The organism is Fictibacillus aquaticus, assembly GCF_002245695.1.
GTDB classification, from domain to species: domain Bacteria; phylum Bacillota; class Bacilli; order Bacillales; family Fictibacillaceae; genus Fictibacillus; species Fictibacillus aquaticus.
In genome coordinates this window covers 1,372,851-1,488,193 of record NZ_NOII01000001.1, presented here as the reverse complement: position 1 = coordinate 1,488,193, position 115,343 = coordinate 1,372,851, and the positions used below count along the sequence as shown (strand labels likewise).

Sequence of the window (115,343 nt, the reverse complement as noted above, 5' to 3'; positions counted from 1 at the left end):
GGATTTAAAGAGTGTTTTTAAACGGACGGAAGAAGCTGCACAAAATGGTTACAATGACTGGCTGGCTGGTATGGCCCGATTATCTCAACAGGGTGACGAACTGATGAGAATTGAGAATGGTGGCAATCCTCTTGCTTTTCAGGTTGCTGAAAACAGTGCCAGCCCACAGTACGATTTTAATATTGGCTTTATTCCTTCTCACTTTAGTGTCAAAATTAATTATCAACCTTCTATTCTACAAATCAATTGGAAGACAAACTTACCTGAAATAAATATTACTGCCAACGAACCGGAGCATACATATACACCAGGTTCAGTATCTGTAAGTATGAAACAATGGCCATCTTTAACAATTGAAGTCTTAGGACTTGAAATCGATGAAAAAAAATAAAGGGAGAATAACATGCTAATTGAAACAAAGTATGATCAACAAGTTGAAGTAAAGAAAGAGGATATAATCCAATTCGATAACGGTATACCAGGATTTGAAGATGAAACGGAATTTGTACTTGTGCCGTTTGAGGAAACCGTATTTTCACTCTTACAATCAGTTCACACGAAAAATCTGGCATTCATGACTGCCGAACCATTTTACTTTTTTCCCGATTACCATTTTGACTTGCCTGACTCTGCAATAAAGCAACTGGACATCACGATCCCTGAAGATGTGAATGTTCTAGTAATCATTACTGCGACTGATCCTTTTGTTAAATCGACAGTTAATCTACAGGGACCGATTATTATCAACACAAAGAACAACCGGGCAAAACAAGTAGTCCTAAACGACAGCTCCTACACAACACGACATCCTTTAATAGGCAAGGAGAGATAATATGCTCGTACTCACACGGAAACTTCAGGAAGCAATAAAAATAGGAGATGATATTGAGGTTACTGTCCTTGCTGTGGAAGGGGAGCAGGTTAAACTTGGCATAAGCGCTCCAAAATATGTAGAGATACACCGTAAAGAAATCTATGTATCCATACAGGAAGAAAACAGTAAAGCGGCCAGCCCTTTGATTTCCTTAGATCAAATAAAAAATTTCAAAAAAAGCAATTAACCTGCTAAAGATAATAGAGCAAGAGACGATATATGTATTGTAAGGACAAGCGTTACTTTTAGCGGCCGGTAAAAGTACGCTCGTTCAAAAAACAAACCAACCACAAGGATGTGGGCGGAACCATTTCAAGGAGGAAATTATTATGAGAATCAATCACAATATCGCTGCTCTTAACACGCACCGTCAATTGAACAGTGCTGCTAACGCACAATCAAAATCAATGGAAAAATTATCTTCAGGTCTTCGCATCAACCGTGCTGGTGATGATGCAGCTGGACTTGCTATTTCAGAAAAAATGCGCGGACAAATTCGTGGTTTAGATCAAGCATCCCGCAATGCTCAAGATGGTATCTCTCTTATTCAAACAGCTGAAGGCGGACTTAACGAAATTCATTCAATCTTACAGCGTCAACGTGAGCTTGCTGTTCAATCAGCGAACGACACTAACGTAGGTGCGGACCGTAACGCTCTAAAGGCTGAATTCGATCAGCTTTCTTCTGAAATTGAGAGAATTAAAGACAACACTACTTTCAATACAAAGCAACTTCTTGACGGTTCTGATGCCAATGGATTAATTCACGTTGGTGCTGATGCTGGTCAAACAATTACTATCGATTTCACTACTGCAGGTGTTGATGTTACAGCTGCTCATACTGCAGTTGCTGCACTTAATATCTCTACTCAAGCAGGAGCTGATGGGGCTGTTACGGCAGTACAGACTCAAATTGAATCTATTTCTTCAGGACGCTCTTACCTTGGTGCTCTTCAAAACCGTTTAGAGCACACAATCAACAACCTTAACAATGCTTCTGAAAACCTAACTGCAGCTGAGTCTCGTGTTCGTGACGTAGACATGGCTAAAGAAATGATGGAGCAGACGAAAAACTCTATCCTTTCACAAGCTGCTCAAGCTATGCTTGCACAAGCTAACCAACAGCCACAAGGTGTATTACAGCTTCTTCGTTAATCTAACAATATAGCCTTTATAAAGGTGAGCGGGCTCTGGGGAATCCTAGAGCCCATTTTTTTAGATAGAAACTAGTTCTAATGAACCATTACAATACAGCTAGTATGGGAGGGTTATACATGAGTAAAAAGCTGCTGAGGAAATTATTGAGTTTAGGAATCATATCTTTACTGCTCTTTCCGCAATGGATTGCATATGCCACAGATGTCATTATTGATGATCCGACTCCTGATCTAAAGGCACCACTATTAAATAATATAAATGTATCAAGCAATGAACTAAGTCCAACTAATTCTATAAAGGTAATAGCAGAAATATCTGATATACTATCTGGATTTAACTCAGGATACATAATTTACAAAAAGCCAAATAACCAAACAGTTGAAAAAGAATTTGTTTACAACTCGACAACTAATAAATATGAAGCGACACTGACAGCTGATCAAACAGATATTGCTGGTGAGTGGAGAGCAACAACCATTTATTTAAAAGATAAAAAAGACAATGATGTAACTTTGCATGACCAAACAATACAGCATAACGGTGAAAAAGTAGACTTTTCAAATATTCACCTAAATGTAAGCGGAGTTACACCTCCTCCAGAACCTACAGATAAAGAAGCTCCTCTATTACATGATATATTCGTAACTTCCCAACAAGTAAATGTAAATGAAAACATTGAAATAAAAGCCGATATTACAGATAACGAAACAGGTGTTTCTTATATTTATGCTGTTTATAAAAAGCCAAGTGGTAGTCATGAGTATATCTATCTTAATCAAAACAGCGAAGGTCAGTTTACAGGCACTCATACCATTGGGAAATATGAAGAAAGCGGTGACTGGTTATTAACCTCTCTTTATGTAAGTGATCGTGCAGGCAATTCCCAAACATACACTAGTTATTTAGACAATGAAGATAACCAAAAGAATTTTGAGCATTGCAAAGTAAATGTAAGCGGTACAATTGTGGATAATGAAGCACCGAAATTAGTATCCATATCTGTTGAATCTCAGCAAGTACAGGCTAATGAACAGATTAAAATTTCAGCTCAGGCAACAGATAACGAATCTGGTGCAGCATCAATACGTGCTGAATATGAAAAGCCTGACGGTTCTACACAATACGCATATCTATATAAAAATTCAGATGGTGTTTTTTCAGGAACAATTAGTATTGGTCAGTATGAAGAAAGAGGAAATTGGATTCTTAAAAGAGTTTATCTGGCAGATGCCGTAGGAAATAATCAAAGCATTACAAGTTATGAAGATAGCAGCGGCATTTTAAAGGACTTTACAAATTGTACAGTTGAAATTACCGGGACAACACCTGATAAGGAAGGGCCTGAGATTGTTCACCGTGAAATTAGTGTAGAGCAAATTTCATCTACCCAAGCTGCAGTCAAACTTGCAGTTGAAGTCAAGGATGATATTTCTGGGATCACTTACAGTTCCTTATCTGGAACATACAGCAAGCCAAGTGGAAGAACCTTGAATGTGAATTTCAAAAAAAACAACAGTCTCTATACGGCAACAATACTAATAGATAAGTTTGATGAAACAGGAACTTGGACGTTTCAAACCATGTCCATAAGAGATTGGTTAGGAAATGAAAATTCTCCTTCAACTAGAGCGCAGAATATTGCTTATTTTTCAGAACTTGATTTTAATGTAATGGGGAAAATCACAGTAACACCGGGGAGTCCGGAAAGCATTGATTTAGATGTACCTACTGAAATGAACAGCGGACAAACATTGCAGTTAAAGCCAATGTTAAAATATAGCAACCCTGCTGTAGCAGCTAAAGACATTACAAATGATAATAATACAAAATATTCTTCAACAAAAACTAATTTGCTTGCAATCACTTCTTCAGGATTAATGTCAGTGCCAAGCGAAGCAGATTCTGGAAATGTATTTGTAGAAGTTTCTTATGGGGAAATCAAAAAACAATTTGAAGTGAAAATCAATGGCGGCAGTATTGAATCTGTTCTGCAAGTTACACCCTTATCAACCATTTTACATGCCGGTAAGACCGAACAAATGAAAGTAGTTGAGGTCTACGACGGTGCCAGAAAAGATGTTACTAATTCTTCTACCGGGATAACTTATACTAGCAGTAATCCATCTCTAGTTACAATTAGTAAAGATGGCCTTATTCAAGCAGTTTCAGGTGATGTTCAAGGATCTGCAATCATTCAAGTAAAATATAACAACATGGTAAGTCAAACAAACGTAAAGGTAACAAAACCTGTTGCAACTTCCCTTGCTATTTCGCCAGCTGAAGAAGATTTATCTCTTACAAACAATAAATTACAATTTGTTGTGAAAGCTATTATGTCTGATGGCACTACAAGAGATGTAACAAAGGCTGACGCAGGAACAACATATACATCTTCAAATAAAGCTATTGCGCAAGTAAGCCCAGATGGATATGTATCAATTCCTGCCGATGCCAAAAGCGGAACTGTCACTATCACAGTAAACAGTAACAACTTACTAATAAAATCAGTATTGCACGTAACTGGCAATCCTGACTTGGTCAACGTTAACCTAGATTCTATTCCGTCAGAAATTAACATAGGAGAACAAGTTCAGCTTTCCTTCCAGTCAGAATGGTCTGATGGAACGGTAAAAGAAATCAATTTAGCTGATGTTACTTTTAATAGTTCAAGAAGCGATCGTGTGACTATTTCAGCCGAAGGTTTATTTGAATCATTTAGTGCAGGTACTTCAGAAATAGTTATAACATATGAAGGAAAAACGTTCTCAAAAACAACAAGGGTTCTGCCGCCAGCTTCTGTAACGAGCATTTACTTAGAAAATCCTCTTGTTGCTCAAATGAAAATCGGGGACAAAAGCAACATTAGCGGTGTCAAAGCAGTTTGGTCAAACGGGATTGTTACAGATTTAGCAATCCATGATTTAAAGTTTAGTAGTTCACGTCCGGATCGTGTATCAGTAAATACGGAGGGACTGTTAACTGCCATCTCAAGCGGAAGCAGTAATATCACAATAGAATATAACGGTCTAATCATCACTGCATCAGTTAAGGTTGAAGCTGCGGCAACCATTCTAAGTATTGAACTTGAAACACCGATACCTGCTGAAATGAAAATAGGACAAGAACATGTAATCGGCAAGGTAAGAGCAAAATGGACCAACGGTGATGTTACTGAAATTAACAGTGCCGAACTATTATACTTAAGCACACGCTCTGATCGCCTTTCTGTCAATGCGGATGGCAAGCTTAATGCTATATCTAGCGGCAGCAGTTACGTTGATGTAATTTATAAGGATAAGACAATTCGTACTGCAGTTAAGGTGACAGCAGGACCTACTTTAGTAGGTATTACATTAGGTACACCACTCCCTGTATCTATGAAAGTAGGAGAAGAATATACCATCAGCAATGTAAAAGCGAAATGGTCGAATGGAGAAGAAACAATATTAAGTAATTCTGCGCTCACGTTTACGAGCAGCCGATCAGATAGAATTTCAATAACAGCAGATGGAAAGCTTAAAGCAATTTCCGTGGGGACAAGTAATATTTCTATCTATTATTCTGGCTATCTGATTCAAACTAGTATTAAAGCAGTATCTTATTAATTCTGAATATGAAAAATAAATCAATTTTAGAAAAAAAAACTATTTAAGTAGGAATAAGGTAATGTTAATATTTACTTATTAAATAAATTTCAGTGAAAAAGGCAAATCACAGGAAACTGTGAGACGCAAAGCCATGGGCCTGTACCGACTATTCGGATGGCAGCCGGTTGCCACAAGGTATAGGGGAAAAGTCCTGACTATCTTGTCAGGGCTTTTTTGTGCGCTTTTTCCTGTGGAAAAGGAGGATATTAAAATGAAGAAGAATTTGTCCTTGTTTCTTTGTTTCGTGATGCTATTAAACTTTGCTCTTCCACTTTACAAAGCAGCTTCAGCTAGTGAACTATTAGCACCTATTAATGTGAAGGCTACCGAGTACTCTCCAACAAATATTAAGCTGACGTGGGATGCAGTGTCAGGTGCAGGAAGTTATAAAATTTATCAGTTAAATGGGTCAGAAAAAACATTTCTAAGTGAGAGTTCAAGCAATGCAGGTTATGTTAATACTTTAAATGAAGGAAATTACGAATTTGCTGTTTCGGCAATTTCAGGACCAACTGAGTCTATACTTTCAGTGCCTGTGTCTGTTAATATCATTTATCCTGTTATGGAAACACCAAAAAATTTAACACATACTATAAAAAACGGGAATGAAGTACAGTTGAGGTGGGAGCCTTCTCCTAATGTGGCTGGATATAAAATCTTTCAAACTTTTAACGGTGAAAGAAAGCTCCTTACGAAAACAACTTCATTAACTTACTATGCTAGAAGTTTAGTTGAAGGGAAGTACACCTTTGAAGTCTTAGCTTATCACGATCGTTTTGGAGAATCTTTGGCTGCTAAAGCAGAAACGGAAATCATTAATCCTGTTATGCAGCCGCCTGCTGATTTGACGTTAAGTCTCCGTAATGGCAATGATGTAGTTTTAAAGTGGACTGCATCAGAGTTTGCAGATAACTATAACATTTATAGAATTACTGAAAATGAAAGAGTAAAAGTTGCATCTATAGACAGTACTTATACATCTAAAACTTTTTATAAGCAGCCTGAAGGATATTACAAATATGAAGTAACTGCTTCAAGTGACCGTTTTGGAGAATCAATCAATGCTAGTATGGTAGAACATAATTTAGTTTATTCAGAAATGCAACCTCCAGAAATTTTGACGGCAGCTATAAAAAATGGCAATGATCTATACTTAAAATGGAATGAATCTCAATACGCATCATCTTATAACATATATAAACTAGTAAACAACGAAAGAATTTTTTTGAAAAACAGTAAAAATACAAATGTTACTCTTTTTAACATGCCAGAAGAGTATTATGAAATTGAAATAACAGCAGTAAGTGATCGTTTTGGAGAATCGGCTTCTGCTAGTTACACAGAATTAAATCTTATCCATCCTGATATGACTGCACCAGCAAATGTTAAGCTGGATGTCAGAATGGGGAATGATATTGCATTAACTTGGGACGAATCAGCATTTGCAGATAGTTATAATGTATATCAAATCCAAGATGGTAAACGAACACTAATAAAAAACATAATCGGCCTATCTTATACTCATAGAAATCTGCCAGAAGGAAACTATTCATTTGAGATTACGTCTTTTAGTTCTCGATTCGGCGAGTCATCAGGCACTTCCGTAGAGTATGACCTTGTTCATCCAATTATGCAGCCACCCACAGAAGCTACATATAAAATTTTAAATGGAAACGATATAATACTTTCCTGGACTGAAGCCTCTTATGTAAGCAAATATAATATTTATCAACTTGAAAATGGTGAAAGAAAACTAATAGGCTCAACTTCAAATAATAATACAACAAAATATACACTGCCAAATTTGCCAGAAGGAAAATTATCTTTTGAAGTCACTTCTTTTAGTGACAGATTCGGTGAGTCCAAACAGGCGATGCCGTTTGAATATAATATGGTCCATCCAGAAATGAAAGCTCCTACAAATTTGAAAGCAAGTATTATTAACGGTAATGAAATAGCTTTATACTGGGATACGGCGGAATTTGCAAATAGTTACAGCATCTATCAAACGGTTAATGGCGAAAGAAAGCATGTAGCAACAACCGTTAATCCCTCTTATCGTTTGAAAAATCAGCCAGAAGGAACTCATGGATTCGAAGTATTTGCTCATAGCGACAGATTCGGACCTTCAGAAACAGCAGGGCAGACTCAAATAAAGTTGAAATATCCAATTATGCAGCCTCCTGTTCTTAAGTTAGCACCATTAAACACAGATTCTATAAGCCTTACGTGGAAATCTGTTCAATTTGCCTCAACGTATAATATTTACAAAGTGGAAAATGGTAAAAATGTTTTCGTGAAAAATACAAATTTATTCACTGAAACCATTAATAAACTGCCTAATGGTTCCCATGAATACGTAGTTACAGCTATTAGTCCTTTATTTGGAGAGTCAGAAATCTCAAATAAAGTAACATTTGAAGTTGAACTTGGGGCACCAAATGTTATTGCTGAAGTTAAGGAATTGCAAGTAACGCTGAACTGGTCCGAAGTTACAGGGGCTGCGTCTTATAATGTTTATGTGATGAAAGATGGTTCAGAAAAATACTTGGGAACGGTTGAGACCGGGACATCCTACATCATGGAAGATGTTGAACCTGGAGTCTACGAATACCATTTATATGCCGTTTCAGGTATTGGAACAAAATCAAAAGTTTATGGCAAAGCAGAAGCAGAGGTCATTGAACCGGATCAAACAGCCCCAATAACAAGATCGAATTTAGATGAGGGTTGGTATAGATATGATATCTATGGCAAACTCACCGCATCCGACGATCGGTCAGGTGTAGACAAAACCTTTTACTCAATCAATAGCGGTGAGATGGCAGAAGGAAGAGCATTCACAATTACAGAAGAAGGCAGCCATACCGTTTCATTCTACAGTATTGATAAAAAAGGCAATGTGGAAGAAGTTAAAACCGAGACAGTGAAGCTTGATAAGAAAGCTCCTGTATCTGAAATTAATACAAATCTTGCACTACCAGAAATCACAGCAACAGATGAATTAAGCGGTTTAGCTAAGACTTACTTCTCCATCAACGGAGGTGAGTTAACAGAAGGAAATATTTTACCCGCTCTATCAGAAGGAAGCTATGAAATTGAATACTTTAGCACAGATAAAGCTGGAAATGTAGAAGCAACCAAAACGCTCACTTTTATTGTGGATCAACAAGCTCCAGAAACGTTAAGTAACATAACAGAAAAATGGAGCAAGAAAGATTTTAAAGTGCAGCTAACAGCAACAGACGACCTAAGCGGAGTAGCTTCAACCTTCTACTCAATAAACGGATCTGAATTCACTGAAGGCACAAGCTTCTCTGTTGAAGAAGAAGGCGTTCACGAAGTATCCTTCTACAGCGTAGATAAAGCAGGAAATGTAGAAGAAGTAAAAACAGCCACAGTAAAGCTGGACATAACAGCTCCAGTTTCTGAAATTAACACAGATCTAGCGCAGCCAGAGATCACAGCAATAGACGAACTAAGCGGTCTTGATAAAACATACTTCTCTATCAACGGAGGAGACCTTACAGAAGGAAATATCCTTCCTGCCCTTCCAGAAGGAAGCTATGAAATCTCTTATTACAGCATCGATAAAGCAGGCAACCAAGAAGAAGCGAAAACCATTTCATACATGGTTGACGAAACTGCTCCTGTTACAACAAGCAACTTAACAGAAGATTGGAACACAGCAAGCTTCGGCGTTCAGCTAACAGCGACTGACGACCTAAGCGGAGTAGCTTCAACTTTCTACTCTCTGAACGGATCAGAGTTTGCTGAAGGGACAAGCTTTACCGTTGAAGAAGAAGGCATACACGAAGTTGCCTACTATAGCGTAGATAAAGCAGGAAACAAGGAAGAATTAAAAACAGAAAAGCTATTTATCGATTTTACAGCTCCTGTAACGACTGCCATCACGCCAGAAGGCTGGACAAACAGCGAGTACACGATGGAGCTTTATCCAACAGACAACCTGAGCGGAGTGGACAAGACATATTATTCCATTAACGACAGTGAGTTTGTTGAAGGGACTAGCATTGAGTTCATAGAAGAAGGAGTATTTAAGGTCTCTTTCTACAGCGTTGATAAAGCAGGAAACGTGGAAGATATTCAAACTATCGAGCTCAACTATGACAAAACAGCTCCTGTGACCGTATCTGATGCACCGTCAGAATGGAAAAATTCAGACGTTCAGGTCAATTTGACTGCTACAGACAACCTAAGCGGAGTCGCAGCAACCTATTATTCTCTTAAAGACGGAGATTTTGCTGAAGGCCAAACGATTGATCTAACGGAAGAAGGCATCCATACACTGTCGTTTTACAGCACAGATAAAGCTGGCAATGTGGAAGAAGCCAAGACATCTGAAGTGAAGATCGACCGTACAGCACCTGTTACTGAAGCAATCGTTCCAGAAGAGTGGACAAACGCTGATGTTGCAGTAGAGCTGAAGACAACTGACAACCTGAGCGGAGTTGCGAAAACGTATTATGCTGTGAACGGATCAGAATTCGCAGAAGGAACATCACTTCAGCTATCAGAAGAAGGCGTGCATGAGATTTCTTTCTACAGCGTTGATAACGCAGGTAACGTGGAGCAGGTAAAAACGGTAGCCGTCAACCTTGATAAGACAGCGCCAGTAACAACTTCAAACATTCCAAATGAGTGGGTAACCGAAGACTTTGCACTTAAACTCACTGCAACAGACAACCTGAGCGGCGTGGATAAAACATTCTACTCTTTGAACGGGTCTGAGTTTGCTGAAGGAAATGAAAAGCTTGTCACAGAGGAAGGCGTTCACCAAGTCAGCTTCTACAGCACAGACAAAGCCGGAAACATTGAAGAAGCGAAAAAGTCTGAGCTGAAAATTGATAAAACATTGCCGGAAATTACGGCAGATTTTAAGGATCTTTACGCAGTAGGAGAGGTGTTTAAGCTTAATTACGAAGCTACTGATAAAGTATCCGGTCTTGCCTACGAATCTATCAAAGTAAATGGCAAGGAATATAAAAAAGGCCAATGCTTTATGTTCCTTTTCCCTGGTAACTACACGATTGAGATTACTGCTACGGACAATGCTGGATTAACACAAACGTATACAAAGAAAATCACCGTATACATTCCAGCATGTATGGAAGTGACACCTAAGGTAATCAACTCCAATAAAGGTACATTCACTGTCAGAGTTCCGCTGCTTGCTAAGTTTGATTATGATGAAAGCACTGTAACAATGAATGGTGTTGCACCAGTCCTTGATAGTAAAGGAAAACATAAGCAATCAGAAAAGGGGCAGTTCAAGTTCAACCGAGAAGATTTTGTCTGGGATGAGGCGACTGAGCAGCTTGTTCTTAAGGCATATGTCGGAGAATACTTGGTCATTGCTAAGACAGATGTATCAGTAAGAATTAAATAACCCATAATAGCCGGGAGAGCAAATGCTTCCGGCTATTTTACTGCCACTTTTGTTCTTTATAAAATACATGTATACTTATATAAAGAACGAAAACGAAGGGCGGAAACATGAATGGAATTAAAAGCTGTATCCAGCCGGCACTTATGGATATGCATTTTTCTTGCGTTTTTTAATGTTGCAGACGCCTTATTTACGCACTATTTCCTGCAAAACGGTGGAGTTGAGCTGAACCCTCTAATGAGAACGATTTACGAAATGCACCCGCTGCTGTTCATCACCATAAAATTTCTGTTCTCTCTGCTGGTCCTTGCTATCGGACTCATACCATTGAGAAGGAAAATCCAGCGTCTTATCGCATTCGCCTTTTCCGTATACTTTGTCATCATCTCCTGGCAGCTGTTCCTGCTTATCACACATGTAAAAACGGGCTGACCTTGTTAAAGGTGCAGCCCGTTCTTTGCTGTTTTCTATTGTAGTTTTCTTTCTATAACATCGATATTTAAATCTCTTACCTTTGGAAGACCTTCTGGCGGGTTTTCGATCAGTTCAGAGTTATATTGAACCTGCAATCTCGATTTTGAAGGGGAAAGGAAGGTCTGATAAGCTTCGTAATAATTCCCCCACCAATAATTCTTAGATATACCTTTCAGTGCGTTCAGGACTACCTTCCTGCCGAAAATACCGCCCTCAATTTTTATATTTGATCCCACACCGAACATTTCGAGAACATCTTCTGTGTAGAAAAATCCGCGGACAAGGTTCGGAGTATCTTCATACAGATTAATGTTAGCGATACTAATGGTTTTTTTGCCAAATAAAACAAGCGTGCTTAAAGAGTTTCCTTGCTGGATGCCCGAAATTTTTGCATAGCGGATTGTTGTTTTGCCAGTAACATACACGGTTGAATTGAACTTTACGTCGGATCCCCAAATCGTCAAGTCTCCGTCCACAAATATCGGTCCGTCAATTTCAAATTTCTCAAATTGGGAAGCATCGTATGAAAATCTTGGATCTCGGCCGATGTGTAGGTTTCCGTTGATATATGCCCCTTCTTTAAACGATATTTTGCTCGTGCCATTAGAACTGTTAAATGTGCTCAGCTCGCTGCTGGTGTACTTCCGCGTGCTCAGTCTGTTAAATGCATGACTGCCATCGATGTGAAGAGGCATGTTTGCAGCCACATAAATGTTCTTGTTCTGGTTTATTATACGAGTATGTTCTTGGTGTGATTTATTATTAAAGTTCGGATCGGACGGAGATGAGACCGTGAACTTGTTCCATGGGTCGGTAAAGTAATATCGTGTTCTCTGTGCTTCAATGTCAATCGGCAGGAAGTTTGGAGTACGGGTGTCTACAATAGGAACGTATTGTTTGTTCGGTTCAGTAAACTGTGTAAACAGGGAAGACACGTTGTTTTTGTTATACTTTTCATATCCGCTTTGGGCTGGGAATGTCTTTTCAGCGATATGTGTGTAATAAGATGGATTGTTATTCATCTTATACATTTCTTTGCCCAGGATTAAGTGTGCTTTATTGCCGCTTTCCCCTTCCACACTCGGAAGGTCAGAATCAATCCAATTTGACTGGCTGCCGCTAAGGGCAACGCCTTTATTTTTAGTGATCAGGTTGCCTTCAACATATAAATCGCCTTTGATGGCTACGCCTCCATGAAGAAACACGTTCCCATCGTCATCTTGCGTCTCACAATTGTCTTTGCCTTTGCACGGATTGTAAGCCCCCAGTGCGTATTTCAGCGCATCAGGAACCGCCTTAGCACCAAGGTGTATGGTTGAGGTGATTCTCTTCGTTTCACCGTTTACTGTCGCCTCGCTATGCAGAGTGAGGACCTTTGATATGATTTCCTCATTTATAGGGCCAGGCAAATCAGGGTAATACACTTTTACTTTTAAACTGCCTTTTTCAGCAGGGAGTTCTGAAGTGCTTAAAAACGCAGAATCTGCTTTGGGAACGAGGTAATTCTTTAAAATATCGTTCAAACCAATATTAAAGTCGTTCACCGGCAAGCCAGAATAGGCAGGTGTTTTTGTTTGAATGAGTGTTGTGAGGTAATCGATCCCTTTTTCAGCGAGCTCGGTCGACTGAATATCAGCTTCACGGACGTCTGTTTTTTTCATTCCGCTTAGCGTAGTGCCGAGCAGTGACAAGCCTATCGTTGTAAAAATGACGACCATCAACAGGATGATTAGCAGCGTATTTCCTTTTTCATTACTCAGGAACTTCATTTAACTCCCTCCACTAATCCAAACTGGCTTTCAAGAACGAGAGGACTGGCATTTTCGTTCTTATTGCTCGCTACGCTAAGCGTGATGAGAATGCTGTTTTTTTCAATCGCAATGCTAGATCCATGAAAATTAAAATCGCTTGTCGTGATAGGTGTGTTATTGATATAAGCTGAATTGTTTTTGAAGCCAAAGGTTTTGACTTCTGTTCCTTTTTTATATTGCAGCACACTGCTGTCTCCAGTCGAGATGTCCTCTATTTTTGCTGCTTCTAGTGCATAAATTTCGTTGACGAGACGCGACATGACGATATCTGCTTCATCCCTGATCAGTGTCTCAGTTCTAAGTTTATTTTCCGTGTTAACTCCGTTGAAAAGAACAAAATAAACGGCTGTACCGATGATAGAGAACAGTACGACGCCAACGAGCACTTCAATCATCGTCAGGCCCTTATCGTTTTGCAGTTTAGTTAACATGCTTGATATACCCCTCTACGTCTGTGCTTGACGTTCTGTTTTTCTGCATGTAAGTGACGGTGATCGTGGCAGGTGTCAGCTTTAAATCTTTGTCCTCTTTATCGGATTTCGGCTTTACTTTGACTTCGATGCTGTATGTATTGCCGTTAATAAGAGCTTGATACAGCTGATTACATTGGCTAGCAGGAATGCCATTGCCAGGACAGCTCGCTTTATTCAGCTTTTTCTCATTCGTTACAGGCAGTGTCAGCCCGTAGGATTTATAGTTTTGCTGAACGCGGTCGAGTGTCATTCGTGCAAGGTTCGTGGCGACGAGCTTATTGTTGTTGCTGTGTGACACGTCGTTTGCTTGCTGAAAAAAACTCGACACAGCCAGTACCGAGATGGAAAGAATGGTCAGTGAAATAAGTACTTCGATTAACGAAAATCCTTTTTCAGAGAGCATGGAAACACGTCCTTTTGCCCGTTTTTGTGATTTGTAATCATTATACAATATTCAACATAAAATTTTGGATATTTTGGATATTATTGAAGAGATTTGTAGTATTATAGTAACAAAGACATTGAGATGTCAGAATTTCGACTATTTTGGAGGGATATTGTGATAGAAATGATAATGGTTATTGCTGCAGGCGTGCTGCTTTTGCCGGTCTTATTTTTTCTACCGACCGCCATGTCTATAAAAAACAAGATGATTCTGCTTGCTGTTTCTCTTATTCTAGCAAGTGCCGGTCTTTTCGCAGCCGACCTTCTATCATACTGGACTGCTGCATTAGCCATTGTCGGGCTTGCTTTTATCGCTGCTTACTTAGCAGAAAAAAGGATGCCGGCTTCGGCTGAAGCATTGAGCGCTAGCAAAGAGAGCGCTGTGAGTGAGTGGGATGACAGCTTGTATGATTTCAGAGACAATACATCTACAGATAGGTCTTTGGAACTAAGTGAAGAAGAGCCGGTCGCAGAAGATATCCTTGAGGCAGAAGAGGTCATAGCTGCTGAGTTAATAGCTGAGCCAAAACAAGTTGAAGAAGAAATAGAAGTTATCACTGAAGAGATCGCTGACAATGCTGAGCAGATTGAAGAAGCACCAGTTGATTTAGAAATGGAAAATCTTCTGATTGCTGAGGAAACTCTTCTTGCACAAACGGAAGAGCCAGCTTCTCCAGATCTATTAGAAGATGACCTCGAGTTTTTGCTTGAGAATCGAGAGCAGCTTGATGCTGAGGAAGAAACTATTCAGCATGAAACGTCAGAACTAGCTGAAAACCGTGATTGGCTTGAGGAGATAGAAGATTTAAATCAGCCAGTTCATTTAGAACAGCAGATGGAAGTTAATGAGCCCGGAACTTTACAGGCTGAGGAAATGCAGGAGCTAGAAGAAATCGCAGAACTTGAAGTCATTCAAGAAATGGAAGAACTTGAAGAGAATCTAGAGCCTTTAGAAAAGCTGCCTGCTGCTTCAGTCGAAGGGAATACAGCGGAAGAGCAAGTGGAAGCTGAAAAGGTTTCAGAGAGTATTCAGACTGAAGAAGTGATAGAACTTGCTCCTGTTGAGTGGATTTCTGAGGATATCGAACTTGAAGAAATTACAGAACAGCCGGCTGCAGAAGAGAGTATTACAGAAGGAACAGAAGAACCTATGAAAGAAGAGCTTGAGGAATTGACATCTGAATTAACAGAAGAAGAGCTTCCAGCTGTTGAGCCAATGATGGAAGATGAACCAAGCTTGATAGATTCAGAGGAACACTCGCAGCCTGACATGGACACATCTGTGAGGGAGATGCTGCTTGAAACGTTAGAACATTATCAGAAGCAAGGTGACGAAGCATCGAGGCACGAGATGCTCAGCTCGATTCTTGCACAGCCGCTGTCAGATATGGATTACTACATTTTCTCCCGCCAGCTTGTTGAAAGCGGTTTGGTTCGCGAAGATTACCGCGGAACAGAGACGGTTTTGGAGAGCATGCGTACGAGACTCGCGGACTATATCATCATTCAAGAAGAAATAAATGACTACTTTTCTATCTTGCATACTGAAAAAAGTATAGTACAATAATTTGGTAAAAAGGTAATATACAAACTAATTTACATAGAATTGGGTGGATGGAATGAAAAAAAGCAATCAGTTTATCGGTTTGCCGATCATCAGCATCATGGATGGGACAGAGGTAGGCAACGTTAAATCATTGGTCGTTAACTCAGCGCAAGGAACAGTAGACTTTCTGACAGTAGAACACGAAGACTGGCAGATCAGCGTACGTGCGGTACCTTTCAAAAAGATCGTCGGTGTCGGTGAGTTTGCGGTAACAATTGAGGACCGTACATCAATCTTTGACCTGACTGAAATTCCGATCGCTAATGAGCTTGTGCAGAAGAAAATCAGCATCGCTGGCGCTAAGATGATTGACCGTAAAGGGCAGTTTATCGGGGAAGCAACAGAATTCTTTATCGATGAAGAAAATGGATCAATTCTTGGCGTAGCTATCACAACGCAAAATAAAGAGGTAGTTCTCGCATCAGAACAAGTCATCACGTACGGACGCGACCTTTTAGTCGTAAAAGAGCAGGCAGAGCTTAAATATTTGGCAAAAGCAGAAGATCTTCTGAAGAAAGATGCAGAGGAAGAAGCATCAGAGCCGGAAACTGGATTCAACGCGGTAAAGGAAATGCAGTTCCAGCGTCTTGCAGGCAGAACGGTAACGAAAGACATTTACACAAAATCAGGATCACTTCTTTTCGCGAACGGTACGCTTTTAAAGAAAGAAGATATTCAAGCCGCACAGGAAGAAGGACCTTCAGTTTTAGCAGAGCTTTCAATGAACGTAGCGGGTTAATGAGAGGGGAAGAAAATGGCGCAGACAGAGTTCAATAACAAGCGATTTTTAAAGCTTTTTGGGACGATCAGCCTGTCTTCCCTTTTTATTTTCTCAACAAGCATTTTTGCTGCGGATTTATACTCTAAAAAATTCGATGATCCAACTCTCGGTAAGGGGGCACAAATCGCTTCTTTATCTGTGGAAACATACACCAAGAATGAGGCAGCCGCTGCAGTAACAAAAGCTATTGAAGATTGGCGCAAAGGGACTGTCATCAGTCTTGTATACAACGGAGAAAAAATCACTGTGCCGAGTGAAGCTTTCATGTTTGATGTAGACAGCAGCATCGAGCAGGCGAATGGAGGAAACTCGGCGTCTCTTGCAGTTCAGGTCAACGAAGAAGCTGTGCGTGAGGCTGTAAAAGGTTTTAAAGAAGAAGCAATTTCTGATGTGCTGGATGAAGCGAGGCTGTTTCATCACGTTAAGCAGATCGGTGCAACACTTGATACAAAAGCCGTCGAGGTTCAGCTTTCAGAGTTTATGACTGCACCTGGTCAGCCGGAGGAAGAAGTTAGCAGGGTAGAAGTGCAGTTAAAGGGCCAGTTTCAGCTAATTGAAGCTTGGTCAGAAAAGCTGAACGGTACGGAGATAAAGCCGGAAGTTCCTTTTTCTCTGATACAAACGATGACAGAAAGAGGGGCTACTCCTCAAGACTCCCCAGAACTAAACATACTTGCGAGTGTCATATATGAGGCGACGCTGAAAACGAACTTTACTTATCTGGAGCGCCATACAACAAGGGAATTGCCTGATTTCACGTCACTCGGTCATGAATCGGCAGTAGATACAGAATCGAAGGATCTTGTGCTGCAAAATCCGAATGCAACTTCTTATAAGCTGAACCTTACATTTGACGACAATAAGCTGAGAGCAGCTATTGTCGGCGTGCCGTTTCCGTTCACGTATGACATCACGATTGAAAAGAAAACGTTTGAACCGAAAACGATCATTCAATTTAGTAAAACATTGCCGTATTTTTCTTCCATCAATGTTTTAAGGCAGGGGAAAGAAGGTTTCCTAGGCACGGTCTATCGCATAGCGTATGGCAAAAGCGGTGAGCAGGCAGAGAAAGTGAAGCTGTTTGAAGATTTTTATCCGCCTGTCCACGAAATAGAACAGCGAGGATTCCCTCTTCCGCCAACAAACGAATCAGAGAATCCAGTTGTACCGCCGCCGGGCAGCGAAGAAAACCCTCTACCATATCCGTGGTATCCGTATCCGATTCCTGGCCTTCCGGGAACTCCTGATGTGCCTGAGACTCCGGAACAGCCTGATACACCCGTTGAGGATCCTGAAAACCCGGACGATGCTCAGCCTGATGAAGACGGCAAGACACGATATAAGAATTCAAACAGCGGGGGCGAGGCAGGATGATCATTCAGCGCAAGCGGTTAGGCGATTTGCTTGTTGAAACAGGATTTATTACAGAAGACATCCTGCAGCAAACCTTAAAAGAAAAGCGTCCGAAGCAGAAGCTTGGCGATGCGTTGATTGAAAGAGGATATTTGACCGAACAGCAGCTGATTGAGGTGCTCGAGTTCCAGCTTGGCATACCGCACATCAGTCTGTTCCGCTATCCGATCGATGAGCAGGCGGTTTCAATCGTTCCGCGTGAATTCGCGCGCCGCCACTTTCTCATACCGATAAAAAAAGACGGAGACAAGCTGTTTGTTGCGATGGCTGATCCGATGGACTTTACGGTCGTCGATGATCTGCGCCTGTCGACTGGCTTCCAGATCGAGAGAGCGATCGCGGCAAAAGATGATATCATCCGGGCGCACAGCAAGTTTTATGATATGGATGACTCGATGAGCGAGTTGATGGATCTGCTGCCGCAGGGTACAGACATTACCGACGAAACACGCATGACAGAGGAGAATTCTCCTATCGTCAAGCTCGTCAACCAGCTCATTCAGCAGGCGATCCAGCAAAAAGCGAGTGATATTCACTTTGACCCGCATGAGACGAAGCTCGTCATCCGTTACCGTATCGACGGTATCCTGAAGACTGAACGAAGCCTGCCAAAGCATATGCAGAACATGCTGACGGCAAGGATTAAGATTATGGCCAATTTGAATATCACGGAAAACCGTCTGCCTCAGGATGGACGCATCAAGGCGAACATCGATATGCATCCGGTTGACCTGCGTGTTTCAACACTGCCTGCCATCTACGGAGAGAAGATTGTTCTGCGTATTTTGGATCTTGGAAGTTCATTGAACAATCTTGATAATCTCGGCTTTAACCGTATTAACTATGAACGCTTCACATCGCTGATCAAGCAGCCGAACGGCATTATCCTGATCACAGGTCCGACCGGCTCGGGTAAATCGTCTACGCTGTACGCGGCACTTAACAAGCTGAACAGCGAGGAAGTGAACATCGTAACGGTTGAGGATCCGGTCGAGTATCAGCTTGAAGGCATCAATCAGATTCAAGTTAACTCAAACGTTGGACTCACGTTTGCAAGCGGTCTGCGCTCAATCCTCCGTCAGGATCCTGATGTGGTCATGGTCGGGGAGATTCGTGATACGGAGACTGCTGAGATTGCAGTCCGAGCGTCACTTACAGGTCACTTGGTTTTAAGCACGATCCATACGAATGACTCGATCGGGACAATTGCGCGTCTGACAGATATGGGCGTGGAACCGTTCCTTGTTGCAGCGTCCCTTTCTGGTGTCGTAGCACAGCGTCTCGTGCGTAAAGTTTGCCGTGACTGCATCCAGCAGCATCGTGCGACAGAGCGTGAAAAAGAGATTTTTGCAAAACGCGGCATGAAAATTGATATTGTTTCAAGAGGAAAAGGCTGCGGAACATGCAACATGACAGGCTATAAGGGCCGTGTGGCCATACATGAAATCCTGGTGATAGACGAGCATATAAGGCAGCTGATTATGAACAACCGTACAGTTATGGAGATCCGTGACTATGCGATGAAAGCAGGAACCATTTTCCTTATTGACGACGGACTTTTAAAAGTAAAAAAAGGGCTCACGACGACAGAAGAAGTGCTTCGTGTCGCCATCAACGAGTAGGTGGCCAGCATGAAAGAAAAATTAGAGCAGTGGCTCCGCGCCGCTTTTCAGCTGAAAGCATCTGATGTTCATCTGTCTGTCGGCATGCCGCCCGTGTTTCGTATCAACGGCGGGTTAAAGCGATATGGCAGCGAATCGCTAATGCCCGAAGACACACTGGAAATTTCACGTATCGTCATATCCGAAAAGTATTATCCGGAATTTGATGAAAAAGGCGAAATCGACATTTCGTATGGAATTCAAGGACTCTCAAGGTTCCGGGTGAACGCGTATAAGCAGAGGTCATGCGTTTCCATCGCATTTCGTATTATCCCGACATCCATACCTAGTCTTGAAGAGCTTTCACTGCCTGAAACAGTAAGGAAAATGACGCTCAAGCCACAGGGACTAGTACTTGTGACTGGCCCGACCGGAAGCGGAAAGTCAACGACACTTGCTTCGATGATCGATTTTATGAACCGGACGATGAGCAAGCATATTATTACGCTCGAAGATCCGATCGAATATTTGCATCGTCATAAGACGTGTGTCATCGATCAGCGAGAGATCGGCTATGACACAAACAACTTTGCCAATGGACTGCGTGCCTCGCTCCGTCAGGATCCAGACGTTATTCTTGTCGGCGAGCTGCGTGATCTGGAAACGATAAGTACCGCGATTACAGCAGCTGAAACCGGACACCTTGTGCTCGGAACGCTGCATACGACAAGTGCTCCTTCCACAATCGACCGGATCATCGACGTGTTTCCGCCGGAACAGCAGGGACAGATCCGTATTCAGCTCGCTTCTGCGCTTGTTGGAGTCGTCAGTCAGCGGCTCTTTCCGACAACAGATAAAAAGGGGCGAAAAGCGGCGACTGAAATTCTCGTGAACACACCAGCTGTTGCCAACCTCATTCGCAATGAGAAGATTCACCAGATTCATAGTGTGATGCAGACAAGCAAAGCAGCTGGCATGCATACGTTTGAGATGTCGATCAAGGAACTGCTTGACCGAAAGGAAATATCAAAAGATACGGTCGAGCCGTACTTGCAGGAAGCGGGGGTGTAGCGCATGGCGCAGTTCAGTTATGTCGGCCGGGATAAAAGCGGTAAGAAAAGGACAGGCTCAATTCTTGGACTGTCCAAGCGTGAAGCCGTCCTGAAGCTGAAAGAAAAAGGCATCGCAGTCAGTGAAGTTAAGGAAGTCCAGACATCTCTTTTAAACAAAGAGATCTCTATTGGCAACCGTGTAAAATCACAGCAGTTTGTTATCTTTCTGCGCCAGTTTGCTACTCTTCTGCGAGCAGGTGTTTCAGTTGTTGACTCGACCCATATACTTTCCGGACAGACCGAAAGCAAGGCGCTTCGGAACGTTTTGGGTGATGTAGAAGAAGAATTGAGGCAGGGTAACCCGCTTTCACAGGCGTTCGCAAAGCATCGCTCGATCTTTCCTCCGATCGTCGTAAACATGACAGCGGCAGGGGAGATGAGCGGGGGATTGGACGACACACTTGACCAGCTTGCGACATTTTTTGAAAAACAGCATTACACAAAACAAAAAATTGTATCCGCGATGATGTATCCGACTATAGTCGGATTCGTAGCGATCTTTGTTGTAATTTTCTTGCTAGCAAAAGTTGTGCCTTCGTTTGCCGGCATGCTGGAGGATGCAGGAGGCGAATTGCCACCTATCACGCAGTTTGTGCTTGGTGCGAGTGATTTCGTGCAAGGGTATTGGTGGATATTCTTACTTGGAAGCTTTCTCTTTTATGCTGGAATTCTAGTAATGAAGAAAAATCCTTCTAGTAAATATTATCTAGATTATGCTATATTGAAATTGCCCATATTCGGTAAAATATTACAAAAATCGGCAATCGCTCGAATGACGAGAACGCTTAGTTCTCTGTTCTCCAGCTCGGTTCCGATACTTCAAGCACTATCGATTGTGGAGAAAATAGTAGAAAACGAGGTGGTTGCAAAAGTACTGAGACAATCCAAGGATGCTCTTGAGACCGGTCAGCGTCTAACAGAGCCTATGAAAGCGCACTGGATCTTTCCGCCGCTCGTTACTCAGATGATTGCCATCGGGGAAGAAACGGGGTCACTCGACGAAATGCTGTCGAAGGTTGCGGAGTTTTATGAAAAGGAAGTAGAAAGCGCCACAGACCGGCTGAAATCTATGATTGAGCCGCTCATGATCGTCTTTCTCGCATCGATTGTCGGTACTATTGTTATTGCCATCATCGTGCCGATGTTCAAAATCTATGACACAGTAGGACAATAGACTTATAAAAAGGGGAGAACGGAATTGTTGAATCTATTAAAGAAACAATTAAAGAATGAAAAGGGATTAACCCTTATCGAATTGCTAGTTGTAGTAGTAATTCTTGGTATTATCGCAGCGATCGCTGTAGTGAGTGTTGGCGGAATTTTGGATAACTCTAAAAAAGACGCTCATGTTGCAAACGCACAACAGATGGTAAATGTTGCTAAGATGTATGCTTCTTCAACAGCCTTAAAAGATGGAGACACTGATTTGAAACTTACCGAAATGTATTCAAAAGATCTTCTAGATACAATGATTGACCCGGATACAAAAGCAAAATACACAGCTGAAGATACTAGCCTAGTAAAAATTACAAAAGCAGGTTCTAAATATACTTATACAGTTACTCTGATTGGGCGTGACAAAAAAATTACTGCGATAGCTCCAGAAGAACTAGATCGCGATGATGTATCAGAAGTAGAATAATTAATCTATAAATCCTCCCGTACCCCGTACGGGAGGGTTTATCAAATAAAGGTTGTGCGATAAATGATGAATTACCTTTTACACACCTACATCTTCATAGCAGGCCTCATCTTCGGCTCCTTCTACAACGTAGTCGGACTCCGCATACCAAAAAAGGAATCTATCATTCACCCAGGCTCTCATTGCGTCACATGTGACCGTTCTTTGCACTGGTCTGAGCTTGTGCCTGTTTTGTCATGGGTGTTTCAAGGCGGAAAATGCCGAGGCTGCAAAACTAGCATTTCATTTATTTATCCGCTTATTGAACTCTCAACTGCTATTCTTTTTACGATTTCACCGCTTGTGGTGGGATGGTCAAAGGAATTGCCTGTCGCGCTGGCGCTTGTTTCGCTGCTCGTGATCGTGCTTGTTTCGGATATCAAATACATGATCATTCCGGACAAGGTGCTGCTCTTCTTTTTGCCGGTCTTTATCGTGCTTCGTATCATCTCGCCGCTTAATCCTTGGTGGGACATGCTGGCGGGTGCTGTACTCGGTTTTTGTCTTTTGCTTCTTATCGCCGTCATCTCGAAAGGCGGCATGGGCGGAGGGGACATTAAGCTGATGGGCGTGCTAGGGATAGTGCTCGGCTGGAAGGCTGTGCTCATGACCTTCTTTCTAGCCTCTTTTTCAGGAGCTGTAATCGGCATATCGCTTATGGCGACCGGCAAAGTGAAGCGCCGTGAGCCGATACCGTTCGGCCCGTTCCTGGTGCTTGGCGCATTGTGCTCATATTTTTTATACGATGAACTGATATCGCTTTATCTTTACATATTACGGTAGTGCATTCACAGACAGAGGTGAAAAGACGTGAAATTCGGTATGGGGCTTTTTCAAAAAAAGAGAATAAACGTAATCATCCAGGATCATGTGATTCGCTTTCTGGATCTTAAGCAGCCGGAACTGCTAGAGGTCAGGAATTCTGGGGAACGTTTTCTGCCGGCAGGACTGATTCAGGATGGCAGGATCATAGACCGCGAAACACTGCTTATAATCTTAGAGGAGTGTGTCGCTGAATGGGGGATTAAAGGGAGAGAGGTACAGTTTCTTATTCCTGACGGCAAGCTTGTTTTGCGAAAGCTGCGCATCCCTGCTGACATGTCACCAGAGGATATTAAGGGATACCTATACATGGAGCTGGGCAGTTCGATACATCTTCCGTTTGAGGATCCGGTCTTTGATTACGTTCTGCTTGAAGACGAAGGTGAAGGCAACGAGATTCTCCTGTTTGCCGCATCCGAAAATATTATTCAGGACTACTCATCTCTATTAGAGGACGCAAAGCTTAAGCCTGTCGTTGCGGACACTTCATTTCTAGCACTCTATCGTTTAATCTTTTTGCAGAACCTTGCCTCTGAAGATGACCATATGCTGTGCATGGAATTCGATATTTCATCTGTCCAGCTTAGTGTTTTCCATAAACATAAGCCGCGTTTTTATAATCATTTGAAGATGGAAACGGATATGAAGTCATGGAATTTTAAGTATCATACAACGGACATTGCGGAAATTGAATGGCAGGGTGACAATGAGTTTATGTTCGGCATGATCGAGGACATGATGCTCGAGATCGACCGCATCATCGATTTTTACCAATTTTCTCTTTACGAAGGAGAACAGCGAATCAGCAAGATCGTTCTGACGGGCGAGCATCCTGAGCTAAGATTTGTGATGGACAGGCTGAAGTCGAGGGTGAATGTACCCGTCGTCCGTCTGCAGCATCAGAACGATTCATTCCCATCGCGATTTGACCTGGTATTTGGTCTTGGACTTAAAGAGGTGGCGCTATGTTAGTCGATATTAACCTGCTGCCGCAAAAAGAGGTTCAGGGGTTTAAAAGTACGCTGATCATAATTGCTGCAGCAGCTCTGCTTTTGTCAGCCGCAACATGGCTCGGTGTGGACTATATGATCAGTACTGAAAAGCTTAAGGAAAAAGAAAACCAGCTGCAGCAGGAAACGAAGCTTGTTGAAATGCAGCAGCAAAAAACACAAACGGCAAGCCAAGCAGTAACAACTGCACCGCTGCAGGAGAAAGTGGATTATATCCGATCTAAAGACATAGCAGCCGCAGGATTTCTACAGCACCTTGTAGCACTGCTTCCTGAACGCGGATATTTTATGAAATATGAATATACTGACGGAAACACAGTCGTGATTAATGCTCGATTTGACACACTTGCCGAATCTGCGCAGTATATGCACGAGCTGGAAAACTCGCCATACATCAAGAGTGCAGCCGCTGAAAAGATGGAAACATCAAACTTTGAAGAAATTGAAGCCGGAGAAGATATGTCGGCATTTGAAGAATTCCTCCCGCGTTATCAAATGCTATATAAAATTGAATTTGACAGGGAAACTATTAAAGAGCTGATGGGTGAAGAGTGATGCAGGGAACTACATCGAAAATAAAAACGTATATCCTTGCTGCAGTGTTTGTTGTGTTATTAATGGCGGGCTTGTTTTTTTACTTTAATAATCTAGCTCCTATAAAGAACCAGATTACTGCTGTTGATGGACAGATCAAACAGCAAGGAAAATTGCTTGATACGATTACTGCGCAGCCAGCGGGAACAGCAGCACCTCTTGACGAGAACACGTTTCTGCTGCAGCAGGAAGTTCCCGTCAAGCCTCTAATGGATCAGCTTCTTTTGCAGTTTGAAAAAGCAGAAGTACTGTCAGACAGTTTGATCCTGACGATGGAGTTCACAGACGGCGAGATAGAAGCAGAAGAAAGTGATGAGGAAGAAGTTGCTGCCATCGATCCGACTCCTGCTCCGGAGGGAGAAGCTGCTGCGCCTGCTGAGGAAAACAGTAGTGAAGCAGAAGCAGCTGAACCTGCAATTGCTCCGGAACTTCTGCCTGAAGGTGTGAAGAAAATAACTGCAGAGCTGACGGTTCAATCTAAGGACTACGACAGCCTGATGGTTTTCTTAAAAGAAGTTGAAAAGCTGAAGCGAGTTATGGTCATTGAAGGCATTGATTTTACCGGACCGCAAGAGCTTGAGGTGGCAGCAGGTGAAGACAGCGAGGAACCTGCTGAAGAGGTTTCTGATCAGCTTATTTATGAGCTCACTGTATCGGCGTACTATCTGCCTGAACTTGTTGAATATTTAAAAGACTTGCCAAGAGTCGATTTTCCGGCGCCGAACGGCAAAGACACGCCGTTTATTAAGGAAGACGATGAAAACGAAGAAGATTAATGAAACTGCTCATTTGGGCAGTTTTTTTATTTTGTATACATTTAAAAAACGCAGTGTAAGAAAAGAAAATCTTATCTCTCTAAATCTTTTAAAATGGTTGCCGATATTAAAACAGATGTGATTGGTCAGGAGGGTGAAGGATGGAACTATCAGCATTAAGTTCTTCCCAAGTACAATCTGCAGGCAAACTGCCGGCAAAGCCAAGACAGCCAGAGAAAGCAGCCGAAGAGACAGGCGGTACAGAAGGAAAAAAACTATCTAAAGAAGAGCTTCAGCAAACACTTGAAACCGTTAATGAATACTTGAAGACATCGCAAACATCAACAAAGTTTGTGCTTCATGAAAAAACGAATGACTATTATATTCAGATCGTGGATGACTTAACAGACGAGGTCATGAAGGAGATTCCTTCAAAAAAGTTCCTCGACATGTATGCGGCTATGATTGAGTTAGCAGGAATTTTTGTAGATAAAAAAGTGTAAGGAGTGATTACATGGCAGGCATGAGAGTAGGCGGACTCGCCAGCGGCATGGACATAGACTCCATCGTAAAGGATTTAATGAAGGCAGAGCGCATCCCGCTTGATAAGCTTTCTCAGAAAAAACAGATTCTCCAATGGCAGCGTGATGATTACCGTTCCATGAACAAGCTGCTTGATGAGATGGACCGTTTTATCTTTGACGGCATCGGTCGTCAGGGAACTTTTTCAAAGAAAACAGTCACGAGCACCGATCCAAACGCTGTTACTGCAACAGCGACCGGCAGCTCGGCAAATATGACATCATCGATAAAGGTGACTCAGCTGGCGACAGCGAGGAATTGGGTATCCGATGGTACGGGTCCTGCATCAGGAAAGACGCTGCTGAAGGATCTTGATCCGTCGATCGGCGATGTTGTGCTCCGTGTTCAAAAACCGGGAAGTGCTGCGTTTGAGACAAACACTGTAACGATAAAGCTGGATCCAGCTGTTGATACGGTCGAGAGCTTTGCGAAAAAGCTGTCTGAAGCAGGAGCTGGACTGAGTGCATTTTTTGATGACTCGACTGGTAAGTTTGTATTGTCCAACAATGTAACGGGTGCGGGATCTAACGTATCGCTTGAAAATGACAGTGCAGCTGTTCTTTTTCAAAAGCTAGGATTCAGCTCTGTGACAGGAACACCGCCGACGGGGCCACAAGTGCTTGGAGGCACAGATAACGGACAAAACGCTAAGTTTGACCTGAATGGCTTGACCAATATGGAGCGTACGACAAACACGTTCACTATTTCGGGCGTGACATACACACTGAAGGCACCAACCATAAGCACAGTATCGATCAGCTCTGCCACAGACACGAACGGCATTTTTGATTCGATTAAAGGATTCGTTGATAAATATAACGATGTCATTGATAAGATCAACAAAAAAACGTCTGAATCACGATACCGCGATTATCAGCCGCTGACGACAGAACAGCGAAAAGATCTTTCTGAGAAAGAAGCAGAGATGTGGGAGGAAAAGTCTAAGAGCGGGATGCTGCGCGGAGACCAGATCTTAAACGCAGGTCTGCTATCGTTGCGCCAGGAGTTTTCGGCAAAGGTGAATACCGGCTATCCTGAGTACGACCAGATGTCAAAGATCGGTATCACGACAACAGCTAACTATCTCGATAAAGGTAAGCTGCAAATCGATGAGACGAAGCTGAAAAAGGCGATCGAGGAAAACCCGGATGCGGTAATGAAGCTATTCGCTCAGACAGGGACGGATCCTGCGGATAAGGGTGCAGCATCAAGGCTCCGTGATTCGATTGGTAAAATTGTAGACAAGATTGAATTGAAGGCAGGAAACGCACTGCGTACGAATGCACAGTTCACGATTGGCAAAGAGCTGATGGATGTTGATAAAAAAATCAGCTCATTTGAAGACCGTCTCGTCAAAGTAGAAGACCGCTATTGGCGCCAGTTTTCAGCGATGGAAACTGCGATACAGCGGGCTAATTCGCAAAGCGCCTATTTGATGCAGCAGTTCAGCGGGCAATAAATAAAGGAGTGAACGACTTATGTCATTAGCCAATCCATATCAGGCTTATCAAAACAACTCAGTACAGACAGCACCTCCAGGGGAACTAACGCTCATGCTTTATAACGGTTGCCTTAAATTTATTGCGGCTGGTAAAAAGGCAATAGCTGAAGGAAATGCCGAAGCGAAGAACACAAATCTCTTAAAAGCGCAGCGTATTATTCAGGAGTTCATGGTCACCCTTGACAGAAACGTGGCTGTTTCTGAAAATCTGATGACGATGTATGACTATATGAACCGCAGGCTTATCGAAGCGAACATCAAGTCTTCGGAGGAGATCTTATCTGAAGTAGAAGGCTTGGTATCAGAGCTAAGAGATACGTGGAAAGAGGTCATCCGCATTAACCGCCAGATGCAGCACGGCGCAGGTGCAGGCGGTAAGGTTTAAGATGGCGGCGGTAAAGATTTTGCTGGAAATCACGAAAAACCTTCACGATCATGTGATGGGCGGTTTGCCTGCTGAAGAACGCGAGCTTTACATTGAGCAGCTGGATGAGCTTCTGCAGCAGCGGCAGTCTCTGATCTCTGAACTGCCAGACGTTTACAGTGAAGACGAGTTGAAGATGGGGCACCATATTTTGCAGCTGAATGAAACGATTGATCCTCTTTTATCAGCTCAGCTTAATGAAATCAAGCAAAGCATTGCACTGCTGAAAAAGAAAAAACAAAAATCCGCCCAATACGCCAACCCATACCAGGCCGTGTCGGGGGATGGAATGTTTTTTGATAAAAAGAATTAAACATTGTTTACTTTTTTATCCCATATACGATCAGTGCAATTCCGGCCATGATCCAGAAAAGGTTAGAGGCATTCATTTTGGTTGAAATGCCGTAAAGGCCGAGTGTCATGGTAGAGAAAAAGATAATCGGTCCGACCATAGAGAGCAGGGAATTGACGAGGAGCGCACGTTCAACGGAGTTGTAATGCAGCATAACGAGGGCGGCCGTGATTTCAAACATTCCTGAGAATATGCGGATGGCAGCCATTCCGAGTACGATTTTTTCAATGGTTTGCAGCATACAGTTCCACTCCTGTCCTAAGCTGATAGTACAAGTATATGAACAATGCACTTGTTTAGAAGTGGAATACAGATAACGGACAATATGGCGTTTTTTCGACAAAACTAGTTGATTTTCGCTAATCTTATGTCTTTGACAACATTTTCTAGCCTATGTCATACTATACATGTATAGGGCGTAGGCTTCTATACAGATTGTTAAGACGAAGGGATAGTGAATTGCATGCAAGGTAAAGTGAAATGGTTTAACGCAGAAAAAGGATTTGGGTTTATCGAGCGCGAAGACGGAGACGATGTGTTTGTACACTTTTCCGCAATCAATTCTGACGGTTACAAGTCGCTTGACGAAGGCCAAGAAGTAGAATTTGATATTGTCGATGGAGCTCGTGGGCCACAAGCGTCTAACGTAACAAAGCTTTAATCCAACGACTAATAACCTTTACCCGTCTGGTGTGCCAGACGGGTTTTTATATGCTGATTGAGTTGCGATAGGCGGCGAATTTCTTCGTTGGCTTCGTTAGCATCGTTGCGTCCCGCAGTGGGGTCCGGTACCGATAACGGTTTCCATTATACCGAAGGTCATAATCTCGGTACCGGACCCCAGGTAGACATCGGAGAATTTAATTTGCCAAAACAAAAACCATGTCCAAGAATTAACCTTCATCCCCGACATGAAAGGACAGAAAAGACATGAAAATCACATTCCCGATAAAGTTTTTTGCTGCGATGATGTTAATCAGCACTTTAATTGTCTTCAATGATTATTTCATACCCAATCCGTTCCCATCATGGGAAAAGATAGAAGGTTTTGCAGCGGCCTTGTTTATTTACTTAATTTTAAAATTACTAAACCGGAAAGGGTATCTCGACCGCTCATTTCCTGATGCATTGAATGTGTTTTTTATTGTTGCCGGTGTGGCTTTTCCAGTGATAATCCTAGTTTCCTATGCTTTTTGAGTAAGCCGTTTTGACCACTTCCCAATCAAGCGGACGTTCCATCCTGTTCTCTGGCTGCTGAATGTGTTCGAAGCCAAACTGTGCATATAGTCCGTGGGCGTCATTTGTTGCCAGGCCGAACCGCGTGCCTTTAAGATGAGGATTTTCCAGCATGCAAGACAGGAGCCACTTGCTTAAACCTTTACCTCTATGAGCGGGGAGGATAAACACATCAGCAAGCCAGGCGAATTTTACATAATCCGTGACGACACGTGCAAACCCAACCTGATTTCTCACTGTTACGCTATCTGTTTTATGTTCAGTGTAAACACCGTAGCAAAGCTGCGAATTGGCGATCGACGCCTCCACAAGATCATAATCCATTCCCTTCGACCAATAAGAATCCTCACTTAAAAAGCGGTGAATGACATCCACATCCAGCATTTCCTTCTTTGTGGAAATGATATATCCATCATCCCTTTTCCACATAGCAGCTCCCCCTCGTGATATGTATTATATTTATTATATTTTTTTATGGGGTACGGTACCACATCCCGTTTCGTCATTATGTCAAAAGGGAATGGTACCGACATGCCCTTACCCTGCAAGCGCTGTCCATCTGAAAAAGACAAAAACGCCCTTTTGTCTTTTTCGAGTACCGTACCCCAAAAACTAAAAGGCTGTTTTTAAAAGATTTTTGCTTTGGAAGGTTTGTTTTCAACAATTCAGCGGAGTTTTCTCTTAGGTGTAAGGTTAGCTTCAACGCCTATACATAATGAATGTTCCTGTTTTTCGTTCAATTGATTATTTATTCAATTAGCATCCTGAATCCATCATTGATTAAGTTGATCGGAGTGTAAGGCGCCGACTCCAGCGGGATGAGTGAGGCAGGTGAGACCTTTTAAAGGCGCGTAGCGACAAAAGGGCTCACCGCTCACCCCGCGGAAAGCGTGCGCCTGAAGCGGAGATCAACTGCTCCTCTGAATTCTTTAAAGCAACAAAGTATGCGAAAACAGCCAACTTCAAAATGACTCTTTATAAACTTTGTCGAAAGTTGTAAAGAAATTTTAAAGGTTTGGGAGGAATTACAGCAGGGGATAACGAAATATATTAACATCACCGAAAGGAGGAGTTTAAGTTATGAACTTTAACATTCGCGGAGAAAACATCGAGGTAACTGAAGCTCTAAGAAATTATGTTGAGAAGAAGGTATTGAAACTCACTAAATATTTTAATGAGACTCCGAACTCCGACGTTCACGTTAACCTGAAAGTTAATAATAGTGAACAGTCCATTGAGGTGACAATTCCAATGAAGGGGCTTTTGCTCCGTGCTGAGGAAAGGCATCTTGATTTATATGCTGCGATCGATTTGGTTGTAGAAAAGCTTGAGCGCCAGATCCGCAAACATAAAACAAAGGTGAACCGCAAATTCCGTGCGGCTGACAATGCCAAACACATGTTTACAAATGGAACCGAAGGCATCTCGACACAGGTGCTTGAGGAAGAAGATGAAGAACTCGAAATCGTGCGCGAAAAGCGCTTTGATCTTAAGCCGATGGACGCTGAAGAAGCGATCATGCAGATGGACCTGCTCGGCCATAGCTTTTTCGTTTTCAGCAATGCTGAAACGAGCAAAACGAATGTTGTGTACCGCCGTAAAGACGGCAAATACGGCTTGATCGTTCCTGAAGAAGTTTAATAGCTTTGATGATAACAGCCGCAGCGAGCATTTGCTTGCTGCGGCTGTTTTTGTGTTTGTTCAAAAAAATCAACAAAAAACTCCAAAATATGTAGAGTGGTATAAAGACAAATGATAAAATTAAATTATTAAAAATTTTTGGAAATTGTTTGAAACATCATAAAAGCTTTAATTAAAGCAGTGATTGCTGTGATTAAAGTTTAAGTATAAGTGCAACTAGACTGACTTAAGAATATGGAGTCAGTCAAGTTTTCTTTAGCAAACCAGCTTTATTAAATGCTAATTGCTGAGCAAATTGTTTTTACAGTTAAATTTATACACAGTACAAGACGCACCCGAAATTTAGTGGGAAAACAAAGAATACTTAACAGCAGGTGATTAGATGAAACCATATAAGATATTGATCGCAGATGATGACAGACCATCACGAGAAGTTTTAAAGCAATTTATAAAACCGCTTCCACAGTTCGATGTGTGCGGTGAAGCCTCTAACGGAGACGAATTAATTAATCAGTCTGCTGTCCACCAGCCTGATCTTATACTCATGGATATTTGCATGCCTTTAATTAATGGAATCAATGCTATTAAAGAAATCATTAAATTTTCTCCCCACGTAAAATTTATCATTATTACGGGACACGAAAAATTTGCCGTAGAAGCTTTTAATTTGTCCGCTCTTGATTATATTGTTAAGCCTGTAGAACGAGCCAGGCTGTTTACGGCTCTTCAGAAAGCCGCTGCACAGTTTGACTATATGAATCGGGAAAAAGAGCGTGTTTCAGCTAAAAAGCTGCTGATGAAAAATAAAGGATCTGTAAGCTTTATCGCTTATGATGATATTGTTTTTGTTGAAAAGTCCGAACGTAAGGCTCATATTCATACTTTAAGCCAAGTATATGAGACGACGGACACTCTCGATACGCTCGCACGCAAGCTAGATGAGCGTTTCTTATCTGCCCATCGTTCTTTTATTATTAACATTGACTGGATTGAAAATATTACCCCTGTTGATGAAACGTTTAAAGTGAGCTTCCGCAACTACAGCGAAACCGCTCATATTTCGAAGCATAAGATCAGCAGCATTCAGAAAGCGATACAAAGCTACTCCCGTTAATTTTTTGGGGGGTTGTGCAGTTAATGGGGCATTTCAGAATGTCTTGAGGCATAACAGATGGCTGAACGGGATTATTTATGTACCGTTTGGGAAATTGCCAGTTAGACAGTTTCGTATATCAATTAGTAAAATATTTTATATATTTAAAAATTGAATACAGAAGGTGTCTCCATGCTGACCTATGATTTAAGAGTGGAACAAGAAACCATTTCAATTGACCTTAAGGGAAACATTGACATGAGAGCAGCAGAATTGTTTGAGAATGGTCTGTTTGTGATAGCAGACCACGAAAACCGCACTTTTTTTCTGCATTTTGAAAATGTAGAGAATGTTGACTCGAAAGGCTTGGACTGCATTATTAAGATGATGCGCAAGGTAAGAGCAAGAGGAAACGAGATTTACATAGCCAACATGGCTGCAGACACACGCCTTCTTTTACTGGAACAATGGATTCAAGAAATGCCTGAAGCAGCAGTATTATCATTTTAAGATAAAGAGCACCGAAGCGTCCGCATCCTCACCAGGCGGGACGCTTTTTATTTTGCAATTTTTCGGCCTATGCCTCCCTAAGCTTGTCAGTACTTTTTGCCTATATATTTCTACAAAGTTCGACAAAAACGGTCATTCAGTCTCTAAATAGATAGGTGCGAATCATTGTATGATTATGGGAGAATATCATTTTATGGGGTAATTTTATGCACTTAACACATATTAACGTTTATCTCGTTATGCTCTCATTATGCATATCTGTTTTAACGTCCTACTTAGCGCTGTTCTTTGTAGGAAAAAGCACCGAAAGTAAAACACAAAAGGTATCCAAAATCTGCATCGGCGGTATAGGTTTTGGTTTGGGAATCTGGGCGATGCATTTTATCGCGATGACTGCTATGCATGTTTCGTTTCAATATGACTGGTTTATGACGCTGCTGTCATTACTGATCGCGATCTTAGCTTCCTCGCTTTCTTTCTATAAGCTTTTCAACACTCCTAATAAAATGCCGGCTATTCTGCTGTCTTGCAGCCTTTTAAGTGCCGGGATCATATCTATGCACTACTTAGGCATTTATGCGATCAAGTTTAAAGGCATTATGATTTTTAATTGGTTTTATGTAGTGCTTTCAATTGTAATCGCTTTTATTATTTGTTTTGCCGCGCTGAACATCTTTTATTTATTTAAAAAAGGATCCTCTATTTTATTGATCAATAAATGGACAAGTGCTGTTTTAATGGGATTAAGCATTGCATCCATGCATTTCATCTCTATGATGGGAATTGCCTTTCATCCTGACCCATCGGCTGCATATGAAATCAATCCGGTAGAACACTCATTGTTCCTCCTTATTGTCGTACTCGTAACTTCTTTCATTATTATCTCCAGCCTGCTTCTTGCAGGCTATGAAAATAAAGTGATGAGAGAAGCAGCCAAGTGGGGAGAAGAGCGTTATCAGTCACTTTTTCTTCATAATCCTGATGCTATCTTTACTTTTGACCTTGAAGGAAGATTCATGACCATTAATCCTGCAGGCGAAGCTCTTACTGGCTATAAAGCGGAGGAAATCATCGGCCAGTCATTTGCTCCTCTAATTGCGGAAGAGGATCTGGAAAAAACGTACAGCCATTTTCAAAAGTGCCTGTCTGGAGAATCTCAGGAATATAAAGTATGGGCGATCAGCAAAGACAACAGAAGGGTTTATGTAAATGTTAAGAACACGCCTATCATAATGGGAGATCAGATTATCGGTGCCTACAGCATTTGTTCGGATATTACAGAGCTTTATACAACACAGCAGGCTCTAAAAGAAAAGCAGTCCTTATATCAATCTATTTTAACTACAATGTCAGATGGCCTTGTTGTAATAGATACAGAGGGGAAAATGCTTTTGGCGAATGAGAAAGCAGCGGCAATGGTCAACTATGATTACGAGGACTTTCAAAAAACAACTCCGCTTAGTCCTTCATGGCAATTAATAAGGGAAGACGGCTCCTGCTATCTTCCGGAAGAAAAGCCAATCTATCAGACATTGAAAACAGGTAAAGCTTTTTACCGTCAAAACATCGGTGTAAAGCTATCTGACGAGAATGGCAGTGAAAATATCTTATGGATTTCGGCTAACACTGCTCCATTAGTGATGGATGGGGTGCTAAAAGGTGTTGTTGTCACATATCGGGATATTTCAAAAGAAAAGAAACAGGAAGACACATTAAAAGTTTCCAATGAAATCATGAGTACTTTAATAGAAAACCTCCAGTTTGGTGTGCTGGAAGAAGATGAAAACCGGAACATTCTTCTGGCTAATGAAGAATGTTTTAAGATATTTGGATCGTCTGCCAGCCCAAAAGATTTTTATGGCATGAACATTAAAGACCTGTCCGGCCACATCATGCGTTTTTTTCCAGAAAAAATTAATGTTAAAAAACAGACAGAAACGATTATTCACAATAAAAAAATGGTGACAGACGAAATTTTACTTAACAATAGCCGTCTTATCCGAAGAACGTATATCCCCATTTTTTCGAATGAATTGTACAAGGGCCATTTTTGGAAAATCGAAGACATTACAGAAGAAAGAAAATTAGAAGAATCTTTATATATCGCAAAAGAAGAAGCAGAGAAAGCGAATCGGGCAAAATCGGAATTTTTGTCAAAGATGAGTCACGAGCTTCGGACGCCGCTTAATGCGATATTAGGATTCGCACAAATTTTAGAATATGATTCAGAAGAACCGCTAACGTTTCAGCAAAATCAAAAAGTGCAGGAAATTCTTCAGGGTGGCAGGCACTTGCTTCACCTCATCAACGAAGTGCTCGACTTATCAAGCATTGAATCAGGGCACACCGCTTTTCAGTTTGAGCACGCTGTGTTTGAGGAGTTGCTCGAGCAGTCATTAGCGCTTGTGCAAAAACAGGCGGATGAGATGAATGTAACATTGGAAATTATTGAACTGCCAGAAATACCGATAATCTTAAATGTTGATACTACAAGGTTTCAGCAAATACTTATTAATCTTTTGACGAACGCGATTAAATATAACCGAAAAAATGGGAACGTATCACTTGCAGCATGTAAAAAAGATCAATACGTTACGCTTGCAGTGAAGGATACTGGACAAGGTATACCCGCGCATGATCTGCCTCATATATTTGAACCTTTTTATCGGGGAAGCGATGTAAAAGGCAGAATAGAAGGAACCGGGGTAGGCTTGTCAATCGCAAAAATGATGACAGAAAAAATGGGCGGAGAGATGTCTGTAGCAAGTGAGGCGGGTAGAGGCAGCACTTTTACTATTACGTTTCCGTTTACAGAAGACTTTGTCTTCCCAAGAACGAAAGAAATGAAAAAGGGAACATACCGCTTTTCTTCAAGAAAAGTGCTTTATATTGAAGACAGTGCATCCAACACAGCGCTCATGTACCAGGTTTTAAAAAACATTCCAGGCATTGAGCTTTTCACTTCGAAAACGGCAGGTGAAGGCATCCTTCTTGCCAAATCCCTTTTGCCTGATATCATCATGCTGGACCTTCATATGCCAGACATGAACGGCTTAGAAGTCTTTCGCATCTTGAAAAAGACAGGCTCTACCCGCTTCATACCAGTGATTGCCGTAAGTGCAGCTGCGATGGAGTCTGATGTTGAGCAAGCATTGTCATCCGGCTTTGCTGACTATGTGACCAAACCAATCGATATCAATCAGGTTATGGAAGTTTTATATAAACATCTTGAAGCATCTTTTGTGAGCCAATGATGAAGGATTAAAAGAGCGGAGCAGTTGGTTACAAGCAGCCGCCTGTTCCGCTAATTCTGAGGAACATCACAAACTAACGTCTACTTTTAAAAAAAGCATCAAAAAAAGATAATCGTGACGATAAATTAATGGACAGCCTAGAATATCTAAAGGATTTTCAGAAAAGCATTTTAATTACAGCTTTTTCATATCAGGGGTGTTTGAAATGGCCAACAGCATTATTTCAAAAGGAAGTACGGTGGATGAGGCCGTTACAAACGGGCTTCAGCTGTTAAATACGAATGTGGAAGAAGTTAGTATTGAAATATTAGAAGCTGGGAAAAAAGGTATTCTCGGACTGCGCATGAGGCCGGTTATCGTGAAATTAACTTTTATCGAGGAAAAGACGACAAGCAGCCAAAGTGACTCACTTATGCAAGAAGCTGAAAAGGATGCTTCTCTAGTGGACTATAAATCTTGTGCCTGGGTTAGTGATGGAAAGGTTAATGTAAAAGAACGTGCGGTTGTTGTTCCATGCGAAGGTATTGAGTTTTATGTGAACGATGTGATAACAAATAAGCAAGCAGAAGTGAATGATACGGATGCTATTTCAGTGATTATCAGCCCAGTCATCCAGCATGCTTCATGTTCGGTTTCCATTGATCGTACAGGGATGAGTGCATACTTAAACATTCAGCCTGGGTATACGGGCTATTTCCAGCTTGAAGATGCTGCACCCGCAGCTTATCTGCAGTTAAAAACCGTAGAAGCTAAAAGAGATTATCAATTTGTCAGTATACAAGAGATCGTGAAGCGTATGGAAGCAGCAGGCATCACATATGGCATCCATTACGATGTAGTTCGAGAAGCGGTACAATCAACAGATGGCGGAACATTTGTCATTGCCGAGGGTGTACCGTCAGTGCCTGGGAAAAATGGCGAGTTCCATTATCACATAAATATGAAGGGCAGGACCCTTTCACCAGCAGAGAGAAAAGACGGATCTGTCGATTTCCGTGAGAGCTTTTATGTTCCTTCTGTAAGTCCAGGACAGGTGGTCGCAGATTATATACCTGCTGTATCAGGCAAGAACGGGAAGAACGTGTACGGAGAAGACCTGCCGGCACCGCCAGTATATGAGCTGGAAATCAGCTGCGATCATGGGATGATGCTGGCCGAGCCGCAAAAATCATTGATTGCTACAGAACACGGGAGACCTTTACTCAAACAAAAAGGAAAGAAAGTTACAGCATCGATCGTGAAAAAACTCAAGATTAAAGACGATGTCGATCTTGCACAAGGCAACATCCGTTTTATTGGCGATGTAGAATTGATGAAGAACGTTAAAGAACACATGGTCGTGCATGCTGAGGGTGATGTGGTGCTTCACGGCAATGCTGATCATGCTGAAATCATAGCGGGTCAAACCGTATATTTACATAAAAGTTCAATTAACAGTAAAATAACCGCTGGAAAAGGCAGTGATCTTTCGTCTGAGCTTAATCTTTTATTAGATGAAATATGCGCTATTTTAAACGCTGTGTATTCTGCGATTAAACAAATTCATGGCGCCGCTGCAACCAAAACCTCTTCTGAGTTTGCGAACGTTAGCATAGGGAGATTAATTGACCGGGTAATTGAACAAAAGTACAAAGATTTAATTCCTTTGATGCGTACATTTACTGATAAGATACAGAATCAACAAAATGCCCTGCAAGAAGGATGGTTTGAACTGGCGGTACAGTTTCAAATAAGATTTCTCATATTACAAAAAGAGGAGTTTTCCAGCCTGGAAAATTTTTCTCAACTGTTACAAAAAGCTGAAGATACTCGGCAGAACCGCCAAGATGTTATAGATCCAAACGTTTGTATTCATGCTGCTTATGCCGTTAATAGTGAGCTGTATAGCAGCGGGGACATAACGATACATGAAAAAGGCATTTATAACTGCAAAGTGCACGCATATGGAAAAGCTGAAATTAACGGCTATATGCGAGGCGGAGAACTGTACGCTGCGGGTGGTGCGGTTATTAAAGAAACAGGGTCAGCGGGAGGCGTGAAAACGTTCGTGCATGTCCCAGCAGAGGCATCGATACGTATCGAAAAAGTGATGGAAGGCACAGTGATTAAAGTAGGCTGCATCATTCATCGTTTTAATGATGAAACGGCTCAAATCTATGCCCGCCTGGATGAAAATTCTCAGCTTGTATTATATTGAAGTAATTTTATACAACAGAAGAAGCAAAAGTTGAAAGTGCGGTGTTTAATGCCGCATTTTTTTTGTATGCGCAGGCAAAAAGGAATTCCCGCACGTTAATAGAACTAATTAAACATGACGAATTGAGGAGGGATTATCATTGTACCAGGACATCCTGCTAAAGCAGCTGGCTGCATTCCGGCATAATACACTGTCGGTTGTGGAAGGTGTGACAGAGGAGATGGCAGATATCGTACCGGAGGGCTTCAATAACAATATTCGCTGGCAGCTTGGCCACATTTATCTCGACCAGTACGATTGGCTGTACCACAAGATCAATGAAGATTCGCCGGTTCCAAAGCATTACCGCGAATTGTTCGGCTATGGCACACGTCCTTCTGACTGGAAGCTGTCACCGCCTACACTGGATGAGCTGAAGAACCGGCTCGCAGACCAAGTCGATCATATTAAAGAACACTTTGGCCGCAGGCTTGATGAAGAGCTTGAATCCCCCGCTGAGCTCGGCATGAACACTTTTGCTGAAATCCTGCCGCGCACTTTTTATCATGAAGGCATGCATACCGGACATATTATCGCCCTTAAAAAAGCGATGAATGCCGAGCAGCATGCCAGCTTGTAAGCAATCATCTGACAATCTATGTTTCACTTCATAACTGTATCTTTTAAAAAATACTGTATTGGAGGAATGAACGTATGTATGTGACGATTGGACAGCTATTTGAACAGACAGTAAGGAAGTTTCCAAGAAAGGAAGCGCTTGTGGATATGGCAAGCGGCAGGCGCTGGACGTTCGAGGAGTATGATGAAGACGTGAACCGGCTCGCAAACGCACTCCGTGAGTCAGGCGTGCATAAAGGCGACGTCGTATCTACGTTTCTTTTTAACTCGAGTGAGCTCGCCATCATTTATTTTGCGTGCGCCAAAATCGGCGCCGTCCTCAACCCGATTAATTTCCGCCTGAAATCACAGGAAGTTTCTTTTATTCTGCAAGATTGCCACCCCCGGCTGTTTATCTATGAAGCTATGACCGAACCCCACGTGAACGCACTGAAACAAGAGTTCCCTAATATTTCATACTGGTCCATCTCTCCATCACAAGAATCTGACACCATTTCTTTCCACGATAAAATGAAATCCTCATCAAGCGAACCACCAGAAATCAGCGTTAAAGAAGACGATCTGTATGCCATCATGTATACGAGCGGTACGACAGGAAGGCCTAAAGGGGTACTCCATCGTCACCGCGAAATGATCGATATGAGCTTGATCGGCATGAACGCCATCCATCTGCGTCCGGACGATGTCGGGCTTGTCGCTGCGCCAATGTTCCACTGCGCTGAGCTTCACTGTGCGTTTTTACCGCGCGTGCATGCAGGCTGTTCGAACGTTATCTTGCATCACTTTGATCCTAAGATGGTGCTTGAAACCATTGCATCCGAAAAAATAACGATCATGTTCGCTGCGCCGACGATGTGGAATATGATGCTGCAGGAGAATCTTGAAAACTACGATTTGAGCTCGATGCGCTACAGCCTTTACGGCGCTGCACCGATGGCACCTGCCCTCGTCACCAGGCTTAAAGAAGAGATGGGCATGCAGCTCGTTCAGGCATATGGCATGACCGAGATGGGACCTGCAATTACGTACCTGTCAGAAGATGAACAGCTGTCCAAAGCCGGTTCAGCCGGAAAACCATGCTTGAATCATGAAGTAAGGGTTGTCCGCACGAACGAAAACGGGCCGAGTGAGCCGGAAGACATTCTGCCGCCATTCGAGGTCGGCGAGATCATCGTTCAAGGGCCGTGCATGATGCCAGGCTACCATAACCGTCCAGAAGCAACGGAAAAGGCACTTTACAAAGGCTGGTATCATAGCGGAGACCTCGGTTATATGGACCGCGACGGATACCTGTACATTTCTGACCGTGTCGATGACATGATCATCTCAGGCGGCGAGAACATTTATCCGCGTGAGGTAGAGGATATTCTTTACGAGCATCCTGGAGTCCTTGATGCGGCAGTGCTTGGTGAACCGCATGAGAAGTGGGGCGAGCAGGTTACAGCTGTCATCGTGAAAAAAGATCCGTCTTTAACAGAGGAGGATTTAGAAGCATTTTGCCGCAGCAGCGACAAGCTGGCTGCCTATAAACGGCCTAAACGGTTCATATTTATGGAAGCGCTTCCTCGCAACGCGAGCGGGAAGATTCAAAAGTTTCTGCTGCGCCAGCAATACGCTGTTAAAAGTACCGCCAATTAAAAGGGAGGTTATTTTATGATGATGAACGTACCATTGCGCGTGACGATGATGATCGAGCACGCTGAACGATATTTTCCAAAAAAATATGTAACAAGCCGCACGATGTCAGGCATCCGGCGTTTCACGTACCGTGAGATCGGCGAGCGGACACGCAGGCTCTCAAGTGCTCTCGTTAACCTTGGCATTCAGAAAGGGGACAAAGTCGGAACGCTTGCGTGGAATCATCACCGCCATTTGGAAGCTTATTTTGGCATTCCGGGTGCTGAGGCGGTGCTGCACACGATCAACATCCGGCTTTCAAAAGAGCATATTTCCTACATCATCAACCATGCAGAAGACAAGGTGCTTCTGATCGATCAGGATATACTGCCGCTCGTTGAGATGATGAAGGATGAAATTCCAAACGTAAAAGCCTTCATTTTAATGACTGATGAAGCAAAGCTGCCAGAGTCGCCGCTTCAGCCGATGTATCATTACGAGGAACTGCTTGAAGGTGGAGATCCGAATTACGTGTTCAACGACCGCATCGATGAGAATGATCCAGTGGGCATGTGCTATACGTCTGCCACAACCGGCAATCCAAAGGGAGTCGTTTACACGCACCGCTCAACCGTTCTTCACAGTCTGGCTCTCGGCCTCACAGACAGCGGAGGTGTTTCAGAGGGCGACATCATCATGCCGGTCGTACCGATGTTCCATGTGAACGCTTGGGGTCTTCCTTTTGCTGCAACTTGGTTCGGTACATCACAAGTTCTCCCAGGGCCGCAGTTCACACCAAAGCTTTTGGCAGAGCTGATTGAGATGGAAAAGGTGACGCTCACTGCTGGCGTGCCGACAATCTGGCTTGGTCTTCTGCGAGAACTGGATCAAGGCAGCTATGACACGAGTTCTCTCCGAGCCATTCTCTGCGGCGGATCTGCAGCTCCGCGCGGCATGATCAAGGCGTTTGAGATGAAATACAACATTCCGTTCGTCCATGCATACGGTATGACGGAAACGAGCCCGCTTGTCGTGCTCTCGCGCTTGAAGAGCTATCAGACCGACCTGGATAAGGAAGAGATACTTGATATTCGCGCGATGCAAGGCTATGTTGTGCCTGGCGTGGAAATGAAGGTGGTCGGAGCTAACGGCGAGGTAAAGTGGGATGGACAAGAAATGGGCGAGCTCGTGCTGCGTTCAAACTGGATATGTGACGAATATTATAAAGACGATGATAAAAGTGCTTTCTCAGACGGATGGCTTTACACCGGCGATGTGGTCACAGTGAATGAGGAGGGGACAATTAAGATCGTCGACCGTACAAAGGATCTGATCAAGAGCGGAGGCGAATGGATATCCTCGGTTGATCTCGAGAACGCACTTATGGCGCATGAAGACATTTTCGAGGCATCCGTCATCGCCATACCGCATCCGGAGTGGCAGGAACGGCCGCTCGCCTGTGTCGTTCTCAAGCCAGAAGCTGCAGGACGTGTGACGAAGCAGGACATCAAAGACTACCTGAGACCGCAGTTCGCCAAATGGTGGATACCGGACGACGTCGTTTTCTTGAACGAAATTCCGAAAACATCTGTCGGGAAGTTCTTGAAACGCGCGCTCAGAGAGCAGCTTAAAGAACACTATTCAGTGATGAAGAATTAAATAAATGAAATTGAAAAACCTGTGGCAGGCTGCTGATGCTTGCCACAGGTTTTTTTGACCTGTTTTCCAAAAGATTGTGCTTAAAGGGTTGTTTAGTTGAAAGTCCAGTGAAGTAACGAGAGCTATTTAAGTTAAGCTTCTATGTCTAACCATGAGGTTATGTTTCTATTTGGGTTTAATGGTTATGACTTACACTTTCATCATAATCGTGATCTTCTTGAATGCATCATTGATAAAGTTGATCGGAGTGTAAGGTGCCGACTCCAGCGGGACGAGTGGGACAGGTGAGACCCTTTAGGGCGCGAAGCGGCAAAGGGGCTCACCGCCCGCCCCGCGGAAAGCGTGCACCTGAAACGGAGATCAACTTCTTCGCTGGCTTCCAAAAAGCTTCTATGGTGTAACGAATCTGTTTCCTTATATTGCTTATTATTCCGCTGCTTTGCCCTTGTTTTCTTGTAGCAGCCTCGACAAACTGCTAAAATGGAGAAAGATCATATTTTCTGAAAACAGAGGAGCGTTAACGCCGATGATTCAATTTTTGAAAAAGATTTTTCCAAATGCCAATGACCGCAATTTGAATAGATACGAGCGGATTGCCGGACAAGTGGAAGCTGCTGGGGAAGCGCTCAAAAACTTGAGTGATGAAGAGCTTGCAGGCAGGACGGATGTACTGAAAGACCGCCTGAAAAACGGAGAAACATTGGATGATATCCTTGTTGATGCGTTTGCTGTCATCCGTGAGGCATCAACCCGTGTACTCGGACAAAGACACTATCCAGTACAGATCATGGGTGCGATGGCATTGCACGAAGGAAACATCGCCGAGATGAAGACCGGTGAAGGTAAGACGCTCATGGCGACGCTTGCTATTTACTTGAACGCACTGACAGAAGAAGGGGTTCACGTTGTAACGGTCAACGAATACCTTGCTCGCCGTGACTCTGAAATCATGTCGCCGCTGTTTAATTACCTTGGACTGACTGTCGGCCTTAACATTTCCAACCTATCTAAAGAAGAAAAAGCAGAAGCGTACCGCTGTGATGTTACATACGGCACGAACAACGAGTATGGATTTGACTATCTGCGCGACAACATGGTCGTTTACAAAGAGCAGATGGTACAGCGCCCGCTTAACTTTGCTATCGTCGATGAAGTTGACTCCATCCTTGTCGATGAAGCGCGTACACCGCTGATCATTTCCGGATCTGCCGCGAAATCGACTGAGCTTTACGCAATGGCAAATCACTTTGTGCACCGATTGAAAAAAGAAGAAGATTATACGGTGGATGAGAAAACGAAGAACGTCCAGCTGACAGAAGAAGGAATCAACAAGGCTGAGCAGATGTTCAACATCGATAACCTTTACGATTATGCGCATGTTACGCTTAACCACCACATCAACCAAGCTCTCAAAGCAAAAGTCATCATGATTCGTGATGTGGATTATGTTGTTCAGGAAGGCGAAGTGGTTATCGTTGACCCGTTCACTGGCCGTTTGATGGCTGGGCGCCGTTACAGCGATGGTCTTCACCAGGCGATCGAGGCGAAAGAAGGACTCGAAATCCAGCGTGAGAGCATGACGCTTGCGACGATCACGTTCCAGAACTATTTCCGTATGTACAAAAAACTCTCGGGTATGACGGGTACAGCGAAGACGGAAGAAGAAGAATTCCGTAACATCTATAACATGGATGTAAACGTTATTCCTACAAACAAACCGATCGCTCGTTTGGACAGCTCGGATCTAATCTACAAGTCCATGGCTGGAAAATTCCGTGCGATCGTAGAAGAAATCGCCCAGCGCCACGCGACTGGTCAGCCGATCCTAGTCGGTACGGTAGCTGTTGAAACGTCCGAATTATTGTCACAGATGCTGCATAAGAAGCGTATCCCGCATAACGTGCTTAACGCAAAAAACCATGAGCGCGAGGCAGAGATCATTGAGAACGCAGGTCAAGTCGGCATGGTAACAATCGCGACAAACATGGCAGGACGCGGAACGGACATCAAGCTTGGAGAAGGAGTGCGTGAACTTGGCGGCCTTCATATCCTCGGTACTGAGCGACACGAGTCACGCCGTATCGATAACCAGCTCCGCGGACGTGCAGGACGTCAAGGGGACCCAGGTTCTTCACAATTTTATATCTCGATGGAAGACGAGCTGATGCGCCGCTTCGGATCAGATAACTTGATGAACATGATGGAGCGCCTCGGAATGGATGAGGATACTCCGATCGAGTCCAAACTTGTAACAAAAGCGGTTGAATCTGCTCAGAAGCGAGTGGAAGGTTCCAACTTTGATGCTCGTAAACAGCTTCTTCAATACGATGATGTTATGCGCCAGCAGCGCGAGATTATTTACGGCCAGCGCCAAGATGTTCTTGATGCTGACAACTTGAGCGACATTATCGTCCGCATGCTGGATGCTGTTGTAGATAGAGTTGTTACAGCACATACGCCAGATGAAACGGTACAGGAAGAGTGGGATCTTAAAGAGATCGCTGACCATATTAACGGTGTGATGTTCACTGAACAGGTATACAGCGAGAAAGATTTCAAAGGTCTTGACCGTGAAGAGATCATCGAGAAAATTAATGAAAAAGTGCATGCTGCATTCCAAGAAAAAGAAAACATGATGCCAGAGGAACAACTGCGAGAGTTTGAAAAAGCGGTTATCCTTCGTGCAGTTGATACGAAGTGGATGGATCATATCGACCAGATGGAACAGCTTCGCCAAGGTATCCACCTGCGTGCTTATGGTCAGATCGATCCGCTGAGAGAATATCAGTTTGAAGGCTTTGAAATGTTCGAAGCGATGATCGCAGCGATTGAAGAAGAAGTGTCAATGTACATCATGAAAGCGCAGGTCGAACAGAACGTCCAGCGTGAACAGGTGGCAGAAGGCAAAGCAGTCGTGCCGAGCGACAAAGCAGAATCGAAAAAGCAGCCAACCCGCAAAAAGTCCGACATCGGGCGTAACGATCCATGTCCTTGCGGCAGCGGGAAAAAATATAAATCATGCCACGGAGCAGCAGCAGAATAACCTGTAAAAGAGAGTCTTAAATGGCTCTCTTTTAACGGTTATAGACGAAGTTTTTTTGAAAAATTGTTGCTTTTAGACGGGTTGATTCTGTAATGTTGTTCTTTGGAATTTCCTTAAGGTGAAGATAATTCTTCAGCGGTAAATCTTTAAGGAATGCTTCCATTTTTTATCTCATACATGCATCAACTTTGGATGCTTCATTGAATAAGTTGATCGGAGTGAAAGGCGCCGACTCCTCGAAAATGAAGATCACATTTTCTTCGTGCGATGTCTTGCTACGTAGCTTTCCTTATCCTGCGGGACGAGTGGGACAGGTGAGACCCTTTAGGGCGCATAGCGGCAAAGGGGCTCACCTGTCCAGCAGAAAACGGCTAGCCCCTCGAGGTCAAAAGGGCAAGTGCCCAATAAGTCAAAGAGCGACTTACCGGTCCCTTTCCCTTTTGCTTGTCGGGGCTGAACGAGCCGTTTCTGCTTTTCGCCACGCCCCGCGGAAAGCGTGCACCTGAAATGGAAATCAACGGCTTCTTTGATTTCTTACATTGCAACATTATTTGCGAACAAAAAGAAAAAGAGTCCTGCGCTAGACAGGACCCTTCTCCCTAAAGAGGTTAGAGAAGAAAGGAGTACGCTGTAACAATCAATCTGTTCTTTAATCATGCACCTCGATTTAATAAGAATATGCCGTCTCAAGCACATAATTGTCCAAGAGAACCATCTCCTTTAAGTCTGGTTATGACTAAAAACCTGATGTTAAGCAAAATCTCCCTGAAGAAGGGGGGATACCTTCTTCAAATATAGTGTGTCCACGAGAGTACTGCTTATACACCTTTATGGAAATGCAATGTAGTATTTAGTATGATGAATGTAATGTTTACTTAAAGTGGAGATGATGTAAGATGACGATAAAAGTCCATGGTGCTGCAATCATGATCGGAACGAGCCTGTTGCTCTCTGCATGTGGCAGTGCTGATCATGATAACAATGAAAACCATAAAAAACACGAAGCTCACGAATCTCATGAAGGTAAATTGTCTAATGGAGATGTAAGAGAGCTCACTGCTTCGGCGGAAACACTTCCTTCTTTTCTAAATGGAAAGCAGGAAGTGATCACAGCGGTTTACAAGGAGGTTCCGGCACATAAAGAATTGCTGGAGTCCATGCCATGCTATTGTGGATGCGGAGACTCTGCCGGCCATAAGAATAACTATGACTGCTTTGTTGCAGAAAACAAAGATAGCGGTGAAATTGTTTGGGATGATCACGGCACACGCTGTGGTACATGTCTTGAAATTGCGGCTGTCAGCATGAAACAGGCATCAGAAGGAAAGAGTGCACTTGAGATCCGTGATTATATTGATGAAACATACAAAGAAGGCTATGCCAAGCCAACGCCAACACCGATGCCAGAAGCGTAAGTGCTGAGATTAAAGGCCTGATGGCAATAACAGTCCCGAAAGAATAACTCCTTTCGGGGCTGTTTTATTCCGGATATTTATTGGGGTCCGGTACTCGAAAGATATGACTCAGTCAGCAGAAGGAGTTTAGGGAACGAGTACCGTACCCCACGATGGAATCCTCTGCACTGCAGCACGCTGATAAAATAGTGAAAAATTTGGTAGAATGTAGATAGATGATGACGTATAGCAAAGAAGGGATTAGGATGAAGCGAATTTTAGAAGTGAACGGGCTTAGCGGCGGTTATGTCCCTGAAAAGCCGGTAATCCATGATTTGAACTTTCATGTAGCATCAGGGGAGATTGTCGGTCTGATCGGATTAAATGGAGCAGGGAAAAGCACGACGATCAAGCATGTGCTCGGACTGATGGAGCCGATGAAAGGAACGGCTGCCATTGCGGGTAAAACGTTCCGTGAAGAACCCGATGAGTACAGAGGCTGTTTGTCATACATACCTGAAACGCCTGTGCTTTACGATGAACTCACATTGTGGGAGCATCTTGAACTCACAGCAATGGCATACGGTCTGGAGGAGAAAACATTTCTTCAGCGTGTCAGACCGCTGCTTGAAGAATTTCATATGGAAAATAAAATTAAATGGTTTCCGAGTGAGTTCTCAAAAGGGATGAAGCAAAAGGTGATGATCCTTTGTGCTTTGCTCGTAGAACCTGACTTATATGTGGTGGATGAGCCGTTTGTCGGATTGGACCCGATCGGCATCCAGTCGTTTCTTGATTATATGGTCCGCTTCCGCAATAACGGAGCGGGAATATTAATGTCGACTCATATCTTATCCACAGCCGAAAAATATTGCGACCGTTTTCTAATCATGCATAACGGACATATGGTGCTAAAAGGTACATTAAAGCAGCTTCAGGAGGAGACCGGATTGGCTGATGCTGGATTGGATGATATTTATCTGCTTGCAGCAAGAGGCGGCAAATTATGATGGATATGAAGAAAGTCTGGACAGTGAGACGCAATGACTACTTTACTGAGAGTCTCCGGTATTTCAGAGTCATGGCAAGCAGCGGGCTGATCGTGTCAATGTTCTTGCTGATCGTAATAGGCAGCATTTATTATGCAAAGCTGATTAAGATGCTTCCAGAGAATTTCCCGGCAGAACTGCTGCTGGCGGCTGTCTTTACTTACTGGCTCACTCGAAGTCCTGTCAGGACGCTGCTGAAAAAGGCGGACCTTGTGTTCTTGCTTCCGGTCGAATCGAGAATGAAGAATTATTTTTCTCATGCTCTGAAATACAGCCTTGCCGTTCAGCTGTTCACCACCCTGCTGCTGTTTACGCTGTTCTGGCCGCTTGTGCAAGCTTTTATTAGAGAAGACACAATGGGCTACTTGTGGTTTGCGATGTTCCTGCTCCTTTCCAAAGCATTCAATTTATATGTTTCCTGGGAAGAGCAGCGGCTGCCATATGCTAAGCAGAGGCGAGGTTATATGTTTTTAAGAGCCGCAGTGAACGCAGTCTATACTTTCTTGTTATTCCAGAATGCGTCATTCGTTTTTTTGGCGGCCCTGTTGGCAGTGATGTATGTGCTGAAAAATTTTGTTTTTGGCGTATTCAAAAAAATGCACGGCTACCAATGGGAGCACTTGCTGCAAAAAGAACATGTGATGCAGATGAAAGTGTACCGAGTCGCCAACCTTTTTACAGATGTGCCGGCTCTTCAGCAGACAATGACGCCTAGGCGCTGGCTGAACTGGCTCACTTCAGCACGATACAGTCCTGGTAAAGTTCTCGGAAACCTGTATATGAAGACGTTTGTGCGTGCGAACGATTATCTGCCCCTTTACATCCGGCTTATTTTGATTGGCTGGCTGTTCATTTATTTGATCCCTGATGGCTGGTGGCAGACGGCTGTTATACTCCTCTTTTTGCAGATGACCGCACTCCAGCTATGTGCTATTTTGCTGCACCATAAACGCAATGCTATGTTTGAATTGTATCCGATAAGATGGGACCAGAAAGTGAGCTCATTTGCATCTTGGCTTGGTATTATAACCGCGGTTCAGAGTGTGTTTTATGCTCTCTTTTATTTTGCTGAGGCAAGGGATGCGCTTGTTGCTCTTATCATCGCAGCAGCCGGGGTTGTCTATTCAAAGTGGTACGTCCCGGTTATGGTAAAAAAACAAGCGATCCATCACTAAACGCCGGCTCATGCCGGTGTTTTTTTACGTTAAGAAATGTATAAGTGTCAGCCAACTTTGCTTTAACGTTATTCTTATTCTTTTCATATGGTGCTAGTAACCAAGTGAAGAGGATGGATGAAAAAATGGGGAATGTAAAACTAACAGGCAGGATCGTTGTGCCAGGGGACAGTGATTACGAGCTTGCAAGGGAAGAGTTTAATACCCGCTACGATCTGTATCCGTGTGTGATTGTATTTTGTGAAGAAACTTGTGATGTGGTCAATGCGGTAAAATGGGCGAAGGAAAAGTGCGTCCCATTTCGTATCAGGACAGGTAGACATAGCTATGAGGCCTATTCGTCTCTCGATGACGGACTTGTTATAGATATTAGCGAGATGAAAAGCTTCCGTGTTTCAAAGGACAAGAAGCTGATTTCTGTTCAGGCAGGGGCTTTGCTGCTGCCGCTGTACACGGAACTGTATAAAAGAGGAGTCACGATACCAGGGGGAACCTGCCCCTCCGTAGGCTTGGCCGGATTATCACTCGGCGGCGGGTGGGGCATGCTTACACGGCAATATGGAATGCTGTGCGACACGCTTTTAGCATTAGAGATGGTTACAGCAGACGGTACGGTGGTATATGCTTCAGAAAAGAAAAACAGCGATCTGTTTTGGGCTTGCCGAGGCGGAGGAGGCAACAACTTTGGCATCGTGACAAAGTTTCTATTCCGTGCGATTCCTGTAAATAAAGTATCCATTTTTAAAATAGTATGGGACTGGAAAGGATTCAAACAGGTTGTAGATGCTTTTCAAAATTGGGCTCCGTTCACAGACAAAAAGCTTACGGGAATTCTTGATATTTACACAAAAGAAATAGGAGAGCTGAAGTCTCTTGGGGAGTACCTCGGACCTGAGGAGAAATTAAGAAAGCTTCTGAAGCCGCTGATCGAATCTTACCCAGCAAAAGAAGTGGTGATCCAGGAAGTGCCTTATATCGATGCAGTCAGAATTTTCGGCGGCTTGATGCCGGGAATGGAAGAGTATGATATCGGTCATGGTGATCCGGACGCACATCCTTTTAAAAATACAGGCGCGTTTGCAAATGAGCTTCTGCCTTCCGCGGGAATTAAAATCTTAAAGCATTTTCTTGCGAATTCTCCAAGCGTTGAAAACAAGGTGCAGCTTCAGGCACTTGCTGGAAACGTGATGAAGCAGAGTCCGGCTGATACTGCATATGTGCACAGGAAGGCACTTTTCAGCCTGCTGTATATTACAAAATGGCAGGAAAAAGAGGAAGCAAGGAAGAATGTCAAATGGGTGGAAAGGATGCGTGATGAATTGCTGCCTTTTGCTGAAGGAGCGTATGTCAATTTTCATGATAACTGTATCGAAAATTGGCTTGAGCAGGCATATGGAAGCAATCTTCCGCGGCTCAGGGAGATCAAGACAAAGTATGACCCAGAAAATGTGTTTACGTTTCCTCTTGGGATACCCCCGCTTTAAAAACTGCCTTCCTCCACGCCTTATGACAGGAAACTTTAGGAGTGGAAACATGAACCCGTATGAAGAACAAGTGCTTCTCGAACTGCAAACGTGGGAAAAATCAGTGTTAAAGCGGCCGACAATCTGGAACAAGTCCGCAAAGGCGCTTCAAACAAAGATAAATGAAAAAATACCTCAGAAGGTGCATGATGCTATAACAGCAGCCATTAAACATATGATTCGGGCGACGCTGGCTGGATCAGAATACACGACAAAAAAGGATGCGCTTCGAGGCAAAACATTATGGGAAAGAGATCATAAGCTGGACGACAGGCTCGGCTTTTACAGAAAAACGGCTGCACTTGAAGGAGCCGGTACTGGCGCTGGCGGCATTTTTCTCGGTTTGGCTGACTTTCCATTGCTGCTCGGGATCAAGATGAAGTTTTTATTCGAGGCAGCAAGCATTTACGGATGCAACATTTCTGACTACCGAGAACGCCTGTACATTTTATATGTATTTCAGCTGGCGTTCTCAAGCCCGATGAAAAAAGAAGAGAACTACGAAAGAATCGTGAACTGGCACAAAAAAGAAGCGTTGTATCCACCAGATGATTCGTTTCTTGAAAAGCTGGACTGGCAAAGCTTTCAGCAGGATTACCGTGATCATATTGATCTTATCAAGCTGCTGCAGATGGTCCCGGGAATTGGAGCTGTTGTAGGCGCTTATGCGAACTATAATTTTCTTGATGAGCTCGGAAAAACAGCTAAAAACTGTTATAGACGCAGGAGGCTGCTGGAGAAATAATAAAACGCCGCACGTAATACGTGCGGCGTTTGTTATATGTGTGTTTTAGAAACGGTTATCCTGAAGCAGACGGTCCATCTCTTCTTTGTGATTCGTTTCATCAGCGATCATGTCTTCAAGCTTTACGACAAGCTCTGTCATGTTCAGCTTTGATGCTTGTTCCTTTCTCTGTTCGTAGCGCTTAATCGTATCTACTTCGGCATTGCGCGCTTCTTCGAGCATCTCGCGAACATCTGTCAGCTGTTTAACTGGCTTCGGTGTTGTGGTCGGTGTTCCGCCGAGGGTTTTAATTTTTTCTGCTAAATAAAGAGCATGTCCCTGCTCATCCGAAATTTCACTTTGAAAGAAAGGCTTTAAAATCTGGCGGTACAGCCCTGAAACAGTCGCTGCGTTGTGGTTGTACATGATTACGGCAGAATATTCATTCGCTAGATCTTCATTTAATCCGTCAATAAGTGTTTGTAAGTCTTTGTCCATTTCATATAACCTCCTAATAAATCGTCTTCTTCATCTTTCCCGTTTTACAACGACAATAAACGAATTTTTTCCAATGTGCTAAAAAGGTTTAGTGACCTTGTATACGGGTTATACATGGTATGTACAACAGCAAAAAATACATTTTCAGGAGGAGATTTTACTGATGGAGAACAATCACATGATGACTAAAGATCAGGATGTAGACACTAGCAAAGTGGAAGAAACAGTAAGCCGAATGGATGAAGGGAAGAAGGATGAGATTTTATCCAACTTCAACGACTTTAAAAGCTATCTCCATAAAAGAGTCGCTCTTGGCGAGAAGTTAGGAATGGACGAAGAGGCACTGGCTAAGACAGCGGAAAAGGTGGCCGGATACTTGGCAGAGCATGAGGAGCCGCGCAATGCAGAAGAAAATCTTCTGAAGGAGCTCTGGAAAGTAGGAGATCAGGAGCAGCGCCACAAACTGGCTCACATGCTTGTTAATCTTGTAAAATAGTAATGCTCAGCTAGAGCTGGCCATGGCATCTCCTGAATAAGATGCTGGGGCCGGCTTTTTTATTGCTCAAAACATGTTCATTTTTTATTTTTACGGGAATTATAGCAATAAGAATGAAAACGGAAAGGTGTATGTGATGTTTAAACAATTGTTTAGAAAAATTCCGTTTCCGATTACTCCTGTTGTCATTATTCTGGTCGGTTTTTTAACGGCGCTTGGAGCGCTGAATTTATTTTTGGAGCTGTCAGAAGATGTAAGAGAGCAGGAGAAGATTGAAATCGACCAGCGTGTGATCGAGTGGACAAGCGGCGTCCGGGAACCAGTTGTAAACCATATCATGGTTGGAATAACGGAGCTAGGTTCTAAATATGCATTAGCCGGACTGCTTGTTGCAAGTCTTATCTGGCTGGGTGTCAAACGTAAAAATTATTGGGCGATGATCATGTTTCTAGTTGCATCTGCCGGCGGAGGTCTATTAAATCTTGCCTTAAAACACTGGTTCGAAAGGGATCGGCCGAATGCTTCCATCATTGAGGAGCTCGGCTACAGCTTTCCTTCTGGCCATGCAATGGGAAGCCTCATCTATTATGGCTTTCTTGGCTACCTTGTCGTCAGAAGCCAGAGATCCAGACAAGAAAAAACATTTTGGACCCTTTTCTTTTCTGTGGTAATTATATTAATTGGAATTAGCAGAATTTATTTAGGTGTTCATTATCCGACAGATATTGTAGCTGGCTATTCTGCCGGATTGTTATGGCTTTTCGTTTGTATCACTGCGCTTGAAGGATTGCTTTTTTACAACAAACGACGTTCCCGTATTTAAAAGGGAACGTCGCCTGTGTAAACTTCCAGATGCTGTTTTAAGCACGTTATCATGGAAGGTGTCTTATATTCTTTTTCTCCGTCACAATCAATATGCTGAACCGGTTCAGCATCAATCTTCAGCTGATCCGTCTGGAAGCTGAAGAACCCTTCTCCTTCAGGCAGATTTTCTGTAAATCGGGATTGAATGATCTCCCAGGCGATCTTAAGAGAAGGCTCTTTGATAAGCAGAACATCAAATTTTCCGTCCTGCAGATCGGCGTTAGGAAAGAAGGGCTTTATCCCCCCTGTAAAAGGACCGTTGGCGATCATGAGCATGGTTGCATCCCCGCTGTACTGGAAGTCAGGGCTGTTAATATTTAAATGGAACGGCTCCCACTGCTGCAATGTCTGGGCAGCTGACCAATAATACGAAAGCCTTCCGAATTTATCCTTCAGCTCGGGATCAATATTTTCTGAAACACTTGTAATCAGTCCGATGCCCCAGAAATTCATAAAATAATGGTCATTATTTTTTCCGGCATCCACTTTTCGCAGTCTTTTTTCGGCGATTTGCCGTGCTGCTTCCAAAGGATTCTGCTGCATACCGAGTGCACGTGAAAAATCGTTGCACGTTCCGCCTGGAAGGATCCCGAACAGTGGACGTTCTTCCATACCTGCAATGGCGTTGATGATATTGTAAATCGTCCCATCACCGCCTGCTCCAATAATAGTTCCTCCATCAGAACATGCCTCTTCAACGATCTGCTTGCAAGGAACCCCCTTGATGGTCTCCTTGATTGTTACAGCAGAAAAAGATTCCTGCAGGATTCTTTGAATTTCAGGCAGCTGTTCATGAAGAAGCTTGTTTCCAGCTTTAGGATTATGAATGATTACGGCATGATCACGCTGATTGTTCATGTTCGTTCAACTACATATTCTTTAACAAATGACGGACCAGTAAACAGATCCTGAGGCAACCCGCTCGATGTGCCGCGGTCTTTATGAGCATCGTGATATGCTTTTGACTGCTGCCAGGAAACAAAGCTTGCCTGCGAGTCCCATAGCGTCAAAACGATATATGGATCATTCGAAACAGGGCGTAATATTCGGATCGCATGAAAGCCCGGTTCATTGTCAACTAATCCTGCCCGGTTTTGAAAACGGTCTTCGAATCTGCTGCGCCCTTCTTCACTGACAGGAATATGGTTCATAACGGCAAACCCAGCGCCTTGCAGATCGCCTCTTTTATTTATGATTTCATAAGAATGATGTTCCTGGAATGGATTTTCCCCGTCGCTTTCATAAATCGCCGCAGCACTTGAATTTCCCTCTAAAAGCAGGCTGCCAGCCGGAATTTTCTCCTCTAAATATTCTTTCGTTCCATACGTTATGTACATAAACATCGTATCACCGCTTTCCTCTCGTTTTCTTATAGTTTTACCCCTGATAAAGTTCTGTTAAACAAGCAGGCTGGCAAGGGTTAAAGCTCTTTCATTTGGTGGAATAATTATATAAAATGAATTTCGGCACTTTTTGACAGATAAGGAAAGTAGGTTTTGCTATGGTAAAAGGTTGGCTGATTGCAGCCGGTGTTATTACCGCAACATTTATAGCTGGATTTTTTATTTATTTATTCATATTAATGGCTGGTGATTATGTAGTTGATGAAAAAGACTTAGTCCTTAACTCAGCCACCGTTCTTACCAACCATAATGGAGATGTCATCACAAAAATTTATGCGGAAAACAGGGAAGTTGTTTCGATCAAGGATATTCCGGAAGATGTCCGGAATGCGTTCGTTGCTGTAGAGGACGCTCGTTTTTACAAGCATCACGGACTTGATGTACGTGCGATCGGCAGGGCGTTGTATAAAGATATTCTTGCCGGCAGCAAAGTTGAGGGGGGCAGCACCATCACGCAGCAGCTTGCAAAAAATGTCTTTTTGTCACATGAAAAATCCTGGCTGAGGAAGACAAAGGAAGGCATCATTGCCATTAATCTTGAGCGGAAATATTCAAAAGACAAGATACTCGAGATGTACCTGAATCAGATTTACTTCGGACACGGAGCTTACGGCATCCAGTCCGCATCCAAAACGTATTTTAACAAAGATGTTCAAGATCTGTCCGTTGCTGAAGGAGCACTTCTGGCAGGACTTCCTAAAGCACCGTCGCATTATTCGCCTATCAAGCATCCGGAGGCGTCCAAGAAGCGCCGCAATCTTGTGATCGATCTGATGGAAAAGCATGATTTCCTGTCTCCAGCAGAGGCAGTGCGTGCGAAAGGAAGGGAAATCGCACTTGAGGTAGTCCAAGAAAAAAGCAACCCTGCATACTCTACGTATATTGATATGGTGATGGAGGAGGCGAAGAAAAAGTATCACCTCTCACGTGAAGAACTGCGTCAGGGAGGGTACAAAATCGTCGTACCTATGGATGTGAAAGCTCAGCAGCTCGTTTACAGCTCATTTCAGAATGCAACCTATTTTGTTGGAACAGGAGCCGCAGGCCCTGAAGGAGCTATGGTGCTGATCAATGGAAAAACGGGGGGCATTATCGCTGTGCAGGGCGGAAGAGAGCATGTGACTGAAGGGCTGAATCGTGTTGAAGTGAAGCAGCAGCCAGGTTCTGCTTTCAAACCAGTCGCTGTTTATGCGCCTGCGTTGGAAGAAAAAGAAGCCAAGCCTTACTCGCTGCTTAAAGACGAAGAACTCGATTTTAACGGCTATGCTCCAAAGAATTACAACGGTAAATACAAGGGCAAGATGTCCATGGTCGAAGCGGTAAGAGATTCTGCCAACATCCCGGCAGTCTGGCTGTTGAACGAACTAGGTGTAAAAAAATCAAAGACTTACTTAGAAGAGCAGGGCATGCCGATCGATGATAAAGGGCTTGGCATCGCACTCGGCGGACTTGATGACGGCGTGACACCGCTTCAGATGGCAAGTGCTTACCGTGCGTTTTATTTTGGCGGGAAAACCGTTGACACGCATGTGATCTCCAAAATTTACGATGCAAACGGCGAACTCGTTGGAAAATCAAAACAAAAGGAAAAAAAGGTATGGAGCAAACAGACCGCCTGGTACATGACACGGATGCTTCAGGAAGTCGTCAAACGCGGCACAGGCTCTGACGGGGAAGAGCGTATGGAGATCGCCGGCAAAACCGGTACGACTAATTTTGAAGCTGTGGAACGCGGCAACACGGATGCCTGGTTTGCCGGATATACCCCTGAGATCGTTGGGGCAGTATGGATCGGCTACGATCGGACGACGAAGGAGCAGTACTTGAACAGCGGCAGTTCGAAGGCAGTTTTGCTGTTTAAAAATGTTGTGAACCAGCTGCCGTCACAGCGGGGTCTTGTGTTCAAGAAGCCTGAGGATGTAAAGGATCTTGAACCTCCGATTGAGATGCCTGAGATCAACAGCCTGAAGGCCGAGTTTTCTGCCGGAGATTATGGCATGCCAGCAATCAAGCTGACATGGTCGCCTTCTTCCGATAAACGATTGCAGTACAAGATATATGCGGTGAATGACGGAGACGAAGAACATCTCGACACGGTCACGGGCAAAGGAGAATATATGGTGTCTGCAAAATTCTTGTTCAGCCTGCCTGACTTTTATATCGCACCATACAATCCGCAGACGAATCAGGAAGGGAAGCCGTCTAACCAAGTTTCCGTCAGTTTGTTCCCTGGCTTGTCGCAGAATGGCAGCAGTGGTGAAGCCAAGCACGTTTCAGCACCGGCTAAAAAGAAAGATGCCGGAAAGGCTAAGAAACATAGCGGCAAACCAAAGGGCGGGAAAGGCAAGAAGAAAAGCAAGAAGCATTAATTAACATTAGTATTTTATTTGATGTCCCAGAAAGCTGGAATGATGGCTTTTTGGGATTTTTATTTTTGAAGGAAAGGACATGAAATAACCTCCTGAAAATAAAAAAAGGGTGACTCGTTATCGAGACACCCCCATTTCATACTATTGTTCGATTGTCAGTTTAAATGGCACGTTGGCGCCTGAATAGAGGCCGACGTATGCATACACCGCGCCGCCTGGCACGATGCCAGATTCATCCGCAGCTGCAGTGGCGACCGATTTTATTAGCTGGAAATTTTTATCGTAAAAATATATATCCAGATCATACGATCCGTCACCAGGTCCTGCTGCGTTGAAGCTATGCAAGCCGTCACGGTACAATTCTGGAACGGTAACGACGAATCCGTCCGCGCCCTGTGAGGCGGGTTCAGGGTTTTGTGTGGCTGTGAACTCGTTTTGCGTCACGCTTCCGGTCGCGTCTGCGTCCGCCAGGCTGCCTATGCCTGTTGCGGCATTACCTGCTTGAATTGTTCCTTCAGCTGTGAACGGTGGAGTCACGACTGGAGGGAGCGGTTCAACTTTTGCCGATTTTGATGCGAAGACTTGCACTTCGGCAGCTTGAACGTAGCCGAGTGCATTATCCTGCGCGTTTTTAGCAACAAACTTTATAAACTTGGCCTGCACAGGAGAAGCGAGTGAGAATCCTTTATAGTGAAGATCAGGTGTCGCAGGCCGTGGTTTTCCTGCTTTAAAAGTACCTGTCTGGACTGGGGTCCAATTGCTGCCATCCTGTGAAACGTGAACCTCAAAATCTTTCAGTGCAGCAAAGCGTGCTTTGTCGATATCTTTAAACGCACTGACTTGGATGTAACTGACAGATACAGGCTTATCGCCAGCAAGGTCTACCACGAACTCAGAACCTTTGAAGCCATCTTCTTTTACGTTGGTTGCATAGACAGTGCCTTCTGTATCATCGAGTGCGTTCTTTGCCGGGTGCGAATCCGACTCATCAGAAGCGGATACGATCGTTGCTCCATTAGCGGAAGAGGCAAGATTCGGGCTTAAGCTGATTTTCTGCGAAAGTTTTTGACCTGCTGAAATTTTTACGTTTTCAAACGTTCTTGAACCAAATCCTCTCGCCTGAACTGTAATGTCGTATTCTCCAGAAACCATCGGAAGACTGAATCCGCCTTTTTCCGAAGTGACAGATGCGGCGCTCGTGCGCGCTTCATATTGACCGACGATAATACGCGCGCCTTCTACTGGCTTTCCAGTGTCACTGTTTATGATTTTTCCTGAGAATACCCCATTTTTAGTGGCTGAAGGATGATTATATGCTGGCTGAGGGTCAGTGTCATCCCCGCCTTTTGATGCAGCTGAATACCCGAGTCCGCGTTCTGCAAAAGCACTCCATAAGAGGTCAAAATGCTCGCCTCCATATCGCTCTTGATCAGCCGCGATGATCGCAGTGCGCATGTCAGCCATGGACGGGTCCGGAGCGGATAGTGGCATCGCGTCCATCACAAGGTGCTCGGCTGTTTTTTCGCCTTCTGCTTTTCCGAGTGCCGTAATAAGCTTTTCACGTACGTGCCAAAGGATGGCTGCCCAAATCTCTCCGTCGGCATGAACTTCTGGTCCGACAATGTCAAAACCGATATCACCAAACTGAAGCGGTGCCTCATCCAGCGCCCAGCTTCTAATGCCGCGCTCATTGTTGCCGGTCACATATGCTCCGACAACCGGGTCTTTTTGTAAGTTATTTTTTACAAGATAATGCATCCCGAACCAATCGCCCCAAGCTTCGCCCATGGATCCTGCCTGATGGCTGTTTAGTGATTCACCGCCAGCTACATAACGGTTAGACAGGGCATGGCTGTATTCGTGGTAGATAATGCCGGCGTCATAATCGCCATCTGCATAGTTTCCTTCGAAGGCACCAGGGATGGGTTCCCATAAAAACATTCCGCTCCACGCGGCAACTCCGTCCGGGAGCGTCAGCATGTAGGCATTGTCTCGTCCCGTATACGTCGGCTCGCCGCCAGATGCGGCACCCGCCTGCACAAGTCCGAGAATTGGGTCGCCGTCAACGCCTCCCTTGCCGAAATTCGCTGCTTGCAGGTTGCCGGCAGCTTCGTTCCATCCTAGTTTATAAAAATAATCATGAAACAAATTGTGATGATAAAACAGGTTAGTCGTCGCACTATAGACGTCCTCAGCATAAGAAGGGGGGGCAATTTCTCCTTGTGTGCTGTTCCACGCATTTTTAAACGGATATTTATATTGTCCGAGCGGATTCACCGGTCTGACGAGCCCGGCACCTTCAGGGACGAGGAAATTGCTCCAGTTCGCATACGTGTCCGCGTTGTTCCCGACAGTCGTGACACCAGTGTTCACCCCAGGGGTGAGCCATCCGTTAGGGGATGCTGCAGGATCGCCGCTGAACGATTTGACAGTCTGATAGCCTCCGGATGCTGATCCTGGATAATTCTCAAAGATGGTTCCTTCGCTGTCTAAGTATTGAACGAGAGAACGTTCAAAAAGGGTCTCGCCAGTCACCGCATCTACGACCACTTCTTTACCTTTGTTCAGCTTTTCGATAAACAGCACGCGGTATGCTGGGCGCACGGTGTCACCCGATAAAAAGACCGATTTTTTTACACGCTGGACAGTCGGAAGCTGATCTCCGCCGGCAAACTCCTCCCAGCCATTTTTTGTTCCTGTTAGAGAGGGAGAATAAGAAAGGTTCGGCAAGTGTGTGGTGACAACTTTTAAAAGGGCGTCCTTGCTTGAGAGTTTATGAGCCTCACTTAAGGCTGCCCCTCTTGATGCGTTTGAGCTGACGGAAAGAACTTTGCCGTCTTTTGTGACGGAAACTATGATTCTTCCGCCGTTTGCCGATTGAATACCTGAGAACTGCTGCTGAAAAACGACTGCTGACAAGCCAGAGCCGGGGATAGAATTTTCTTTTATAACAGAAAGCTTGTCGACCGCAGCTTCAGACAGTCCGAAAACCGCAGCATTCTCCTTCATCCAGTTTCGAGCAGCTGTCTCGGCATTATAAGATGACGGACCACTTAAATAGCCTTTTTCTTTAGTAATGAATGAGGGAGTGCCGAAAAGAGGATTCCATTGTACTCTTGTGCCGCTCCCAAGCTTCTTTACTAGGTTAGAAGCTGCAGTGATCTGTTCTTTTTTTGGCATGAGAGCAGCTGCCGATTTTCTGACGTCAAATCCTGTTTCTTCTTTGTGGTCATGCATGTTCGTTGTCTGAACAGATGTATGAGGTTCAGCAAAAACATTTAATGGCACTGCAGCACCTGCTAAGAGCTGTGCAGCAAGGACAATTGAAGCCGACTTCTTTAACCCTTTCATTTTCGCCACTCCCTTGATTGAATTTTCAGATACCTTTTCCATCATTAAACAATCTTAAATTTTTGACTTCAATACACTAAAGCGAAAATATAACTTTCTCTGCGCAAAAATATTCTTAAGTAATAGACCGTTATATTACTTAAGTAGTGGTTTGTGACAGGAAAAATGGCCTGGATATCTAGAATGGGAAAGTAGAATCCGTTACACCTTCGCGAAATTATGTTGTAGCGGACCTCTAACCGCATTAGGCGTCCAATTTCTTCAATTTCTTGAACATTGGTGCGGCAAGGTATACTTTTCTTATGAATTCCCTTACAATGTGTATGGATATTGACATTGAGCGTTATTTGCCAGTTGTAGAAAGGTGTGTTCCGTAGTGACTATGAACCAAGAATTTTTAAAAGCGTGCCGTAAAGAAAAGAATGCGTTTGTACCTGTTTGGTACATGAGACAAGCTGGACGTTCTCAGCCTGAGTACCGCAAGATTAAGGAAAAATATTCTCTGTTTGAGATCACTCATCAGCCTGAGCTTTGCGCACAGGTAACGAAGCTTCCTGTTGACCAGCACGGTGTGGATGCAGCGATTCTCTACAAAGATATCATGTCTCCGATCCCTGCTATGGGGCTGGACGTTGAGATTAAATCAGGTATTGGTCCGGTCATTGACCAGCCAGTGCGGACGAGAGAAGATGTTGAGCGTCTTGGGAAAATTAATCCAGAGCAGGATGTGCCTTATGTGCTTGATACAATCAAGATTCTTCGTACACAGCTCGATGTGCCTTTGATTACTTTCGGAGGGGCGCCCTTCACGCTGGCAAGTTATATGATTGAAGGCGGACCTTCGCGCGATTACCACAATACTAAGGCAATGATGTACTCAGACCCGGAAACTTGGTTCATGCTGATGGATAAGCTTGGTGACATGACGGTAACCTATGCGAAAGCTCAAATTGCGGCAGGAGCGCAGGCATTCCAAATTTTCGACTCTTGGGTTGGTGCCCTGAACGCTGCTGATTACAGGAAATATATTAGACCCGTTATGCACCGCATCTTCTCTGAACTGAGAGAAGAAGGAGTGCCCCTTATCTTATACGGAACAGGTGCACGTCACTTGATCATGGAATGGAACGACCTTCCGATTGATGTAATTGGGCTTGACTGGAGAATCTCACCTCGTGAAGCGCGTCAAATGGGTGTTACGAAAGCATTGCAGGGTAACTTGGATCCTTCCATTCTTTTAGCACCATGGGAAGTGATCGAACAGCGTGCGAAAGAAATCCTTGATGAAGGAATGGAAGAGCCAGGGTTTATCTTTAACGTAGGAAAGGGTATTTTCCCTCAAGTGGATATCGCGGTTCTTAAAAAGCTGACATCGTTTATTCATGACTACTCTTCAAAAAAACTGGGGTGACTCAAATGACAAAGATAAAGACTGGACTCCTTGTTATGGCTTACGGAACGCCTAGGAGCCTAGCGGAGGTTGAACCGTATTATACACATATCCGCCGCGGCAGAAAGCCTTCGCCAGAACAGCTTGCAGAGCTGACTGAGCGCTATGAAATGATCGGCGGAATATCTCCGCTCGCCAAAATTACGGAAGAACAGGCGCAAAAACTGGAAGAATACTTAAACAAGCAATTCACAGACCGCGAGTTTAAAAGCTATCTCGGATTAAAGCATATCGATCCTTTTATCGAAGACGCTGTCCAGTCAATGAAAGAAGACGGCATATCAGAAGCTGTAAGTCTCGTACTGGCTCCTCACTATTCAACATTCAGCGTGAAATCCTATAATGGGCGCGCTGCAGAGGAAACCGCTAATATTGGCGGACCTGAGATCACATCCGTAGACAGCTGGTATGATGAGCCTGGCTATATTGCTTATTGGACAAAAGAGATTCAAAAGGTGATGGCAGGAATTCCTGAGGATGAGCGCAGCGAAACTGTGGTAATCTTTTCGGCGCACAGTCTGCCTGAGAAAATACTGCAGATGGGTGATCCATATCCGCAGCAGCTTCAGGAAACAGCGGACTTAATTGCGAAAGAAGCTGGCATCGATAACTACACAATCGGGTGGCAGAGCGCGGGCAACACTCCTGACCCATGGATCGGACCGGATGTGCAGGATCTGACAAGGGATCTTTATGAAGAGCATGGCTATAAACATTTTGTTTACTGCCCTGTCGGCTTTGTTGCAGACCATCTTGAAGTACTTTATGACAATGACTATGAATGCAAAGTCGTGACTGACGAGCTTGGCGTGAATTACCACCGTCCGCCGATGCCGAACGCTAGACCGGAGTTTATTGAAACGCTGGCAGAAGTCGTTAAGAAAGCACTAAATAAAGAAGGTAAGTGATTGCGATGGACAACAGGAAGCATGTCATCATTGCAGGCGGCGGCATAACGGGTTTAGCCGCTGCCTTTTTTCTTCAGGAAGAAGCACAGAAATCTGGCAGACAGATCACTTTTACGGTCGTTGAAGGAAGCAGCAGGCTTGGAGGCAAGATAGAAACGTTTGAGAAGGACGGATTCGTTATTGAACGCGGACCAGACTCTTATCTTGCCCGGAAGTCAATAATGACTGAGCTGATTGAAAAAGTCGGTCTGAAGGATGATATTGTGCCGAACAATACAGGTCAAGCTTATATTCTTCACGGAGAAAAGCTTCATCCGATTCCTGAAGGTGCCGTGATGGGGATTCCGACTAAGCTAAGGCCGTTCATTACTACCGGTCTATTTTCTTGGCCAGGCAAGCTTCGGGCTGGTATTGATCTTGTTATGCCAAAACGAAAAAATGCGGATGAAGATATTTCTGTCGGTCATTTTTTCAAAAGACGCTTGGGACACGAGGCGGTCGAACGTTTAATCGAACCGCTGCTGTCAGGTATTTATGCGGGTGATATAGATAAAATCAGCTTACAGTCAACCTTTCCCCAATTTGCAGAGACTGAGGAAAAATCCCGCAGCTTAATTTTAGGAATGAAACAATCACAGCCTAAATCGTCTGGAAAGCCAAAGAAAGCAGCTCAGTTCCGTACATTGAAGCATGGTTTATCATCGTTTGTAGAAGCATTAGCTAACTCTATTCCTAAAAATCAAGTATGGCTCGAGAAAAAAGTAGTGAACGTAGAAAAAGGTGAGAATGAAAAGCTTCATGCACTGCTGGATGATGGGACCGTCATCACTGGTGATAATGTTATTCTCACCACTCCGTACGCGATAACGAAAACACTTCTTCCAGAGACTGTATTTCCAGAAGGGTTTCATGAGACGATTCCTACTTCGGTGGCCACGGTCGCTATGGCCTTCCCAGAAGAGAGCATTACGTTTAAGCATGAGGGAACTGGTTTTGTTATTGCCCGCAGCGAGGATTATACGATGACAGCTTGTACATGGACTAACCGGAAATGGCCCCATACGGTACCGGACGGAAAAGTACTGATCCGCTGTTATGTTGGAAGAGCGGATGATCAGGAAATCGTTTTTGAAGACGATGAAGAAATATTGAGGCGTGTGCTCATCGATCTGGAAAGATCGATGGGAATAACAGCAAAACCTGAATTTTATCTTGTTTCAAGACTCGTGCAGTCAATGCCTCAATATGATGTAGGACATAAAGAGAAAGTCGCAGAACTGAGAGACAATCTGCAGCATAATATGCCAGGCGTTCATGTTGCTGGTGCTCCTTATGACGGTGTCGGGCTTCCTGATTGCATTGCGTCTGCAAAAATGACAGTTAACAAAATATTGGAGAACCACTAACGGCAAATCTTGATAGATTTGTCGTTTTTTTGCACGTTTTGACGAAAAATTTTGGTATACTATGTTAGATAAAATGAAAAGGAGGTTTACAAATGAGGGACTTCATCGAACCATTATTCGTCAATATCGCTATTGTATTTGCATTCACTCATTTGCTGAACATGATATATCCTTTTCAGACGAATCAAAAACTTTCTCTGAAAAATAAAATATTATACGGGCTGCTTAGCGGCATTGCTGCGCTTGCCTGCATGGTATATCCTATTGAAACCTTAAAAAATACGTTTTTTGACCTGCGGAATGTTCCAATCCTGATAGTGTCTCTCTATGCCGGCTGGATTCCCGGCGCGATTTGTACAGTCATGGTTATCATTACCCGTCTAGCAATGGGCGGTGGGGTTGCTTGGCTCGGTGTTGTGCTGGCGATGGTTGCAGTTATAACGGCACTTGCTTATAGAAACTTCTTTACAGAAAGAAAAAGAAAAAGGTGGAAGCCGGCGATCTTCATCGCGGTCGTCTATTCTCTTTTTTATACAATGTTTATCTACACTTATCTGGATGATTTGTCCCTGCAGTTTTATTTAGTCTATTTCTCTAGTTTTATTATCGCTTTCTTTTCATGCATATTTCTTATTGAACGATTATTTTCGATCAACATGCAGCTGAAAGAAACTGCGTATCTGGACAAACTCTCCGTTGCAGGCCAGATGGCAGCGGCGATCGCGCATGAAGTTCGGAATCCATTGACTACTGTCAGAGGGCTGATACAGTTTCTTGGCAAGGATACAAAGGATGAAAAGCTGAAAGAGTTTTCACCATTACTGCTTGATGAACTGGATAGAACGAACAAAATTATTACGGACTACCTGACTATGGTGCGGCCTGCTGATTCAGAGCTGGAGTGTTTAAACATCAATGAAGTGCTTCGAGATGTGAAATCACTTATTGCTCCATTTGGATCGATGCATGATGTCGAGATTAATTTAGAGGATGTTGGTCATTTTCCGCTTATGGCAGACCCACAGCAGCTGAAACAATGTTTGATTAATCTGATCAAAAACGGTATCGAGGCGATTGAGGGAGAAGGAATCATTCACATATACAAGTATGCATCTGATAAAAATGTTTTCACGTTTATTATTGAAGACAATGGAAAAGGGATGACAGACGAAGAGCTCGAACAAATCGGTCTGCCTTTTTATACAACAAAGTCAAAGGGAACTGGACTGGGAACCATGATTACTTACCGTCTTATCCAGGAGATGGGAGGAAAGCTTAAATATGAAAGCCAGCCAGATATAGGTACAAGAGTGCTGATCACGCTGCCTGTTGCAATACAAGAATAAACTGAAAGGATGCGGAGGTAATGGACCGAAGACAGAGTATATTATTGGCGGCAGAGAAATCCTTTGCGATGTTCGGGTATAAGGCTACAACCGTAGACCAGATCGCTAAAATTGCCAATGTAGGCAAAGGTACCATCTATACATTTTTTTCTAATAAGGAAGAGCTTTTTTATGAGATCGTAAATGGCCTCGTAAAAGAGATGCGTCATATTGCAGCAGAAGCTTTTCAAGAAGAACGTCCGTTTTATGAAAAGCTTCATATGGCATTAACCGGTGTACTTGAACTGCGCCGAACGCATCAGCTGGCGGTTAAACTTTCTCAAGAACTGCGTGAATATAATACATCACCCGTTAAAGAAGCATTGAAAACGCTGGAAATGACAATCTTAACATTCGTTTCCAATGAGCTTGAAAAAGCAGTCGAAAAAGGAGAGGTAAAGCCAGTACGTACTGATGTTGCTTCTTTTTTAATGATGAAGATGTACCTCGCTCTGATTTTTGACTGGGAAGAAAACCATGATCCGTTAAATGAGAATGAGATGGCTGAAGTCTTGGAAACTTTTGTGATGAACGGAATCGGAAAGTAGTATTGCCTTTTTTTACGATTCATGATAGTTTTATTTCTGACCGAATTTTAATTTTGGTCATATTTTTTACTTGGAAATGACCAAATGACCAAAATGGTCATTTTGTAAAAGGAGTGGAAATTTATGTGGAGCAGTATTAAAGCACAGTTTGCAGCAGTTACCGGCAATAAGAAGATTTTGGTGCCAGTTCTTGCAGTTCTTTTTATACCAGTGCTATACAGCGGCATGTTCTTATGGGCGTTCTGGGATCCATACGATAAGATGGAGGATCTGCCAGTCGCTATCGTAAATGAAGACAGAGGCGCAGAATATAAGGGGGAACATCTGGAAATTGGAGATGACCTTGTCGAAAAGCTGAGGGATAATCCACAGTTTGAATGGAAGTTTGTAAACGAGAAAGAAGCAGCTAAAGGAATGGATCAGAACAAATATTATATGACGATTCATATCCCGGATCATTTTTCCGAAAAAGCAACAACTGTATTGAGCGATGATCCAGAAAAACTGGATATCACTTATACTCCGAACGCGAGCTTTAACTTTTTAGCCGCTCAAATCGGAGGTACTGCAGTCGACCGTATCAAAGAAAGTCTTGCAAATGAATTAACAAAAACTTATTCAAAAGCGATGTTTGAGAACGTAGACACACTCGGAAGCGGGCTTGTGAAAGCGGCTGATGGTGCTAATAAGCTTAATGATGGCATCAAGCAAGCTGAGGATGGAACAGGCAAGCTGTTAAGCGGCATGCAGGAAAAAAGTCCATCTCTTCAAAAGCTTGAAGACGGATCGGTTTCATTAGCAAAAGGTTCAAGTGATTTAAACAGCGGGCTAGGCAAGCTGCTTGATGGCCACAACAAGATTGTAAACGGCCAAATGCAAGCTGCCGATGGTGCCGTAAAGTTAACAGAAGGATTGAAAAAATCAGCAGCTGGTGCAGAGTCCATTGACAGCAACTCACAAAAACTTGCGGACGGCTCTGCGAAACTTTCTGATGGGGCAGGAACATTGTCTGCTAAAACAGCAGAATGGAATCAAGGCGCACAGAAGGTTGCAGAAGGTTCTAAAGGGGTTGAAGCGGGTCTCGGCCAGCTCATCGCAAACAGCGATAAAATGACGAACGAACAGATCAAGGAGCAGCTGCAAAAATTGTATGGAGCGAGCCAGCAAGTGAACGGAGGACTTGGCCAGCTTACAGACGGTGCAGCACAAATCAGCGGCGGTGCCGAGCAGATTGCAGCTAACAGCCAGACGATCAGTGCAGGACAGGCAAAGCTTGCTGAAGGTGCAGGCACACTGTCTGCAGGTCAGCAGCAGCTCGTCCAAGGTGCAGAAAAACTGTCTCAGGCAGAGCAACAGCTTGCTGCAGGAAGTCAAACGTTTCATGAAAAACTTGGAGAAGCGCAGGCTGGTTCAGCTAAAATCGCTGCGGGCATGAACGACCTGCAAGGCGGTACAGCTGCGTTAAATTCAGGATGGTCTGAAGTGACAGGCTATGTACAAAAAATTCAAGACGGCCAATTGAAGCTGGATGAAGGCAGCAAGGAGCTTGCTGGAAAACTTGGAGAAGCAGCTGAAAAAACAGGAGAAGTAAAAGGAAAAGACTCTACGTATGATATGTTCGCTTCACCAGTTGATGTGAAAACAGAGAACGAGTCTGAAGTGCCGAACTATGGAACTGGTTTCGCTCCTTATTTCCTTTCACTCGGTCTGTTTGTCGGAGCACTTCTTCTTTCTATCGTGTTTCCGCTTCGTGACCGTGCAGGTTCACCGAAATCAGCGTTAAGCTGGTTTGCGGGTAAAACAGCATTTCTTGCAGCAGTCGGTGTCATTCAGGCACTTATCGCAGATGCGATCTTGCTGTTCGGTTTAGGCATTGAACCTGCAAGTACAACGAAATTTGTGCTCTTCAGCATTCTTACAAGCTTCACTTATCTTGCACTGATTCAGTTCTTTGTAACAGTGATGGGTGACCCAGGGCGTTTCGTAGCGATCATCATCCTTATCCTTCAGCTGACAACAAGTGCAGGGACATTCCCGCTCGAACTTATCCCAGACGCGCTGCAGCCAATTAGCGCTGTGCTGCCTATGACGTTTACGGTTGCTGGATTTAAAGCAGCCATCTCTAGCGGCGACTACAGCTACCTTTGGGATAACAGCTTGATCTTGTTTGGATTTACGTTCATGTTCTTGATAGGAACGTACACGTATTTCGCTCTTCAATATAAGAAAATCAAAGGCACTGCTGAACAAGCAGCATGATGTAAAGCTCCTCCCGCTGCGGAGGAGCTTTTTTTATTGGGGATACTTATTGGGGGTACGGTACCAGCACCATGTGAACCTTGTTTTCAAAAGGTTTTACAGGATGGAGTACCGTACCCCGGTTGTTAATCTTTTGTTATACATATTATTTTTGGAACAAGATGAAAATAAGACAGGATATTCCAAGTTTGCAAGCGAGCAAGCAAGGGTAAGGATAATTATCAGTCCTCCACTGTGAAGACAAACATCATAAGAAAATAATGAAGGAGGAAGAGGATGATTACGTTTAAGAATGTCGGGAAAAAGTATCCCGACGGTTTTGAGGCGCTTAAGAACATCAGCTTCGACATTAAAGAAGGCGAACTCGTCGCCCTGATCGGTCCTTCCGGCTGCGGTAAAACGACGACAATGAAGATGATTAACCGATTAATTGAACCCACTTCAGGAACAATCTTAATTAATGGGGAAGATATCGCCGATCAAAACCCTGTAGAGCTAAGAAGAAATATAGGGTATGTTATCCAGCAGATCGGTCTTCTGCCGCATTTAACGATAGGTGAGAATGTTTCAATTGTACCTAAGCTGAAAGGCTGGGAGAAAGAGCGGTACGAGAAGCGGGTGGATGAGCTGCTTGAACTCGTCGGACTCGACCCGGAAACATTTAAGGAACGCTTTCCAGGAGAGCTGAGCGGCGGGCAGCAGCAGCGTGTCGGAGTAGTTCGTGCACTAGCAGCAGAGCCTCCGATTATACTTATGGACGAGCCATTCAGCGCGCTTGATCCTATCAGCAGGGAACAGCTGCAGGATGAACTTGTGAAGCTTCAGGAATCAATTAAGAAAACGATCGTGTTCGTAACACATGATATGGATGAAGCGATTAAAATTGCTGACCGCATCGCGATTATGCAGGGCGGAGAAATTGTACAGCTGGACACACCGGAGAGAATACTAAGACATCCGGCAAACGATTTTGTTAAAGGATTTATCGGTGAAAACCGCTTATCTTCAGGAGATACAGCACTTGAAGCTACCGACCTGATGAGAATGAATCCAGTAACAACAAGGGCAACGAGAGGATTGGCCGAGGCCCTTAAAATGATGAAACGCTACGGGGTTGACAGTCTTCTTGTAACTGATCAGCAGAGCAGGCTTTTAGGCATAACAACTCTTGAACGTCTTGAAAGGCACTATTTTGATGAGGAAAAAACGGTTGGAGATTTGATGGAAACGGATTTAATCACAGTTTCCACGGATACAGTCTATACTGATGTAGCTGAAATTTTTGCAACCAAAAAAGTAAACGCCATACCAGTATTGGAAGATGGCAGGCTGGTAGGGCTAATTACCCGTGCCACCATGATGAGAGGCCTCGCAGGGATGAACATCGGTGCGCAAAGGCCACTTGAAGGAGGTGGCAGCATTGAATAACTTTTTGGTAACGATGAAGGATACATTTATTAACCGCTGGCCGGAAATCTTGACTGGACTGCAGCAGCATTTGTTCTTATCGCTCGTTTCTATATTGATCGCCGCTGTTATTGCGGTGCCGCTAGGGATTTTTATCTCACGCAGAAAAAGTGTTGCAGAACCGGTAATCGGTGTAACAGCTATATTCCAGACTATTCCTAGTCTGGCGTTGTTTGGATTCTTGCTTCCAGTCTTCGGTATCGGAAACACAACGGCGATTATAGCACTGACCGTATACGCGCTGCTGCCAATCCTGCGGAACACATATACAGGAATAACTGGAGTTGATTCATCAGCAGTGGAAGCCGGAAAAGGCATGGGAATGACAAACTCGCAAATATTGAGAATCATTGAACTTCCTTTGGCCCTGCCGATCATAATGGCGGGTCTCCGCACAGCAACAGTACTTACGATAGGTGTAGCGACACTTGCAGCATTTATTGGAGCAGGCGGTTTAGGTGACTTGATTTACCGCGGTTTATCTACCACCCGAAACGAGCTTGTACTCGCCGGTGCGATACCAGCTGCATTGCTGGCAATTGTTTTTGATCTGATTTTAAGACGGATTGAAATTGCAACAGAACCCCGTGCTAAGAAAAAGTCTTCATGGAAGCTGCCGGTTCTGATTGGGGTTCCGGTGCTTGCTGCAATCTTGTTCTTCACACTTAGAGGTGGAGCGGGGGATGAAGGCATCGTCATCACGGGGAAAAAGTGGACAGAGCAATACATCCTGCCTTATATCATTTCGGAATACGTTCAAGATAAGACAGATTACCCGGTGACGGTGAAAGAAGCAATAGGAGAGACACCTATTCTGACGGAAGCCATCAAAAAAGGGGATATAGATATTTACGTTGAGTATACGGGAACGGGATACTTAACGATCTTGAAAGAAAAGTATGACCCAAGCATGAAGCCAGAAGAGATATACGAAAAAGTCAAAGAGGGTTATGAGAAGAAATATAACCTGAAATGGACTAAGCCTCTTGGGTTTGAAAACACATACGCAGTTGCTCTAAACCCGCAGGTCGGGAAAAAACTAAATGTTAAAACCATCTCGGAGCTGGCACCGAAATCAAACGAGCTCTCGTTCGGCGGTCCGACAGAATTTTATGAGCGTGAAGACGGCTACACGCCATTTATCAAAACGTATGGTTTGAATTTCAAGGATAAGAAAAGCTTAGATCCTAACTTGATGTATTCTGCTGTAAAAGAAGGAAAAGTAGATGCAATCCCTGCATACACAACAGACGGGCGTATCGTGCGTTTCAACCTTCAAACTTTGGAAGATGACAAAAAGTTCTTCCCGCCTTATTATGCAGTTCCAATTGTAAGAGAAGATACATTGAAGAAATATCCGAAGCTTGAAAAAGTTCTAAACGAGCTCGAAGGCAAGATCACTGAAAAAGATATGGCAGAGATGAACGCCAAAGTCGACCTTGATAAAGAAGACCCGCGTAAAGTAGCTCAGGACTTCTTGAAAAAGAAGGGTCTTATTAAGTAAGGCTTGTTTCGTGAAGATTTTTGCTTTTAGAAATCAGAGAAGAGGTTGATCTACGTTTCAGGTGCACGCTTTCCGCAGGGTGGGCGGTGAGCCCTCTTGCCGCTACGCGGCCTAAGAGGTCTCACCTGTCCCACTTATCCTGCTGGAGTCGGCACCTTACACTCCGATCAACCTTATCAATGATGAATTCAAGATGTTCAAGCGTATGAATTGTTTTATTTCGATTATCTGAATTCGCTCAGTGTATTGTATGCTTTAATTGTAAAGAAAAAAGGGTAAAACCACCTCGATAATACGTGTTGGTCTTACCCTTTTTTTGTTCTTGGTTTCTATTCATTTGTAAGCAATATTCGTTGTGATTGGAGCGGAAGGGTGCGAGACTCCTCGAAAATGAAAATCGCATTTTCTTCGTGCGAGGTATTGTTGCTGCAGCCTTCCTTGTCCTGCGGGACGAGCGGGAAGGTGAGACCCTTTAATTTAAGGCGCAACGCGGCAAAGGGGCTCACCGAACGCCCCGCGCGGAAAGCTCAGCACCGTGAAGCGGAGATCAACTGCCTCATCCTTGCTCATAGAACTTTGCTTAGGAATGATTTCGTTCGTTCGTGCTGCGGGTTTCCAAACAGCATAGACGGAACATTCTCTTCAACGATGTAACCGCCATCCATGAAGAATACTCGGTCTCCTACTTCGCGTGCAAAGCCCATCTCATGAGTCACGACGACCATTGTCATGCCTTCCTGTGCCAGCTGCTTCATAACTTCAAGCACCTCGCCGACCATTTCGGGGTCAAGAGCACTCGTAGGCTCATCAAAAAGCATGATCTTTGGATCCATGGCGAGTGCGCGTGCGATCGCGACACGCTGCTTCTGTCCGCCTGAAAGTTGAGAAGGATAGCTGTCTGACTTGTCTTTTAAGCCTACCTTTGCAAGAAGCGAAAGAGCCTTGTCACGGGCGGCGGCTTTATCCATGCCCCGAACCTGAATGGGAGCGAGTGTCACGTTTTCCAAAACGGTTTTATGCGGGAATAAGTTAAACTGCTGAAACACCATCCCGACGTCTTCGCGGACTTTATTAATGTTTACTTTCGGATCTGTCAGGTCTACTCCGTCGATGAGTACATGTCCTCCTGTAATTTCTTCAAGTTTATTTAAGCATCGGAGAAACGTGCTTTTACCCGAACCTGACGGGCCGATAACACAGACGACTTCTTTGTGGGCAATCTCGGCATTTATATCTTTAAGAACCTCTAATTCGCCAAAGGATTTTTTTAAGTTTTTTACGCTGATCATGTTTGCTGCTCCTTTCTTGTAAAGAAAAACTGGCTGGCACCGCGTCAGAATTTGCTGTATATAACGGCACTGATACATGCTGTGAAAACGATTCGATGTATTAAAAGAGTTTTCGCTTTTTTAAGAATAAATTCCTTCCGTTCCTTCGTTAAATTTTCTGAAAAAAGATTTGACCAAACTAGGCAGCTGTTTTATACTCGGTTTATGAAAACGATTTCATGAATTCGATTCCACAACAGTTTCAAAGGTGAATCACGGCAGAGGAGACGTAGGATGGCGACCATTCAGGATGTGGCAAAGCTTGCCGGATTGTCAAGAACGACCGTTTCGCGGGTCATAAACGACCACCCGTATGTAGCGGAAGAAAAAAAGCAGCTCGTAACAAAAGCGATGAAGGAATTAAACTATGTTCCAAATTCTTCAGCGCAGCGTCTAAGGAAACAGGCGACTGAAACGATTGCTGTTTATGTTCCGCGCATCACAAACCCTTTCTTCAGTCAGCTGGTCGAATCAATGGAAAACGCAGCCGCTCAAAAAGGATACCAGCTAATTTTGTGCCAGACAAGGTATAAGAAAAAGCAGGAACTTTTTTACCTTGAATTATTGCGGACAAAGCAGGTAGACGGGCTGGTGCTCACTTCGATAGAGAACAACTGGAGTGAGATTAAACCATACTTAGCTTGCGGACCGATTGTCTTGTGCAACGAGTACAGTGATGAGGCGGAAGTACCTGTCATCCATCTCGATCAGATTCAAGGCGGATACATAGGGACGAAGCACCTCATCGAGCAAGGGTACACGAAAATTGGTTATTGTTCTGGCAATCATAAGAGTTCGCGAGTTGCAGCTGACCGAAGAATCGGCTATTTAAAGGCCATGGAGGAAGCCGGACTTACGGTGCAGCCTGAATGGTATTATGACAGCGCTTACAGCGTTGAAGACGGTAAGAGGATTTTTTCAATCATTCAAAATCAAAAAAATAGGCCAGATGCCGTTTTTACAGGCAGTGACGAGGTAGCAGCAGGAATCGCGAAGGCGGCCAAACAAGCTGGCTGGAGCATCCCGGAGGACCTCGCTATTATCGGTTTTGACAATCAGCCGCTTGCTGAATTAATGGATTTGACCACGATTGAGCAGCCGATTGATATGATCGGCAGGCTGGCGATGGAGAAGATGATTGAAGAAATTCAAAGTAAAGGTATGCAGAAAAGAAAACGGACGGAACTGCCGCTGAAGCTCGTTCAGCGTTCATCGACGTAACGTGTTGTTGTGAGTATGGAATCGTTAACACAAATCATTGTAGCAGGGGGATAACCATGAAAAACCTTAAAAAGATGTCAAAAGTAATCAGTGCATCACTTGCTCTTTCTCTTGTGCTTGCAGCGTGTTCGGATGATAAAAGCGAGTCAACAGGATCTAAAGATGGAAAAGATGAAAAAGTGAAAATCGTCTATGCACGCGGTAAGGATGACACTCAAGGTACTAAGGCGATGGTTGAAGCATTTGAAAAGAAATACCCGAACATCGATGTCGAGTTTAAAGAAATGCCGGCTGACACAGGAAAGCAGCATGCTCAGTATTTGACTGCGTTCAACGCGAACTCATCTGAGATGGATGTTATCGACCTTGACGTTATCTGGCCAGCTGAATTTGCTCAGGCAGGTTACTTGATGCCTCTTGACCGTTTTATTGATAAAGACGGCGTGAACCTCGATGAATACAACCAAGGTGCACTATCTGCTTCGAAATTTAAAGGCAAGCAGTGGGCTCTCCCGAAATTTATCGATGCTGGTATGCTTTTTTACAGAACTGACCTGGTAGACAGCGGCAAGGTTCCAAAAACGTGGGACGAGCTTCTAGCTACAGCAAAAGCAACAAAAGGACAAGGCGGCACTGAGTTTGGTTACTTGATGCAAGCGAAGCAATATGAAGGACTTGTATGTAACGCAGTTGAATTTATCGCTTCTTACGGCGGAAAGATCATTGATGAAAACGGAGAAGTAAAAGTAAACTCTCCAGAAGCGATTAAAGGGATCAAGAAATTGGTCGAAATCGCGAATTCTGATGTTGTTCCGGCTAACGTAACAACATTTGCTGAGCCAGAGTCTCATACTGCATTCATCAACGGACAATCTTCTCTTATCCGTAACTGGCCTTACCAGTTTGCTCTTGCAAACGACAAGTCACAGTCCAAAATTGCCGGCAAGGTTGGCGTAGCTCCGCTTCCTGCTGGTGACGCTGGATCTGCTGCAGCACTAGGCGGATGGATGGCTGGAATCAACAAGAATACGAAGCACCCTGAAGAAGCTTGGAAGTTCCTTCAGTTCATGACTGGTGCTGAAGGCCAGAAGATCGACGCGATCAAAGGCGGACATGCGCCGACACTTCTTGCTCTTTACGATGACAAAGAAATTTTAGAAGCGAACCCGTACTTTAAAGAAGAAGGTTTCGTAAATGCTCTTGAAGCAGCAGTATCGCGTCCGGTAGCTCCAAACTATCCTGAAATCTCTGATATTATTCAGGGGCAGATTTCAAAAGCGATCGCCGGTGATATTACGGCTGAAGAAGCTGCAAAGAACATGCAGGATGAGATTTCTGCAAAGCTTGTAAAATAATTAATGTTTCTGATCTGCATAAGCCTTCATTTCCAAAAAAATGAGGGCTTATGCGGCTTATGTTATGGTATCGATTCCATAAAATTCATGTGCAATGCAATGGATGGATGAATTCATCGCCCATCCATCGATTGCATTCCAATCAAGCAAGGAGCTGAAAATAATGGAACCTAATCTTTCCCGCGGCAATAAAACAGATACTGCGTCGGTAAAGAAGAAAAAGAAGTCAGGGGAAAGCAAGGCTGGATATTTATTAGTTGCTCCTGCCTTAATACTGATTCTTGCCATCGCGATCTGGCCGGTCCTTCAATCCTTTTACTACAGCATGTTCGATCTCAGGCTTGCAAACCCGCAAAAAAATGCCGCTCATATTTCGTATCAGGTAGACCTTCACAAATATTTGGACAACTATCCGTTCCTGATTAACCTTATTGACGAAGAGATGTCAGAAGCACCTGGCGAATCAGCAGAGCAGTTAGAAGCGCTGAAAGTAAAGCTTGAAAAAGCAGACGAAGAGCTGAAAAAAGAAGGCTCTGTAAAGGAAAAGTATGATCAAGTAGATGAAAAGCTGATGGTTATGAAGCCTGTCAGCAAGGATCTGGCCATCGCAGAAGTAGAGAAAGATGCTGCGCTTCAGCTGGAAAAAACAATTAAGGAAGTTAATGAAGAAGCGAAAAAGATAAAAGGGCTGAAAAATGAGGAAGATGTTCTTGGCCTTGCTTCTTCACTGGATGAAGCGGTCATTAAGCCAAACTTTATTGGCTTTGAATCTTATACAGAAAAACTGCAGGATAAAAGAATGTGGCTGGCATTAAAGAATACAACCGTGTTTACGGTCATTTCCGTTTTCGTGGAACTCGTTCTCGGGCTTGCGATCGCACTGCTCATCAACAAAGCATTCTTTGGCCGCGGTCTTGTCCGTGCGACCATCCTGATTCCATGGGCGATCCCTACAGCTGTATCCGCACTCATGTGGAAGTACTTATATGACGGACAGAATGGTATTGTCGCTAAAGTCTTTGCTGAAATAGGTTTGGTAGATAATATGACAGATCTCCTTACGAGCAGCACCGGAGCGATGTTCTCCGTAATATTTGCAGACGTATGGAAAACGACGCCTTACATGGCACTTTTATTACTCGCAGGGCTGCAGACCATTCCTTCATCATTGTATGAAGCGGCATCCATTGATGGAGCGACAAAATGGAAACAGTTTACGACAGTTACGCTGCCGCTTTTAAAATCAAGCATTCTTGTAGCACTATTGTTCCGTACGCTCGATGCGTTCCGTGTGTTCGACCTTGTGTACGTTCTTACAGGCGGAGGTCCTGCAAGTTCAACCGAAACGATCTCCTCACTCGCTTATAAGGTTATGTTTGAGCAGTCGAATTTCGGGGACGGTTCCGCGCTTTCGGTTATTGTCTTTGTCTGTGTGGCTGTCATTTCCATGATTTATATTAAGTTCTTAGGCCGTGACCTGCTCAACGATAAATAATGAGAAACGTGCAAAGGAGTGAAGCGCAATGAACAAAAAAGCAGGACCGTTATTTTATGTCTTTCTTGCAGTATTTGTCTTTCTTGTTATGTTTCCGTTCTTATGGATGCTGACAAGCTCTATCAAGCCAATCGGTGAACTGTTTGGTGCAGATGCGTTCAACCCGTTCACATCCAATCCGACACTTGCAAACTATGAATCGGTGTTCGTCAACTATCCGTTCGTCAAATATTTATGGAACAGCTTTGTTGTTGCTTCCATCACGACAATTTACACCGTTTTCGTAGCATCGTTCGCAGCTTATGCGATCGCCCGTCTTAAATTTAAAGGGAAAACATTGATACTTGGACTTGTCCTCTCAGTCTCCATGTTCCCGCAGATCGCAACGATTTCACCGATCTATATTTTCTTGAAAAACCTAGGACTTACAAACAGTTATCTAGGTCTGATCATTCCATACACAACGTTTACACTGCCGCTTTCTATCTGGATTCTCGTAACCTTCTTCCGCAAGATCCCGTTCGATCTGGAAGAAGCAGCGAAAATCGACGGGGCATCACTTATGCAGACGTTCTGGCGTGTCATTCTGCCGCTTGCCATTCCAGGAATTTTCACAACGGCAATTCTAGTATTCATCGCAGCATGGAACGAGTTCCTGTTCGCGCTCACGATCAATACAGACGATGCATACAAGACCGTGCCAGTCGGTATCGCAATGTTCGAGGGCCAATTCACGATTCCTTGGGGCGAGATTACAGCTGCGACAGTTATCGTAACTGTGCCGCTCGTTATCATGGTCCTGTTGTTCCAGAGAAGAATTGTTTCCGGACTGACTTCTGGAGCGGTAAAAGAATAGTCTATGGGAAAAGCTGAACCTTTTGGTTTGGCTTTTTTGCTTTTACCGGTTTGCAGTGGGTGAATGAATGCGTGTCGAAATTTGTCAAATGGCACAAATCTTATAAAAACGGCACATAAGCGGAAAATACGGAACATAACTCCGAAAATTGGGCGTTTAACCCGAAAATTTGGCACATAAACAGAGAACGGCCTTACAAAATGTTGTCTCTGCACCATTTAGGGTACACTTATTAAAGAAAAAAGGAGGCGTAAGCAAATGAAACTGACGGTTATCGGGTACTGGGGAGGTTTTCCCGCGGCTGGGGAAGCTACTTCAGGCTATTTATTGCAAAAGGACGGGTTTAACTTACTGATCGACTGCGGCAGCGGGGTGCTGTCACAGCTGCAAAACTACATAAAGCCCGATCAGCTTGATGCGGTTATCCTCTCACACTACCATGCAGACCATGTGGCAGATATCGGGGTGCTGCAATACAGCCGCTATATTCAGAGTTTCCTTGCAGATTCTGTACCGATGCTGCCTATTTACGCGCACACATTGGATGAGAACGGCTTTGCTTCTCTCACTTATCAGCAAAGCACACAAGGCATCCCCTACAATCCAAACGAGACACTGAACATCGGTCCGTTTACGATCACATTTCAGAAAACGAAGCATCCGGCTGTCTGCTATGCGATGCGGATAACGGATGGGGAGAAGACATTCGTTTATACGGCCGACACTTCTTATATCCCTGAACTCGTAACATTCAGTAAAGGAGCAGACCTGCTAATATCCGAGTGCAACTTTTATAAAGGAATGGACGGAAGCAATGCTGGACATATGAACTCCACCGACTGCGGCAGGCTTGCTGCAGAATCTGGTGTGCTTCATCTTCTTCTGACGCATCTTCCTCATTTTGGAGAAACCAGCCATCTTGCCACAGAAGCAAAAGAGGTGTATAACGGTAAAGTGGAGCTTGCCGTATCCGGTTGGACATGGGGGCTTGAATAGGGGAGAAAAAGGAGAAGTAACGCATGCTTTTTATAGATAATGAAAATATTACCGATCCGAGGATTAACCTCGCGATTGAGGAGTTTGCGCTTAAACACTTAGATATAAACGAAACGTATCTGCTCTTTTACATAAACGAGCCTTCTATTATTATCGGCAAGAACCAAAACACAATCGAAGAGATAAACGCAGAGTATGTGAGGGATAATACGATTCATGTTGTCCGCCGGCTGTCTGGGGGCGGGGCAGTGTATCATGACCATGGCAACTTGAATTTTAGTTTTATTACTAAAGACGACGGCAGCTCTATGCATAATTTTAAGAAATTTACGGATCCCGTTGTAAAAGCGCTAGGAAAGCTTGGAGTCAACGCTGAGCTTAGCGGCCGCAACGACATCCTGGCAGAAGGAAAGAAAATTTCCGGCAACGCCCAGTTTTCTACAAAAGGGCGCATGTTCAGCCATGGAACGCTCTTGTTCGATTCTGAGATCGAAAACGTCGTGAGTGCACTTAAAGTTCGGCAGGATAAAATCGAATCAAAAGGGATCAAGTCGATCCGCAGCCGAGTGACAAACATTCGAGAGCATTTATCAGAAGATTTGACGATGGAAGAATTCAAACAGATTTTGCTTCAATATTTGTTTGAGGAATTTGAAGAAATTCCACATTACACTTTGACTGAGAGCGATTGGGAAAAGATTCGCCAGATTTCCAGAGAGCGTTATGCTAACTGGGACTGGAACTATGGCAAGTCGCCAAAATTTAACGTTGAGCTTTCCAACCGTTTTGCAGCAGGCTCAGTCGATATCCGTTTGCATATCGAAAAGGGAATTATCAGGGAATGCAAGGTTTACGGCGATTTCTTTGGTGTAGGCGATGTTTCAGAGATCGAAGAAAAATTAACAGATATCCGCTATGACCGGGGCGAAATAGAAAAAGCTCTAGAAGACACTGATCTAAAACACTACTTTGGAAACGTGTCAAAAGATGAATTTCTTGATCTGCTTTACTAATAATAATTAAAAAAACGACCAGGTCATTTTGATCTGGTCGTTCTTTTTGTATAGGCTGTCTTCTATAAGATTGCAGTTTTTGAGCAATTGTTCTTGAATGGAATAATCAATCGAAAAGTACTGTTAAAGTTATTGTGCAGTTTCTTGATTTGCTCTTCGTTTACTTTCTGTTTTCCTGATTTCTCTTCAGGAGTTTTGAACAAAGAAATACAGTCTTTTTCTTATACATCGTGTACATCATAGATTAAGTTGATTGGAGTGTAAGGTGCCGACTCCTCGAAAATGGAAGGCACATTTTCTTCGTGCGATGTCTTGTTGCGTAGCCTTCCTTATCCTGCGGGACGAGTGGGAAGGTGAGCCCTCTCAATGGCGCATGCGACGAGAGGGCTCACCTGTCCAGCAGAAAACGGCTAGCCCCTCGAGGTCAAAAGGGAAAGTGTCCAATAAGTTAAAGGACGACTTACCGGCCACTTTACCTTTTGCTTGTCGGGGCTGAACGAGCTGTTTCTGCTTTTCGCCACGCCCCGCGGAAAGCGTGCACATGAAACGGAGATCAACGGCTTCTTGGATTTCTTTTATAGTAACAAAACCTAATCCTCCACCCATTTTTCCACTTGTACAAGCACTTCATTGCTAATTTCATAAACTAGCATTATGAAGAAGGGGGGTGAAATGTTGGCTCAATTTCTAGATTTAAGAACTAGCCAGAACGCTAGCTATGCAAACTCTATTGCGATACCCATCCTAGTAGTAGATACTCCTCAACTAGTTGGACAAGTAGGCCTCAATACAGGGAATGCGGGAGCTAATATTCGTGTGGAGTTACAAGGTACGATTGCTGTACAGCTGCCTTTGGCTCTTGTATCTATCACAATTTCGGTTGTAAGAGGAACGCTTCCAACTGATCCTGAAATTTTTTCAGCTTCTCAGTCATTTAGCTTAGAAGTTCTTGCACCTCAAGTAATATCTTTCAATGCATCTGACTTTGATCCTCCTGCAGCAGATCAACTGACTTACACAATGTTTGTCTCATCAAGTCTATTAGGCACAATCCGTGTAGGTCCAGAAAGCTTCAGCGGCATTGCAGTTAGCGATTAATTAACTTTCCAATAAACAATAAATAAAAACAGGCACATCAATCCTTTGGTGTGCTTTTAATGTTTTTATCTTTTCTCGGAAATTAAAACTTTCCGTCCGCTGCGCAAAACGGTGATAAACCCATCCAGAATATCATGGCTTACGGAAAATCCTTTGCGCTTATAAAACTCCAATGCATTTTCATTACCATTTGAAACAAATATAAAATAATCGTCTACATCCTGAAACTGATGCAGCCATTTCATTGACATATCAAAGAGAACAGATCCAATTCCATATTTCCTGTATTCTTCTTTAATATAAAACTGTGATAAACAGCCGACATTACTTCCGCTTACAGATGAAAGATCGAAAAAGGTGGCAAACTCATTTGAATATGTTTCTTTTGGGGATACATTCGAATATACATAGCCTGCTGTTTTATCGCCGTCTTTTACAATGACAATATAATTATGAAGTGCTTTTTTTACAGAAGGAACCATCCTTGTGTCGAAGTTCATACTGTCAAATCGTTCAGGTGCTATGTATGCCTTTGATTTTTGAAAAGACATGAGTTCATTGCATAGATCTCTACAGTCCTCCATATTCTCAACTGGAATCACTTCATAAGTAAAGTTCACACATATTCACTCCTTCATGGAAAGCTTTTTTGCTTAATTAAATAGTAGTCTCATTTAAATTTTACTTCAAGTTTTGACAGCTGCTAAATGATTCTTTGGCTCTATGTTTATTGTAAATCAGGAGTGTTCTTATATCGTTTTCGGTTTGACTTTTCTGATATTTCGCGATATTCTGAGGGCAAGTGCATAACAGAATATTTTACCATCGATAAAAAAACGTTATATTTTTTTGAATAGTATTGTAAACGCTTACAAAAAACATTTTAGGGGGATCGCGATGATACTTCGGCCAGATCTGGAATGCATGGAGCAGGAGCAAAAAGAAAAGCTGCAGCTTGAAAGACTGCAGCAAACCGTTAAGCGTGTTTTCGAGAATGTCCCGTTTTATCAAGATGCTTTTCAGCAAAAAGGAGTTCATCCTAATACTGTACAAGCTCTTGATGATCTTCAAAAGCTCCCATTCACAAAAAAGCAAGATCTGCGTGACCATTACCCATTTGGGCTGTTTGCCGCAGAGAGAGACAAGCTGGTGAGACTTCATGCTTCCTCAGGCACGAGCGGAAAGCCCACAGTTGTTGGCTACACAGCGATTGACATCGATCATTGGAGCGAGATGGTAGCGCGTTCGATTGCGATCGCAGGCGGTGAACCGGGAAATGTTTTGCATAACGCTTATGGCTACGGACTTTTTACAGGCGGTCTCGGTCTTCATTACGGATCAGAAAAGCTTGGCATGATCACTGTACCTGTGTCAGGAGGAAACACGGAGCGCCAGATTCTTCTTATTGAAGATTTTAAGCCGCAGGTCATATGCGGTACACCGTCATATGTACTGACAATTGCAGAGAAGATGGAGGAGCAGGGGAAGGATCCGGCTGAGACTTCATTAAAATACGGTATTTTCGGTGCTGAGCCATGGTCTGAAGAGATGCGCACCACACTAGAAGAAAAACTTGGCATCAAGGCGATGGATATTTATGGCTTGAGCGAAGTGATGGGACCGGGAGTAGCGATGGAATGTCACGAAGCACAGGATGGACTGCATATTATGGATGATCACTTTATCGCAGAGATTATCGATCCAGAAACGCTGATGCCCGTTCCAGACGGGGAGTATGGCGAGCTGGTGTTCACCAGTCTGACGAAAGAAGCGTTCCCTGTCATCCGCTACAGGACTGGGGATATCGCGTCATTAAAAAGAGAGCCGTGCAAATGCGGCCGCACCTCGATCCGGATGTCGCGTGTAAAAGGAAGGATCGATGACATGCTCATCATTCGCGGGGTAAACGTGTTCCCGTCAGAAATCGAGAACTGCCTGCTTCAGGCGGATGGCATCGTTCCTCATTATCAGCTGCATATCATTCCAGACGGACTTCGCGAAAAGGTGGAACTTCATGTTGAGATCACAGAAGAAGTGTACCAGTCTTCTGAAAAAGATATCACACACCCGGACTTCCTGCATTTAAAGGAGAAAATCATCAGATTAATAAAGAATAACTGCCTGGTCAGCATGGAGATTAAGATGTTTCCTCCTCACTCGATCCCGCGGTCGGAAGGTAAGGCTGTAAGAGTTGTCAGGCATAAAAAAGAGGAAATGGAAGTATAACTGATTGATTAAACATATAACGTTATTTTATAATAACGGTAAATAAACGTAATATAAATGGAGGGGAATGCAATGGCAGCGATGCTGGATTATGACCGGCTGACAGAGGATGAAAAATTGGAGCATTTTATGGAGCGCATCAACCGGGGCGAAAAAATCGAGGCCGATGACTGGATGCCTGATGATTACCGCATATCGCTGATCCGCCTCATTTCCATGCATGGGATTTCGGAAATTATGGGAGCGCTTCCAGAGAAAGAATGGGTGCCTAAAGCGCCGTCGCTTCATCGCAAACTTGCTATCATGGCGAAGGTTCAGGACGAAATGGGTCATGGACAGCTTCTGCTCCGTGTTGCAGAGGATCTGATGGCTCCGCTCGGCAAAAACCGTGAAGATATCATGCAGGATCTTTTTTCAGGAAAGCTGAAGTTTCATAACGTGTTCCATATGTCCGCGCCGACTTGGGGCGATGCGGGAATGATTGCTTGGCTCGTTGACGGGGCGGCCATCATTTCACAAAGTATGATGCTTGATTCTTCTTACGGTCCTTATGCAAGAGCGCTTAAACGTATCTGTGCGGAAGAAGTGTTCCACGCTCAGCATGGCGAGAGCATTATTCTCGCGATGGCAGAAGGCACACCGGAACAGCGCGATATGCTGCAGGATTCCCTGAATCGCTGGTGGACGTCGCTCATTATGTTCTTTGGTCCTAAATCGGCAAAAGAAACGGGCAACTCGAACGCGGACAAAAACATCATGTACAAAATCCGCGCGAAAACAAATGAAGAGCTGCGACAGGAATTTTTCACAAAGTATATTCCGCGTATCTGGTCACTCGGGCTGACGATTCCGGATGAAACGATCCGTTTTGATGAGCAGACGCAGATGTGGATCTATAAGGATGTAGACTGGAACGAGTTTAAGCAGATCGTGACAGGCAACGGCCCTGAATCACATAACCGCCTTGACCTGCGCCGCCGTTCATACGATAACAATGCGTGGGTGCGAGACGCCCTGGCAGCAAAACGAGCTATTTAAGCAGGAGAGGAGAAAGGGCATGAGCGAAGCAAAGAATGAATTTTACAATGTATACGAAGTGTTCAGTAAAAAAACAGATAAATCTCCTTTTCAGCACCAGTTCAGCCTGCTCGCACCAAACGCGGACATGGCGCTCATTATGGCGAAGGAAAACTTCTTCAGACGGGAGCAGGTAGCTGACATCTGGGTCGTGAAACGTGAGAACATCCGCGGTCTCTCGCAATCTGAGCGAGAGATGCTGAAACGTCTTGATAAGGATTATAGAGAGACTAAAGGATACGGCTATTTGAAGAAAAAATGGCGTGAGTATAATCAGGAGCAGTTTACCGAGCAGCACATTCTTGGCGGAAAGGGAGATGCACAGTGACGACACCATCAGAAAAAGGAGCGCTCATAGAGCTTCTCTATCAGCTTGCAGACGATGACTTCATCCTTGCTTACCGCGGTTCAGAATGGCTTGGACTCGCACCGCACATCGAGGAGGATGTAGCCTTTTCCTCAATCAATCAGGACATGATGGGGCACGCGAACCTGTACTACAGGCTGCTTGAGCAGCTTGGAGAAGGAAAAGCAGATGAAATCGCACATCTGCGCGCACCGTCCAAATTCCGCAACGCAGTTTTACTGGAAGAAGTAAACGGTCCTGGAACATATCTTGAAAAGCCGGACTATGACTGGGCATTCGCGGTTGTGAGAAATTACTTCTACAGCGTTCATAAGCAAATCCGCCTTGACTCGCTGAGGCACTCAGATTTCGAGCCTTTGGCTGAAGCCGCGCGAAAAATCATGACGGAGCAGTACTACCATCTGATGCACTGGGAGCTCTGGTTCAAGCAGCTTGTCACGAGCACGGACGAAGCAAAATCACGCATGAACGCCGCAATTGAAAAGGTATGGCGTGACTTCGGCGGAGTGCTGACACTCGGCCCGGCTTATGCCGAGATGGTAAAAGCTAATTTTATTGATGATGAGAATGTATTGAAGCAGCGCTGGATGAAAAGGATTGAGGCTGTATTTAATGAAACAGGCCTTCCTTTCTCTGGAGAGCCGAGGATGGAAAGAGGCAATGGACGCAAGGGTGAGCATACACCAGACTTGACGCAAGCGCTCGCAACATTGTCCGAAGTGTACGCCACGAACCCGCAGACGGGCTGGTAGGGAAGGAGAGGAAGCACAGTGGCCGATAACATAAAAACTTTAGAGCAGATTGTATGGTCTGCGCTTTCGCACGTGAAGGACCCAGAAATGGCTACGGTCAGCATCTTGGACCTCGGAATGGTCGAGACGGTGAAAGCGAATGGGACGGCCGTTAAGATTACGGTGCTTCCGACATTCTCCGGATGCCCGGCCCTGAATATTATTGAACGAGATATTAAACAGGCGGCTGAAAAAGTAGAAGGTGTCACGGAAGCACATGTCGAATTCGTGTTTACACCGCCATGGACGACCGACCGCATTACATTAGAGGGACGGGAGCGGCTGAAAGAATTCGGCATCGCGCCGCCGCCGGCTAACCACGTGATGGGAGAGCCTTGGGAGATTGACTGTCCGTATTGCGGTTCGGCGTATGTGACGATGGAAAACATCTTTGGTCCGACTGCCTGCCGCAGCATCCTTTATTGCCGTTCTTGCAAGAATCCGTTTGAAGCGATGAAGCCTGTGGCGAATTTGTAGGCTTTAATGATGAGATTCACATTTTTAAAAAATAGATTAGGAGCTGATTATCTTGGTTAAATTGATCGCATTGTACAAAACACCTGAGGACACAGCAAAATTCGACGAGCACTATTATGGGCACCATACAGACATCACGAAAAAGATTCCTGGGCTCCGCAAAATGGAAGTAACAAAAATTGTTGGTTCACCGATGGGCAAGAGCGATTATCATGTGATGTGTGAAATGTATTACGATGATCACGAGTCATTGAAAGCAGCGATGAAATCTGATGAAGGAAAAGCATCAGGCAAAGACCTTATGTCTTTTGCAGGAGAGCTTGTCACGCTTATGATCGGCGAGGAAGTCAATGAGTAAATTTGAGACGATCACCGTTTCTATCAAAGACGGAATCGCCCTCATCTCATTAAACCGCCCAAGAGTACTTAACGCGATAAACCGTCCGATGGTCACTGAACTGTTACATGTGTTTGAATCGTATGATACAGATGATGAAGTAAAAGCTTTTGTCCTCACAGGCAATGGCCGCGCATTTGCAGCTGGCGCAGATATTGATGAAATGAAGAACGACGATGCTATTTCGCTTGAACTGCTGAACCAGTTTAAAGAATGGGACAGGCTAGCGACAATCCGCAAGCCGATTATAGGATCGATACATGGCTTCTGCTTTGGCGGTGGATTCGAGCTTGCACTTTGCTGCGATATCCTGTTTGCTGCAGAAAACACGCAGTTCGGTTTTCCTGAGATCAAGCTTGGAGTCATGCCGGGAGCAGGAGGAACGGTTAAGCTCACGAAGCTGATGGGGCAGAAGAAGGCGCTGGAATGGCTTTGGCTAGGCGACCCGATGACTGCCAAGGAAGCATTGGAATACGGTGTCATCAACCGTGTGCTTGCACCGGAAATCGTTCTGGATGAAGCGGTCAAGTTTGCCAAAACGGTCGCATCTAAAGCGCCTCTGTCAGTGCGCCTCATAAAAGAGACTGTCTATAAATCTATTGATTATTCCACATATGACGGCATGCAGTTTGAACGGAAAAACTTTTACCTATTATTCTCGTCACAGGACCAGAAAGAGGGCATGAAAGCCTTTATGGAAAAGCGTCCTGCCGAGTTTAAGGGACAATAGGGGGAGCAGACAATGTTTGAGACGATTAGCTATGAAACGAGAGGGAAAACCGCGTGGATCACGCTGAACCGCCCGGACAAGCTGAACGCATTCAACGCTGTAATGCATAAAGAAATGGCGGCAGCGATCAAGGAAGCTGGGAAAGATGACAGCGTCAGAGCGCTTGTGATCACAGGAGCTGGACGCGCGTTCTGTTCTGGCCAGGATTTATCTGAATCTCCAGAAGGTGCCGATTACAGCGACATTCTGCGAAAAGGCTATAATCCGATGATAAAAGCGATCGTCGGCATGGAAAAGCCAGTAATCTGTGCGGTAAACGGTGTGGCTGCAGGAGCAGGAATGAGCCTTGCGCTTGCATGTGATTTCCGTATCGCAAGCGAGAAAGCCAGTTTCATAGAAGCGTTCATCCATGTCGGTCTTGTCCCTGATGCAGGCAGTCTGTACTTCCTTCCTAGGCTTGTGGGCCATGCCAAGGCGATGGAGCTTGCCGTGCTCGGTGATAAAGTTAACGCAGCTCAGGCAAAAGAGTTTGGTCTAGTTAACAAATTAGTCAGTGAAGAAGACTTCGTGATGGAAGTGGAAACATTCGCCGAAAAGCTTGCACATATGCCGACAAAAGCAATCGGTCTGATCAAACGTTATTTAAATAAAAGCTGGGAAAGTGATCTGAACGAAGTGCTGGAGTTTGAGGCTCAAGCTCAGAAAATTGCCGGCGAGTCTCATGACCATCAAGAAGGGCTCGCTGCCTTTTTGGAAAAAAGAAAGCCTTCGTATACAGGGAAATAGACACACCGTTAACTAAAAGCGAGCCGCTGCGCTCGCTTTTTATACAAAGAAACTTAAACAACTGTTTAAGAAAGGCAGGAGAGAGACCATGTTGCAAAATGCAGTAGTAATCGGCTCAGGCGTCATGGGAAGAGGCATCGCATACGTCTGCGCGGTCGGAGGATTTGACGTCCAGCTCGTGGATGTGAAGGAAGAACAGCTGGCAGGCGCACAAAAAGAGATCGACGCCATTTTTTCAAAAGCGGTAAGCCGTGGAAAGCTGTCCGCTGAGGATGCCGCCGCAGCGCAAGGCAGGCTTTCCTATACGCCGCAGTTATCGGCAGCAGTCAGCGGTGCTGATATCGTCATTGAAGCGGTGCCAGAGAACATTGACATTAAGCGTGCCGTTTTTGAAGAAATAGACAGGTCTGCACCAGAGCATTGTGTTTTAGCCACTAACACATCAACAATGAGCCCGACTGAAATCGGTTCATTCACGAGACGCCCTCATAAAGTTATTGCAATGCACTTCTTTAATCCGGTGCACCGCATGCCGCTTGTTGAGATCGTGCGAGGACATGAAACGAGTGAAGGAACGGCTGAACTGGCAAAAGAAGCAGCGGTAAAGATGGGAAAAGAAACGGTGACGGTCAACGAATTCCCTGGATTCGTGACAAGCCGCATCTCAGCGATGATCGGAAATGAAGCGTTCTACATGCTGCAGGAAGGAGTGGCATCGCCTGAAGATATCGACAAAGCCATCAAGCTTGGATTGAACTTTCCAATGGGACCGTTCGAACTTGGCGATCTTGTCGGACTTGATACACGTCTGAACAACTTGAATTACCTTCATAAAACGCTTGGTGAGAAGTATCGCCCTGCACCGCTGCTCGTCAAATACGTGAAAGCAGGAAGACTCGGGCGCAAAACAGGCAAGGGCGTTTATGATTATACGGCGGAAAAAGATGGGGCATTAAAATGAGGGAAGTAGTAATTGTTGATGCGGTTCGTACGCCTATAGGACGGTATAAAGGCGGGCTGAAGAATGTCCGTCCCGATGACCTGGCAGCTGTCGTCATCCGTGCACTTGTTGAACGAAATCCTGAAGTGCCTTCAGCTGAAATTGAAGAAGTGGTCCTTGGAAATGCGAACGGAGCTGGAGAAGATAACCGCAACGTGGCACGAATGGCTGGGCTCCTCGCTGATCTGCCTGTAGAAACAGGAGGAACGACGATCAACCGTCTTTGCGGATCGGGTCTTGATGCAGTCATGTATGCGGCTCGCGCCATCATGGCCGGTGAGGGTGATATTTTTATTGCTGGGGGAACAGAAAGCATGACGCGTGCGCCGCTCGTTATGGCAAAGCCAGACAGTGAGTTCCCGCGCGGGGATATGAAAATGTTTGACACGACGATAGGCTGGCGGTTCATTAACCCTCTTATGCACGAAAAGCACGGGACTGACTCTATGCCGCAGACAGCTGAAAACGTAGCCGTAAGATATGGTGTGTCAAGGGAAGATCAGGATCTGTTTGCATACAGCAGCCAGCAGAAAGCAAAGCGCGCCATAGAGGAAGGTCTATTTAAGGATGAGATCGTTCCTATTAAACTCGTTGACAGGAAAGGGAATGAAACGTGGGTGAGTGAGGATGAGCATCCGCGTCCTGATACGACACTCGAAAAGCTCGGAAAGCTGAAACCGCTGTTTGATGGCGGAACGATTACAGCAGGAAACGCTTCTGGAGTGAATGACGGGGCATCTGCTCTTCTGCTAATGAGCCGGGAAAAGGCAGGTCAGCTCGGGTTGAAGCCGCTCGCCCGGTATGCAGCAGGTGCAGTTGCTGGTTTGGAGCCGTCCGTAATGGGATTGGGGCCAGTTCCTGCTTCACAAAAAGCGATGAAGCGCGCAGGCATCACAGCAGAAGATCTGGACTTAATCGAACTGAACGAAGCGTTTTCCTCACAGTCGCTCGAATGTATGAAACAGCTTGGGCTTGATGAGGAGAAAGTGAATGTGAACGGCGGAGCGATCGCGTTCGGTCATCCGCTTGGTGCTAGCGGGGCAAGAATTTTAACAACCTTGCTTCATGAGATGAAACGCAGAGGGTCGCGCTATGGTCTTGCGACAATGTGCATCGGTGTAGGGCAAGGAATCGCTGCAATCGTGGAACGGACAGAACGTTAATTTAGGAGGAGCAACCATCATGGCATCCATTTTATATGAAGTAAAGAATCATATCGCTTACGTGACGATCAACCGTCCAGAAGTGCTAAACTGCTTCAACTATTCTACTTTAAAAGAGCTTGGCGAGATCATCGATGACATTCACCATAACAGAGAAGTCAGAGTAGTTATTTTTACAGGTGCTGGAGAGAAAGCGTTCAGTGCCGGTGCAGACTTAAAGGAACGCCGAACGCTGACAGAAGCAGAAGTAAAACGGAACGTACGCAAGATCCGCGATGTGTTCTCTGCGGCTGAAGCCCTTCCGCAGCCTACAATATGCGCGATGAACGGCCATGCTTTTGGCGGAGGCTTTGAGCTTGCGCTGGCATGTGACCTGCGTGTTTCTGTAAAAGAAGCTTATATGGGACTGACAGAACTGAGCTGGGCGATCATTCCAGGCGCCGGGGGGACTCAGCGCCTGCCAAGACTGATCGGCCAGGCGAAAGCGATGGAACTGATCTTGACAGCGAAGAAGATGACGGCTGATGAAGCGCAGAGTTTCGGCATCCTCAACCAAGTAACAGACCGTTCTGAATTGATGGGAGTATGTGAGAATTACGCGAACGCTATCATGAAAAACGGTCCTATCGCTGTTCAGCAAGCGAAATATGCTATCAAGCACGGAATGGAAACCGATCTTCAAACGGGACTTGCAATCGAAGCGAAAGCTTATGAAGTGACGATTCCTACGAGTGACAGGATGGAAGCGCTAAACGCGTTCAGTGAAAAAAGAGAGCCTGTTTTTAAGGGAGAGTAGCTTGTTTGAATACGGCCGGTTTGGTATCGTAAGTAACATCATGCCAAAACGGCGATTAAGAGGTTAAATGCATGCAGAACAGTTTAAACACGAGATCAATGATCTTCACCCTTTACGGTGATTATATCCGCCATTATGGCAGCGAGATCTGGATTGGGAGCCTGATCCGTTTTCTTGAGGAGTTCGGACATAATGAGCAGGCGGTCAGAGCGGCTATTTCCCGAATGAGCAAGCAGGGATGGATCGAATCCAGGAAACAAGGAAATAAAAGTTACTACTTTCTTACCCAAAGAGGGCAGAAAAGGATGGATGAGGCAGCTAAGCGTATCTTCAAGCTTCAGCCTGAAAAGTGGAGCGGCGAATGGACGATGTTTACATACACCATTCCTGAAGAAAAGCGAAGCATCCGAGACGAGCTCAGGAAAGAACTAGTATGGAGCGGATTCGGTCTTCTGACGAACAGTTTCTGGATCTCACCGGGTGATCAGGAAAATCAGATTCAGGAAGTTATCGAAAAATACGATATTAGAAGCTACGTCCATTACTTTACTGCCCAGTATAAAGGGCCTGATGAAAGTACAAGGCTTGTTAGAGAATGCTGGAACTTAGAAGAAATCAATGAGCGGTACGATGAGTTTATTAAAAAATATTCTCAGAAATATGTCATCGACAAGAATAAGATCGAAAAGGGCGAGATGACTGACGGAGAATGCTTTGTTGAACGGACAAAGCTTGTTCATGAATACCGGAAGTTTCTGTTCGTCGATCCTGGCCTCCCGCAGGAACTCCTTCCTGCGGAGTGGCTCGGCGATCATGCGGCGTCACTTTTCAGTGATTATTACAAAGCGCTTGCTGTCCCGTCGAACCGATTTTTTGAAAGCATCTATCGTGAAGGCAACGAGCTGAAGAAAGTGAGCGGATACGATGTGCTGAATCATCCGCTCATGGCAAACAACGAACAATAATAAAAAAAGTGCACCATTGTGCACTTTTTCTCTTACTTCAGCTGTTCTTTAAACTGCTTTCCTTTTTCGTAATATGTATCGATGGTCAGCTGTATGAGCTCGAGGTCTTTATCTGTCAGCTCACGGACGATCTTTCCAGGAGAACCCATGACCATAACGCGAGGCGGTATTTTTTTACCGGATGGAATAAGCGTGTTGGCCCCGATAAACGCCTGCTCGCCGATCTCAGCTCCATCAAGAACGGTCGCGCCCATCCCGACAAGTGCTCCTTTTTTTACCGTACAGCCGTGAAGGATAACGTTGTGGCCGATCGATACTTCGTCTTCAAGAACGAGCGGGAAGCCTTCATAAAGATGCAGGGTGCAGTTATCCTGAACATTCGTTTTCTTGCCAATCGTGATCGGACCTTCGTCACCGCGAAGGACGCTGTTAAACCAGACAGTCGAACCTTCTCCAATCGTAACATCACCGATGATATGCGCCCCTGGAGCGATAAAAGCGCTTTCATGAACGTTTGGCGTTTTGCCTTCAATAGAATATTTCATGGTAAACCTCCTTTAATAGGGTGGGGTACGGTACCTTTTAGAAAGATCCGGGTGTTTCTTTTTTAAGGCTGTTTCTAAAAGATTGCTGTTTTCGTACGGATGTGTTGTTAGAAATATCAGCGGGGTTGCCAATGAAGTGTAAGCTACAATGCCTACTCCATGAATTTTGCTTAGATTTTAGGTTGAATTGCTGTAGCAGACACATTCATCATCTTGATTACTTCATTGTTAAAGTTGATTGGAGTGTAAGGTGCCGACTCCAGCGGGACGAGTGGGACAGGTGAGACCTCTCAATGGCGCGTAGCGACGAGAGGGCTCACCGCCCACCCCGCGGAAAGCGTGCACCTGAAACGGAAATCAACTACCTCTCTGAATTCTTAAAACAATATAGTTTATGAAAACAGCTTTTTATAAATAGATCACAGCTTAATTATAACAAACGAGAGAGTGTGGGCGGTAATAATGAACAGGGTATGTGAGAAGCTGAATATTCGTTTTCCTATCATACAGGGAGGAATGGGCAATGTCAGCAATGCTGAGCTGGCGTCCGCTATCTCAAACGCGGGAGGACTCGGCACAATCGGCGTCGGGACAATGAGCACGGAAGAAGTGGAAAAATTGCTCATTTCTACAAAAGGGATGACAGACAGCGTCTTTGCTGTTAATGTACCTTTAACTGTTGCTTCGGATGTCAGAGCTATTTTCAAACTTTTAATCCAGTACGGAGTCAAGGTTGTTTCACTATCCGCTGGGAATCCTGCACCGTATATACCGAAGCTTAAAGAGCATGGAATGACAGTAATATGTGTCGTTGCTTCAGTTTATCACGCCAAGAAAGCAGAAGATGCGGGAGCTGACCTGATCGTTGCGGAAGGGTATGAAGCTGCGGGTCTTAACTCGCCATACGAGACAACGACAATGACGCTTATCCCACAGATTGCGTCGGCGGTAAAGGTTCCTGTCATTGCTGCCGGCGGAATTGCGGATGGAAGAGGTTTAGCGGCTGCATTTGCGCTCGGTGCTGAGGGTGTCCAGATGGGCACGCGATTTATCGCTGTGAAAGAAGCTCCGTTTCACGATGCCTATAAGTCTTCGCTGTTAAATGCTAAAGACACTGATACAGTCATTGTTGGAAGATCAACAGGTAAGATACGCAGAGTGTACCGTACTCCATACGCGGAACGCCTCCTCAAGCTCGAAGCAGGCGGTGTGTCTCCTGAGGATTTCCATGCTATGACGACAGAAGAACAGCACATATTAGGAGCGGTTAAAGGAGACCTTGATAAAGGGTTCATTAACAGCGGGCAGATTGCCGGTCTTATTCAAAATCTGCCGTCAGCACAGGAACTGATGGAAAGTATGATGAAAGAAGCAAATGAAACAGTACTATTGTTAAACAACCGTTTAACGTAAAAACAGCATAGAAAACAATAGGAGGAAATGTGAGCATGAAACAGCAAGACCAATGGACGTCGAAATTAGCCTTTATATTAGCCGCAGCAGGATCTGCAATCGGACTTGGTGCTATCTGGAAGTTCCCATATGTCGTCGGTACGAGCGGGGGCGGAGCCTTTTTCCTTCTGTTTTTATTATTTACGTTTTTAGTAGGCTTTCCGTTATTGATGGCTGAGTTCGTTATTGGCCGAGGCGCGCAGAAGGAAGCGATATCCGCCTACAGGACAATTGCGCCTGGAAGCGGATGGCCTTGGCTCGGCCGGATGGGTGTTGTTACGGCCTTTATTCTATTATCCTTTTACAGCGTAATTGGCGGCTGGATTGTTCTCTATCTCGGCCGAAGCGTTTCTCCTGGCTTTTTTGATCATAATTTTGGAGAGATGTTCAATGAATCGATCTCTAGTCCATGGCCTGTCGTAACCTCTCAATTTATTTTTATGATCATCACTATTTTTGTAGTAAGCCGCGGAATTAAGAACGGAATCGAAAAAGCGAACCAGATTATGATGCCTGCTCTTTTTGTGCTTTTTGCTGTGTTAATCGTCCGCTCGCTAACACTTGAGAATGCGATGGAAGGTGTAAAGTTCTTCCTCATGCCTGACTTCTCAGAAATCGGTGCGGATGATATCCTGTTCGCTCTTGGACAGTCATTTTTCTCACTGAGCGTCGGTATCTCTGTTATGGTTACGTACAGCTCTTATTTAAGCAAGAAAGAAAGCTTGACGAAGTCCGCAACAACGATCGTTTTGCTGAACGTATTGATCTCGCTGCTTGCCGGCCTTGCGATCTTCCCAGGAGTTTTCTCTCTTGGCCTAGAGCCGACAGAAGGACCCGGTCTGCTGTTTGTTGTACTTCCTGCCGTGTTTGATCAGATCGTGTTCGGACAGTTTTTCTTTATCGTGTTCCTTGCACTCTTCCTTTTTGCGACTCTTACATCTGCTTTTTCGATGCTTGAGATCATTGTAGCCTCAATCACAAAAGGAGAACTTGAAACGAGAGCAAAGTGGAGCTGGATTATCGGTATTCTTATTTTCATCGCTGGAGTTCCGTCTGCCCTGTCAATGGGAGTGCTGTCTGATGTCACACTGTTCGGAAAATCCATATTTGATCTGCTGGATTATCTAGTAAGCAACATCCTTCTGCCGCTTGGTGCATTATTCATCTCACTGTTTGTCGGCTACCGCTATCCGAAGGACCTGCTTCTCGCAGAGTTCCGGGCTGGCTCCAGTGTAACCGTAAAAGGATTTGCGGCATGGCTCATGCTCGTCCGCTATGTCGTTCCGGTGATCATCATCATCGTGCTGCTAAACATGACAGGTATTCTTAAAATCATTACAGGCTGAACCAAAAAGGCGCGTATCTCTCAGAAGGTACGCGCCTTTTTATTTTCATTATGTTCATGGGGGTACGGTACCATTGGCACAAATTCAGTTAAAACACTGAAAATATGAAAAATGGTACCGTACCCCCAGCTATATAGCTTTTCACATTTTAGACAAAATGTTATCATTACGTTAAGAAAACGTTATATAATTTTTAGTCCAGCTTATATATTAAGGGGTGTCTAAATGAAACCTGGAATGCAGATCGGCCAGCAGGCGACGATTACAGCAACCGTAACACCTGACATGTTTGCGCAGTTTGAGGGTAACCTTGTGCATCCTGCGTATTCGACCGTCTCTATGGTCTATCATATGGAGTGGGCAGCACGGCAAATCATCCTCCCGTATCTTGAAGATCATGAAGAAGGAATCGGAGGAGGCATAAAAGCGAAACATCTTGCACCGACACCAGAAGGAATGGATTTGGAAATCACAGCGACTCTTACACAGCTGAAAGGAAAAGCTGTGATTTGTGACGTCATCGTAAAAAACAAAAAAGCGATTGTCGGCGAAGGGGAAGTTACCCAATACATCCTTCCGCGGGCAGCCATCAAAGAAAAACTTCTAGAGATGAAGGTTTAATTTTTTACACAATAATGAAAGCGCTTTCACTTTAAAGCAGAAAAGCGAAGAAGCAGCAAAGATAGCAGGGGGAATGGATATGTTCGAGAAAATTTCACAGCATGAGCAAGTGGTGTTTTGCAATGATCCGTCAACAGGCTTAAAAGCTATTATCGCCATCCATAACACAACACTTGGCCCGGCACTCGGCGGCTGCCGCATGAGACCGTACGCGTCAACGGATGAAGCGCTCGAAGATGTACTCCGTCTCTCCAAAGGAATGACCTATAAATGCGCTGGGGCCGACGTGGATTTTGGCGGCGGGAAATCGGTCATTATCGGCGATCCGATGACTGACCGCACACCAGAGCTTTTCAGAGCTTTCGGGCAGTTTGTTGACTCTCTTAACGGGAGGTTTTATACAGGGACAGATATGGGGACGACGCCGGATGATTTCGTTCATGCGCTAAAAGAAACAAACTGCATCGTCGGAGTTCCAGAAGCATATGGCGGCAGCGGCGACTCGTCTGTTCCGACTGCACAAGGTGTTCTATTCGGGCTTCAGGCGACGGTTCAGACCTTGGATGGAACAGATGATCTTTCTGGCAGAAAATATTCGGTTCAAGGTTTAGGAAAGGTCGGCTATAAGGTTGCTGAACAGCTCTTGGCAGCGGGTTCGCATGTTTACGTTACTGATATCAATGACCAGGCATTAAAGCAGATCCAGCAGCGTGCGGAAACACTGCCAGGAACAGTTGAAGTCGTGAACGGCAGCGATATTTACGGTGTTGATGCAGACATCTTCATTCCGTGCGCGCTTGGCGGGATTTTAAATGATGAAACGATCGAGCAGCTGAAGGTCAAAGCTGTAGTAGGGAGTGCAAACAACCAGCTGCTTGAAGACCGGCACGGCATTTACCTCCAGCAAAAAGGCATCCTGTATGGACCAGACTATATAGTGAATGCGGGCGGACTGATTCAAGTTGCCGACGAGCTATACAGCCCGAACAAAGAGCGAGTGCTCAAGAAAACCAAGGCTATTTATGAAAGCCTTATCGAAATCTACCAGCAAAGCAAAGAACGGGAGATTTCAACTGTAGAGGCAGCAAACCGTTATTGTGAAGAAAAAATGGCAGCTCGTGCGAGACGCAACAGCTTTTTTGCGCATAACAAACGGCCGAAATGGGACGTTCGAAACTAAAGGAGGCAGATAACCATGGAAGAAAAGTATCCGAAGCTTCAAATTTTGGACGAAAACGGTGAGGTTGTTGACGCAAGCTATCGCGCCGAGATGACTGAAGAATTGACGAAAGACCTTTATACAAAAATGCTTCGTGCAAGGCTGTTTGACCGCAAGGGAGTGAACATGCAGCGACAGGGAAGGATCGGGACATACGTTCCTTTTGAAGGCCAGGAAGCGGCACAAATCGGCAGCGCGATGGCCATGGGTGAGGGAGACTGGATGTTCCCATCATACCGCGACCACGGGGCGACGATGACATTCGGACACAGTCTGAAAAACTTGTTTTTGTATTGGAAAGGGCGCCAAGAAGGATGTCTTCCTCCAGAAGGTGTTCACATCTTCCCGCCGGCCGTTCCGATCGCATCACAGCTTCTTCATGCGACAGGTGCTGCCTGGGCTGAAAAGCTGAAGGGAACAGACCGGGCATCGATCGTTTACTTCGGTGACGGAGCGACTTCTGAAGGAGACTTTCACGAAGGGTTGAACTTCGCGAGTGTCTTCAATGTTCCGGTTATATTTTTCAACCAAAATAACGGATTTGCCATTTCTGTTCCAATCGAAAAGCAGATGAAGAGCAAGACGATCGCACAAAAGGCGCTGGCTTATGACATCGAGGGCATTAGGCTTGATGGAAACGATGTGTTCTCTGTTTACTTCCACACGCGCACAGCAGTTGAGCGCGCTCGTGCCGGACAGGGACCGACATTGATCGAGGCTGTCACATGGAGATACGGAGCTCATACAACAGCAGACGATCCGACGAAATACCGTGACCAGAGTGAATCAGCAGCTCGCCGCGAGAAGACAGATCCATTGCTGCGCCTTGAGCGCTACATGAAAAATGAAGGCATGTGGGAGGACAGCTGGCTAGCAAAGCTGGAAGCTTCATTGTCTGAAGAAATAGAAGCAGCAGTTAAAGAGATGGAGAACGTACCGGCTGCTAAGGTTGACGACATGTTTGATCATGTGTTCGCCGAGAATCCTTGGCCGCTTGAAGAACAGAAGCAGAATTATTCTTTAGTGCGGGGTGAGCGATAATGACAACGGCCATTCAAACGAAAAAACTGACAATGGTTCAGGCAGTGACCGACGGCATGCGTGTGATGATGAATGAACATAGTGAAGTTATAGTCATGGGTGAAGATGTCGGCCGCAACGGCGGAGTTTTCCGTGCGACAGACGGGCTTTTTGACGAGTTTGGCGGCGAGCGTGTTATCGATACACCTCTTGCGGAGTCAGGAATTATCGGGACAGGAATCGGCCTTGCGATGAACGGCTTCCGCCCGATTTGTGAGATGCAGTTCTTTGGGTTTATTTATCCAGCTTTCAACCAGATCATGACACATGCGTCTCGAATTCGTGCGAGAACTCTCGGCGCATTCACAGTGCCGATGGTTATCCGCGCACCGTTCGGGGCAGGAGTCCGTGCACCGGAGATTCATTCAGATTCAGTAGAGGCGCTGTTCACTCATATGCCAGGTATTAAAGTTGTGGTCCCATCTAATCCGTATGATGCAAAGGGGATGTTGATCGCGGCTATAGAAGATCCTGACCCAGTACTCTTCCTTGAGCCGATGCGCTGTTACCGCAGTTCTAAAATGGACGTTCCAGAAGGCAAATATACGGTAGAGATCGGAAAAGGAGCACGATTAAAAGAGGGAGATGACGTGACAATTCTCACGTATGGCGCGATGGTCGATGTGGCTCTGAAGGCAGCTGAACAAGCTGAATCAAAAGGCATCTCTGCTGAAGTCATTGATCTGAGAAGCTTATATCCGCTAGACAAAGAAATGATTTCAGAAAGCGTTCAGAAGACAGGTCGTGCCGTAATCGTACACGAGGCGCCCGGAACAGGAGGGCTGGCGGATACGCTCACTTCTCTGATCAACGACACTTCATTCTTATACATGAGAGCACCGGTGGAACGTGTTACAGGCTTTGACACGCCAGTTCCGATGTTTGCGCTTGAAGATCATTATTTGCCAAACCCAGAGAGGGTACTGCACGCGATTGAAAAAACGGTCAAGTTCTAGGAGGGGTTTCCTATGGTAGAAGTGAAATTGCACGATATCGGAGAAGGCATGCATGAAGGGGAAATCGTCCACTTTTTCGTAAAAGTCGGCGACTCCGTGAAAATTGACCAGCCATTGCTAGAAGTTCAGACCGATAAGGTGACAGCTGAGCTGCCGTCACCGGTTGCAGGCAAGGTATCTGACATCAAGTTCAAGGAAGGTGACGTGGTGACAGTAGGCACGGTCATCCTGACACTTGATGGAGAAGGTGGAGCGAAAGCAGTGCATGTATCACCTGAAGCGACAAAGCTTGAGGCAGAAGTTTCTGCTCCAGCAGGGCAGGAAAAAGCGGCAGCAAGCATTGCCACATTGACGAAGCGGATCCTAGCAGCTCCATATACTAGAAAAATAGCACGCGATAATGGTATCGACATCGAGCAGGTAAAGGGAACAGGTCCAGGCGGACGAGTGACAGATGAAGATGTGCATTTATTTATTAAGGGCGGAGCAGCCGTGGCTGAAGCACCAAAAGAGCAGATTGACACAACGGCTCTGCAAACCCCTGCGGCAACCCCGCAAAGAGAAAACGCTAAGCCTACGAGCATACCATTCAAAGGCCGCCGTAAGCAGATCGCGAAAAAGATGGTCCAGTCACTCAGTACGATCCCTCATGTTACTCATTTTGAAGAAATCGATGTGACAGCGGTCATGGATTTGAAGAAGCAGCTGAAAGCGATGGATCCGGACAACAGCCGCGGTATGAACGTTTCTGTTGCTGCATTTTTTGTAAAAGCGATCCAGATCGCACTCAAGGATTTCCCGATTTTTAACGCGAAGCTTGATGAAGAAAATGACGTAATTTTGCTCGAACAGCACGTGTCCATCGGCATCGCCACTGATGCAGAGGATGGATTGATCGTTCCGGTCGTGAAAAATGTGGAGCAGCGCAGCATCCGTGATATAGCGGTCGATATGAAGGACAAAATTAACAAAGCCAAGCAAAACAAGCTGACGAAGGATGATATGACTGGCGGAACTTTCACGATCTCCAATGTAGGGCCTCTCGGATCAATGGGCGCGACGCCGATCATCAACCATCCTGAAGTGGCACTGATGGCGTTTCATAAAACGAAAAAAACACCAGTTGTCATCGGAAACGATATCGTGATCCGTTCCATGATGAACGTGTCAATGTCTTTCGACCACCGCATTGCTGACGGTGCGACAGCCGTTCAGTTCACGAACCGTATGAAGCAGCTGATCGAGAACCCGCACCTTATGACATTGGAGCTGATATAAATGGTAGTTGGAGATTTTGCGACGAAAAAGCAGCTGATCATTATCGGCGGAGGGCCAGGCGGATATCATGCTGCCATCCGCGCCGCACAGCTCGGACTTGAAGTGATGATCATTGAGAAGGAAAAGGTTGGCGGTGTGTGCCTTCATAAAGGGTGCATCCCTTCAAAGGCACTGACACACGCTGCTTCAAGCTTTAGCCAGCTGAGCCACATGAAGGATATCGGTATCGAGACAGGTGAAACGTCTTTTAGCCTCGAAGCTTTCGGAAGCTATCAAACTTCTGTCGTGAGCGGACTGCAAAAAGGAGTAGAAGCCCTCATTAAAGCAAATAAAATAGAGTTGGTGTCAGGGACCGCTTCTTTTATTAGCGAAAACCGCATCGGTGTTGATTCCGGACATCATTTTGAGATGTACGAGTTTGAAAATGTGCTGATTGCGACAGGTTCTGCGCCTATCCTCCCAGATGGTGTCCGCTTGTCTAAACGCATATTTAGTTCTCATACGGTATGGTCACTGTCTGACCTGCCGCAGCACCTTATCGTTTACGGAAACGACTACTTTGCACTTGAAGCGGCAGCTTCATTCCGCCAGCTTGGTTCAGAAGTTACGCTTATCACACCTGAAGACGGCTTTGGTTTTGACAATTCAATAGAAAAAGAGCTTCTAAGAGTCATGAAGAAATCAAAGGTCAAGATACTGAGAAATCATGCTTGGAGCAGTGTGGAAGAAGGAGAAAGCACTGTAACGCTGTCACTTAATAACGGAAAAGGTGACATTGCAGCGGTTGAAGGAACGCACCTTCTTATCTCTGCGGGCTATCGTCCAAATGTGGAGTCGCTCGGCGTGGAAGTGCTGAACCTTGATCGTGATGATCGCGGATATTTAATCGTGAACGGGCAGAGCCAGACAAGCGTGAAAAACATTTACGCTGCGGGTGACTGCACGATCGGTCCTATGCTCGCAAGCAAGGCGATCAAGCAAGCTAAGGTCGCAGCTGAGCATATGACAGGAGTGAACTCAGAGTACAACTTGGCGTTCGTTCCGCAGATCGTTCATACGATTCCGCCGATTGCAGCTGCAGGCTTAAGTGAAGACGAAGCAAGGGCACAAGGGCTAGAAGTAAAAACAGGGCAGTTCGCGATGGGCGGCAACGGCTACGCGAGCATTATCGGTCAAAAAGAAGGCATCGTAAAAGTGATCATAGACGCCGAAACGGACGTGCTCCTTGGTGTTCATATGATAGGAGCGGGAGCCGCAGAAATGATCCATTCTGCAGTCACATCCCTTGAACTCGTAGCGCGTGAAGAGGATATCACATATCCAATCTACGCTCATCCGGCACTGAACGAAAGCTGGCTTGAAGCAGCTGAAAGCTTGTCAGGCAAAGCCATTCATATTGCGCCTGCTAAAAAACGAGACATGTCTAAAGTATAATCATGCGAAAAAAGTGCTGCTATAGCACTTTTTTCTATTGCTGAAGGGTATGATGATAATGGCTTTTACCAGGCTGTTATTTGTGCAAATTCGTGCCATATACTAAAATGTCGGTAGTACGTTTTTCAAAGTACAGGATAATTTGAAGGCTTTGCATTTTAGATGACAAATAAAAAGTGAGGAATACATGTTGAAACGAATGGTACTGACAGGCGGAGGTTCGGCTGGGCACGTTACCCCGCATCTTGCGCTTATCCCTAAATTAAAGGAAATGAACTATGATTTGCATTACATTGGTACGAAAGACGGCATAGAAAGGACATTGATCGAGCCGACCGGTATGCCTTATCACCCGATCGCGAGCGGCAAGCTTCGCCGTTATTTTGATCTGAAAAATTTTAAAGATCCTTTCAAAGTCATGGCTGGTGTCGGGCAGGCGTATTTTAAACTTGGCCGGATCAAACCTGATGTTGTGTTCTCAAAAGGAGGCTTCGTTGCGGTTCCAGTTGTTATCGCGGCAAAACTGCGCGGGATTCCTGTCTACATTCATGAATCGGACATCACACCGGGTCTGGCGAACAAGATTTCGTCTAAATTTGCGACTAAAGTTTTCGTGACGTTTGAAGAAGCAAAAAAGCATTTTCCTCCAGGCCAGGCGGTCGTGACCGGCTCGCCGATACGCGGTGACTTGATGTCAGGAGAGAAGAAACGGGGGCTTGACTGGCTCGGTTTTAGTGAAAATCTTCCAGTGCTCACGATTATGGGAGGAAGCCTCGGCGCGAGGAAAATCAACGAAAATGTCCGGGCACTGCTGGATGAGCTGACGAAGTCGTTCCAAATCGTCCATCTTTGCGGAAAAGGGAATATCGATCCAGCTTTAGAAGGGGTAAAAGGATACCGTCAGTTCGAATACATTCAGAGTGAACTGCCAGACGTAATCGCAGCAACCGATTTTGTTATTTCGCGTGCTGGTTCGAATTCTATTTTTGAATGGCTGACACTGCGCAAACCGATGCTGCTTATACCGCTGCCATTAAGTGCAAGCCGCGGCGATCAGATATTAAACGCGCAGTCCTTTGAAAAGCAGGGCTTCTGCCATGTGCTGTATGAAGAGGAAATGACAAAAGAAACGCTTCTCACAGCAATCGAGAAGCTTAAGAAAGAAAAGCTCAATCTTAAAGATCAGATGATGCGCTACAAGGCAGGAGACAGCGTCGATTTAATTCTTAATACGATTACAGGACAAAAATAAGAGGAAGAGGGTGCCCCATTTTTAGTGGTGGCACCCTTTTTGCACTGATGATGAACAACACACGCCGCCTTATAGACTAACGGCAGCCAAAGTTTTCGATTTCTAAGCAATACTCTGTTCAATGGCTCAGTAGACCAGACAATCACCCTTATTGACGCCGAATTTGGCAGCATTTCCTAAAAAATAGTAACGAGTACAAATCATCACATCACTGGTTCCTTTGCCTTGTATCATTATAAGCTGTTATTCTAGCCATTCACACTTTCACCGCATCATTTCCACAATGGTTCAGTGCACTTGAAAAATTACTCGAATCATTTCAAGATTTTTTCACAGCATTTCATCCGAAACTCACATCATTTGTTTCCCGAAAACAATACTAGCCGGGGTACGGTACCCAACCAAATTTTTTATTTACCCAGTCTCATCACGATACTTGAGGAAATCCGTCCAATACCCTACAATTATTAACAATCAAAACGATCAGGCAAAAAGGGGTGCTTTTATGGGGGCAGTGCTGCAAGAGGAATTCCGCCCGCAGTTATCATTAATTCACGGAATAAAAGCTGGACTGCCAATCGCGATCGGGTATACTCCTGTCGCATTTACTTATGGTCTTCTGGCAAAGGCGGCAGGTCTGTCGCTTTGGGAAACAATAGCGATGAGTATGTTTGTTTTCGCTGGGGCTTCACAATATATCGCATTGTCTATGCTCGCAGCACAAACAGGCGCGATCGAAATACTAATCACAACATTCATCATGAACATCCGTCACTTGCTCATGAGTGCCTCGCTTAATGAAAGGGCAGAACATGACAAGCCTTGGATTAAAGCTGTTTATGCGTTTATGGTAACAGATGAGTCATTCTCGGTCGCAGCAACCCGTAACGAAGAGAAGCTGTCTTCACATTTTCTGCTTGGTCTCGGTTTTATCGGTTATTGCAGCTGGGTTGTTTTTTCAGGCATTGGCTATATTACGGGTGCCGGATTGCCAGAGGTTGTGCAGAACAGCATGGGCATCGCACTTTATGCTATGTTTATCGGACTGCTTGTACCGGCGGCGAAAAAAAGCAGAAAAGTGATTATACTGGCTTCAACAGCTGCTCTTCTCAACATTGCGTTTTCACAATACGAGCCGCTGAGCGGAGGCTGGGGTATCATTTTGTCCACGATACTTTCCGCTGCTGGAGTGGAACTTATTTTGGGGGAGGAGAAAGCACATGCCTGATTCTTTGATTTGGCTCATTCTTGGCATGGGGATGGCCACTTACCTGCCGCGGATGCTTCCTCTTGTATGGCTTAGGACTGACGGTCTTAACCCTAAGCTGCAGGGCATGCTGAAAAACGTGCCATATGCAATCCTTGGCGCATTAATATTTCCAGGGGTCCTTACAATAAAGGAAGACAACCTGCTTTTTGGCGCTGCAGGAGCGGCCGTCGCGTTTTTAGCTGCCTGGATCGGGTTCAACGTGATCCTGGTTGTAGTTTGTTCCATACTCGCTCTCGTGTTTGGTTCATTTATCCTCTAGCGGCATATATTGCTGTCGCTTGCCATATCGTTAGAAGAGGCGTATAATCACTCCTAACGAAGGAGGAGGATAAGCAATGGCTATTCATATGTTTAGGTTAGTCCTCGTTGGGTTGTTCTCATTAACGGCTGTTTCATTATTATCATTTCAGCTTGTTGAAATCGTGCAAGCTGCTGCAGAAATGATATCAGGATTTTTATCAAATTTAAAAAAGTAAATATATCCAAAAGAGCTGGGAAAGACGGCTCTTTTTTCTTTTTGTGCCGTGTTTACTGGATGAAATTACGGGTAGAAATAGGGGTACACTGTGAAAAAGGAACTATTTGAATAAAGGATGATAACATGAAATTAATCGCAATAGATATGGATGGTACACTTGTTAATAAACAGCTTAAGGTGACAAAAGAAAATGCTTCAGCAATAAAAGAAGCCCAAAACAAAGGGCATCTAGTTGTTATTGCTACCGGGAGATCGTATGATGAAGCAAGATTCGCATTGTCGGATGCTGAACTTCACTTGCCTCTTATTTGTGTAAACGGAGCTGAAATACGATCTGAAGACTGGGACATTCTCACGAGTGTGCCGATTCCTCATTTTCAGTACGAGCAGATAGAGGCGGTTTTAAGCAAAGAAGACATCTATTATGAACTTTATACGAATAAGGGTACATTTACGGCCAACCGTGAAAGAGCTTATGAAGTCATGAAAGATATTGTGCTGACTTCTAACCCTGAAGCGACAGATGACGATGTCCAAAAGGCGGCATTGCGCCGTATCAAGCTTGGCCTTGTACATGTTGTCAACAGTTATCAGGAGCTTTTAGATCAAGAAGGGATAGAAGTATACAAGCTGCTTGGTTTTCATGCAAACCAAGAAAAACTGGCCCGCGCTGCGCAAGAGTTGAATATGATGGACGAGCTTGCAGTCAGTTCATCCTCCAGACACAACCTCGAGATCACGAATTCTGAAGCACAAAAAGGTGTTGCACTTGAAAAGTTTGCCCAGATGCATGACATATGCATGAAAGACACGATGGCGATCGGAGACAACTACAATGACGTTTCAATGCTTGAGAGAGCCGGTACTTCTGTCGCGATGGGCAACGCTGAGGAGGATATCAAGAAAATCGCACAATATGTGACAAAAACAAATGAAGAAAGCGGCGTCGCCTACGCGATCCGGAACTTTTTATAAAATGTCTAGAACGTGCATCTATTATGATGTGCGTTTTTTATTTAAAGGCATTTAGTGAACAAAAGCGAATACGTAATGTAGGATTTACTTAATGTTTATAATGATGTAAACCTATCTTCATAATCCCTTGTTATCTTTGTTGTGTGAGAGACAGACAACAAGAGCGAGGGAGAGAGTGGAATGACCAATAAATGGAAAGCTGCCCTAGGTGCGGCAGTAATGGGGTTATCAATTATGGGGACAAGCTTATCTGCAGGTGCATCATCGCATAATAAAGATATTTTAAACGTGGCACACCGCGGTGCGTCAGGCTACGCGCCAGAGCATACGATCACTTCTTATAAAATGGGTGAGCAGATGCATGGCGATTACATCGAAATTGATCTGCAAATGACTAAAGACGGACAGCTGATCGCGATGCACGATGAGACGCTAGACCGTACGACCAACGGAACAGGCCAGGTAAAAGACCATACACTAGCGGAGATCAAACAGCTGGATGCAGGTTCATGGTTTAACGAAAAATATCCTCAAATGGCGAAGCCTGAATATGCAGGACTAAAGGTGCCGACACTTGATGAAGTGTTCAAAACGTTCGGAAAGAATGCTAACTACTATATCGAAACAAAGTCTCCTGAAGTATATCCAGGAATGGAAGAAGCACTTCTTGAAAAGGTAAACAAGTATGATATCGACAAGGAAACACTGCTAGTCCAGTCATTTAGCCCAGCAAGCCTGATCAAAATGCATGATCTTGATTCTTCTGTAAAGCTCGTCCAGCTGATGGAATATACAAGCCCAGCAGCGATCAATGACGCGGATATTAACGCCGTAAAGCAATACGCGATGGGTATCGGACCAAACAGTGACATGATCGACAAAGAGTATGTACAAAAAGTCGTAAACAGCGGACTTGAGATCCACCCGTACACAGTCAATGAGAAAGAGGAAATGCAAAAACTTATTGACTGGGGAGTGACAGGAATGTTCACAAACTTCCCAGACCGTCTGAATGAGGTTTTAAAAGGTAAATAAAATGAGCAAAGAAGCAGAGGCGCGCCTGATTATGAAGGCGGCGCCTCTTTTTTGACGACAAACAGTTCTCCGTCTTCCATCAGCTGGGCAAAATATACATCCTTCATGTTCTTCACGTTTACCTGCTTTAAACGGTTTTGCAGCCAATCCTCTGTGAGATCGTATTCTTTTAGTGCATCTTTCTGCAGTTTACCTTCCGTAACGAGCGCAGTCGGCAAGTACTTTCCAAATTCCGGCTGGAGGTTCAAGTCTTCTTTTGTGACCGAATCCTTAAGCGGCTTTTTAAGAACACTTAGCTGACCGTTCGGCTCCATGACGGCATATTCTACCTCCTGTATATCAAAAACGGAAGCATTTCGAAGCAGCATAAGCAGGTCGTCCATGGTCATCTGCAGCTTTTTCATCTTGTTCTGCTCGATCTGTCCTTTTTTTATAACGATTGTCGGCTCGCCTTTCGTCAAATACTTGGCCAGCTTCGATTTTTTGTTTATCAGTTCCACAATAAAAACACCAGCTGCCCAAGCCGTGAGGGCAGCAAGGCTTTCCATTACTGTGATCTCTTTATGAACAACCATGTCGCCGATGATATTTCCCATCGCAATCCCGGTCGCATAGTTGAAAAAGGTGAGCTCGCCCAGCTGCTTTTTTCCGAGCAGCCTCATCAATAACAGGAGAAAAGCAAACCCAAGTACTGTTCTGTAAATAGTAATTAAAATACCTTCCATATTGACACCCCGCCACCTAGTAGTGGTCTTATGGTGCTCAATTGGAAGGTGAATTATCGAGTATTACAGTTTATTCAGCTGAAGTTTAGCTTTAAACAGATGTTTAATTCCAAAGTAGCTCAAGCTTCCGAATGTCAGCATCCCCATATAATAGGAGAATAGGTTCGGCTCTCCGTATACATCGAATGCATCACCGAAAAAGGCTCCGCCTGCCAGTGCAAAGCATGTGACAATACCAAAAGTGAAGAAACCTTTCAGTTTGTCAAAAACGAGAATTCGGCCGTTATTTTCATTCTTGGTCTTCGTGAACAAATACAGTCCCGCAGCAAGCGATGCAGAGGTATAAATGACGGGAACTAACCACACCCAAAGGGGCGGATAATCAAGTGCTGTCGACACTTTGCCTAGCGAGCTTTGGTAATAATAAGAGAACTCAAACAATGGAATAGGCAATGTCCATTGGCTGATAATCGAGGTCAAGTCGCTCCCAAAAGAAACTCGGTTGTACGCTTCTGATGAAAAAAGGTCCCAATGTACTTTAATGAATGCGCCGATAAGACCCAGAACGCCGACAGGAAAGAGAAGGAATATCACACTAAACACAATCTGGGTTACCGTATTGCCCGCAAACGTCCCAATAAAGAGGGCGAACGTGTATATTGCTGTCAAAAACAGAAAAGCATACAGAAAATAAAGGCCGAGAAAATTCGGTTTTTCAAATTTATTAAGAGCAGAGAAAATGTAAATTAAGTAAGATAGCCCGATATTTACGGCAAGTGCTGCAGTAATATGAAATACACCAAAAAGCCATTTAGACAGATAGATGTCCTTTCTGCTCAGCGGCAGAGAAAAGGTAAAATCTGTGCTGTGTGATGACCGTTCCTGTCCAATCACGAGAGAGGCGATCAAGACAACTGCAATGATAAAAAAAATAGAGATATTGGCAGAATGAAAGTCATTGTAGTACTCTGAAGCATTTACATTGGTATTGTAAAAGGATGTCTGCCTGGCTTTTTGCAGGAATATAAACGGCATCGAGAAAAATCCTGCAGAGTAAAGAGCCCAAATGACGGGTTTTGAAAGTTTATAATTTCTCATCCACAATGCTTTATGAAACATATTCTTCCCCCCCAAGTGTGCTGATGAAGATGTCTTCTAATGACATCGGCAGTTCCTCTATAAACAAAGGCTCAAATCCGCTGATCACTGACAGAGACTCCTTGATGTTTCCGTTAATTAATAGTGTTGTCACCCGGCCTGTTGTGTTCAGCACTTTAACGTTTGGAAGAGCAGCGACAGCATCAGGCAGCCCATCTGTAAAAACAGTCTGAACCTTCCTGAATGAATTCTTAGCTTCTTCTATCGTTGTAAATGAGCCGATCCGTCCTTCTTTTAAGGTAATGACCGTATCTGCGATCTTTTCAATCTCATCAAGATGGTGTGTGGAGATGAGAACACAAACATTTCGCTCAGACACTTCTTCAATTATGAAAGTAAGTATTTGACGCTTAACGATCGGATCCAATCCATTTGTCGGCTCATCAAGAATGATGTACTCCGATTTTGTGGAGAATGAAAGAATCATATGAAATAGGGCTTTCATTCCCTTTGAATAACTTCTCAATTTTTTCTTTGGAAGTCCGAACCGGTTCATCAGGTGATAAAAGTACCCAGCATCGAAGTTCTCGTAAACCGCGTCATATAGTTTCACGATATCTTTTACACTGTAAGATTTTAATAGTTCTGATGAATCAGGAACGTACGTGATTTTTTGTTTTATAGCAGGATTTTTATGGACATCAATATCATCGATCGTAACCGTTCCAGAATCTGGATCAAAAATTCCGACAATCGTCCGGAGAAGAGTGCTCTTTCCGACCCCGTTGCGCCCGACCATACCAGCGATGCTGCCGCGTTCGAGTGTGAAGGAGATATCCTGCAGCACATCGTTTCCTTCTATTGTCTTATGAATCTGATGAACTTTCAGCACAATCGGTTCCTCCTCCTAGTTCCTTAAGGTAGCTTTCTGCCCATTTTAAGAACGATTCCTTCTCGATGCCAAGATAAGAAGATTCAATAACAAGCTGTTTAAGTGCCTGGCGCAGCGCTTCAATTTTTTGTTCATCCGCTTTAGGCACGATGCTCTGTAAAACAAACGTCCCTTTGCCGCGCAGCGTCTCGATGATTCCTTGCCGTTCGAGCTCCTGGTAAGCCTTACTCACGGTGTTAGGATTGATTAAGAGCATTGAGGACATTTCCCTGACAGACGGCAGCTTTTCTCCCGGAAGAAGCAGTTCTTTTAAAATAAGCTCCTTAACTTGATTAACGACCTGTTCCCATATTGGTATATGGCTTCGGGGATCTAAATTTAACAGCATATTATCCCACCTTAAATTGCAATGTGTGTATTACTATGTATAGTACACTATAATTAGAAAAAGATGTCAACTAAATTTTTGCTTCTGTCTGTGTACCTGTCATACAATGTGAAAAGAAAGGATGATCCGCCGTGAAAAATAGTATAGAAAATGCTAAACTGCTTGTCTTTGACTTGGACGGCACACTATATGAGGATACTGATCACTTTGATTATTATTGCCGGCAGCTGCAGGCAAGAGTGAAGGAAAGCGAGAAAGAAGCTTTTTGGCAAACATACGAATCCATGAAAAAAGGCGAGCATCCAGTCTCCATCGGAAAGGTATACGATATTAAGAATGATACCGCCGTTACAGTGGAACCATTAAGCCTTCAGGTGACCAAAGTGGAAAGCTTTCAAGGGGAAGAGTGGCCTGCTGAAAAGGTGAGCCAAGAGTACTCCGGCGAGCTGGTTTACGATTTTGAAAGGCTGATTGCAATAGGGGATGGCTGGTGGCTTCCGTATGCGACAGCTATCCATTTTGGCCTCTCTCAAGATGATACGTGGGAGTGCTACAACGCTACGAAAGAATATATGGTCACAGATGAATTTTCACTTACTAAAACACCAGGTCTTAAAGAAGCTTTGATTAAGCTGTGCGGTGAAAAGAAAATCGTTTTGATGACAAACAGCGAACGTGAGGATGTAGGAAGACTGCTGGATGAGCTTGAACTTACCGGATTGTTTCATGCTGTACATACGGAAAGCCAGAAGCCTCTTCGTTCCAAGCAGCTGCTGCAGGAGATATTGGAGAGCTTTAATGTGAAGCCGGAGGAGGCTGTTTCGATCGGTGATAACTTTATTAATGAGATCGCTCCGGCTCTATTGATTGGAATGAAGGCCATTTATATTCAGGCAAGCGGTACTGATAACAGCCATGATAACCTGGTTGTTGTGCCGACACTGGCAAATGCTTTTTGATAAGTCTATCTAGACCGCATCAGTGATGTAAGTCAGTTGGCTAGACCCGCAAAATTAGATTTCGACCCGTAAATTTTATTTTAGACCCGATAAACTGACGTTTCGACCCGTGAATTTTGAATTAGACCCGCAAAACCTGAAAAAAGCTGTTTCGTGTTCTAAAGAAGTCCGAGCCTGCCTAAATATAATAGGAGAGGGGGGACAAACATGAAAAAAGCAGCTTGGTTCGCTATTGGTTTTGCCGCTTATTTAGGAGCGATGTGGTTTTATCTGTTTCATGGAGCGGATACGGCGCTTCCTGTTCATTTAAAAGGTTCTGCCGCTGATCCAGCAATGTTTATGAACGAACGGCAGCTTTCACTCAGCTATGATTTTTCACGTATTAAGGACTTTATTTATTTTGTATCGGTTCCACTCGAATGGCTCATCTATTTGCTCGTACTAGGATTCGGGCTTTCAAGACGTTTCCGCGAGACCGCCCAAGGACTGACCAGATTCAGTGTAGTCCATTCTGCGCTGTACGTGCTCTTTCTTTCTGCGGCGAGCTGGATTCTCACGTTTCCGCTTAGATACTACAGCTATACCGTCTCAAAATCTTATAAAGTATCGGTGCAGCATTTTGATGGGTGGATGAAAGACAGCCTTGTTGATTTTTGGATTGGCTATGCGTTTACTGTGGTCATGGTCGGCGCGATTTACTGGCTTATGAAAAAGAGCGAAAAGAAGTGGTGGCTGTACGCATGGCTGCTGTCTATCCCGTTTACCATTTTCATGTACTTTATCCAGCCGGTACTGATCGATCCTCTTTACAATGAATTTTCGCCGCTAAAAGATCAGGCGTTAAAAGAAAAGATTCTTCTTCTTGCCGATAAAGCTGATATTCCAGCAGATAACGTTTATGAAGTGAATATGTCAGAGAAAACAAATTCACTAAATGCATACGTGAACGGAATCGGTTCTAACCTGAGGATCGTATTATGGGATACAACACTTAACAAGTTGTCTGACAGTCAGGTGCTGTTCGTCATGGCACACGAGATGGGACACTATGTGATGAATCATCTTTACTGGAACTTGATTTCATCAATTGTGCTTTCGTTCCTCGGACTGTATTTTGGAAATATGCTTTACCGAAGATGGATTAAAAAGTATGGTGATGCATGGGGGATAAAGGGAATAAGCGATATTGCCGCGCTGCCGGCATTGCTGTTGATCTTTTCATTGCTCGGGTTCGCTGTGTCTCCAGTCGAAAACGCAATTTCCCGCAGTGCCGAACGAGATGCAGATCAATATGCGATTGAGATGACGAAAAACCCAGAAGCCGCAGTAGGTGCTTTTCAGGAACTGACGGTGTCTGGCTTGAGTGAGGTAAACCCGCCTAAGCTCGTGAAATTCTTCTTATACGGTCATCCGACGATGCTAGAGCGGATCAGTTTCCTTGATGCGCAGCGGACTTCGAAAGATAAATAATCAGAGAAGCAGTTGATCTCCGTTTCAGGCGCACGCTTTCCGCGGGGCGTGGCGAAAAGCAGAAACGGCTCGTTCAGCCCCGACAAGTAAAAGGGAAAGGGGCCGGTAAGTCGTTCTTTGACTTATTGGACACTTGCCCTTTTGACCTCGAGGGGCTAGCCGTTTTCTGCTGGACAAGTGAGCCCCTTTGCCGCTGCGCGCCCTTAAAGGGTCTCACCTGTCCCACTCGTCCCGCTGGATAAGGAAGGCGACGTAGCAAGACATCGCACGAAGAAAATGTGAACTTTATTTTCGAGGAGTCGGCACCTTACACTCCGATCAACTTAAACAACGAAGTAATCAAGATGATTAAGTGAATGATGAATTGATGAATGTGTCATGTCTTTATGGATTAGGCTTTGATGCATAAACTCAAGTGACTACACAGATGACTTTTCTAACAAAACAAACAAAAAAACCAGCCCTGAGGCTGGTTTTTTTGTTTGCAATACATCAATTATCGCTCAAACTGTAATTCGGAAGGATCAGTACTTCTACACGGCGGTTTTTCGCACGTCCTTCAGGTGATGAATTGTCAGCTTTCGGACGAAATTCTCCGTATCCGCTGGCGCTTAAATTTTCCTGCTTCAAGTCAGGATTCAAAATCAGGATACGCATAAAGTTGATCGCACGGATCGCGCTTAGTTCCCAGTTAGACTGAAACTGTGCCGTGGAGATTGGTACGTTATCTGTATGGCCTGCAATTACGATGTCACGCGGCGGATTAGTGACGAGCAGTTCAGACAGCTTTGTACCAATTCCTTTGGAGCCTTCTTTAATGGTGGCACTGCCGGAATCGAACAGTGCATTATCCATGATGGTAATGAGCAGACCGTTTTCGGTAAGCTGTGTCTGCAGACTTGCTTTGAGGTTATTAGCCTGTATAAAAGAGTTGATTTTTTTCTCAAGTTGTTCAAGAGCTTCAAGTTCTTGCTTTGCCTTTTGCATACGTTCCTTTTCCTTCTTGCTCATCGCGTCCGGCTGTACAAGTGGAACAGGGTTTGACTGTGGTGTCGGAACGGTCATCGGTTCTTCCATGATACCTGTTCCGCCTTTAAATTCGTTTTTAAAGGCACTCGCCATCGCTTTAAATTTTTGTGAGTCGATCTCACTCATCGCAAATAGAACGATAAAGAGGGCGAGCAAAAGAGTAAGCATGTCAGCATAAGGAATGAGCCAGCTTTCGTCGATATGCTCGTCATGATGCTTCTTTTTCTTAGCCAACAGAACCACCTTCTTTGACGGATTCACGTTCACTTGCAGGAAGATATGTTAATAGCTTTTCTTCTAAAATTTTTGGAGACGTACCGTCCTGAATGGAAAGAAGTCCTTCGATCATGATTTCTTTCAATTTAATCTCTTGTTTTGATTTGCGCTTTAGCTTGTTAGCGAATGGATGCCACAAGACATATCCAGTAAATATCCCGAATAATGTTGCGATAAATGCGGCAGAGATAGCATGGCCAAGTGCTGTAATATCCTGCATGTTGCCGAGTGCTGCAACTAAGCCGACTACTGCTCCAAGAACTCCGAGTGTCGGAGCGTATGTTCCGGCTTGTGTGAACATGGATGAATTGCTTAAATGGCGTTCTTCCATCGTTTCAAGATCCTTCATTAAAACGTCCCTGATAAACTCGGGTGACTGGCCATCTACGATCATTTTAATGCCCTGCTTCAAAAACGGCTCATCTACTTCATCAGCTTTTGGCTCAAGTGAAAGCAAGCCTTCTTTGCGGGCAATGCTAGCCCAGTCTATGAAGGTGGCGATCAGCTCGTTGATCTCAAGCAGTTTTCGTTCAGTGAAAAGTATTTTAAATAATGTCGGAAGCTTTTTCAGCTCTGACATTGGAAATGCGATCAGAATAGCGGCGGCAGTACCGGCGAAGATTATGAGAAGTGCTGCCGGATTAAGAAGCGCTGCCGGACTGACTCCTTTTAACACCATACCAACGCCTATCGCGACAATGCCTAGAATGACTCCAATTAATGTTGAGCGGTCCATATGCTGTATCCCCACTTTGCAATTTTATTTCATGTTAGCTTTATATAAGGGTTATATCGGCTGCATCACATAATTATTAATGATTAAACTTTACTTTTTCATGATCCGGCAGCTGTTTTTCAGCGTTAGCTTAATAGGCAATTGTATTGAAAGGACAAAGAGTGCCCGTAACGTTATAATAGTTATATTCATTGCAAAAAAGGAGACGGTCATGGGTACAATTTCTGATTTCGAGCTTTATGAGCGGATCCAGAAGGACGACCGGGAAGCACTGGAGTTACTTTATGAGCGGTATGAGAAACTGCTCTACTCGTTCGCCTTCAAAATTCTGCAGCAAAAAGAACTGTCAGAGGATGCGGTTCAGGAAGTCTTTATAAAAATTTGGAGAAACAAAAGAACATACAGCAAAGAAAAAGGCAAATTTTCATCATGGATGCTGACCGTTACGAGGAACGCCTGCATCGATTTGTTAAGGAAACGAAGTAAAACGGAAACTGAGCTGAGTGATGAAAATCTGCAGATTCCAGCTAGTGAAAACGTCGAAAAGACAGTTGAGTGGAGAGAAGAAAGAGAGCAGCTGCAGTCAGCCATCTCCACTCTCTCTGAAGAACAGAAAAAGATGGTGGAACTCTTTTATTTCAAAGGAGAATCACAGCAGAAAATATCTGAATCGTGCGGTGTCCCGTTAGGTACTGTTAAAGGAAGGATACGGCTTGCGCTGCAGCATTTAAGAAAAAAATATAATGAGGGGAGGGATAAATATGGACAAGAGCCGATGTGACCAGCTTCTGGATTATTACAACGGACATCTAGAAGGAGAAGACAAACAAAATTTTGAGAAGCATCTTCAGGAATGTGAAGCCTGCCTTTCTGAATGGACAGAATGGCAGATGCTCACATCAGACTTGCCTTATTTATCGGAGGAAAAAGAGCCGCCAGCAGGCATGAAGGACAGGGTGCTTGCAGCAGTTTTTGCAGATCAAGAAGAGAATCAGCCTAAGGCAGCGCCAATAAGAAACATGGCAGATAAAGAAAACAAACCGGTGAAAGAAGCTTCAAAGCCTTGGATCAGCGGGCTGCTTGCAGCTGCTTTAACCCTTTCTCTTGCAGGTAACGCTTATTTATTCTTGGAAAAGAACAAGCAGGAAGCAGCTCTTGAAAAGACGGCTGAAACGTTTAAGACGATTACACTCGCTCCGCACCAGTCGAAATCGAGCGGTGTCGCTTCTATGGTGAAAGACAACGGAAATATGAAACTAATCGTCCAAACTCATAATTTGAACCCTGTTAAAGGGAAAGAGGCGTATCAGGTGTGGCTCATTGAAGGAGATAAAAAATACAGAGCAGGCACATTTACACCGGATGGAAAAGGAAATGGCGCAGTCGTATTTGATGTGAATTATGAAGGAACACATAATTGGGAAGCAGTGGCCGTCTCGCACGAACCGACAGCTGCAAGCAAAGAACCAAAAGGAAACATTGTCCTTTTATCAGAGCTTTAAAACGGAGAATAGCAGATGAAAACTA

The 115,343-nt window shown here is 44.4% G+C and carries 105 protein-coding genes and 1 riboswitch (2 of these 106 cut by a window edge); of the genes, 87 read left to right on the top strand and 18 right to left on the bottom strand.

The features are described from left to right. From CGZ90_RS07650 to CGZ90_RS07625, 7 genes are all read left to right on the top strand, one after another. Positions 1–391, top strand: the 3' portion of a protein-coding gene (locus tag CGZ90_RS07650; protein ID WP_094251705.1) for a DUF6470 family protein. The gene continues 185 nt to the left of window position 1, outside the view; only the last 391 of its 576 coding nucleotides appear in the window; the start codon falls outside the window, past its left edge; the stop codon is at positions 389–391. Between the two features lie 12 nt (positions 392–403). Then, a complete protein-coding gene (gene fliW / locus CGZ90_RS07645) occupies positions 404–832 on the top strand; it encodes a flagellar assembly protein FliW (RefSeq protein ID WP_094251704.1) in 429 nt (142 codons plus the stop codon). 1 nt (position 833) lies between these two features. Beyond that, complete coding sequence (gene csrA, locus CGZ90_RS07640; RefSeq protein WP_094251703.1) at positions 834–1,061, top strand: carbon storage regulator CsrA; 228 nt, start codon at positions 834–836, stop codon at positions 1,059–1,061. A 142-nt stretch (positions 1,062–1,203) separates the two neighbouring features. Continuing rightward, positions 1,204–2,028, top strand: a complete 825-nt coding sequence (locus CGZ90_RS07635; protein ID WP_094251702.1) for a flagellin N-terminal helical domain-containing protein — start codon at positions 1,204–1,206, stop codon at positions 2,026–2,028. Between the two features lie 119 nt (positions 2,029–2,147). Continuing rightward, positions 2,148–5,636 (top strand): Ig-like domain-containing protein, encoded by a 3,489-nt coding sequence (locus CGZ90_RS07630; protein WP_094251701.1) that lies wholly within the window; start codon positions 2,148–2,150, stop codon positions 5,634–5,636. Positions 5,637–5,726: 90 nt separating this feature from the next. Beyond that, positions 5,727–5,811: riboswitch (cyclic di-GMP riboswitch) on the top strand. A gap of 78 nt (positions 5,812–5,889) precedes the next feature. Beyond that, a complete protein-coding gene (locus CGZ90_RS20470) occupies positions 5,890–11,088 on the top strand; it encodes an OmpL47-type beta-barrel domain-containing protein (protein WP_133063564.1) in 5,199 nt (1,732 codons plus the stop codon). A gap of 111 nt (positions 11,089–11,199) precedes the next feature. Then, on the top strand, positions 11,200–11,520 hold the full coding sequence (locus CGZ90_RS07625; protein ID WP_094251700.1) for a DUF5658 family protein: 321 nt from the start codon (positions 11,200–11,202) through the stop codon (positions 11,518–11,520). Between the two features lie 35 nt (positions 11,521–11,555). Here the strand turns inward: CGZ90_RS07625 and CGZ90_RS07620 are convergent, their stop codons facing one another. Genes CGZ90_RS07620 through CGZ90_RS07610 form a run of 3 tightly spaced genes read right to left on the bottom strand, consistent with a single transcriptional unit; the run spans position 11,556 to position 14,249 of the window. Beyond that, positions 11,556–13,331, bottom strand: coding sequence for a hypothetical protein (locus CGZ90_RS07620; protein WP_094251699.1), 1,776 nt, complete (start codon positions 13,329–13,331; stop codon positions 11,556–11,558). Then, on the bottom strand, positions 13,328–13,804 hold the full coding sequence (locus tag CGZ90_RS07615; protein ID WP_094251698.1) for a PulJ/GspJ family protein: 477 nt from the start codon (positions 13,802–13,804) through the stop codon (positions 13,328–13,330). Before CGZ90_RS07615 ends, CGZ90_RS07620 begins: the two co-directional genes overlap by 4 nt. Next, positions 13,794–14,249: a type IV pilus modification PilV family protein gene (locus CGZ90_RS07610; protein WP_094251697.1), complete on the bottom strand. Its 456-nt coding sequence runs from the start codon at positions 14,247–14,249 to the stop codon at positions 13,794–13,796. The genes CGZ90_RS07615 and CGZ90_RS07610 overlap by 11 nt, the downstream gene beginning before the upstream one ends. A gap of 156 nt (positions 14,250–14,405) precedes the next feature. On the opposite strand from CGZ90_RS07610, the gene CGZ90_RS07605 reads away from it, so the two are divergent. From CGZ90_RS07605 to fliT, 15 genes are all read left to right on the top strand, one after another. Beyond that, positions 14,406–15,857 (top strand): hypothetical protein, encoded by a 1,452-nt coding sequence (locus CGZ90_RS07605; protein ID WP_094251696.1) that lies wholly within the window; start codon positions 14,406–14,408, stop codon positions 15,855–15,857. A gap of 52 nt (positions 15,858–15,909) precedes the next feature. Beyond that, positions 15,910–16,635 (top strand): PRC-barrel domain-containing protein, encoded by a 726-nt coding sequence (locus tag CGZ90_RS07600; RefSeq protein ID WP_094251695.1) that lies wholly within the window; start codon positions 15,910–15,912, stop codon positions 16,633–16,635. A gap of 15 nt (positions 16,636–16,650) precedes the next feature. Then, a complete protein-coding gene (locus CGZ90_RS07595) occupies positions 16,651–18,051 on the top strand; it encodes a VanW family protein (protein WP_094251694.1) in 1,401 nt (466 codons plus the stop codon). Next, positions 18,048–19,712 carry a GspE/PulE family protein gene (locus tag CGZ90_RS07590; RefSeq protein WP_094251693.1) on the top strand — a complete coding sequence of 555 codons (1,665 nt, stop codon included), beginning with the start codon at positions 18,048–18,050 and terminating at the stop codon, positions 19,710–19,712. The genes CGZ90_RS07595 and CGZ90_RS07590 overlap by 4 nt, the downstream gene beginning before the upstream one ends. A gap of 9 nt (positions 19,713–19,721) precedes the next feature. Beyond that, on the top strand, positions 19,722–20,762 hold the full coding sequence (locus tag CGZ90_RS07585; protein WP_094251692.1) for a type IV pilus twitching motility protein PilT: 1,041 nt from the start codon (positions 19,722–19,724) through the stop codon (positions 20,760–20,762). Positions 20,763–20,765: 3 nt separating this feature from the next. Beyond that, the gene (locus tag CGZ90_RS07580; RefSeq protein WP_094251691.1) at positions 20,766–21,977 is read left to right on the top strand and encodes a type II secretion system F family protein; all 1,212 of its coding nucleotides are present in this window, start codon (positions 20,766–20,768) and stop codon (positions 21,975–21,977) included. A gap of 27 nt (positions 21,978–22,004) precedes the next feature. After that, on the top strand, positions 22,005–22,445 hold the full coding sequence (locus CGZ90_RS07575) for a type II secretion system protein (protein ID WP_379675037.1): 441 nt from the start codon (positions 22,005–22,007) through the stop codon (positions 22,443–22,445). A 66-nt stretch (positions 22,446–22,511) separates the two neighbouring features. Further along, entirely contained in the window at positions 22,512–23,267 is a 756-nt protein-coding gene (locus tag CGZ90_RS07570; protein WP_094251828.1) for a prepilin peptidase, read from the top strand. 27 nt (positions 23,268–23,294) lie between these two features. Then, positions 23,295–24,278, top strand: coding sequence for a type IV pilus biogenesis protein PilM (gene pilM / locus CGZ90_RS07565; RefSeq protein WP_094251689.1), 984 nt, complete (start codon positions 23,295–23,297; stop codon positions 24,276–24,278). Next, a complete protein-coding gene (locus CGZ90_RS07560; RefSeq protein WP_094251688.1) occupies positions 24,272–24,871 on the top strand; it encodes a PilN domain-containing protein in 600 nt (199 codons plus the stop codon). The genes pilM and CGZ90_RS07560 overlap by 7 nt, the downstream gene beginning before the upstream one ends. After that, positions 24,871–25,686 (top strand): hypothetical protein, encoded by an 816-nt coding sequence (locus CGZ90_RS07555; RefSeq protein WP_094251687.1) that lies wholly within the window; start codon positions 24,871–24,873, stop codon positions 25,684–25,686. The genes CGZ90_RS07560 and CGZ90_RS07555 overlap by 1 nt, the downstream gene beginning before the upstream one ends. Positions 25,687–25,826: 140 nt before the next feature. Then, positions 25,827–26,168 carry a flagellar protein FlaG gene (gene flaG / locus CGZ90_RS07550; RefSeq protein WP_094251686.1) on the top strand — a complete coding sequence of 114 codons (342 nt, stop codon included), beginning with the start codon at positions 25,827–25,829 and terminating at the stop codon, positions 26,166–26,168. Positions 26,169–26,179: 11 nt separating this feature from the next. After that, entirely contained in the window at positions 26,180–27,706 is a 1,527-nt protein-coding gene (locus CGZ90_RS07545) for a flagellar hook-associated protein 2 (RefSeq protein WP_094251685.1), read from the top strand. 19 nt (positions 27,707–27,725) lie between these two features. After that, on the top strand, positions 27,726–28,133 hold the full coding sequence (gene fliS / locus CGZ90_RS07540; protein ID WP_094251684.1) for a flagellar export chaperone FliS: 408 nt from the start codon (positions 27,726–27,728) through the stop codon (positions 28,131–28,133). Position 28,134: 1 nt separating this feature from the next. After that, the gene (gene fliT, locus CGZ90_RS07535; RefSeq protein WP_094251683.1) at positions 28,135–28,485 is read left to right on the top strand and encodes a flagellar protein FliT; all 351 of its coding nucleotides are present in this window, start codon (positions 28,135–28,137) and stop codon (positions 28,483–28,485) included. A gap of 7 nt (positions 28,486–28,492) precedes the next feature. Here fliT and CGZ90_RS07530 read toward each other — a convergent pair whose 3' ends face one another. Continuing rightward, positions 28,493–28,765: a YqhV family protein gene (locus CGZ90_RS07530; protein ID WP_094251682.1), complete on the bottom strand. Its 273-nt coding sequence runs from the start codon at positions 28,763–28,765 to the stop codon at positions 28,493–28,495. 222 nt (positions 28,766–28,987) lie between these two features. Between CGZ90_RS07530 and cspD the strand changes: the two genes are divergently transcribed. Together cspD and CGZ90_RS07520 are read left to right on the top strand one after the other, a co-directional pair. Further along, positions 28,988–29,185: a cold-shock protein CspD gene (gene cspD, locus CGZ90_RS07525; protein WP_133063563.1), complete on the top strand. Its 198-nt coding sequence runs from the start codon at positions 28,988–28,990 to the stop codon at positions 29,183–29,185. 269 nt (positions 29,186–29,454) lie between these two features. Next, a complete protein-coding gene (locus CGZ90_RS07520; protein ID WP_094251680.1) occupies positions 29,455–29,721 on the top strand; it encodes a hypothetical protein in 267 nt (88 codons plus the stop codon). Here the strand turns inward: CGZ90_RS07520 and CGZ90_RS07515 are convergent. Next, the gene (locus tag CGZ90_RS07515; protein ID WP_094251679.1) at positions 29,701–30,189 is read right to left on the bottom strand and encodes a GNAT family N-acetyltransferase; all 489 of its coding nucleotides are present in this window, start codon (positions 30,187–30,189) and stop codon (positions 29,701–29,703) included. The two genes, CGZ90_RS07520 and CGZ90_RS07515, sit on opposite strands and share 21 nt — an antisense overlap. 651 nt (positions 30,190–30,840) lie before the next feature. Between CGZ90_RS07515 and hpf the strand changes: the two genes are divergently transcribed. From hpf to CGZ90_RS07445, 14 genes are all read left to right on the top strand, one after another. Next, positions 30,841–31,401, top strand: coding sequence for a ribosome hibernation-promoting factor, HPF/YfiA family (gene hpf, locus CGZ90_RS07510; protein WP_094251678.1), 561 nt, complete (start codon positions 30,841–30,843; stop codon positions 31,399–31,401). Between the two features lie 382 nt (positions 31,402–31,783). After that, positions 31,784–32,515, top strand: a complete 732-nt coding sequence (locus CGZ90_RS07505) for a LytR/AlgR family response regulator transcription factor (protein ID WP_094251677.1) — start codon at positions 31,784–31,786, stop codon at positions 32,513–32,515. A gap of 171 nt (positions 32,516–32,686) precedes the next feature. Next, positions 32,687–33,004: an STAS domain-containing protein gene (locus CGZ90_RS07500; RefSeq protein ID WP_094251676.1), complete on the top strand. Its 318-nt coding sequence runs from the start codon at positions 32,687–32,689 to the stop codon at positions 33,002–33,004. A gap of 206 nt (positions 33,005–33,210) precedes the next feature. Further along, on the top strand, positions 33,211–36,258 hold the full coding sequence (locus tag CGZ90_RS07495; RefSeq protein WP_094251675.1) for a PAS domain S-box protein: 3,048 nt from the start codon (positions 33,211–33,213) through the stop codon (positions 36,256–36,258). A 205-nt stretch (positions 36,259–36,463) separates the two neighbouring features. Further along, a complete protein-coding gene (locus CGZ90_RS07490) occupies positions 36,464–38,455 on the top strand; it encodes a flagellar assembly protein A (RefSeq protein WP_094251674.1) in 1,992 nt (663 codons plus the stop codon). Positions 38,456–38,594: 139 nt separating this feature from the next. Beyond that, complete coding sequence (locus tag CGZ90_RS07485) at positions 38,595–39,074, top strand: DinB family protein (RefSeq protein ID WP_165766798.1); 480 nt, start codon at positions 38,595–38,597, stop codon at positions 39,072–39,074. A 74-nt stretch (positions 39,075–39,148) separates the two neighbouring features. Continuing rightward, a complete protein-coding gene (locus CGZ90_RS07480) occupies positions 39,149–40,711 on the top strand; it encodes a fatty acid--CoA ligase (RefSeq protein WP_094251672.1) in 1,563 nt (520 codons plus the stop codon). 18 nt (positions 40,712–40,729) lie between these two features. Next, complete coding sequence (locus tag CGZ90_RS07475) at positions 40,730–42,349, top strand: long-chain fatty acid--CoA ligase (RefSeq protein WP_094251827.1); 1,620 nt, start codon at positions 40,730–40,732, stop codon at positions 42,347–42,349. A 526-nt stretch (positions 42,350–42,875) separates the two neighbouring features. Next, positions 42,876–45,392, top strand: coding sequence for a preprotein translocase subunit SecA (gene secA / locus CGZ90_RS07470; protein WP_094251671.1), 2,517 nt, complete (start codon positions 42,876–42,878; stop codon positions 45,390–45,392). An 896-nt stretch (positions 45,393–46,288) separates the two neighbouring features. Further along, positions 46,289–46,807: a PCYCGC domain-containing protein gene (locus CGZ90_RS07465; RefSeq protein WP_240515366.1), complete on the top strand. Its 519-nt coding sequence runs from the start codon at positions 46,289–46,291 to the stop codon at positions 46,805–46,807. A gap of 245 nt (positions 46,808–47,052) precedes the next feature. Beyond that, positions 47,053–47,796, top strand: coding sequence for an ABC transporter ATP-binding protein (locus CGZ90_RS07460; RefSeq protein ID WP_094251670.1), 744 nt, complete (start codon positions 47,053–47,055; stop codon positions 47,794–47,796). Further along, positions 47,793–49,010, top strand: coding sequence for an ABC transporter permease (locus tag CGZ90_RS07455; protein WP_094251669.1), 1,218 nt, complete (start codon positions 47,793–47,795; stop codon positions 49,008–49,010). Before CGZ90_RS07460 ends, CGZ90_RS07455 begins: the two co-directional genes overlap by 4 nt. A 125-nt stretch (positions 49,011–49,135) precedes the next feature. Further along, the gene (locus CGZ90_RS07450) at positions 49,136–50,494 is read left to right on the top strand and encodes an FAD-binding oxidoreductase (RefSeq protein ID WP_094251825.1); all 1,359 of its coding nucleotides are present in this window, start codon (positions 49,136–49,138) and stop codon (positions 50,492–50,494) included. Positions 50,495–50,543: 49 nt separating this feature from the next. Next, positions 50,544–51,278 (top strand): EcsC family protein, encoded by a 735-nt coding sequence (locus tag CGZ90_RS07445; RefSeq protein WP_094251668.1) that lies wholly within the window; start codon positions 50,544–50,546, stop codon positions 51,276–51,278. 45 nt (positions 51,279–51,323) lie between these two features. Here the strand turns inward: CGZ90_RS07445 and CGZ90_RS07440 are convergent, their stop codons facing one another. Continuing rightward, positions 51,324–51,755, bottom strand: a complete 432-nt coding sequence (locus CGZ90_RS07440; protein WP_094251667.1) for a ferritin-like domain-containing protein — start codon at positions 51,753–51,755, stop codon at positions 51,324–51,326. Between the two features lie 160 nt (positions 51,756–51,915). Here CGZ90_RS07440 and CGZ90_RS07435 point away from each other — a divergent pair, with 160 nt between their 5' ends. Both CGZ90_RS07435 and CGZ90_RS07430 read left to right on the top strand, forming a co-directional pair. After that, on the top strand, positions 51,916–52,251 hold the full coding sequence (locus tag CGZ90_RS07435) for a DUF3243 domain-containing protein (protein WP_094251824.1): 336 nt from the start codon (positions 51,916–51,918) through the stop codon (positions 52,249–52,251). 136 nt (positions 52,252–52,387) lie between these two features. Beyond that, positions 52,388–53,074: a phosphatase PAP2 family protein gene (locus tag CGZ90_RS07430; protein ID WP_165766797.1), complete on the top strand. Its 687-nt coding sequence runs from the start codon at positions 52,388–52,390 to the stop codon at positions 53,072–53,074. Here CGZ90_RS07430 and CGZ90_RS07425 read toward each other — a convergent pair. Continuing rightward, entirely contained in the window at positions 53,071–53,973 is a 903-nt protein-coding gene (locus tag CGZ90_RS07425; protein WP_094251665.1) for a diacylglycerol/lipid kinase family protein, read from the bottom strand. The two genes, CGZ90_RS07430 and CGZ90_RS07425, sit on opposite strands and share 4 nt — an antisense overlap. Further along, positions 53,970–54,458 carry an antibiotic biosynthesis monooxygenase family protein gene (locus CGZ90_RS07420; RefSeq protein ID WP_094251664.1) on the bottom strand — a complete coding sequence of 163 codons (489 nt, stop codon included), beginning with the start codon at positions 54,456–54,458 and terminating at the stop codon, positions 53,970–53,972. The genes CGZ90_RS07425 and CGZ90_RS07420 overlap by 4 nt, the downstream gene beginning before the upstream one ends. Before the next feature lie 158 nt (positions 54,459–54,616). Here CGZ90_RS07420 and CGZ90_RS07415 point away from each other — a divergent pair, with 158 nt between their 5' ends. Continuing rightward, a complete protein-coding gene (locus CGZ90_RS07415) occupies positions 54,617–56,887 on the top strand; it encodes a transglycosylase domain-containing protein (protein WP_094251663.1) in 2,271 nt (756 codons plus the stop codon). Between the two features lie 141 nt (positions 56,888–57,028). On the opposite strand, the gene CGZ90_RS07410 is transcribed toward CGZ90_RS07415, so the two are convergent. Further along, a complete protein-coding gene (locus tag CGZ90_RS07410; RefSeq protein ID WP_094251823.1) occupies positions 57,029–60,238 on the bottom strand; it encodes a M36 family metallopeptidase in 3,210 nt (1,069 codons plus the stop codon). Between the two features lie 382 nt (positions 60,239–60,620). On the opposite strand from CGZ90_RS07410, the gene hemE reads away from it, so the two are divergent. The 8 genes from hemE (at position 60,621) to CGZ90_RS07370 (ending at position 71,165) form a co-directional block, all read left to right on the top strand. After that, entirely contained in the window at positions 60,621–61,649 is a 1,029-nt protein-coding gene (gene hemE, locus CGZ90_RS07405; protein WP_094251822.1) for a uroporphyrinogen decarboxylase, read from the top strand. A gap of 5 nt (positions 61,650–61,654) precedes the next feature. Further along, positions 61,655–62,596 (top strand): ferrochelatase, encoded by a 942-nt coding sequence (hemH, locus tag CGZ90_RS07400; RefSeq protein ID WP_094251662.1) that lies wholly within the window; start codon positions 61,655–61,657, stop codon positions 62,594–62,596. 5 nt (positions 62,597–62,601) lie between these two features. After that, entirely contained in the window at positions 62,602–64,002 is a 1,401-nt protein-coding gene (hemY, locus tag CGZ90_RS07395) for a protoporphyrinogen oxidase (protein WP_094251661.1), read from the top strand. A gap of 92 nt (positions 64,003–64,094) precedes the next feature. Further along, positions 64,095–65,348 (top strand): ATP-binding protein, encoded by a 1,254-nt coding sequence (locus CGZ90_RS07390; RefSeq protein WP_094251660.1) that lies wholly within the window; start codon positions 64,095–64,097, stop codon positions 65,346–65,348. Positions 65,349–65,368: 20 nt separating this feature from the next. Next, positions 65,369–65,935: a TetR/AcrR family transcriptional regulator gene (locus CGZ90_RS07385; protein ID WP_094251659.1), complete on the top strand. Its 567-nt coding sequence runs from the start codon at positions 65,369–65,371 to the stop codon at positions 65,933–65,935. A 123-nt stretch (positions 65,936–66,058) separates the two neighbouring features. Further along, positions 66,059–68,194, top strand: a complete 2,136-nt coding sequence (locus tag CGZ90_RS07380; RefSeq protein ID WP_094251658.1) for a YhgE/Pip domain-containing protein — start codon at positions 66,059–66,061, stop codon at positions 68,192–68,194. 276 nt (positions 68,195–68,470) lie between these two features. Continuing rightward, positions 68,471–69,622, top strand: a complete 1,152-nt coding sequence (locus CGZ90_RS07375) for an ABC transporter ATP-binding protein (protein ID WP_094251657.1) — start codon at positions 68,471–68,473, stop codon at positions 69,620–69,622. Then, positions 69,606–71,165: a glycine betaine ABC transporter substrate-binding protein gene (locus tag CGZ90_RS07370; protein WP_379675188.1), complete on the top strand. Its 1,560-nt coding sequence runs from the start codon at positions 69,606–69,608 to the stop codon at positions 71,163–71,165. Before CGZ90_RS07375 ends, CGZ90_RS07370 begins: the two co-directional genes overlap by 17 nt. Positions 71,166–71,731: 566 nt before the next feature. Here CGZ90_RS07370 and CGZ90_RS07365 read toward each other — a convergent pair. Further along, complete coding sequence (locus CGZ90_RS07365; protein WP_094251656.1) at positions 71,732–72,454, bottom strand: amino acid ABC transporter ATP-binding protein; 723 nt, start codon at positions 72,452–72,454, stop codon at positions 71,732–71,734. Positions 72,455–72,727: 273 nt separating this feature from the next. Here CGZ90_RS07365 and CGZ90_RS07360 point away from each other — a divergent pair, with 273 nt between their 5' ends. The 7 genes from CGZ90_RS07360 (at position 72,728) to CGZ90_RS07325 (ending at position 80,527) form a co-directional block, all read left to right on the top strand. After that, complete coding sequence (locus CGZ90_RS07360; protein WP_094251655.1) at positions 72,728–73,714, top strand: LacI family DNA-binding transcriptional regulator; 987 nt, start codon at positions 72,728–72,730, stop codon at positions 73,712–73,714. Between the two features lie 56 nt (positions 73,715–73,770). Next, the gene (locus tag CGZ90_RS07355) at positions 73,771–75,069 is read left to right on the top strand and encodes an ABC transporter substrate-binding protein (RefSeq protein ID WP_094251654.1); all 1,299 of its coding nucleotides are present in this window, start codon (positions 73,771–73,773) and stop codon (positions 75,067–75,069) included. A gap of 163 nt (positions 75,070–75,232) precedes the next feature. Next, complete coding sequence (locus tag CGZ90_RS07350; RefSeq protein ID WP_094251653.1) at positions 75,233–76,564, top strand: carbohydrate ABC transporter permease; 1,332 nt, start codon at positions 75,233–75,235, stop codon at positions 76,562–76,564. A gap of 28 nt (positions 76,565–76,592) precedes the next feature. Next, entirely contained in the window at positions 76,593–77,420 is an 828-nt protein-coding gene (locus CGZ90_RS07345; protein WP_094251652.1) for a carbohydrate ABC transporter permease, read from the top strand. Between the two features lie 258 nt (positions 77,421–77,678). Further along, positions 77,679–78,416, top strand: a complete 738-nt coding sequence (locus tag CGZ90_RS07340) for an MBL fold metallo-hydrolase (RefSeq protein ID WP_094251651.1) — start codon at positions 77,679–77,681, stop codon at positions 78,414–78,416. Between the two features lie 23 nt (positions 78,417–78,439). Next, complete coding sequence (gene lplA / locus CGZ90_RS07335) at positions 78,440–79,429, top strand: lipoate--protein ligase (protein WP_094251650.1); 990 nt, start codon at positions 78,440–78,442, stop codon at positions 79,427–79,429. A 675-nt stretch (positions 79,430–80,104) separates the two neighbouring features. Next, positions 80,105–80,527 carry a hypothetical protein gene (locus tag CGZ90_RS07325; RefSeq protein WP_094251820.1) on the top strand — a complete coding sequence of 141 codons (423 nt, stop codon included), beginning with the start codon at positions 80,105–80,107 and terminating at the stop codon, positions 80,525–80,527. Between the two features lie 65 nt (positions 80,528–80,592). Here CGZ90_RS07325 and CGZ90_RS07320 read toward each other — a convergent pair whose 3' ends face one another. Next, positions 80,593–81,147 (bottom strand): GNAT family N-acetyltransferase, encoded by a 555-nt coding sequence (locus CGZ90_RS07320; protein ID WP_094251648.1) that lies wholly within the window; start codon positions 81,145–81,147, stop codon positions 80,593–80,595. 277 nt (positions 81,148–81,424) lie between these two features. On the opposite strand from CGZ90_RS07320, the gene paaK reads away from it, so the two are divergent. From paaK to paaX, 12 genes are all read left to right on the top strand, one after another. After that, complete coding sequence (gene paaK, locus CGZ90_RS07315) at positions 81,425–82,753, top strand: phenylacetate--CoA ligase PaaK (protein WP_094251647.1); 1,329 nt, start codon at positions 81,425–81,427, stop codon at positions 82,751–82,753. Positions 82,754–82,825: 72 nt separating this feature from the next. Then, a complete protein-coding gene (gene paaA / locus CGZ90_RS07310) occupies positions 82,826–83,791 on the top strand; it encodes a 1,2-phenylacetyl-CoA epoxidase subunit PaaA (protein WP_094251646.1) in 966 nt (321 codons plus the stop codon). 19 nt (positions 83,792–83,810) lie between these two features. After that, entirely contained in the window at positions 83,811–84,158 is a 348-nt protein-coding gene (gene paaB / locus CGZ90_RS07305) for a 1,2-phenylacetyl-CoA epoxidase subunit PaaB (protein WP_094251645.1), read from the top strand. After that, complete coding sequence (paaC, locus tag CGZ90_RS07300; RefSeq protein ID WP_094251644.1) at positions 84,155–84,949, top strand: 1,2-phenylacetyl-CoA epoxidase subunit PaaC; 795 nt, start codon at positions 84,155–84,157, stop codon at positions 84,947–84,949. Before paaB ends, paaC begins: the two co-directional genes overlap by 4 nt. An 18-nt stretch (positions 84,950–84,967) precedes the next feature. Next, on the top strand, positions 84,968–85,465 hold the full coding sequence (paaD, locus tag CGZ90_RS07295; RefSeq protein WP_240515365.1) for a 1,2-phenylacetyl-CoA epoxidase subunit PaaD: 498 nt from the start codon (positions 84,968–84,970) through the stop codon (positions 85,463–85,465). Between the two features lie 52 nt (positions 85,466–85,517). Further along, positions 85,518–85,823, top strand: a complete 306-nt coding sequence (locus CGZ90_RS07290) for an EthD family reductase (RefSeq protein ID WP_094251643.1) — start codon at positions 85,518–85,520, stop codon at positions 85,821–85,823. After that, a complete protein-coding gene (locus tag CGZ90_RS07285; protein ID WP_094251642.1) occupies positions 85,816–86,592 on the top strand; it encodes an enoyl-CoA hydratase/isomerase family protein in 777 nt (258 codons plus the stop codon). The genes CGZ90_RS07290 and CGZ90_RS07285 overlap by 8 nt, the downstream gene beginning before the upstream one ends. A 12-nt stretch (positions 86,593–86,604) precedes the next feature. Then, positions 86,605–87,378 carry an enoyl-CoA hydratase-related protein gene (locus CGZ90_RS07280; RefSeq protein WP_094251641.1) on the top strand — a complete coding sequence of 258 codons (774 nt, stop codon included), beginning with the start codon at positions 86,605–86,607 and terminating at the stop codon, positions 87,376–87,378. An 88-nt stretch (positions 87,379–87,466) separates the two neighbouring features. Next, a complete protein-coding gene (locus tag CGZ90_RS07275; RefSeq protein WP_094251640.1) occupies positions 87,467–88,339 on the top strand; it encodes a 3-hydroxyacyl-CoA dehydrogenase in 873 nt (290 codons plus the stop codon). Continuing rightward, entirely contained in the window at positions 88,336–89,541 is a 1,206-nt protein-coding gene (locus CGZ90_RS07270; RefSeq protein ID WP_094251639.1) for an acetyl-CoA C-acyltransferase, read from the top strand. Before CGZ90_RS07275 ends, CGZ90_RS07270 begins: the two co-directional genes overlap by 4 nt. 19 nt (positions 89,542–89,560) lie before the next feature. Continuing rightward, positions 89,561–90,337 (top strand): enoyl-CoA hydratase-related protein, encoded by a 777-nt coding sequence (locus CGZ90_RS07265; RefSeq protein ID WP_094251638.1) that lies wholly within the window; start codon positions 89,561–89,563, stop codon positions 90,335–90,337. A gap of 71 nt (positions 90,338–90,408) precedes the next feature. Continuing rightward, a complete protein-coding gene (gene paaX, locus CGZ90_RS07260; protein WP_094251637.1) occupies positions 90,409–91,302 on the top strand; it encodes a phenylacetic acid degradation operon negative regulatory protein PaaX in 894 nt (297 codons plus the stop codon). 32 nt (positions 91,303–91,334) lie between these two features. Here the strand turns inward: paaX and CGZ90_RS07255 are convergent, their stop codons facing one another. After that, complete coding sequence (locus tag CGZ90_RS07255; protein ID WP_094251636.1) at positions 91,335–91,847, bottom strand: gamma carbonic anhydrase family protein; 513 nt, start codon at positions 91,845–91,847, stop codon at positions 91,335–91,337. A gap of 462 nt (positions 91,848–92,309) precedes the next feature. On the opposite strand from CGZ90_RS07255, the gene CGZ90_RS07250 reads away from it, so the two are divergent. The 14 genes from CGZ90_RS07250 (at position 92,310) to CGZ90_RS07190 (ending at position 106,243) form a co-directional block, all read left to right on the top strand. After that, positions 92,310–93,260 (top strand): NAD(P)H-dependent flavin oxidoreductase, encoded by a 951-nt coding sequence (locus CGZ90_RS07250; RefSeq protein ID WP_094251635.1) that lies wholly within the window; start codon positions 92,310–92,312, stop codon positions 93,258–93,260. Positions 93,261–93,295: 35 nt separating this feature from the next. Next, positions 93,296–94,645: a sodium-dependent transporter gene (locus CGZ90_RS07245; RefSeq protein WP_094251634.1), complete on the top strand. Its 1,350-nt coding sequence runs from the start codon at positions 93,296–93,298 to the stop codon at positions 94,643–94,645. A gap of 225 nt (positions 94,646–94,870) precedes the next feature. After that, positions 94,871–95,266, top strand: a complete 396-nt coding sequence (locus CGZ90_RS07240) for a thioesterase family protein (protein WP_094251633.1) — start codon at positions 94,871–94,873, stop codon at positions 95,264–95,266. Between the two features lie 73 nt (positions 95,267–95,339). After that, complete coding sequence (locus CGZ90_RS07235) at positions 95,340–96,446, top strand: Glu/Leu/Phe/Val family dehydrogenase (protein WP_094251632.1); 1,107 nt, start codon at positions 95,340–95,342, stop codon at positions 96,444–96,446. A 15-nt stretch (positions 96,447–96,461) separates the two neighbouring features. Beyond that, a complete protein-coding gene (pdhA, locus tag CGZ90_RS07230; RefSeq protein ID WP_094251631.1) occupies positions 96,462–97,526 on the top strand; it encodes a pyruvate dehydrogenase (acetyl-transferring) E1 component subunit alpha in 1,065 nt (354 codons plus the stop codon). Continuing rightward, complete coding sequence (locus tag CGZ90_RS07225; protein ID WP_094251630.1) at positions 97,526–98,521, top strand: alpha-ketoacid dehydrogenase subunit beta; 996 nt, start codon at positions 97,526–97,528, stop codon at positions 98,519–98,521. Before pdhA ends, CGZ90_RS07225 begins: the two co-directional genes overlap by 1 nt. A 12-nt stretch (positions 98,522–98,533) precedes the next feature. Further along, positions 98,534–99,799, top strand: a complete 1,266-nt coding sequence (locus CGZ90_RS07220; protein WP_094251629.1) for a dihydrolipoamide acetyltransferase family protein — start codon at positions 98,534–98,536, stop codon at positions 99,797–99,799. Then, positions 99,800–101,233 (top strand): dihydrolipoyl dehydrogenase, encoded by a 1,434-nt coding sequence (gene lpdA / locus CGZ90_RS07215; RefSeq protein WP_094251628.1) that lies wholly within the window; start codon positions 99,800–99,802, stop codon positions 101,231–101,233. Between the two features lie 190 nt (positions 101,234–101,423). Beyond that, positions 101,424–102,485 (top strand): undecaprenyldiphospho-muramoylpentapeptide beta-N-acetylglucosaminyltransferase, encoded by a 1,062-nt coding sequence (locus CGZ90_RS07210; RefSeq protein ID WP_094251818.1) that lies wholly within the window; start codon positions 101,424–101,426, stop codon positions 102,483–102,485. 505 nt (positions 102,486–102,990) lie between these two features. Continuing rightward, positions 102,991–103,713, top strand: a complete 723-nt coding sequence (locus CGZ90_RS07205) for an AzlC family ABC transporter permease (protein ID WP_094251627.1) — start codon at positions 102,991–102,993, stop codon at positions 103,711–103,713. Then, on the top strand, positions 103,706–104,014 hold the full coding sequence (locus CGZ90_RS07200) for an AzlD domain-containing protein (RefSeq protein WP_094251626.1): 309 nt from the start codon (positions 103,706–103,708) through the stop codon (positions 104,012–104,014). The genes CGZ90_RS07205 and CGZ90_RS07200 overlap by 8 nt, the downstream gene beginning before the upstream one ends. Before the next feature lie 76 nt (positions 104,015–104,090). Continuing rightward, positions 104,091–104,231 carry a hypothetical protein gene (locus tag CGZ90_RS20675; RefSeq protein WP_165766796.1) on the top strand — a complete coding sequence of 47 codons (141 nt, stop codon included), beginning with the start codon at positions 104,091–104,093 and terminating at the stop codon, positions 104,229–104,231. A gap of 125 nt (positions 104,232–104,356) precedes the next feature. Continuing rightward, positions 104,357–105,208, top strand: coding sequence for a Cof-type HAD-IIB family hydrolase (locus tag CGZ90_RS07195; RefSeq protein WP_094251625.1), 852 nt, complete (start codon positions 104,357–104,359; stop codon positions 105,206–105,208). A gap of 180 nt (positions 105,209–105,388) precedes the next feature. Further along, the gene (locus tag CGZ90_RS07190) at positions 105,389–106,243 is read left to right on the top strand and encodes a glycerophosphodiester phosphodiesterase (RefSeq protein ID WP_094251624.1); all 855 of its coding nucleotides are present in this window, start codon (positions 105,389–105,391) and stop codon (positions 106,241–106,243) included. A 29-nt stretch (positions 106,244–106,272) separates the two neighbouring features. Here CGZ90_RS07190 and CGZ90_RS07185 read toward each other — a convergent pair whose 3' ends face one another. From CGZ90_RS07185 to CGZ90_RS07170, 4 genes are all read right to left on the bottom strand, one after another. Then, on the bottom strand, positions 106,273–106,968 hold the full coding sequence (locus tag CGZ90_RS07185) for a DUF421 domain-containing protein (RefSeq protein ID WP_094251623.1): 696 nt from the start codon (positions 106,966–106,968) through the stop codon (positions 106,273–106,275). A gap of 63 nt (positions 106,969–107,031) precedes the next feature. Continuing rightward, positions 107,032–108,087: an ABC transporter permease gene (locus tag CGZ90_RS07180; RefSeq protein ID WP_094251622.1), complete on the bottom strand. Its 1,056-nt coding sequence runs from the start codon at positions 108,085–108,087 to the stop codon at positions 107,032–107,034. After that, positions 108,077–108,958 carry an ABC transporter ATP-binding protein gene (locus CGZ90_RS07175; RefSeq protein ID WP_094251621.1) on the bottom strand — a complete coding sequence of 294 codons (882 nt, stop codon included), beginning with the start codon at positions 108,956–108,958 and terminating at the stop codon, positions 108,077–108,079. The genes CGZ90_RS07180 and CGZ90_RS07175 overlap by 11 nt, the downstream gene beginning before the upstream one ends. Next, entirely contained in the window at positions 108,933–109,346 is a 414-nt protein-coding gene (locus CGZ90_RS07170; RefSeq protein WP_094251620.1) for a GntR family transcriptional regulator, read from the bottom strand. The genes CGZ90_RS07175 and CGZ90_RS07170 overlap by 26 nt, the downstream gene beginning before the upstream one ends. 131 nt (positions 109,347–109,477) lie before the next feature. Between CGZ90_RS07170 and CGZ90_RS07165 the strand changes: the two genes are divergently transcribed. Continuing rightward, positions 109,478–110,305 carry an HAD family hydrolase gene (locus CGZ90_RS07165; RefSeq protein WP_094251619.1) on the top strand — a complete coding sequence of 276 codons (828 nt, stop codon included), beginning with the start codon at positions 109,478–109,480 and terminating at the stop codon, positions 110,303–110,305. Positions 110,306–110,512: 207 nt separating this feature from the next. Then, positions 110,513–111,775, top strand: a complete 1,263-nt coding sequence (locus CGZ90_RS07160) for a M48 family metallopeptidase (RefSeq protein WP_094251618.1) — start codon at positions 110,513–110,515, stop codon at positions 111,773–111,775. Positions 111,776–112,267: 492 nt separating this feature from the next. Here CGZ90_RS07160 and motB read toward each other — a convergent pair whose 3' ends face one another. Together motB and motA are read right to left on the bottom strand one after the other, a co-directional pair. Next, complete coding sequence (motB, locus tag CGZ90_RS07155; RefSeq protein ID WP_094251617.1) at positions 112,268–113,038, bottom strand: flagellar motor protein MotB; 771 nt, start codon at positions 113,036–113,038, stop codon at positions 112,268–112,270. After that, positions 113,031–113,816, bottom strand: coding sequence for a flagellar motor stator protein MotA (motA, locus tag CGZ90_RS07150; protein WP_094251616.1), 786 nt, complete (start codon positions 113,814–113,816; stop codon positions 113,031–113,033). The genes motB and motA overlap by 8 nt, the downstream gene beginning before the upstream one ends. 211 nt (positions 113,817–114,027) lie before the next feature. Between motA and CGZ90_RS07145 the strand changes: the two genes are divergently transcribed. The 3 genes in view from CGZ90_RS07145 to CGZ90_RS07135 are tightly spaced (at most 15 nt apart) and all read left to right on the top strand, a layout consistent with a single transcriptional unit that may run on beyond the window. Continuing rightward, on the top strand, positions 114,028–114,597 hold the full coding sequence (locus tag CGZ90_RS07145) for an RNA polymerase sigma factor (protein WP_094251615.1): 570 nt from the start codon (positions 114,028–114,030) through the stop codon (positions 114,595–114,597). Then, on the top strand, positions 114,578–115,318 hold the full coding sequence (locus CGZ90_RS07140) for an anti-sigma factor (RefSeq protein ID WP_165766795.1): 741 nt from the start codon (positions 114,578–114,580) through the stop codon (positions 115,316–115,318). Before CGZ90_RS07145 ends, CGZ90_RS07140 begins: the two co-directional genes overlap by 20 nt. A gap of 15 nt (positions 115,319–115,333) precedes the next feature. After that, a protein-coding gene (locus CGZ90_RS07135; RefSeq protein WP_094251613.1) for a peroxiredoxin family protein crosses the window boundary here: on the top strand, positions 115,334–115,343 show its 5' end (the start). It continues 572 nt past the right edge of the window; 10 of the gene's 582 nt are visible here — the first part of the coding sequence; its start codon is at positions 115,334–115,336; its stop codon lies off the right edge, out of view.

Coding starts and splice junctions, on each gene's coding strand:
- paaB (WP_094251645.1), top strand. CDS start 83,811: ATGAGCGAAGCAAAGAATGAATTTTACAATGTATACGAAGTGTTCAGT.
- CGZ90_RS07255 (WP_094251636.1), bottom strand. CDS start 91,847: ATGAAATATTCTATTGAAGGCAAAACGCCAAACGTTCATGAAAGCGCT.
- CGZ90_RS07625 (WP_094251700.1), top strand. CDS start 11,200: ATGGAATTAAAAGCTGTATCCAGCCGGCACTTATGGATATGCATTTTT.
- CGZ90_RS07275 (WP_094251640.1), top strand. CDS start 87,467: ATGTTGCAAAATGCAGTAGTAATCGGCTCAGGCGTCATGGGAAGAGGC.
- CGZ90_RS07340 (WP_094251651.1), top strand. CDS start 77,679: ATGAAACTGACGGTTATCGGGTACTGGGGAGGTTTTCCCGCGGCTGGG.
- CGZ90_RS20675 (WP_165766796.1), top strand. CDS start 104,091: ATGGCTATTCATATGTTTAGGTTAGTCCTCGTTGGGTTGTTCTCATTA.
- paaA (WP_094251646.1), top strand. CDS start 82,826: ATGGCAGCGATGCTGGATTATGACCGGCTGACAGAGGATGAAAAATTG.
- CGZ90_RS07200 (WP_094251626.1), top strand. CDS start 103,706: ATGCCTGATTCTTTGATTTGGCTCATTCTTGGCATGGGGATGGCCACT.
- CGZ90_RS07285 (WP_094251642.1), top strand. CDS start 85,816: ATGAGTAAATTTGAGACGATCACCGTTTCTATCAAAGACGGAATCGCC.
- CGZ90_RS07590 (WP_094251693.1), top strand. CDS start 18,048: ATGATCATTCAGCGCAAGCGGTTAGGCGATTTGCTTGTTGAAACAGGA.
- lplA (WP_094251650.1), top strand. CDS start 78,440: ATGCTTTTTATAGATAATGAAAATATTACCGATCCGAGGATTAACCTC.
- CGZ90_RS07465 (WP_240515366.1), top strand. CDS start 46,289: ATGACGATAAAAGTCCATGGTGCTGCAATCATGATCGGAACGAGCCTG.
- CGZ90_RS07140 (WP_165766795.1), top strand. CDS start 114,578: ATGGACAAGAGCCGATGTGACCAGCTTCTGGATTATTACAACGGACAT.
- CGZ90_RS07145 (WP_094251615.1), top strand. CDS start 114,028: ATGGGTACAATTTCTGATTTCGAGCTTTATGAGCGGATCCAGAAGGAC.
- CGZ90_RS07390 (WP_094251660.1), top strand. CDS start 64,095: ATGAGGGACTTCATCGAACCATTATTCGTCAATATCGCTATTGTATTT.
- lpdA (WP_094251628.1), top strand. CDS start 99,800: ATGGTAGTTGGAGATTTTGCGACGAAAAAGCAGCTGATCATTATCGGC.
- CGZ90_RS07635 (WP_094251702.1), top strand. CDS start 1,204: ATGAGAATCAATCACAATATCGCTGCTCTTAACACGCACCGTCAATTG.
- CGZ90_RS07440 (WP_094251667.1), bottom strand. CDS start 51,755: ATGGACAAAGACTTACAAACACTTATTGACGGATTAAATGAAGATCTA.
- hemH (WP_094251662.1), top strand. CDS start 61,655: ATGACAAAGATAAAGACTGGACTCCTTGTTATGGCTTACGGAACGCCT.
- CGZ90_RS07505 (WP_094251677.1), top strand. CDS start 31,784: ATGAAACCATATAAGATATTGATCGCAGATGATGACAGACCATCACGA.
- CGZ90_RS20470 (WP_133063564.1), top strand. CDS start 5,890: ATGAAGAAGAATTTGTCCTTGTTTCTTTGTTTCGTGATGCTATTAAAC.
- CGZ90_RS07160 (WP_094251618.1), top strand. CDS start 110,513: ATGAAAAAAGCAGCTTGGTTCGCTATTGGTTTTGCCGCTTATTTAGGA.
- CGZ90_RS07360 (WP_094251655.1), top strand. CDS start 72,728: ATGGCGACCATTCAGGATGTGGCAAAGCTTGCCGGATTGTCAAGAACG.
- CGZ90_RS07555 (WP_094251687.1), top strand. CDS start 24,871: ATGCAGGGAACTACATCGAAAATAAAAACGTATATCCTTGCTGCAGTG.
- CGZ90_RS07270 (WP_094251639.1), top strand. CDS start 88,336: ATGAGGGAAGTAGTAATTGTTGATGCGGTTCGTACGCCTATAGGACGG.
- CGZ90_RS07245 (WP_094251634.1), top strand. CDS start 93,296: ATGAAACAGCAAGACCAATGGACGTCGAAATTAGCCTTTATATTAGCC.
- CGZ90_RS07615 (WP_094251698.1), bottom strand. CDS start 13,804: ATGTTAACTAAACTGCAAAACGATAAGGGCCTGACGATGATTGAAGTG.
- CGZ90_RS07610 (WP_094251697.1), bottom strand. CDS start 14,249: ATGCTCTCTGAAAAAGGATTTTCGTTAATCGAAGTACTTATTTCACTG.
- CGZ90_RS07585 (WP_094251692.1), top strand. CDS start 19,722: ATGAAAGAAAAATTAGAGCAGTGGCTCCGCGCCGCTTTTCAGCTGAAA.
- CGZ90_RS07500 (WP_094251676.1), top strand. CDS start 32,687: ATGCTGACCTATGATTTAAGAGTGGAACAAGAAACCATTTCAATTGAC.
- CGZ90_RS07220 (WP_094251629.1), top strand. CDS start 98,534: ATGGTAGAAGTGAAATTGCACGATATCGGAGAAGGCATGCATGAAGGG.
- CGZ90_RS07250 (WP_094251635.1), top strand. CDS start 92,310: ATGAACAGGGTATGTGAGAAGCTGAATATTCGTTTTCCTATCATACAG.
- CGZ90_RS07190 (WP_094251624.1), top strand. CDS start 105,389: ATGACCAATAAATGGAAAGCTGCCCTAGGTGCGGCAGTAATGGGGTTA.
- CGZ90_RS07375 (WP_094251657.1), top strand. CDS start 68,471: ATGATTACGTTTAAGAATGTCGGGAAAAAGTATCCCGACGGTTTTGAG.
- pdhA (WP_094251631.1), top strand. CDS start 96,462: ATGGAAGAAAAGTATCCGAAGCTTCAAATTTTGGACGAAAACGGTGAG.
- CGZ90_RS07225 (WP_094251630.1), top strand. CDS start 97,526: ATGACAACGGCCATTCAAACGAAAAAACTGACAATGGTTCAGGCAGTG.
- flaG (WP_094251686.1), top strand. CDS start 25,827: ATGGAACTATCAGCATTAAGTTCTTCCCAAGTACAATCTGCAGGCAAA.
- CGZ90_RS07490 (WP_094251674.1), top strand. CDS start 36,464: ATGGCCAACAGCATTATTTCAAAAGGAAGTACGGTGGATGAGGCCGTT.
- CGZ90_RS07560 (WP_094251688.1), top strand. CDS start 24,272: ATGTTAGTCGATATTAACCTGCTGCCGCAAAAAGAGGTTCAGGGGTTT.
- CGZ90_RS07530 (WP_094251682.1), bottom strand. CDS start 28,765: ATGCTGCAAACCATTGAAAAAATCGTACTCGGAATGGCTGCCATCCGC.
- CGZ90_RS07630 (WP_094251701.1), top strand. CDS start 2,148: ATGAGTAAAAAGCTGCTGAGGAAATTATTGAGTTTAGGAATCATATCT.
- CGZ90_RS07385 (WP_094251659.1), top strand. CDS start 65,369: ATGGACCGAAGACAGAGTATATTATTGGCGGCAGAGAAATCCTTTGCG.
- CGZ90_RS07495 (WP_094251675.1), top strand. CDS start 33,211: ATGCACTTAACACATATTAACGTTTATCTCGTTATGCTCTCATTATGC.
- CGZ90_RS07570 (WP_094251828.1), top strand. CDS start 22,512: ATGAATTACCTTTTACACACCTACATCTTCATAGCAGGCCTCATCTTC.
- CGZ90_RS07240 (WP_094251633.1), top strand. CDS start 94,871: ATGAAACCTGGAATGCAGATCGGCCAGCAGGCGACGATTACAGCAACC.
- fliT (WP_094251683.1), top strand. CDS start 28,135: ATGGCGGCGGTAAAGATTTTGCTGGAAATCACGAAAAACCTTCACGAT.
- paaX (WP_094251637.1), top strand. CDS start 90,409: ATGCAGAACAGTTTAAACACGAGATCAATGATCTTCACCCTTTACGGT.
- CGZ90_RS07185 (WP_094251623.1), bottom strand. CDS start 106,968: ATGGAAGGTATTTTAATTACTATTTACAGAACAGTACTTGGGTTTGCT.
- CGZ90_RS07600 (WP_094251695.1), top strand. CDS start 15,910: ATGAAAAAAAGCAATCAGTTTATCGGTTTGCCGATCATCAGCATCATG.
- CGZ90_RS07425 (WP_094251665.1), bottom strand. CDS start 53,973: ATGAACAATCAGCGTGATCATGCCGTAATCATTCATAATCCTAAAGCT.
- hpf (WP_094251678.1), top strand. CDS start 30,841: ATGAACTTTAACATTCGCGGAGAAAACATCGAGGTAACTGAAGCTCTA.
- CGZ90_RS07445 (WP_094251668.1), top strand. CDS start 50,544: ATGAACCCGTATGAAGAACAAGTGCTTCTCGAACTGCAAACGTGGGAA.
- CGZ90_RS07460 (WP_094251670.1), top strand. CDS start 47,053: ATGAAGCGAATTTTAGAAGTGAACGGGCTTAGCGGCGGTTATGTCCCT.
- CGZ90_RS07455 (WP_094251669.1), top strand. CDS start 47,793: ATGATGGATATGAAGAAAGTCTGGACAGTGAGACGCAATGACTACTTT.
- CGZ90_RS07235 (WP_094251632.1), top strand. CDS start 95,340: ATGGATATGTTCGAGAAAATTTCACAGCATGAGCAAGTGGTGTTTTGC.
- CGZ90_RS07620 (WP_094251699.1), bottom strand. CDS start 13,331: ATGAAGTTCCTGAGTAATGAAAAAGGAAATACGCTGCTAATCATCCTG.
- CGZ90_RS07365 (WP_094251656.1), bottom strand. CDS start 72,454: ATGATCAGCGTAAAAAACTTAAAAAAATCCTTTGGCGAATTAGAGGTT.
- CGZ90_RS07545 (WP_094251685.1), top strand. CDS start 26,180: ATGGCAGGCATGAGAGTAGGCGGACTCGCCAGCGGCATGGACATAGAC.
- CGZ90_RS07345 (WP_094251652.1), top strand. CDS start 76,593: ATGAACAAAAAAGCAGGACCGTTATTTTATGTCTTTCTTGCAGTATTT.
- CGZ90_RS07380 (WP_094251658.1), top strand. CDS start 66,059: ATGTGGAGCAGTATTAAAGCACAGTTTGCAGCAGTTACCGGCAATAAG.
- fliW (WP_094251704.1), top strand. CDS start 404: ATGCTAATTGAAACAAAGTATGATCAACAAGTTGAAGTAAAGAAAGAG.
- hemY (WP_094251661.1), top strand. CDS start 62,602: ATGGACAACAGGAAGCATGTCATCATTGCAGGCGGCGGCATAACGGGT.
- CGZ90_RS07205 (WP_094251627.1), top strand. CDS start 102,991: ATGGGGGCAGTGCTGCAAGAGGAATTCCGCCCGCAGTTATCATTAATT.
- CGZ90_RS07280 (WP_094251641.1), top strand. CDS start 86,605: ATGTTTGAGACGATTAGCTATGAAACGAGAGGGAAAACCGCGTGGATC.
- hemE (WP_094251822.1), top strand. CDS start 60,621: ATGAACCAAGAATTTTTAAAAGCGTGCCGTAAAGAAAAGAATGCGTTT.
- CGZ90_RS07515 (WP_094251679.1), bottom strand. CDS start 30,189: ATGTGGAAAAGGGATGATGGATATATCATTTCCACAAAGAAGGAAATG.
- CGZ90_RS07350 (WP_094251653.1), top strand. CDS start 75,233: ATGGAACCTAATCTTTCCCGCGGCAATAAAACAGATACTGCGTCGGTA.
- CGZ90_RS07170 (WP_094251620.1), bottom strand. CDS start 109,346: ATGCTGTTAAATTTAGATCCCCGAAGCCATATACCAATATGGGAACAG.
- CGZ90_RS07410 (WP_094251823.1), bottom strand. CDS start 60,238: ATGAAAGGGTTAAAGAAGTCGGCTTCAATTGTCCTTGCTGCACAGCTC.
- motA (WP_094251616.1), bottom strand. CDS start 113,816: ATGGACCGCTCAACATTAATTGGAGTCATTCTAGGCATTGTCGCGATA.
- fliS (WP_094251684.1), top strand. CDS start 27,726: ATGTCATTAGCCAATCCATATCAGGCTTATCAAAACAACTCAGTACAG.
- paaK (WP_094251647.1), top strand. CDS start 81,425: ATGATACTTCGGCCAGATCTGGAATGCATGGAGCAGGAGCAAAAAGAA.
- CGZ90_RS07580 (WP_094251691.1), top strand. CDS start 20,766: ATGGCGCAGTTCAGTTATGTCGGCCGGGATAAAAGCGGTAAGAAAAGG.
- CGZ90_RS07430 (WP_165766797.1), top strand. CDS start 52,388: ATGTTTAAACAATTGTTTAGAAAAATTCCGTTTCCGATTACTCCTGTT.
- CGZ90_RS07420 (WP_094251664.1), bottom strand. CDS start 54,458: ATGTTTATGTACATAACGTATGGAACGAAAGAATATTTAGAGGAGAAA.
- CGZ90_RS07480 (WP_094251672.1), top strand. CDS start 39,149: ATGTATGTGACGATTGGACAGCTATTTGAACAGACAGTAAGGAAGTTT.
- CGZ90_RS07355 (WP_094251654.1), top strand. CDS start 73,771: ATGAAAAACCTTAAAAAGATGTCAAAAGTAATCAGTGCATCACTTGCT.
- CGZ90_RS07595 (WP_094251694.1), top strand. CDS start 16,651: ATGGCGCAGACAGAGTTCAATAACAAGCGATTTTTAAAGCTTTTTGGG.
- CGZ90_RS07195 (WP_094251625.1), top strand. CDS start 104,357: ATGAAATTAATCGCAATAGATATGGATGGTACACTTGTTAATAAACAG.
- CGZ90_RS07475 (WP_094251827.1), top strand. CDS start 40,730: ATGATGAACGTACCATTGCGCGTGACGATGATGATCGAGCACGCTGAA.
- CGZ90_RS07180 (WP_094251622.1), bottom strand. CDS start 108,087: ATGTTTCATAAAGCATTGTGGATGAGAAATTATAAACTTTCAAAACCC.
- CGZ90_RS07265 (WP_094251638.1), top strand. CDS start 89,561: ATGGCATCCATTTTATATGAAGTAAAGAATCATATCGCTTACGTGACG.
- CGZ90_RS07415 (WP_094251663.1), top strand. CDS start 54,617: ATGGTAAAAGGTTGGCTGATTGCAGCCGGTGTTATTACCGCAACATTT.
- cspD (WP_133063563.1), top strand. CDS start 28,988: ATGCAAGGTAAAGTGAAATGGTTTAACGCAGAAAAAGGATTTGGGTTT.
- secA (WP_094251671.1), top strand. CDS start 42,876: ATGATTCAATTTTTGAAAAAGATTTTTCCAAATGCCAATGACCGCAAT.
- CGZ90_RS07450 (WP_094251825.1), top strand. CDS start 49,136: ATGGGGAATGTAAAACTAACAGGCAGGATCGTTGTGCCAGGGGACAGT.
- csrA (WP_094251703.1), top strand. CDS start 834: ATGCTCGTACTCACACGGAAACTTCAGGAAGCAATAAAAATAGGAGAT.
- CGZ90_RS07520 (WP_094251680.1), top strand. CDS start 29,455: ATGAAAATCACATTCCCGATAAAGTTTTTTGCTGCGATGATGTTAATC.